We start from the raw sequence: 82996 nt of genomic DNA on the forward strand, positions 1-82996 counted from the left end.
CTACCTCCCCTACCTCCCCTACCCCCCCTACCTCCCCTACCTCCCCTACCTCCCCTACCTCCCCTACCTCCCCTACCTCCCCTACCCCCCTACCTCCCCTACCTCCCCTACCTCCCCTACCTCTCTTCTCCCCCTGCTTACCTTCACCCGTCATTTTCGGGTTGACAGACTATTAGCCCTCACAGACAACTTTTTCAGCAAACCCTAATTATTACCACCTAAAAGAAACAAACTAATTAACGTGCCACTATTCCAAAGACTGTGGAGAAGCATAGAAGAAAGTAGATTGCGCGATCGCGTGTAAACTATTCCTAAGACTATTCCTAATGCTGTCAGCGGGAGTATTTCTGATAAACTGAGGTGAGCAGCGGCAAATAACAAACTACTGATCAAAATTGCCCCCCAAACCGAAGTATAACGAGTCAGAGATGGTAATAAAAAACCTCGAAATAGAAACTCCTCAAAAAATGGTGCAGCTATAGCTGCGGTAAAGAAAAATATGCCTAATGCAGTATTATCCCGGCTTTCTAGTGCCATTTGTAAAAGTGGATTACTGCCACCTTGTCCTTGCCACAATTTTTGATTAATCAGTGATACTACTACCACAATCGGTAAAGCCGTGCAATAGCCACCGAATCCCCACAAAACCCAATTACCAAAGAAATTGAAGCGAAACCAGTTGTTAGGAAGAGGGAAAAAACGCCTAATGGAAAAATATAGAACTGACAAAGAACCAAAAGCCACTAACATATAACTAACTAAAACCACAGAAGCTTCAATTCTGGCATTTCCTGTACCACGAGGAATAGGTAAAATAGATAATAATTCGGGGATAAATAATTGTCCCATTAAGAAAAATCCGAGGACAAAAACCTGAATAATTATTTCCCAATTCCAAGGAGTTGACCAAACTAAATCACCATTTGTAGCTAGTATGGATGCTTGACCTTTAAGCAATCGTTGAACCAATAAGAAAAGCAGCAGAATTAGCCCTAGAAAAGCTGTCAAGGTGGGGATAGTCGCAATTACCGCTAATTTTAACAATGCTTGGGCTGCCGCTGCTTGTTGGGCAATTTTCAGAGAGGATAAAGCTTCCTGACGTTGTTGAAGTTGATATAATTTTTCTAACGCCGTAGAACGAAACCAACTATCTAAATTTTGTTGAATTAGCTGTTCAGCTTTAGGAAATAACCGGGGAGGTTGACTCCACATTCCGCTTAATACTTGGGCAGTTTCTTGATATTTAGAATTGATATTTGATGATTGCTGTAATTGATTCCAAGTTTTAATAGCATTGTCTGTTTGCTGTTGCTGTGCTTGTAAAATTCCCAGCCGCAAATCTACTTCTGCTAATAATTTTTCTTGTTGTTGGATAGATTTTTGTAAACTTTTTTCTTCTGCGGAAACTGGAATTGCTGGCGAAGATTGCAGTTTTACTAATTTTTTATTAGTCGCCTCTAAACTAGTTTTGACAGATTCACTCGCTTCTTGATATTGCTTTGTCGCGCTCATCTTAGGATTAGCACCGAGAATAGATTCTTGAAGTGTTTGAATACTTTCGTCGCTACTGTCTTCTGGTTGCCATGCCTGAGCTTGTAAGACAATATTTGTCTGGTACAATTCTAGACGACTCTGGAACTGAGGTTTTTGCCAGCTACTTAATAAAGATAACCCTGACAACATTATCGCTAACAAAGTTAGCCCAATTAACAGCAACCGTTTAATTGTCATCTATCCCCCTTGAACTTACAAGTACAGGAGCATTAGCCCCTTGGCAATTATAAGCCAGTACCGCAGGGTAGAATTAAAATTTAAAAAAAGTAGCTTAGATCAGGTTTATATGGGCTTTGAGCCATTGTTCTAGGTCGGTAATGTCCACAAAGTCTAATAATGCTTCTCCCAGGTCTTCTAGTTGTTCTATTGTAAGATTGCTGATAGTTTCGATGTAATTACCGCTCAATTTCCCAAATCGCTTGGATAACTGACGGAATAGTAAGTTTGTTGCTTCATCTTGTTTACCTTCTTGCTTTGCTTCTTGATATACCCTAGTTTGCTTGATATCACTGACTAAAAACATCGCTTCTATCTCCTGACGGCTTAATTGTGAAAATTTGGACACCAAGACAGTCTCCAGCAACTCTATAATACCTTGTCTTTCTCTGTCGTTGCCAATCTCTGTTTTTGTTCTTTGCATCAAGTTTTGAACTAATTCTGGTGCTTTTGTTTCTTTACTCACAATTAATTCAATTAATCCCATACCAATTGAACCTGGTGGAATTTCATCTAAATAAATGCGCTTGATGCGTCCACTATTAATTAATTCTTGTTGATAATTAGTTAATACCTCTACATCTAAACTACGTTTAGCAAATAAAGCTATGGCTTGCCAATCTTGTTGAGGTATTGATTGAGATAAATGTTGATTTCTGTGATTAATTCCCAGTAAAATTCTGGTTTATTTTGGAATTGAACTTCTACAAAATAGATGGGTTTTTCCAAACTATCTGGCATGAAAATACCATCAAATCGAAAGGCTTTTTCTTTAACTTCAACAGATGTGAAATTATAACCTTGAGCATTTTCCGTCGGTTGACCGAGTAGTTCAAATAACAGGGTATGAAAAGTGAGGAATATTTGATAAAATATTGTATCTGTGTGCATATCCTTTAATTACTGGTTTGTGTGAGCTTTGAGCCATTGTTCCAGGTCAGTAATGTCCACAAAGTCTAATAATGCTTCTCCCAGGTCTTCTAGTTGTTCTATTGTGAGGTTGCTGATAGTTTCGATGTAATTACTGCTCAATTTTCCAAATCGTTTGGATAACTGACGGAATAGTAGGTTTGTTGCTTCATCTTGTTTACCTTCCTGTCTACCTTCTTGCTTTGCTTCTTGATATACCCTAGTTTGCTTGATATCACTGACTAAAAACATCGCTTCTATCTCCTGACGGCTTAATTGTGAAAATTTGGACACCAAGACAGTCTCCAGCAACTCTATAATACCTTGTCTTTCTCTGTCGTTGCCAATCTCTGTTTTTGTTCTTTGCATCAAGTTTTGAACTAATTCTGGTGCTTTTGTTTCTTTACTCACAATTAATTCAATTAATCCCATACCAATTGAACCTGGTGGAATTTCATCTAAATAAATGCGCTTGATGCGTCCACTATTAATTAATTCTTGTTGATAATTAGTTAATACCTCTACATCTAAACTACGTTTAGCAAATAAAGCTATGGCTTGCCAATCTTGTTGAGGTATTGATTGAGATAAATGTTGATTTCTGTGATTAATTCCCAGTAAAATTCTGGTTTATTTTGGAATTGAACTTCTACAAAATAGATGGGTTTTTCCAAACTATCTGGCATGAAAATACCATCAAATCGAAAGGCTTTTTCTTTAACTTCAACAGATGTGAAATTATAACCTTGAGCATTTTCCGTCGGTTGACCGAGTAGTTCAAATAACAGGGTATGAAAAGTGAGGAATATTTGATAAAATATTGTATCTGTGTGCATATCCTTTAATTACTGGTTTGTGTGAGCTTTGAGCCATTGTTCCAGGTCAGTAATGTCCACAAAGTCTAATAATGCTTCTCCCAGGTCTTCTAGTTGTTCTATTGTGAGGTTGCTGATAGTTTCGATGTAATTACTGCTCAATTTCCCAAATCGCTTGGATAACTGACGGAATAGTAAGGTCGTTGCTTCTTCCTGCTTTGCTTCTTGATATACTCTTGTTTGCTTGATATCACTGACTAAAAACATCGCTTCTATCTCCTGACGGCTTAATTGTGAAAATTTGGACACCAAAACAGTCTCTTGTATCTTAGAGGTGACTGTATTGATGTAGCTGCAATTTTACTGGTTTATCCTGTTCATAAATAAACTGTTCTTTCATTAACAAAGCCATTTCCGCTTTTTGCAATTCCACTCCTAGATACATGGCATGGGAAACTTGTAAACCCGGACAATCTGTGAATATTTGCTGGGAAAGTTTATGTGCAGATTTACCAGAATAACAATTAACTACTTCTCCAGAACCAGGGGTTGTATGTTCAACAATAATTTGATGATTCTGAATAGTAATAATAAAACTACCAGCAGGATCAAAATAGTCTTTTTGTTGAGATATTTTAAGATATTGAGATGAAATGACATTGGCGACATTTTCAAAACAATCATCATAAATATGGGCGCTTTGACTAATAGTAATTAATGCCCCCATTTTTAATGTATGAGCAGTTCTTTTAAGCAAAGAATTATAAATATACTTTTGTAAAGCCCTTAATCCCATAGCATTTGCTGGCCAAGCTGAGAACATATCATTACTACGAAAAGTTGCAGTTAAAGATAGTTCATTATCAACTATTCTCACCCAAACATGATTTAGACAAGGGGGATTGTCATTATCATCTTGACTAGCATCCCATAAGGACATTACAGCCCTCGCAGAATCAATATCATTGGCTAATTTTTCAATGACTTGTTCAATTTGATCACGTCCAAACCAAGAACGTAAACGTTGCCCATAAGTATATTTTACTCCTTCTCGATTGGGTGCATCATCTAAAATTTGCGAAATATATTCTTCTAGAAAACTTCTATCTATGGGTAAATAATTGGGTTCGGGAAAATAGAAATCCTCCGGTTCTTCGGTGACAACTGCCATTAAATCTATCAATTCTTGCCATTTACCATCATAGCCAGTGGGTCTAATTGTACCAGTGGTTTTAATTCTATGAATGATTTTTACCCAAGTTTCAGCAATTGTCTTACCTTCAATTCTGTGTCCATAGCGTGTTCCTGGTAAAACAGTTGGTTCAATTGTAGTCATAGGAAATTCTACAGGTATTCCCCAAGGTGCAACGGTTTCTTTTTGGGCGTAATATTGAATTTTTTCGACAGCATCAGCAATTGATGTAGCGTCTTGAATTTCTACGGAATGGCGTAATTTTTCCAAGGCATTGATATCAATATCAATATCAATATAACCAGAAATAGGAGAACAAATTACCCAAGATTTTCGCCCAGCGTCGCTAATACTTTCTGCCACACCATGACGGAAGAAATCACTTAAACATTGACAACCACCGGCATTTTTATCTTCTTTGGTAGCGTTGAGAATAACTAAATACCGCACATGAGGATTTAGCAATAAGTTGCGAATTAGTAAGTTGATACCTCTAGTAGGTGAGTATAACTGTCCGATTACAGCATATTCATTTGATTGTAGATGTTTAGCGATCGCTTGTTTCACCATCCATCCTGTAATCACTGCGGTTTGACCACTACCATAAATCAATTGGTTTGGTTTGTGTTGTGCTGTGTAATAGAATTGGGTGATTTGACCCATATTAAGATAACTGCTCACTGAATTTACTAAGTTTTTCTATAGTAATGCCCGATTATTCAGGATACAATAATTAGTCCAGATTAATCACACATTGTCAAAAAAGGTAGCTAGAATCGGACACATCTTCACGGGTTTTCGGCATTTTCTTGATAAGATACTTGATATTCTTGCTCTTCCAAGGTTATCGGTATTTGCTTCACAAAAGGTAAATCTGCACCTACCAAACCTCTTTGAATCCGTTCTGATGTTTGATTAAAAACTACAAACAGAGGATAAATGGTATTAGTACCTTCACTCAAAATATGACTGTGACGAGGGTGCATAATCCATTCATATTCTTTATCTAAGGAATGTGAATTAAATAAGGTGCAAAAGTAGGGTGTGTTAGCGACAGCGTAACGCACCATTCCAGGTTACATCAGAATTGCAGGTTATTAAATTTGCGTTCCTAAGTAAACTTGGCTTTGTCTCCATCTTCCCAATAAATCAGAAAAGTCCTCATGGGGACGATGAATAAAAACCAAAATCTCCACACTGGTTTTAATTTTCCATTCCGGGTCACACATGATAATAGCTATATCACAGGGTAAACTGGTGGTTTGTGAGGTTTTAGTTTCTAGATCACGGATACGGACAATGGGTAAAGTGATAGTAATAACACTTTCCCCAGGACGACGGAGACTAGGAATCATCTCCAAATAGGGACGATGTTGTTTAAGGAGAGCGATCGCTGATAAATGATTGCTATACTCAGCTAAACTGGTTTCATAAACAGATTTTTGTAAAGTCATATCTTCCTAAAATATAAAAATATAAAGTATGAAGAATAAAAGATTAAACTTGTTTATTTACTCTTCATTCTTCATCTTTCAATCCTTCCTTAACCCATCTTTTCAAATACTTTGAACATCGGCAGGTACATAGCCAACAAAATTGTCCCTACCATTCCCCCCAATACCACAATCATCACGGGTTCTAAAACGCTGGTAAGTGATTTAACTGCCTGTTCTACTTCGTCTTCATAGAAATCAGCAACTTTCATCAACATTCCATCTAATTGACCGGTTTCTTCACCGATACTCATCATCTGAATTGCCATACCAGGAAAAACCGATTCTTTGAGCAAAGCCACACTAATCATCCCCCCTTGTTGAACTTCTTCACGAGCAGCGTCAATAGCATTAGCAATAACTTGGTTTCCAGATGTATCTCGCACAATTTCTAAACAAGTTAAGATTGGTACTCCAGAACGAGTTAATGAACCAAAAGTCCGACTAAAACGGGCAATGGAAGATTTTTGAATTAAATCACCAAACAAAGGTAATTTCAGAGCAATACCATCAATATTTAACCTACCAAGAGGGGTTTTGTAATACTGCTTATAAGCAAATGATAATGCAAACAAAATCCCAATAATCACTAAAGACCAGTAACTTCGCAATATTGAACTACAGTCCATCAAAAATTGCGTAAGTGGTGGTAATTCTATACCTATATCTTTGAAAATGGCGGCAAAAATGGGAATTAGAAAGACTGTCATCCCTACAAAAATAGCAGTTGCCAAAAACCCTACTACCACTGGATAAGACATAGCCGATTTAATTTGGTTCTGCAACCGCGCCATATCTTCTAATAGTTTAGCTAAACGATTTAAAACCTCATCTAGCACACCCCCAATTTCTCCAGCTTGTACCATACTCACATACAAACCATCAAAACAATCAGGATGTTTACGCATGGAATCTGAGAGGTTAACTCCAGTTTGAACATCAGCACTAATTTCAATTAAAGCCGCTTTAAGTTTAGGGTTACCACACTGTTCAGAGAGTACACCCAAGCCTCTAACTATGGCTACACCTGCATTTACCAAAGCAGCAAATTGACGAGAAAAAACCGCTTTATCTTTTACAGAAACCTTAACAAAGGAATTCTGAATTTTCTGGATATCAAACCGAGAAGCCAAGCTTTGAGATTCTTTTAACTCTTGAACAACAAAACCTTGATTTCTAAGATTAGTCCGAGCATCAGTCAAGGAATCAGCGGTAAATTTTTCAGTTCTGGATTTTCCTTGAGAATCACGAATACGAGCAACGTAGGTAGGCATAATATTAATTTAAAATTTTAGAATTGGTAATCGGTAATCGGTAATCGGTAATCGGTAATCGGTAATTGGTAATCGGTAATTGGTAATTGGTAAACATTTCCCCCTGCTCCCTGCTCCCTGCCTATTACCTGTTAACGCAATTTAGCTCCTGCTGGGGCTGTCGCACCAATTAGACGCTGTACTTCATCTGGTTTAGAGGTTTTAGAGATTGCCGCTTCAAAAGAAATAGTTCCAGCTTTGTATAAATCAGCCAAAACCTTTTCTAGAGTTTGCATTCCCAATTTACCACCAGTCTGAATAGCTGAGTAAATCTGTGCTGTTTTTCCTTCCCGAATCAAGTTAGAAATAGCGGGAGTAATCACCATGATTTCTTGAGCCATAACTCGACCATATTCATTAGCTTTGGGATTTTTCTTAGGTACTAAAGTTTGACTAAAAACTGCAACTAAGGAGTTAGATAACTGCACCCGCACCTGAGTTTGTCTTTCTGAGGGGAAAACGTCAATAATCCGGTCAACGGTTTGTGCAGCAGAGCTTGTATGTAATGTACCAAATACCAAGTGACCTGTTTCTGCGGCGGAAATTGCCAAAGCAATTGTTTCTAAATCCCGCATTTCTCCTACGAGAATAATATCTGGATCTTCCCGTAAAGCTGCTTTCAAAGCATTAGCAAAACTCTTCGTATCTTCCCCTAATTGGCGTTGGTGAACTAGACTTTTGATAGGTTCATAAACAAATTCTACAGGATCTTCAACCGTTAAAATGTGTTCTGCCCTAGTCCGATTAATTAGGTCAATCATTGCCGCTAAGGTAGTAGTTTTACCAGAACCAGTTGGACCTGTAACGAGAATTAATCCTCTAGGTTTTTCCGTCATTTCCCGAACTATATCGGGCAAACCTAATTTTTCAAAGTTAGGAATTTTAGAACTTAATGCTCGTAAACAAGCAGCAAAAGCACCCCGCTCTTTGTAGACATTCACCCGAAACCGAGCTAATCCTTTTACACCATAAGAACAATCTAATTCCCAGGTTTGCTCTAAGGTTTTGCGCTGAGTGTTATTGAGCATACTAAAAATTAACCTTTGGCACTCATCAGCAGTTAAGGTATGTTCACCAATAGGTGTTAGATGTCCACTAATCCGAAAATAGGGAGGCAAACCAGCAGATAGGTGTAAGTCTGAGCCACCCATATTAATTAGTTGCTCCATCAAGTCTTCAATCATCATTTCCATAGTCTTGTTCCACTCCCGTTAATTAACAATAAAAAACTGCAAACTCTCAATTCAAAATGTGTGGTTAATCTGTAAATCGAGGTGTCATACAGTAAGGACAATCTAACCATTCTGGTTGTAATTCCCCTGTACAAGTCCGACAAGTCAGACCACTTTTGCGTTTAGCCTTTAATTCAGCTTCTAAACCTGTGTCTGTAAATGTTACCCGTTCTACCTCTTCTAGGGTAGTTGCACCTTGGCGAACTAGGTCTAAACTGTATGCCAGTAAGGTTTTCATACCCTCTTCAACAGCCACTTCTTTGATCCTTTCTGTAGGTGCTTCCTTGTTAATAAGGGTTTGTAATTCTTCAGTAATCCGCATCACTTCATAAACACCACAACGCCCCTTGTAGCCAATGCCATTACATTTTGGACAAAGATTTTTACGGCTGACTATTTCTTCTGGTGGGATAATATTGGCTTTATAGAAAGTCACCTGAGCCTCTTGGGAAGCTGATAAACCATAGCGAGCGAGTTCTTCAATGGTGGGACTATAGGCAATCCGACATTCAGAACAGACACGACGAACTAGACGTTGTGCTAAAACACCAATGAGAGAACTGGAAACCATGAACGGTTCAATACCCATTTCTCCTAAGCGAGCGATCGCTCCCGGCGCATCATTAGTGTGTAAAGTAGTTAATACCAAGTGACCGGTTAATGCCGCCTCAATCGCCGTTTTTGCAGTTTCCTTATCTCGTGTTTCCCCCACCAGTAACACATCTGGATCTTGACGCAAGAAAGCCCGCAAAGCCGTCGAGAAATCCAACCCCTTTTCCCGAATTACCTGTACTTGAGTAATCCCCGGTAAACTGTACTCAATCGGATCTTCTACCGTACTAATATTAATCCCCGGATCATTCTTTTCTGACAGTGCCGAATACAACGAAGTCGTTTTACCCGAACCAGTTGGTCCTGTCACCAAAATCAACCCAAAGGGCTTACTAACCATATCCTGAACAATTTTTAAGGTTTCTGGGTCAGTAATTAACTTATCTAAACCCAATTGAGTAGAGGAGTTATCTAAAATCCGGAGAACAACCTTTTCTCCATAACGACTAGGTAGAGTATTTACCCGAAAATCCACCTTTCTCCCCGCAAATATCCGGCGGATACGTCCATCTTGAGGTAAACGTCTCTCCGCAATGTCCAAGTTAGAAATAATTTTAAATCTGGCTGTTACTGCCGGGATAATTTTTTTCGGCATATTTTCAAATGCCTCACGTAATACCCCATCCTTACGGAAACGAATCCGTAAATATTCTTCCTGGGGTTCAATGTGAATATCCGAAACACCCTCACTTAAAGCCTTCAACAAAATCCGATTCACAAGTTTAATAATAGGTGCATCATCAGCACCCTTCATCGCCTTATCTAAATCAACATCATCATCACTACTTTCCTCTATTTCCAGATTTTCTAAATTGTCTAAATCCCCCTTAACATCATAATTTTTTTGTTGATCTAAGGTCTTTTGGCGTGCAGCTTGCTCATTTAAGTATTGATTAATAATGCCCAAGTAATCTTTCTGCGTAATTACCCGCCGCTGAAAAGACAAACCTTTAGGACGCAAAATTCGGTTAAGATCATCAGAAGCCTCTAAATTATCTGGGTCAACCATCGCCATTAAAATATAAGGTGACGGTTGGTCATCATGTCTTGACAATGGCACTAGATAATGGCGACGACATAGCTCCACAGGAATGAGTTCTTGAATCAGCATCCCCACATTTGTTGTATCAATTTCGTTGATTTCAGTATCAAGCGACTCAATACCGTATAAAATTTTAAGTTCAAATAAGTGTTGTTTTTTGTATGCTGTTACCTGTTCAGGAGCTAATTTTCGGTCAGTAATTGACTCTAATACTTCTGTCAGTAGCTTGCCAGTCTTGCGGCTCATAGCTAAAGCCTGTCTCATTTGTTCATTATTGATATAGCCAGATGCTACTAGTTTATTAGCAAAGGGCGAAAACTCAGTTCTGATAGTTATCGCCGTACTGCGCCCTTGTGGTGATGAGTAAGTCATAAGAATACCCGGTAAGTGGGAAACTCAGTGGCTTTAGCCCTGAGAGGGAAACGGCACGAGCGGTTTTAACCGCCTTGAATATTTTTTCATTACCGCCTTAGAGTTAAGAAATTCGGGGTACTTTTGTGGTGTACTTTCAACGGGACAATTACCGATTCAAAATTCCCAACTCTGTACGCATAATGTTTTGCACGCGATGTGCCTCCCATTTCTGGGGTAATGTTAGCTAGATGCCTCCGGCACGCTGGCGCGAACGACCAGTTATAAGAGCTTTTTAGACTTGCAACACTGTTTCAGTGACCTTAAAACTGTTTAATTGCAAATGACAGAGCGGGGAACTAGCTTCGCATTCCAGGGTGTCGTGACTCAAATAACGGCTACGATGAGAGTAAACTCAGGGTGGTCTGGTCAGCACGGCTTGCTTGATTACTCTTGCAAGCCCAGTCCCTTTAGGGCTGGGTTACTGACAAGCAAATGGGTTAGGGTAGGGGAATCTCTTCTTTAAGTATTCCCTGACGGTGGTACATACTTCTCATTGATACTGTATTAAATTCTAGCCAACAACCTTTTGATGTAAAAATTTTTATATTGACAATTTATCACCATAAAATAACAGTAATATCACGTCCTACTGAAATATTAGTAACTAATATAACCTCTATTGTGTTACTAAACACGGGATTGAACCCATAATTATCTCACTCGCTGAATGCTGAAGGCCGAATGCTGATAGCCTGTTAAATTTCTGCTGTTAAAAGCATCTAGGATGGGTAGATAATAGTAAACGAAAATAAACAGGTAAACTATTTAAAGAAGAATTCAGGAGTCAGAATCAATCAGTCGGGGATTCAGACCCACAAACGATTGAAGACCACCAAATCTAGGATTTGGTGGGGATCTTAAACCCGGTTATTCATCCGCCACTCGCACAGAATTCAGAATGGATTCTGACTCGGTGACTCCTGAATTCTGTTGGATAAACCAGGAATTGGGCGAATCAACTAAAGATATAGCAAGTAGTTGCTAAAGTTACCGAAAACGCCTAAGTCTACCGCAAACCATTCTTCTCAGCACTTCAGTGACTGAGTTTTCCACTTACCACATATTCTTATGAAAAGTGACTCCCCGTCCGAAATTAACCCCCAAGACTCTAGCAGCGAAGCTAATGAGCAAGTAGCAAACCAAATAAATGAACAGGGAGATAATATACTCACTGAAGAAAATGGTAGTGCTACAGCCAATCCCATTGAAGTAGATATCGCTGTCTTAGCAGATTTATCTCAGCAAATTGAAACTCTCAAAGCTCAATTAGAAGACCGTAGCACTCAATATATGCGAATTGCCGCAGATTTTGAGAATTACCGCAAACGAACTGCCAAAGAAAAAGAAGAAATTGACTTACAGGTAAAGCGCAACACAATTACGGAATTGCTACCTGTCGTTGATAATTTTGAACGAGCGCGAGCGCACCTCAAACCCCAAGGCGATGGTGAAATGACAATTCATAAGAGCTATCAAGGGGTTTATAAACAATTGGTGGATTGTCTCAAACGTTTAGGTGTAGCACCCATGCGCCCTGAAGGTCAAGAATTTGACCCGAATTTGCATGAAGCTGTGATGCGAGAACCAACCGACGAACATCCAGAAGGAACTATTTTGGAAGAGTTAGTTCGGGGCTATTATTTTGGCGATCGTGTACTCCGCCATGCGATGGTAAAAGTAGCTGCACCGAGAGAAGATATATCTGTGGACTCAGAAGATTTGTCCAATCAAGATAACGGTTAGCCATACTCTCTAATCTCAAAATAACGTAGTATACTGGGGTTAATCGTATTTAACCGAAAGATGAAATACCTAACCCCAGAACAAGTTTACAAACAATTTGGCTATCACCCTAAGACGACGGCAGAATGGGCTGACTTAGGGAAAATAGAATGTATTTCCCTGGGGGACACCGGAGATATCCAGAGTCAGCCTTTATCAAAACAGTTCCAACGGATAAAGAGCGGGTTCTTTACGCCCGTGTCAGCACAAAAACCCAGTTGTTAGACCTTGACACACAAATAGAATTTTTAGGCAAAACTTACCCAGGATGTCGAGTCGTCAAGGATGTTGCTAGTGGCATGAACTGGAAGCGGAAAAACTTTCTTAAATTAATGACTCAAGTTGCCCAGAATCAAATCTCTGAAATTGTCGTGGGACATAAGGACAGGTTATGCAGATTTGGTTTTGAGTTCGTTGAGTGGTTTTGCAACCTTCACGGCTGCAAAATTGTTGTGGTGAACAATGCCAAGCTATCGCCGCACGAAGAGTTGATGCAGGATTTTATGGCTATCATGCACTGCTTTTCCTCCAAACTTTACTTTCTTCGGGCTTACAAGAAAAAAATAGCCGAAGAGCAAAATATTCATGAAACAAATAGTAGTCAATATGAGTCAATGGGGGTATAATAGTAAAAGACGTAGCAAACCAAGTCCATGAAACTGGACTTTTTTATCATACAAAGAACAAGGTTCAAAGCCTCTCCCCGCAACGGGGAGAGGTTTACCAGAGGGGTTTCATATTTGGTTAAACTATGAACCGTTTGCAGTATAGAAAGTTTTGGTATCGAGGTCACACAAAAGTTTGTAACCAAATTATTGTGAAGGCTTATGATACTAAGATGGACGACAAAGGTGTGGTGTGGTTGCGTTTTGGAGGATTAACTCCATGTAAAACTCTCAAGTTACCAACGACTTTACCAATAAAGTGTCAGCTAAGGCTAATTAAGCGTAATAGCAGATGGGAAATACACTACACAACTGATATCCAAAAAGCTGGAAAAAAGACCGATGGTAAAATAATTGGATGTGATAGAGGTTACACCGAAGTTGATGCCACATCTTCTAGGGAACACCAAAAAATAAATTACCCAATTTTGTGGGATGGGCATCCTGCCCGTCCTTGATGGTTAGCGGGCAATTCGTCCCGCACCACAAGAAATTTTTGGGTATTTTTTAAATCGGTAGCATCTGTGTAAGCGATCGCTTATAATGTGTTTTAAATAAAGGTTGCATAAATTCATTGCCTGTAGCTAAGACACAACCACTTGTGAGTAATTACGGTAGAGCATCTTACTAAAAATAATTCAAGTATGGGAAAAGTTATTGGGATTGACTTAGGGACTACAAATAGTTGTGTCGCTGTTTTGGAAGCTGGGCAACCAAAAGTAATTGCCAACTCCGAAGGTGGACGTACTACCCCTAGTATCGTAGCCTTTGGTAAAGCTAACGATCGCCTAGTCGGACAACTAGCCAAGCGACAGGCTGTAACCAATGCCGAAAACACAGTCTACAGTATCAAGAGATTTATCGGTCGTCGTTGGGAAGACACAGAATTAGAGCGCGGTCGTGTCCCTTATAATTGTATCAAAGGCAGGGATAACACCGTTGATGTCCAAATTCGCGCCCAAAACTACACACCCCAAGAAATATCCGCTATGGTCTTGAAAAAACTCAAGCAAGACGCGGAAAATTTCCTGGGGGACGAAGTAACAAAAGCCATAATTACCGTACCAGCATATTTTACAGATGCTCAAAGACAAGCCACAAAAGATGCAGGTACTATTGCTGGGCTAGAAGTATTAAGAATTATCAACGAACCCACCGCCGCCGCCCTAGCCTTCGGTTTAGACAAACAAGATCAAGAACAATTAATCCTAGTATTTGACTTAGGCGGAGGCACATTTGACGTATCTATCCTCCAACTAGGAGATGGAGTTTTTGAAGTTAAAGCCACCTGTGGTAATAATCATCTCGGCGGAGACGACTTTGATAATGCCATTGTCTGCTGGATGGTGGAGCGATTCCTGGCAGAAGAGAAGATAGACATTACCCAAGACAAAATGGCACTCCAACGCCTGCGAGAAGCCGCGGAAAAAGCCAAAGTGGAACTATCCAGCCTGGTTGTTACCTCCATTAACCTGCCATTTATCACGGCTGATGCCAGCGGACCCAAACATCTGGAAATGGAACTCAGCCGGTCCCAATTTGAAGAACTCACAGGGAGTTTAATCGAGGGGACAATCGCCCCCATAATGCAAGCTCTCAAAGATGCAGAAGTCAAACCACAAAATATAGATAAGATTATTCTAGTCGGGGGTTCTACCCGCATTCCTGCCGTTCAAAACGCCCTGATTAAATTTTTCAATGGTAAAACCCCGGATCATTCCGTCAACCCTGATGAAGCCGTAGCCTTGGGTGCAGCTATCCAAGCTGGGGTTTTGGCAGGGGAATTAGACACCCTGTTACTTTTAGATGTCACACCTTTATCTTTAGGGATTGAAACACTAGGAGAAGTATTCACCAAAATTATTGACCGAAATACCACCATACCCACCAGCAAAGCTCAAATATTTTCTACAGCCGTTGATGGTCAAAACTCCGTAGAAGTTCATGTCCTCCAAGGAGAACGCGCTATGGCTAAAGATAACAAAAGTCTGGGCAAATTTCTCCTCAGTGGCATTCCCCCTGCGCCTCGCGGCGTTCCCCAAATTGAAGTCGCTTTTGAAATTGATGTGAATGGCATCCTCAAAGTTGCGGCGCAAGATAAAGGTACAGGTAGAGAACAGAGCATCCGCATTACAAGTACAGGCGGTTTAAGCAACAACGAAATTGAGCAAATGCGGAAACAAGCTGAATTATTCGCCGAGGAAGATCAAAGACGTAAAGAACTGGTAGCACTCAAAAACCAAGCTAATAATCTTTTGTTCACCTATAATTCAACATTACGGGATAATCCCGATTTGGTCAGTGAGCAATTGATAGCTGTGGCTAATCAGAAAGTTGAACAACTACAAGCCGCAATGAACAACTCCAATCTGTCCCCAGGGAAGTTTAAAACACTTTTAGAGGATTTCCAACAAACTATCTTTGCTATTGGTACAGATGTTTACAACCAGGCTAGTGAGGAACATTCTAAATCAGAAGATGTCACGCAAATCAATCTCACAGAAGAATATCATTCTTCCTTACCCAATACACAAATACCACAATTCAACGTTGATTTAGATGAAGAAAATAACTCACAAGTTGATTATGAGACCATAGACTAAGTAGGTTGGCATTGAAAATTGTCGTTATGGCAAGGCAAAAGGCAAGAGGCAAAAGGCAAGAGTGAAGAGGGTTTGGGCGATTTTACGCTTCTTTACACTTACACAGTTTGGTTTTATTGTGTTCACCTACTTAGTACCGCAAGGCGGAAGTCAAAAGTCAAAAGTCAAAAGTCAAAAGTCAAAAGTCAAAATGAAGACAGTATAGGCTTTTGGAGGATTTAGAATGGTTCATTCACTTACGCCACAGCGTACTAGAAATTTACCATGCCAAATATCTGCTTAACACAGCCATACCATATACCTAGCCAAAAGTATAGGTTGGGTTTTCCACATTTAATAGTACGGCTAGTACCTATAATCAATAGGTGGGTTTTCCACACTTCAATAGCACAATAATATAGCAGGAACGATTTAATGTAATTTGTCTTTACGAACGGCGGAAAAATCCCAGACAAAACCCAGGTCTAGGAAAAATGAGGACAGATTTACTCTTTTCCAGACGCTTAAGCAACCACTTTAAACATACCCTATGATCATTATTGTGGACACTAATGCCAAGAAAATAATAATTATTAACAAAAATTAAAAAAGAGCATGACTAACGCTAATCCCCGCTATTTGCACTCCTAAAAGTCTGTATTCTTGTTAAAGTGTTACCTTGAACCTATTAGCTAGTATTTTCTGTAATTCTGCTTCCTTCTAAATTTTAACCTTGCTATATGGCCCGAGACTATTATGAAACCCTGGGTGTCTCTCGTGACGCCGAGAAAGAAGAGATTAAACAGGCTTATCGCCGCCTAGCCCGAAAGTATCACCCAGATGTAAATAAAGAATCTGGGGCAGAGGAACGATTTAAGGAAATTAACCGCGCCTACGAAGTGCTATCTGAACCAGAAGTTCGCGCCCGTTATGACCGCTTTGGTGAAGCAGGTGTTTCTGGCGCGGCTGCGGCTGGTCCTGGTTTCCAGGATATGGGTGACATGGGTGGTTTTGCCGATATCTTTGAGAGCATTTTCAGCGGCTTTGCTCCAGGTGGACAACCCCAACAAAGACGGCGGAGCGGACCAGTACGGGGCGATGATCTGCGCTTAGACCTGAAATTAGATTTTCGGGAAGCGGTATTTGGTGGAGAAAAGGAAATTCGGATTTCCCATTTAGAAACCTGTGAAGTTTGTACTGGTTCTGGTGCTAAATCAGGAACTCGCCCCCGGACTTGTAGCACCTGTAGCGGTTCAGGTCAAGTTAGACGGGTAACAAGAACTCCTTTTGGTAGCTTTACCCAAGTATCAACTTGTCCCACCTGTGATGGCTCAGGAACGGTTGTAGAAGATAAATGTGATGCTTGTGATGGTAAGGGCGCAAATCAGGTTACAAAGAAACTCAAAATCAATGTTCCCGCTGGTGTAGACAATGGCACAAGACTACGGATTTCCCAAGAAGGAGATGCGGGTCAACGCAATGGTCCTCCAGGTGATTTATACGTTTACTTGTTTGTCAATGAAGATGAAGAATTTCATCGTGAAGGCATTAATATTAACTCGGAAATTAAAATTAGCTACTTACAAGCCATTTTAGGTTGCCGATTGGAGGTAAATACGGTAGATGGACCTGTGGAGTTAATTATTCCCTCTGGAACTCAACCGAATACAATCATGAAATTAGAAAATCGTGGTGTTCCCCGTCTGGGTAATCCTGTGAGTCGTGGTGATCATCTGTTGACGGTGTTAATTGATATTCCCACAAAGATCATCCCAGAGGAACGAGAACTACTGGAGAAGTTGGCTAAAATTAAGGGAGACAGAACTGGTAAGGGTGGTTTAGAAGGATTCTTAGGAGGCTTGTTTAAGTCATGATTGGGTCTTCTGTATTCACCCCTGATGCTCAACTCGATTTACGTGGTACTCCTTGCCCGATTAATTTTGTGCGGACAAAATTATTTCTGGAAAAGATGCCTCCTGGCGATTTGTTGGAAGTCTGGTTAGATCCGGGTGAACCGATAGAACAAGTTCCTGATAGTCTAACAATGGCTGGTTATCAAGTGGAACAAATTACAGATTGTACTGGCTATTTTTCCCTGGTTATCCGTCGTCCGGTTACTGTGGCATGACAGGGGAAAATATTTCTACTAAACAGTTATTGGGTACGGTGTTAGCTGTACAGGCTAATTTTTATCGAGTACAGATGGATGAAGTAGAAGGAGTCAGCACTTCGGCTTCGCTCAGTGAACAGTCAGGAGTTCAGGAGTTCAGGAGTTCAGAAATAATAGAAAGTTCTTCCTCCCCTTCTTCGCTGTCACCTGTTCCCTGTCACCTGTCACCTTCTTCCCCTATCCTCCTCTGTACAAGAAGAACGCGCTTAAAAAAGATTGGTCAACAGGTGATGGTGGGCGATCGCGTGATTGTGGAAGAACCAGATTGGGCAGGGGGACGGGGGGCTGTGGGTGAGGTTTTACCGCGTCATAGTCTATTGAATCGCCCAGCGATCGCTAATGTCAATCAAATTCTCCTGGTTTTTGCGGTGGCTGACCCGCCTTTAGAACCTATTCAATTGAGTAGATTTTTAATTAAGGCTGAATCTACAGGAGTGGATGTGCTGTTATGTTTGAATAAATGTGATTTAGTCTCTTTAGAAGAAAAACAGCAAATTAGCGATCGCTTACTGGCTTGGGGTTATCAACCTTTATTTATTAGCGTTCAAAATAGCATTAACATTGACCAAATAGCCACATATTTGCAGGATAAAATTACGGTGATTGCTGGTCCTTCTGGTGTAGGGAAATCAAGCTTGATTAATAGTTTGATTCCCGATATCAACCTGCGAGTGGGGGAAGTTTCCGGCAAATTAGCCCGTGGTCGCCATACCACCCGTCATGTAGAATTATTTGAAATGCCTACAGGTGGGTTATTAGCAGATACTCCCGGTTTTAATCAACCTGATTTGGATTGTAGTCCTGAAGAATTAATTCACTATTTCCCAGAAGCAAGAGAACGCCTAGCTGTTGCCCATTGTCGCTTTAGTGATTGTATCCATAAAGATGAGCCAGACTGTGCTGTTAGTGGTGACTGGGAACGATATCAGCATTATTTAGAATTTCTGGATGATGCGATCGCTCATCAAAGCCATATTAACCAACAAGCTGACCCCGAATCAAGTCTGAAATTAATATCTAAAGGTAAAGGTCAAAGTCAGTACGAACCAAAACTGGAAAGTAAAAAATATCGCCGAATTTCTCGAAAGACTCAATTGCAAGACTTACAAAATTTATATCAAGACAGTGAAGATTGATTCTAGATAAATTTCATATCCCCGACTTCTTGAAGAAGTCGGGGATATTGGGATCTTGAATAAACAGAATTTCCTAACATTCAAAATCGCACCCCTTATTCCATCCTGTAAATCCTTAAATCCTGGACATCCTGATTCAGACAAAAAAATCTGTGCTATACTGAATCCAGACATCAAAACCAGCTTTTTGTAGAAAAATATTTTCCCCCTAACAGCGGTGGGTTAAGAAGGGAAAAGAAAAAAAGAGAAGAGGGCAAAAGAGCAAGAGTGTAAAGGGCTACTAATTCCTCGCCGCACCACTACATACAACCCGAAAACCAATATCGCCGTTGTTGATGCCGAGGAAGGGGTTGAGGTTGTAGCGATAAGCAGAACGACAATACCCAAGACGGTTGAGCCACGAACCACCGCGCAACATCTTTCCGCTCCAGCTTGAACTTGTCAAAGCACTGCCATCTGTAGGCGCATTTATATAATTATTTTTATAGTCATCTTGACACCATTCCCAGACATTACCGTGCATATCGTACAAACCAAAAGAGTTAGGGGGAAAAGTTCCTACATCTGTAGTCTGCTGACGATCTTTTCCTTTTGGTGCAGAAGCATAGGTATAATTACCATTATAATTTACCAAATCTGGAGTAATACTTTCACCAAAATAAAATGGTGTGATAGTTCCGGCACGACAAGCATACTCCCATTCTGCTTCACTGGGTAATCTGTAGTTTTTGCCTGTTTTTTGACTTAACTTTTTACAGAACTCAACCGCATTATTCCAACTAACTCCTTCAACAGGGCGGTTTTTGCCTTTGAATCCAAATCGGGAAGGGTTAGTTCCTATGATAGCTTGATACTGTGCCTGTGTCAATTCATATTTTCCCATGTAGAAACTGGGAACTGTAACTTGGTGTTGGGGACTTTCACTTGAGGAGCTATTTTCTTCGCTTGTCGGTGAACCCATGATAAATGTTCCCCCTGGTATTTCCACCATTTCCAACGTCACACCATTTCCTAAGTCTTCTGTAAAGTATTTCGCGCTTTCCTTCCGTTGGTTGGTGATATTTCCCCGTGCGTCTGTGGTGACAACTTCAAAACTAAAGGTTTTAAGGTTATTGGAAGGTATTGGTGGTTGAGGTATTGGTGGTTGTAAAGCTTTTTCTATTGCTGCTATTCTTTGCAAAATCTCATGGGAGTTTTGAGGACGATCTTTATATAAACGCTGCATCATATCATCTAATAAATCTGCCAACATAGATGATATTTGTGGTGCATGATTCCGCCAATTTAATGTTTCATTATAGGAATCATACATGATTGGGTCAAGTGGTTCTTTACCCGTGAGTAAATAAACAAATGTCCGTCCTAAAGCAAAAAAATCAGATTGAGGTACAGCATTATTATTAATTTGTTCCGAGGGTGTGTAACCTGCGGAAATTATTCCTGTGACACCACCTTGTTGTTTAAATACTGTAGATGTTACCTTCCTCACAGTACCAAAATCAATTAATACTAATTCGGCATTTTCAGACCGCAACATAATATTAGGTGGTTTAATATCTCGATGAAAAAAGTTTTTATTATGTACTTGTTCTAAAATAATAATTAAATCTTTTAGCCATTCTATAGCTGTAGTTTGGTTAATAGGACGCAAACCACGTTTTCGCATATATTTTTCTAAATCTTCTCCCACAACTTTTTCCATTACCAAACAATGAATTGGATTTTGGCTATTGTAGGGATAATATTCAAAATAAGCGTCTAATTCTACATTAGGAATACCGGAATGATGGAGTTGACTTAAAACATCAGCTTCTTGTTTAAATAATTCTACAGCTTTAGGGTCGTTATTAATCAAGACTTTGAGAACTTTAGCCTGATTGGTTCTGACTTCGTTAATCTCATAAGTCACACCAAAGCCACCCCGTCCTAACTGACATTGTACCCGATAACGTTGTTGTAGCAAGACTTCCGAGCCACAGGCTTGACAAAAAAGGATATTATCGGGATTTTGTGGCTTTGGGCAGTTAGAATTGATGCACAGGCTCATAATCTTGGTAGTTAGGACGTTTATAGGACATTCTACCTTGATTTACTGAAAATCAGTAATTTAGGATTTATGCACTGTAAAAATTAATCATTTTATGTATTGAGGAAAAAAGGCTATTTCCGAATTTGATTGATGATTATATTGATCATGAACAGACAAATATGGGAAGCTTGCAAATACGCCAGGGAATGAATTCCCTGTCTCATAGCTCAAGTCCGTTAAAACGGACTAAGGAATTTCACAAGTAAGTGTAGACGCGGTTTATGAGCGCCCGTTGAACTTCCGCGAAGCGGCGCTAGACCAAAATATTTTTCTATTAAGTATTAGCCGAGGATTCATGACCAATGACCCATATCGTCTTAAAATATTCTTAATTTCCCCACACAGACTTTTTTGTCTGTAACCTCCAAATACCACACATAAAAAATATTATGGCTATAGGCTACGTCGCGCTTGTACTTCATGCACATCTGCCCTTCGTTCGTCACCCAGGAAGTGATTATGTGCTAGAAGAAGAATGGCTGTATGAAGCGATTACTGAAACTTACATTCCTTTATTAAAAGTATTTGAAGGCTTAAAGCGAGACGGCGTTGATTTCAAACTCACCATGAGTATGACTCCGCCTTTGATTTCTATGCTTCGTGATCCTTTATTGCAAGAACGCTATGATGCTCACTTATCACAACTAGAAGAGCTTATAGAACTAGAATCTGAGCGCAATATTCATAATGGTCATCTGCGGTATTTAGCAGAACATTATGCAACTGAATTTAATCAAGCGCGGGAGTTATGGGAACGTTATCAGGGTGATTTAGTTACAGCATTTAAACAGTTCCAAGATAGTAATAACTTAGAAATTATTACCTGTGGTGCGACTCACGGCTACTTACCATTAATGAAAATGTATCCCCAAGCTGTATGGGCGCAAATTCAGGTAGCTTGTGAACATTACGAAGAAACTTTTGGCCAAGCCCCTAGAGGCATTTGGTTGCCAGAATGTGCCTATTATGAAGGTGTGGAGCGAATGCTGGCGGATGCTGGTTTACGTTATTTCCTCACTGATGGACATGGCATTTTATACGCCCGTCCCCGTCCTCGCTTCGGTAGTTATGCCCCGATTTTTACTGAACCCGGTGTAGCAGCTTTTGGTCGAGATCATGAATCTTCCCAGCAAGTATGGTCTTCTGAGGTGGGTTATCCTGGTGCAGCCGAATATCGGGAATTTTATAAAGATTTGGGTTGGGAAGCGGAATATGAATATATTAAGCCCTATATTATGCCCAATGGTCAGCGCAAAAATACAGGTATTAAGTATCATAAAATTACCGGACGGGGCTTAGGTCTTTCCGATAAAGCTCTATATGATCCTTATTGGGCAAAGGAAAAAGCGGCAGAACACGCTGCTAACTTCATGTATAATCGTGAGCAGCAAGCTGGGCATTTACACAATATCATGGGTCGGCCGCCAATTATTGTATCTCCCTATGATGCGGAGTTATTTGGTCATTGGTGGTATGAGGGTCCTTGGTTTATTGATTATCTGTTTCGGAAGTCATGGTATGACCAGAAAACCTATGAAATGACCCATTTAGCCGATTATTTACGGGCTAATCCTCAGCAACAAGTATGTCGTCCTGCTCAGTCGAGTTGGGGCTTTAAGGGTTTCCATGAATATTGGTTGAATGATACTAATGCTTGGGTTTATCCACATTTGCACAAAGCTGCGGAACGGATGATTGAAATTTCCCAAATTGAAGCTGAAGATGAATTACAGGAAAAAGCACTTAACCAAGCTGCGCGAGAGTTGTTATTAGCACAATCTTCTGACTGGGCGTTTATTATGCGGACAGGAACAATGGTTCCCTATGCAGTCAGAAGAACGCGATCGCATTTAATGCGTTTTAATAAGCTGTATGAAGATGTGAAAGTTGGTAAGGTTGATAGTGGTTGGTTGGAAAAAGTCGAATCAATGGATAATATTTTCCCCAATATTAACTATCGTGTTTACCGTCCAGCATTTTAATTAAGTAGTTCCCATATCCCCGACTTTTTGAAAAAGTCGGGGATCTAAACCCGCAGAATTCTGACTGGGGGTTATTTTTATATACATCTTGTCAAATTGCCACTAAATACTATCTGGGTAAATTACGGCTGTGGTAAGCATCAATAGCATAGACAGGTACGCGTTGGGCATAGTCCATATCTACACCAGTAATAGATTTAGCTAAAGCTGCAAACTTATCAGAAGCCCAGTTGCGTTCGTGAATGGGCTTGCTTTGTTCACCCATAAAGTAGGCTAGAGAACCGATAACAGAAACTGCTACCCAACCAACAACCAATAGAGAAATTAAAATAGTCATTCGAGAACCTCGTTTTTTACTTTTTGTAACCTTATGTAAATAAATATAACAGATTGTTAACAGAAGTTGCAAATTATTTTCTGGTGTGTATGCCCCTAAAATAGGTGAGGTATTCCTCACTGTAATTATTTTGTAATAAAACAAGGGGGAGTGGGGGAGTGGGGGAGTGGGGGAGTGGGGGAGTGGGGAATAAAAATTACAGTTACTCAACTTCCACTTCCACTTCCACTTCCACTTTTTCTTCTTTCTGACTCGGTGACTCGGTGAATCCTGCTCCCTGCTATAAACTAACCTAACTTAGCAATTTCACCTTCCATGAATTTAGCAATCTGACTAAGTTTTTCCGGTGAGTTGGTTTCCATGTACACTCTCACCAAAGGTTCTGTTCCAGAAGGACGCAGTAACACCCAGCTACCCTCTTCTAAATACAGTTTAATACCATCTTTCCTGCCCACCTCTCTCACCGCAATTCCTGCCACTTCTGAGGGCGGATTTTGGGTGTAGGAATCAATGACTGCGACTTTGTGATCTTCCGTGAGGTGTAAATCCAAGCGATTGTTATACAAAGGTCCATCAGCTTCGGCTATAGCTTCTTGTACCAACTGACTTAAAGGCTTACCTTCATAAGCGATCGCCTCAGCTACTAGCATATCTGCTAAAACCCCATCTTTTTCGGGAATATGCCCAATGATACTTAAACCACCGGATTCTTCTCCACCGATCAAAACGGCGGTTTCCCGCATTTTCTCGCCAATGTATTTAAAACCTACCGCAGTTTCATAAATTTGCAAGCCATACTTAGCAGCAAAATTATCTAATAAATGCGTAGTTGCCACAGTCCTAACAATTGCACCGCTCTTACCCTTGTTTTTAATCAAATGCCGTGCTAGAACTAACAGCACTGTGTTGGGAGTGAGGACATTACCTTGTTCATCAACAATACCAAAGCGATCGCTATCACCATCGGTAGCCAAACCCAAATCCGCATGATCAGCCCTCACGGCTGCCACCAACTCAACTAACTGTTCCCCTTTGGGTTCAGGCATACCACCGCCAAACAGCACATCCCGCCAATCGTGGAAACTTTCTAATTGACAACCACAGTGTTGCAAGACTTCATCTAAATATCCCCGTGAGGTAGAATAAAGGGCATCATATTTGACCTTTAAATTCGCACTTTTAATTTTTTCCACATCTAACAAGGTGTAGATAAAATTTAGATAATCGGGCTTCGGATCAAAAGTAGAAATTGAACCAGATGGGTTACTACCGGGTAACTCGTCCGATGCCGTTTCTATATTGGCGACAATAGTATCAGTAATTTCTGGAGTTGCAGGACCTGCATAATCGGGAATATATTTAATCCCACAATAGGGTGCAGGATTATGACTAGCAGTAAACATCAAAGCCCCTGCGGAATTGAGAAGACGCGCATTGTAGGCAATTACTGGCGTGGGACAATCCCGATCAGTAATTTTCACATTCCAGCCCAAATCCGCCAAAACTGCGGCAGATGTCCGGGCAAACTCGTCTGCTAAAAACCGCGTATCGTAGGCAATTAAAACCGGTTTGTCTTTACTATAGGCAGTTTCCAGATAACTAGCGATCGCTCTCGTTACTTTCCGTACATTAGGAAAAGTAAAATCATCGGCAATAATTCCGCGCCATCCATCAGTACCAAACTTTATCTTACCGGAATTGCTAGGGTTACTCATATTGCCACTCTCTCCCGTGCATTATTATTGCTATTTACTATTAGGAAACATCCAGCAAAGCTGTGGAACAGCCACTAAGCCGCAAGTATCCCCAAGGTAATTTCTCTCACTCTACATGAGCAATGTCAACCCCCGATAGACCCTTTGTTAGTTACCACCTTTGGTCTTTATTTGCCCCCAGCCGGGGACAGGAACATTGGCATTGCCAAATGAGAAGAGGATTTATCAAAGCGCGACAGCATGAACCCCAAGTCAAAGCCTTATTGGCAACAGCTACCCCACCCCAGCGCATTGGCATTCTTGCCCAAAAAGGTGTGTATGAGTTTCATCGTCATCTTCATTGGTTAACCCAGGTTGATGGTGTGGAAAAAGTGGCGAGGTTATTGAGATTGAGTCAAACCCATGAAACAGTTAAATATCGGGTATTACAAATTTTAAGAAAATATCAAAATGCCCCTTTATTATTAGGTAAGCGGATTCTAGAATTAACTTCAGGTGATGAAGGTTTTCCCAAGCCGATTGTGATTGAAAAACAAGATTACTGCTTTCGGTTATATGCCGCTATGGATTGTATATTTATTGAGTCTGATAGCACCTTACATATTTTAGATTTTAAAACAGGTAGATCGGCTTTTGACCACAGACAAGCATTAGTTTATTTACTTGCAGCCCGTTATCTTTATCCTGGTAAACCCGCAGTTGCATCTTTTTATAATTTGGAAGTTTGTAAAAAATCGGAATTAATTACTATTAGTAATAGTGAGTTTAAATCTTTAGAATCTGAGTTAGCAAATATTGCCCATCAACATCAAGAGGATTTACAACAATATGAAGCTAAAAATAGCAACTTTAGTCAAATATTTCCCCCAAATCCTGGAAACCATTGCCGTTTTTGTGCCTTTAGTTCTATCTGTGAATTCGCTGATTTAAAACTACCAAAATCTTATGTGATGCCAATTACAAAAGTTAGCGGTAAGCGTAAAGCTCAGTGGCTTTAGCCCTGAGATATAAGCGAGTTAAAAAGATCGGAGAATTTATCTTTTGCGTTCTCTAGTGTTATACTGTTCACAACAGGAACGGTAATCAACCTGTCTAAAAACCTAACTGCCTAACGGCAATATGGGTTCTATTCCATAGTTCTAGTTCCTGCCCAGGAATAGGTAAAATCTTCATGGGAGCTAGACGACACAGAATTTATTTAAACTCAATCAAAATTTGCAGTAATGCAACTACCTTGTCCGCTGAGGGGAAGTTAACGCTTGGGGAGAGAACCACCTCTGGCTTAAATACCGCAAGGGGTCTAAGTTAAGTGGACTCGTTGAACCAAGAATCTCAGTGGCTCTAGCCCTGAGAGTGTCAAAAAATCTCACCCTTCTCCAACATCTTCGTGAGTCGTATTTGGTGATTTAGAAAGTGAGATTGAGTAAGTTATCTTAATTTTGTTCGTTGGGCAATTCCTCACTCGCGCGTATTGTATTCATCTCATCACCTCCCTATCGGGTAGGTGAGAGGCTTCTACCGTTTAAACTAAATCATCAGTGGCTGATCTTGTAGCAACAAAACCCAACATTGACGACAAATATCTCACCACAAATATCTAAAATAATTCACAACCATAATTAACTGTACAAATCTTGCTGCATCATCAATCTCCGCCTCAATTATTGATGATTTTGTCAATCTAGCTGTCGGTGATTTGGAGAGTTATGCTACTGGAGAAAAAATTTCCATGCCAAATTAGAAAATAAACCTTAATTACGGGTATTATATGGTTGAGGCATTCCTCATGTTGATAGTCTAAAAGTCCACTTTTTAATTTTCGGAGCTATTCAATGTCAATTTACGTTGGTAATTTGTCCTATGAGGTCTCAGAAGAAGACCTCAAGCAGGCATTTTCAGAATATGGAACTGTGAAAAAAGCTCAACTGCCTACTGACCGAGAAACCGGACGCGCCAGGGGTTTCGGCTTTGTAGAAATGAGTTCAGACGCAGAAGAAGAAGCAGCCATTAATGCACTTGATGGTTCTGAATGGATGGGACGCAGCTTGAAGGTTAACAAAGCTAAACCCAAAGAAGATCGTGGTGGTGGTGGTGGACGAGGTGGATATGGTGGTGGTGGACGGAACCGTTACTAAGTTTTAACATCCACAATCAATCATAATTTTATCAAAACAGACACATATTGTGTCTTTTTTAAGTCCTATAGCGGATTTTATCTGAGTGCTGATATTGTAGTTAAGGAACAAGTCAACTTTTTAATTTTCGGAGTCATTCAATGTCAATTTACGTTGGTAATTTATCCTATGAGGTTACAGAAAATGACCTGAGTGGGGTTTTCGCAGAATATGGAACTGTTAAGAGAGTCCAACTACCTACTGATCGGGAGACTGGTCGGAAAAGAGGTTTTGCCTTTGTAGAAATGGGAACAGAGGCAGAAGAAACAGCCGCAATTGAAGCACTTGACGGTGCTGAATGGATGGGACGGGGCTTAAAAGTTAACAAAGCTAAACCCAAGGAAGATCGTGGTGGTGGTGGTGGACGTGGTGGATATGGTGGTGGTGGACGCGATCGCTACTAAATTTTGCCATTAGAACTCTAAGCATCATATTTTGAGGACAGAGAAAATCTCTGTCTTTTTTAATGTATACAAAAGCTTAAATTCATGCTATAGCGGTATGCAATTGAATCAGATACATCCTAGTCCCCTCCTCGCTTGCGGGGAGGGGGTTGGGGGTGGGGTTCTTGTATCTCACTCAACCGAGAACCGCTATATTGTACTAAGTAGGTGAACACGATAAAACCAAACTGTGTAAAGAAATGTAAAATCGCCTAAACCCTCTTCACTCTTGCCTCTTGCCTCTTGCCTTTTGCCTTGCCATAACGACAATTTTCAACGCCAACCTACTTATCTCTCAACTTTTCAAGAGATTTGTTTTTAACAAAATCTCTTAAAGAATGATAAGTCAATCCCACCAAAATTAATACTAAAAGCAATATTCAATTGTTCCAAAGTTCCCACTAACCAGCCAACAGTATCAGTGGTGGAAGATTCATAGTGATTAAACAAAATTGCAAATTTCCTTTCTAAATATGGTTTAACTTTTCCACAAATGAGGACAATTTTTAATAATAAGCCCATTGTCGGGACTGTTCCTTGATTACTAATTAAATCTAAGAAAACAAAGTGCTGTGGTGATGATTGGTTATTAACAACTAAAAAGTTTAATAAATTACTGCAAGTTCTTACCAATAACAAATCATTAATTTTTTGCTCATTGGCTTGAGGTAAAATATCTTGTAAATATTTATATAGTTTTTGGTTGAATTGTTTTTTTCCGTATTGCTTGTCCACAGAAGATATCAAATATTCATATAAATCATCTTTAAAATTACGAAAATTTTTCGCTTGTCCGCCATATTTTATGAACTGTTGGGCAGATTCATGATATGTATTCCCATGTTCAACTTTACCAATAAAATGTTTTAATGTGGTGTATAACTCACTGTCAGTTAACAATGTAGGATTATCTATAGGGCGTAAGATTCTATCGGCCTCGGCAGTTGAGGTGTTTTTCAACATCTGAATTCGCCGCACTTTATAAGTTACATATTGTGATAAATCAATTTCAAATTTTTTTTGTACCTGTGATTGAAAATGTCTAACAGTTTCTTTTTGTTCAATAGTAGAGTTGTCGTTCATTAAACAATGTTCATACAGATAAGGATAACGACGAATTAAGGTCATCAGTGGCTGATTATCTTGCCTCTTAGTTACAGGATGAGTCTCATTTACTACTTGAGTAAATCTCTGTAAAATTAAATACTGTTCGCTGCTGACAAACTGTTTGATTAATTCCCGTAAACGAGTGATTTCGCGGCAACGTAAATTGCTAATTTTATAAGTAGGAGGTATAGCATTAAATAAACTTATCAAATCGGCAATTGCACTATGTATCAGGGGGTTCATGTGCCAGTAGTTGATGAGAATATGGCAACACCGATTCAGGAAAAACTGAAATTCTTCAGATGCGTTCTTAGATGCGGTAATTTTGTCTAAAATTGAGATAATTTCTGGTTCAGGATAATTCGCTCTTTCAATAAATAATGCCCGGAATCTGTCCAATATTTGGTTGGGAGATTCTTTTCGCACTAAGTTTACTAAGTGTTGATAGATTAACTGTTCTTCATGGTAACAGTCATGATAATGGTGAGCATAGTCTAATTTTCGGTCAATTAGTTTCGCCGAATGTTCTTGGGGAACTGTTTTGTCTGAGTTAATATCAATTCTGTTTCTCACTTTTCATTACCTACAGCCTGGAATAAGTATATTTTTTATACGTTTTATTATAAATGGTAACAGTATAAACACGGTTTTAGAATTATTTTTTAATTTGTACAGGTTAGTCTAATGCTGCTGAGAACATTTTACCACATAACACAGGACTTCACTGAGAGCTAAACATGAGGCAGATATAAATTTTTACTACCTAATCTTAAATTTTTAATCAAGAAACATCAGTGACTATGATCACCAAAAAAGAGTAATCCTAAAATTTGGTATAAATTGGAGAATTTTGTGTAAGTAGGTTGGCGTTGAAAATTGTCGTTATGGCAAGGCAAAAGGCAAGAGGCAAGAGTGAAGAGGGTTTGGGCGATTTTACTTTTCTTTACACAGATTGGTTTTATTGTGTTCACCTACTTATATGAATGTAAAAACGCAAGTTACTACCCTCTTAAGTATATTATTACTCATCCTTTGGTGGAGTGCTAATTGCTAAATAGGCAACTTTGGCAGCGGCTTGTTCAGCGGCTTTAATAGAACGCCCTTTACCTTGTCCTAGCATTTTTTCATATAGCCAAACTTCAGCAAAGAAGCGTTCATGATTGTGGTGGGGTTGACTGATTTCTAAAACTCGATATTCTGGAAGAACCTTAAATTGTGCTTGAGTCCATTCTTGTAAGGCTGCTTTATAATTGAGTCTAGCAGGGTCAAGGCGGATTTCTGTGGTTAGTTGTTGGAAATGGGAATCTAACCAAGGACGAATCAGGTTAAGGTTGTTGGTACTCAGGTACAGCGCCCCTAGAACGGCTTCAAAGGAGTCTGCTAATCGTGATTCTTGACCAACATGATCAGCGGTGGCGCTACCGGCTACTAGTAAATATAATTCTAAACCATATTCTCTTGCTAGTTGGGAAAGAATGCGATCGCTCACCAAGACCGAACGAATAGCAGCAAAATCACCGACTGAACAATCAGCATAATGTTCCCATAATACTACGGCAGCCACTAGGCGTACCACTGCATCGCCAACAAATTCTAGCTGTTCATAATTGGCAGTATCAGAAACAGTGGGATGAGTGAGTGCTAAATCTAACAATTCCCATTTAATAGGTGCATTTAGTGACAAACCTAACTTTTGGACTAAACTTTCAAGCTGCCGTTGACGGCGGGGATAAACGCTGGACATTGAGTAAGTTGGGAAAAAAGGGATAATAACTATTAACTTAGCATTAAATTATAGGGTATAAATAAAAGTCTGTTTTTTGTGCAAAAACTTACTACATCAGCATTTTCATAACTTCAACTAGCTGCGGAATCTGGAATTAGCGGATGATACCATACAATAAAAACATAAAAGAAGAGATAAGCTGACGTTTATTCCTGTTTTATTACTTGCATTAGATAAGCATTTAGACTTTCGGGGGTTTCAGCATAGCCATTAAATGCTGTAAGTGCTTGTTCATTGGTAAGTATAGGATGTGGACTGGTATAGTCATTATTAAAAGTGAAACTTAATTTTTCTGCAATGAACAATTTACTTTTACAAGAATCTCTTAAAATTAACCTTAAAAATACTAACACAAACCATATTTCATATTTTCCTCGGAAAACCTTATAATGTTCACAATTAGTAAATTCAGTCATTTTATTATTTAAAATATCTGCTGGAATTTCTGGAGCATTTGGAAACTTTTGTTTGATTTCTTCCAAATCATAATTTGCCGAAACTGACTCTAAAGTTAAATCAATAAAATTTTCAAAATCTTTAGAAAGATTATCAGATAAATTTACACCTATTTCTCTCCCTGTAGAATTTCTAATTTCTACCAAACAAGCATACCAAGCATTAAGCAAAATTGTAGCTTGATGAAATTCTTCTTGTCTATCTTTAAAAAGAGTCATACAAACTTGAAAATCTGGATCACTAACCTCTGATAAATGACATTCATTTTTGATAATTTCTTTGAAAACATTTACTGAAACATAAAAATTTTCAATTGAATAACAAGATGTTTCAAATATTGGTGGGTTATGAGGTGGTAAAGGTTCATTAAAATCTCTATCAATGAAAAATGCTTTTTTGTACTTATCATATTCTCTATGAATAGTAATAAGTCGGTAAACTTCTAACACTTTCTCTCTACCCCCACAATGGATAGCGTGATAATTTTTAATAAAACGCTTGATTCTTGGCACATAATAAGCATTATCTTTACCTTCAAAAAAACAAAATAAACCATCTTTACCTTGTGTTGTATGCAGGATAAATTCTTGATAGGCAACCTGGGGTTTTTCTCGACTCAGTCTGAGTATTTCTGTGTATAACATTAGGCTATAATCGTTTCTGAAGGTTGAATATATTGATCTAATCCAATAGCATATTTATCCAGTTCATTATCAAAAATAAATGGAGAATGGGTTACTGCTAAAAGTAATTCACATTTTCCTGAATTGATAATATCTGGAAGTAATTGTTTTTGCCATATCATTGATAATGATAATTCTGGTTCATCAAAAAGTATAATAAATCTTTTGTCACTTTCAGAAAGGTATATTTTGGAAAATGTAGAAATAATTTGCTTTTCTCCAGAAGAAAGTTTACTCAAGTCAATTTCAGAATCAGTTTTTTCTGATTTGATAAATATTTTGATGGCACTTTCATCATAAAATACTCTTTTATTGATTAAATATTTATTACAAATGTCTTTAAATTTCTTCACCAAATCATCTAATTCTTTTTGTTTATCATATATTTCTACTAATTTTTTTAAAATATAAGTTAGTGATGGATTTCCAAATGATTGATTTTTAACACTATTTCTAATTTCATTTTTATCAGTTTCAGATAATTCTTTACCAACTCTTGCTAAAATAATTTCAATATCATTTTCATTAATTCTATTTAAAAAATTATTGTCTGTGTGAGCAAATCCTTTTACTAACTGACTGAGAATTTCCGAAGTGATTTTAGAAAATCCTTCTTTTAAGAGTTTATCAATTTTACTTTCAATTTGAGTAAAACGTTTTTTAACATCATCCATTCCAAACTGGATAAGTGTATTTTCTTGCTTCAAAATCTCATCATTGTAACCTAAATTATATAAATCTTCTTCAACCCGTCTGTATGTTGGAAAATACATAATCTCACTACCTTTAATACCGGATTCAATTTCCTCTTTACAGGTTCTAAAAAATTGGTTTGATAAATTTTCCTTATTCATTTCGGCTTGCTCAAAAACTCGAAATAGATGAGTTATAGGATATTTTCTGAACTTGGGATTATATTCAAATTCCATTTCTAATTTTCTTCTATTACCTTTGACTTGTATAAATCTAGTTCTTAACATCTCAAATTGAGAATAACCAACCTCATTAATAAATTCCTTAACTATTGGATTATCATAAATTCCTTTAGTCAATTCATTTACACTAGCTTTATCTATTTTAATAGGATTTCTGTCATTAAATTCTAAAATCAATTCATCAAAACTGAATTCATCAAGTCTAAAAAAATTTCTTGTCAAAGTATAATAAAAAAGATTTAAAACTTGAGTCTTACCAATTCCATTTTCACCAACTAGTATCTTTATATTTTCATCAAAAGGAATGTGTATATCATCTGTTCCAAAAAGACCATACACTGAAAAAGATTTTATATTACTTGTGTTCATTTTATTGTCCATATTAATAACTATAGCTATATATTATGTCATAAGTTGTCAAATAGCTCTATTCAAAATTTCATTAGCTAAAATGTTTCAGTCTCTCTCATTTTCTGTAGTAATTGAAAAAACGAACTATGGAAAATAAAATCCAAAGTCCGTTTTCAAAGAGAGTCGGTAGTAAGCCGGGTTCTGTTCTCTTGCGAGGGCAGTTATCTATCTGGGATGTTTGTTACCAAACACCTCTAGCGGCTCTTTTCAAGCGGAACTGGTAAAAGACCAACCGTAGTTCCTCCGGCCTTGCTTCCAACTGGGGTTTACCGAGCCAACGCCTCTCGACGCTGCTGGTGCGCTCTTACCGCACCTTTGCACCCTTACCAACCAATAAATTGACTGGCGGTATCTTTCTGTGGCACTATCCTCACGATCGCTCGCACTGGACGTTATCCAGCAAGTCTGGTCTTTCGGAAGCCCGGACTTTCCTCAAACCAGTCTTAATGACTAATCTGCAACTGCCTACGCCTACTCTCTTCTTTCTCTATTTTACATTTGATTGCATACTCTGTACTACTACCTGAAAATCACTTTTTCTTATTCCAGGGTAGCGCGTAAGTCCAAGGGAGTTTTTTAATAGTAAAAGGACAATTAATAATTGACACTGGAGGAACATTTATTCCTGGCGCAATACCGACTCTCATTTCGGAAATCCGCAGCACAAGTTGTAATGAAAATTCCAAATTTTTTTTGCCATCTATAAAGTCTTTGTATAACTTCTTATCATTCTTCTTGATGGCAGCAATATTAATTAAGGGAGAAGCTGGTTGATATATTCCTGATTCTTTATCTCTTTGAAATACATCTTCTGCGGTGACATTTTCAGAAATTGTCTTTTTAGGAGCAATGATTGTCGGGACTTGGGGTATAGCTAAATCGCGGGTTAAGTCAGGAGATTTGCGAATCACTCGCCGGGACTGTTTGGTATGTTCAACCACGAAAGAACTATTATCCCAATCAACATATACGGCAATGCTATCTGATTTATTTTCAATACTCATTGATAACTCTTTGAGATCAGTTTCTACTTTATCTAAACCATAATTACCTGTTTTGAAGGAAATACCCACGGTGTCTTGGAGATTTTGTTCTTTTAATTGATCATCAACAGCACCGTTTTGGAAATCAACTTTTACTATATTGTCTATAGATTCAATCATGCGATTAAATGTCCAATAGACAGTCAGTATGTAAATCATCAAAATAATCAGATTTTGATCGCCACTTTGCATTTTTATAACCCTGATTTTCTACCATTTTCAAAATTGTAACATAGTCTAAACTATGATTTATGTGATTTATGTGATGAAGTTGTATGATGCAATTGAATGTGATTTTTACAGGTGTGACTCTAAATCATCCAAATCATAAAAATCATAAAAATCACAAGAATCATAAAAATCACAAGAATCATCCAAATCATAGGAATCATAGTTCAGACATTTTATATTTCTTATTAGTAAGTCTTTTAAAGTTCAAACTAAGTAGGTGAACACAATAAAACCAAACTGTGTAAAGAAACGTAAAATCGCCCAAACCCTCTTCACTCTTGCCTCTTGCCTCTTGCCTTTTGCCTTGCCATAACGACAATTTTCAACGCCAACCTACTTAGTTTCACCAAAATTGATTAGTAACCCAATCTCAAGATTATATGCTTCTAAGTAGTTAATTGCTTGTGCAAAATGAACGTCTTCTAATTTAGTTACTGCTTTTATTTCAACTGAAATAACACCTTCGACCAAAAAATCTACTCGTCGTGTTCCTATTTGTTCTTTTTTGTAAAAAATTGGCATTTCAAATTCTCTTGCAAAAGAAATACCCGCCAATTGCATTTCAATTACAAAAGAAGGGAACAGGGAACTCTTAACTGGGAACAGGGAGCAAATAAGAAACACTCATTTGCACAAGTTTAAAGCTCAGTCAAAAAAAGGATATTTTTAAAAGATGCGTAGCACGAAAAAAACAGTGTCATTATTTCAATCTCATGTTTTTAAACATGAGTTTTTCCTGTTCCCTGTTGCCCGTTCCCTGTTCCCTCTGAACAATGCTCTTTGATAAATTACTTCTTGAAAACCATTACCCAATGTTTTATGCACAGTCATAGAACATCCAATGATTTTGGATGTCAGTTCTGAGTATCTATGCTTTTCATTGATCATCTTTTCTTGACCCTAACTTACCCTACCTTACTTGATTATTGTCTAAACTATAATTATTTTGATTACTTTGATTCAATGATCACCATATTAAATCATCAGGCGTTGCTGAATCGAGGTATGAAATTTCCAAATTGAACCTTTAAAAATCTTACCTTTGCGTCTTTGCGCCTTTGCGTGAGACTAAAATTCATACCCTTAATCAGCAACGCCAATCATCATTATCACCAACATCACTACAAATCATAGTTTAGACAGATGCAGGGAAAGAAAAGCAGTTCATAAATTAACTTGCGTGTTCCCAGTCGCTGAGTGATTCAGACTGTTGATTTTTCGCTTTAGTTTTGCGGACTGGTACTTTAGGAGTCCCAATATCAACAGGAGAAAAAGACTGTTTCTTTTTAGTAGACTTGCGTTCTTGTGTATTTTTCATGACTATTTTCACTTTCTGAAAACTTTTAACCACATTTACATAATCAACTTTAATTGATCAAATCCCGGATAAAAGATTGAGGTGATTATGTAAAATTCATCAATCCATAACATCCTATAATTTAGTAGGATCTGCTACAGAAAAACCTTGTTTTCTCGGTTGGATATTTCCTAACTTTACTTGAAAGTTTATTTGGTCACGCATCTTACCAGTTCTGGCTTCTAGCTTCCAATTACCGGGGCGTAAATGCCAAAATATCGCATTGGTTGATTGTGTAGATAAATGTTGATCATTTAGCCACCAGTCTATAGACTGATTTAATGTTCCACTAGCTTTAAATTCTAGTTTTTGCTGTCCCTCTCCAGATGGATACAGCAGAAATAAATCCCCATTACGAGGAGAGATAATGCGGAAATTATCAGGATTAAAATGCAATTGTGGCTGTTTTGCTAACCATTGATCATACACAGGTGATAAATGAAAATCCGTAGATTTTTGATATGCAATTTTATCTTTCACAGAGAAATATTCTTGAACTACGGAAGTACAGCTAGGTGTAGGTTTTAGCCCTGTGATGGCACAAATTGGTAATTTTACCATGCCCTCTGGAGATGGAAAATTAGCGGGTGTTTGACGTTCATGCAGATGTAACATGATTCTGTTCCACAAAGGTGCAGCCCCTGTGACACCGGAAACCTGACGCATGGGTTCACCGTTGAAATTACCCACCCAGGTAGCCACAGTATAATCACTACTAAAGCCAACTGTCCAGGTATCACGATAATTTGAAGATGTACCAGTTTTGACAGCGACGGGAAAGGGCAAATTTAACACTGAGTCTACACCAAAAGCTGTGGATCGGGCATAGCGATCGCTTAACATATCAATAATTAATTGCCAATAATTGGAAACTAAAGATTGAGAATTTGAATTTGGGGAACTGTTTAATGTAGTTACTAATGGTGTTATTTTCCCCATGTTAGCCATAGTTAAATAAGCCCTAGCTAGTTCCCACAAGTTCACCTCACCACTACCCAAAGTTAAACCCAAACCGTAATATTCAGCATCTTGATTTAAATGTGCAAAACCCAACTCATGTAAGCGATTTAAAAAAGTTTCTACACCCACTCTTTCTAATACCTTTACCGCAGGTACATTTAAAGAATTTGCTAAAGCAACTCTCACTCTCACCGGACCGAGAAAGCTGTTAGTATAGTCTGTGGGACTATATAATTTCGCTCCCGGAATTGCATAATGGGCAGGTACATCTGGCAAAATCGTATGAGGATTAATTACTCCTTTTTCTAAAGCTAATTCATACACAAATGGCTTTAATGTAGAACCAGGTTGTCGTAAAGCTTGTACTCCATCATTTCGTCCTAATTTCACATCATTAAAATAATCAGGCGAACCAACATAACTTAAAACCTCTCCAGAGGAGTTGTCAATTATCACTACTGCTGCATCATGGACATTATTAGCCTTTAAAGAGGAAATTACTTGTTGTACTTGTGCTTCCACAAATTGCTGTAAAGGGCGATTTATTGTCGTGCGAATAGGTGATGATTCCTGATTAGGTGTATTGTTTTGTTTGGCTAACCAAAATAGAAAATGTGGTGCAGCAATAATTCCCTGTTGACGAGGTTGAAATATTATTTTTTCTTTATATATAAGTTGCGCGTCTGCATCAGAAATATATTTTTCCTGTACCATTCTATTTAAAACATATTTCTGTCTTTGCTGTAATCTTTCTCGATGTTGATAAGGATTAAAATAAGTGGGATTATTAGGAATTGCTGCTAAAATAGAAGCTTGGGCTAAGTTTAAATCACTCGCAGGAATAGAAAAGTAAATTTGCGCCGCAGCTTCTACACCATAAATATTTCCCCCCATAGGTAAACGATTAATATAAGCAGCAAGAATTTCATCTTTTGTCATTCCCGCAGCTAATCGCCAAGATAACCAAACCTCTTTTAATTTGGCGGTAAATGTTCGAGGTGAATTATCCAACATTCTCGCTAATTGCATGGTAATTGTGGAAGCACCGGAAACAATTTTTTTATTCTCAATTGCTATTTTTATCGCTCGAAAAATTGCTTTTAAATCTAATGCCCCATGTTGATAAAAATGAGCATCTTCGGCGGCTAATATTGCTTTGATGAATTGTGGTGAAACTTGATTTAATTTGACAACTGAGGTATTTTCTTGATCACTGGTTAATATAGTTCCTAATGGTAAATTGTTACGATCTGTAAACTCTATTGCTAATTGATGCTGGGCAATATCTAGACTACGAATAGGGGCAAAATAAGGACATAATCGGATTAATAAACAGATTACAATGCAAGGGACAATAATTTTATTCAGTTTGTAGTTTCGCTTTATCTGCAATTTATATGATTTTATCTCACGCAGAGACGCTAAGACGCAGAGAGTAAGAGTTTTGAGGAAATGAGTTAGTAAATTCATAATAATGTTAAGAATTGTATGCTTTTTGGGAAATAGTTACGTTACATTAGTTATCTATATATCATTCCTGTTTTTTAATCGAACCACGGAGGCACAGAGAACACAGAGGAAGAGAGTTGTTTACATTTTATTTAATATGATGATTAGAAAAATCTTTAAGTTCCTGTTTATTGTCACTCTCGTATTTGGAATGACTGGTTGTAATTTTATGACTATTCAACCAGGTAAGGAAAAGTTACCACCTGTTGAGTCATTAATTACGCCAAAGTTACCAGATTGGATAGAACAAATTAGTCCTTTAGGAGATGCAAAACCTACCAATCAAATTCGGATTCGCTTTCAGGAAGCTTTAATTCCTGTTGAAAGTCTTGATAGTCCCCAACAGCAAAGTTTATTAACTAAATTTGCGATTTGGCCTCCTTTACCGGGACAATTTCGCTTTTTAACTCCGCGTATGGTGGGTTTTCAAGCTGATAAAGCTATACCGAAAGCAACGCGAGTTAAGGTTACTCTTAAAGCGGGTTTAGCAGATTTGAAAAATCATCGGTTAAGTCAAGATTTGGCTTGGACTTTTAATACTGAATCTATTCAAATTACTAATTTACCAGGAGTTAACCCGATTGAAAAAGCCGTAGTTGAACCAATGGGTTTACAACCAAAGTTGCAATTTACCTCTAATTTAGAATTAGATTTAGATTCTGTCCAAAAGCATTTACAGTTAATTCCTGAAGGTAAAACGCAAGGTGTGGGTTTTAAGGTGGAATTAGCGAAGGAAGAAACACCAGAAAGTTTAGATCCTTTTGAAAAATTTGACCCTTCAGTCAGAAATTGGGTTTATAATCTTATTCCTGGGCAAAATTTAGAGAAAGCTACTTCTTATCGGTTGACTTTTTCTCTTGGTATTCTTCCTGCTAATGGTAATTTACCCAGTCAAAAAGAATTTGTTAGTAAGTTAGCAACTTATTCACCTTTAGGATTTGTGGGAATTAAACCCTATGGAGAACCAGATTCTGGGGGAACTTATGGGAGATTTACTAAAGGTAGTCCTCAGTTAGAATTTAATAACATTTTATTGGCAGATTCCGTTAAGGACAATATTAAAATTAAGCCCGTACCTAAAAATATTGATACTGTATTGCAAGTTTCTGAAGAAGATAGAATTGTCAGCATTAATCCCTATTCTTTAGAACCATCTACTACTTATACAATTAATATTGAGAAAAATCTTAAAGATAAATTTGGGCAAACTTTAGGTAAACCAGTAACAATTAAATATGATACTGGTGATGTGGCTGGAAATATTTCTGTACCATCAGATTTAAATATTTTCCCCACAGATAAAGATTTGCAAATTAATATTGATACCATTAATTTACCAGAGTCAAAATATCAAGCTGCTTATCGCATTGTTAAGCCTACAGATTTGGTTTATACAAATACTGCTAATGATTTATTACCCGAACCTTCTAAATGGCAAGATTTCAAAATTAGGGGTAAACAAAATCAGTCATTAACTATCAATGTTCCTCTGAAAGAAAAATTAGGTAATCGTCAGGGAATGTTAGCTTATGGAGTGCAAGCACGAACTCATAAATATCAAGAAGACGGTAAGCAATTGTGGAAAGAACCGACAACTTATGGCATGGTACAATTAACTAATTTAGGTGTCTTTTCTCAATGGTTTCCAGAATCGGGTTTAATTCGGGTTCATCATCTTAGTGATGGTTCACCAGTTAAAGCGGTAAATATTGAAATTTATCAATCAAAATTAGCAGAAAAATCTCGTCCTCAACCTGTACCCTGTGCAACTGGAAAAACTGATGAAAAGGGAATTTTGATCATTGAGAATAATCAATTAATACAATGTTATCCCAAGTTAAAATCTAGCGGACTACAATTATTAGTAATCGCCAGTGAAAATCAAGATTGGGCATTTGCGAGAACGGAAGAATATAGTGGTGCTTATGGTTATGGAATTGATGCTGGTTGGGAAGCTGATAAACCAGAATCACGAGGAATTATCTTTTCTGATAGACAATTATATCAACCCGGAGAAAAAGCTGCTTTTACTGCTTTTGCAAATTATTTAGAAAAAGGTAAAATTCAAGAAGATGAAAATTCAATCTATCAATTAACTTTAGTTAGTCCTAATGGACAAAATACAGATTTAGGAACAAAAACAACTAACCAATTTAGTACATTTTCTTTAGAGTTACCAATTCCTCAAAATCAGCCTTTAGGCTTTTATACTATTAAAGCTAAAGGTAACAAGGGACAAGAAATTTCGGGAGAGTTTCGAGTAGCAGAATTTAAACCCCCAAATTTTAAAGTTGATTTAAAACTCAATCAAGAATTTGCAGTAATTGATGACAAAATTGATGTGCAGGTAGGAAGTAATTATTTATTTGGTTCACCAGTTGAAGGGGGAGAAGCTAAATATTTTGTCACTCGTAAACAGACTAATTTTATCCCTAAAGGTTGGGAAGAATTTAGTTTTGGCAGACAATGGTTTTGGCCAGAAGAAAGTCCAAATGTTCCTAATGATGTCTTGCAAACTAGCACTAAATTAGATACGAATGGGAAAAGTAGTCAAACTGTAACTGTAGCTAAAGATTTACCATACCCCATGACTTATCGGGTAGATGTGCAAATTAGTGATATTTCTAATTTATCGGTTGCTAATTCCCAAAGTTTTACCGCTTTACCCAGTAACCGAATAATTGGTTTAAAAACGAATTTTGTCGCTGACGCTGGCAAAGATTTTCCTATAGAATTCATTGTCACTGACGCAACTGGAAAAGCTTTAGAAAATCAACGGGTACATCTGGAATTACAACAGATGAAATATAGCAGCGTCACCAAAATTGTTGAAGGTAGCAAAACTCCACAAAATCAAGTTGAATATCAGACAGTTGGGAAAACAGATATTACATCTGGGAATACTCCCCAAACAGTCAATTTAAAACCTACTGTATCAGGTTCATATCGGATTCGCGCTAATTTCAGTAATAGTAGAGATGAACTTACAGCCACAGATTTACAAATTTGGGTGACAGGAGAAAATCAAGTATTTTGGGGTGGAGAAGAAAAAGATAAATTGGAGGTTAAATTAAATAAAAAAGAGTTTAAACCTGGAGACATAGCTACAGCTTTAATTCAATCTCCCTACCCAGAAGGAGAATTATATTTTGCGGTGATTAAAGATAAACCTCTCTATCAACAAGTAGTTAAAATTAAAGGAGGTGCGCCCCAAATTCAGTTTACAATTACGCCAGAAATGTTACCTAATGCAGCAGTAGAAGCGGTATTAGTCAGACAAGGTAAACCACTTAATCAAGTAGAACCGGGAAGTTTAGAAAATTTAGCCAAAATTGGTTTTGCAGCTTTTAAAGTTAACCTAGCAGATAAATATTTAAAGGTACAAGTTAACCCAGTTGAAAAATCTTTAGAACCTGGAAAAGAAGCAAATGTAGAACTGGAATTAAAAGATCATCAAGGAAACGCTACCAAAGGACAATTTACTGTCATGGTGGTGAATGAAGCGGTATTACAATTAACTGGTTATCGTCCGCCAAATTTGGTAGATACTGTTTATGCAGAACAACCAATTTCTACCCGATTTAGTGATAATCGTCGTGATGTTAAATTAGCACCATTACCTACAGGTTTACCCAAAGGTTGGGGTTATGGTGGAGGTTTCTCCAATGGTTTAGCAAATACGCGTATTCGTGAAGATTTTCAAGCCTTAGCTTATTACAATGGTTCGGTGATTAGTGATGAAAATGGTAAAGCAAAAATTACCTTTAAATTACCGGATAATTTAACAACTTGGCGGATAATGGTTGTGGCTACAGATGGAAATTTGCGATTTGGGAATGGTGACGCAACATTTATCACCACAAAACCATTAATAACTAATGCTATTTTGCCACAATTTGCCCGGAGTGGCGATCGCATTTTGGCAGGTTTATCCGTCACCAACACCACCACAAACACTGGAAATCTGACTATTAACGGTGAACTTAGCGGTTCTCTTAACTTCGCCGAAAATAACCCCAAAACCACCTCATTACAACCAAAAGCCGAATCAGCAACCCAAGCTTATCGTTTCCCAATGGTAGCGGGTAATTTGGGCGAAGGTAAAGTCACATTTACCACTCAATTAAATAATATTGCTGATGGTTTTACTGTCCCCTTGGAAATTAAACCTTTAGAAATTACCGAACAAGTTGTGGAAACTGGTGTAAGTGAAAGACAGGTAAAAATTCCCTTGAATATTGCTAAAAATACCTTTCGTGAAGCCGGAGGTTTAGATATTCAATTAGCCAGTACCTTAATTCCAGCAATTAAAGCCCCTGCAAAACAAGTTTTAGAAAATAATGATTTACCATTTGCAGAACCAGCCGCAAGTCAATTATTAATTGCTGCAAATCTGCAAACTCTCACCCAAAAATATAATCAAACCTTTGCCGAATTTAATCCTCAACAACAAGCAAAATTAGTAATTGCACAATTACAAAAATTGCAAATAGCAGATGGTGGTTTTGCAGCATTTCCAGGACAAGAAAAATCCGATCCTCTGGTTTCTGCTTATGCTGGAGAATCTTTAGTTATAGCTAATCAAAACTTTCCTAATTTAGTGGATAGTAAAATCATCTCTAATCTGAAAACTTATCTGCAAAAAGTTCTCGCAAATCCTGGACAATACGACTTTTGTAAACAGAAACTTTGTAAATCTCAATTACAACTAAATTCCTTAATTGCCTTAGCACAATTAGGAGATAAACGCAATAGTTTCTTGTCAGATATTTATCAACAACGTGATAATTTTGATCTAGTTACTCAAATCAAATTAGCCAGATATCTATATCAATTTCCTGAATGGCAAAATCAAGCCCAAATCATGCGGTTGGAGTTCCAAAAGAATATCTATGAAACTGGACGTACCGCAGTTGTGAATTTACCCAAAACTTGGAGTTGGATGAGTTCAAACACTGTCACCCAAGCCCAAGCTTTACGGTTATTTATTGACCAAAAAACCAACCCAGAAATTATTGATAAATTACTGCAAAGTCTGCTAAATTTACGCAGAGAAGGGACATGGGAATCTAGTTATAATAACGCCCAAGCCCTCACAGCTTTAGTTGCATATAGCCAACTCCAACCCACACCACCTAATTTTATAACTACGGTAAAATTAGCAAATCAGAAATTAGGAGAAACCAGTTTTAATGGCTATCAAAATCCTAGCTTACAAATGAATATTCCTATGAATCAATTACCTCAAGGTAAACGTGATTTATGGTTACAAAAATCTGGAAGAGGTAAATTGCATTATTTAGTCGCTTACAAATATCGTTTACAAGGAAATCAACCAGGGAGATTTAACGGTTTACGAGTAACGCGAGAAATTAGTAAAGTTAATGAAGAGAAAACTATTCAAAAAACCGGAATGTATGCTTTTGATAAACCATTAACCTTACAACCTGGACAAGTATTTGATATTGGTTTAGAAGTAATTACAGATCATCCTGTAGATCATGTAGTCATAAAAGACCCATTACCCGCAGGATTTGAAGCTGTAGATGGTAGTTTTCAAACAGCGACACCAGCATTACAAGCAAAAGCCGATAATTGGCAATTAGGATATAAAACAATCTATAAAGATCGGATTATTTCCTATGCAGATCATCTAGAACCAGGAGTTTACAGTTTACATTATTTAGTTCGTTCCGTTACCCCAGGAACATTCATTTGGCCAGGTGCGGAAGTACATCTTCAATATGCACCAGAAGAGTTTGGACGCAGTGCAGATTCTACTTTGGTATTGGAGGAAAGGAAGTGAGAATTTTATTCAAAATTCTTATAACTATTTAGATAATGTAGCAACATCAATAAGACCTTTACACGCTGGGTATTTTAATGTAGAAATTACATTTTCATGGTCTGTCTCCGTTTTTAATTGCCATTTTCCAGAAGTTTCTGCAAGAATGGTAATTTCTCCTGCACATAATTGTTGTTTTGCTAAACCTGATTTACTCATCTTTGAAATATCGCTTGCTGAGTGAACACAGGTTCGAGTAACTTCTGTACAAACAAATTGTTTCAACTGTTTAGAATTATCATTTTGTAGGTTTATCAATAAGTTAAATAATTCTGGGACAACATGACCAAATATATTGGTGCTACCCACTGATAAAACAGCTATTTCTGCATTAATAGTTTCCAATAATTGCTTCAAATCATCCCCATTCTTTGGATATGCTCCATGATGAGGAATTTTAACAACGTTAGCTGCAAGTTCATCTGGTTTACAAATATCTACACATTCTTTCAATCCTACATTTTCAATATCGGCAAGTAATAGCGTAGCAAAATCACCATAAATGACCCGCAGGATAAGAGAAATTTCGTTAAGTTTGGTGTGAGATTTTGCTAAATGCTTTTCAATAAATAATTGTCTTGGATGTAAAACGTGAATTTCTAAATTTCCCTGTGTATATGAGTTTGAATCACGTGAAGCTGGAATAAAGCGAATACGTCCCAGTCTATCCCAATCATCAAGACGATTTAAAGCCAATTCTAGTCTGTCATATTTAGGGCTTGTTCCTCTATAAGCTATTAACTTCTCAAATGAGATTTTATAAAAAGAGTGAGGAAGACAAAATGTTTCTACTTCTCCCTGTTTTAACCAAATATCAAGAAACTCTACAAGCTTCACTAGTGGTGGCAGATGATCATCATGTGCATGAGTAATATAAATTCGCTTAATATTTTTTTTGTTTTTATCTTGGAGCCATTTCTGTAACAAACGTGGTTTACCGATATCAACAACAACTGCTGAATCACTGTTATCACATATAATAATACAATCTGCATTACCTACAGGTAAAAATGAAATTTCACAAGTCATAAACGCTCCTCCATACTGTCTATCCTTAGCTTTTGTGTTAATTCCTCATTAGTTAGGTATGGATAAGGCGTATGGCGAAAACGTCTGATTGCCCAAGGATGTTGTGAAAGTTGTTCAAATGTCTCTACATCTTCACTGAGTTCAGCTTCAAAAACTGTACCATCAAGCGCCCAACCAGGCATTTCTGGGAGGATAGGAAGCCATGCTTCTTCGTTATCATCTAACAAACCGCTTAAATAAAGAAGAATTTGTGTATTATCGTGAGAAATTTCTAAAACTTGACCAATCACAGTTAATGTAGATTTTGTTATTTCTGATTTCCATAGCTTTAATTCTGGCGGTTCTCCAGTTGGTTGAATTTCTATCCAGTCAGGATTTCCGTAGGATTCTTTTACAATTTCATTTAACTTTATGCGTAATTTGTCAGGTTCAGGAATTTCCAGAAGTTGTTGATCTCGTTCAATAATTTGACTGGTAATTTTAACTATTCGCAAATCAATTTTTAAAGGCAGTGGTAATTGACAAAGTGCATTAAGTTTAAGTTCATAAGAACCACGCCCAATTCGAGATAATATGTTTCCTAATTTTGAGGACAGAATACCAAGTAACCATAATCTTTTAGATTCATAATCTAATTTTTGCCATCCGTCTGGCATTGCAGGAGAGTTTTCATAACCTTTATTATACTTTTTGGCTTCTTCGGCAGGTAGAACGCAATAAATGTCATTATCTGGACATAAACCTATGGTATCTATTTGTGCTGCTAGAGGCATTACAGAACCACTATTAACTTTACGACCCACAAGAATTTTTGGTAAATCAAATAAATGGGAATTATCAGAGACCGCTCTATGAAGAAATTCATCACCATACCTAATCCAGCGTTCCTCTTCACTAACTTTTTCTGGATTTGCCCAAAGTCTATCTGTATCCCGCCATTTCATACGCCAGTTCAGCTTACATATATTTCCTGGTGGACATTTGCTAACTGGTTTATATTCTTTACGAGGAGTTACTCCATTGAAAACAAAGAAAAGGTTTCCTAAAGGTATTGTAGGAACGTTAATATATATGGGGGGTGCTGTTACTGATTCCCAATTTTCAGAATGGGACTTTAATTGTGAAATCCATGTAGTTCCTAAAAAACCATTTTCACGCACATTAGTAAGAGTAATCTTTGCATGAGAAAGTATAGATCGTGCGCTAGTATATGATTTGTTTTGATAGTTTCCTACACTTCCCAAAATAACACAAACAGCCTGTTTAGCATTAATACCTACAGAACCTTCTGGAAATTTCCAAACTTCAAAAATTTGATTTTCAGCTAATAATTTTCTTACATCAGGTATACCATGAGTTGTATTTGTCAAAAAAGATTGAGGTAAAATAAAAGCAAATTGAGAACCTTTTTCTAACCAGCTTAATGCTTTTTCTATAAATCTTGCTGCTCGTTGAGTATTACCATCTTCTTTAAAAGGAGGATTAGCAACAATTACACGTGGCTTAATACCCATATTTTCTTTGTTTAAGTCATTATAATTTTCATGACTAAAATGCTCAGGAAAAGGAAATGGAATATCTTGACCTAATGACTCTTTTGCTAGGGTATATCGCAGTTGTGTTACTAAATGTGCGTATGGATCTAAATCATTACCGACTACATGATTCGCAAGATAAGATTTTCGTTCTTCTAAATTTTCAGGAATATCAGACATTCCTGCTAGACGTGATGTAGCAGCTAATAGCAAACTACCTGAACCAGCAGCCGGATCAAAAATTATTCGTTCTTCTGGACGTAACCTTTCTAAAGGTAATAATTCCAGCATTTTTTCAGCGATCGCAATTGGAGTATAGTGTCGCTGTAAATCAGTCCATTTGTCACCCTGAATATAGCTAGGTAATTCCTTGATAGCTCTTTCATACAGCAATCCCACATCTCGATGATCTACCAGTGCAAAACTAACTCGACTACCTAAGTTAGCTGCTAAATGCTGTAATATTCTGTCGCTAAGATAAGGTATTGACTCTTCAAGTGCTTTCTTAAAAAAACCATTAGCATGAGGTACTGTAAGATTAAGTAAAAGACGAGGATCATCGGTAGGAATCCGTGAGTCAGTCCCAAAAAAGCCTTTGTCTTCTAAAATCCTTGCTGCTAAAAATGCGATCGCTACACGAATTCCATGACCTGCTATTTCGTTACGAGAAGATATTTTACTTTTTGAATTTCTCCTTTTAGGAATACCAATTTCTGTAAGCACCTCTTGAATTGCTGTTTGAAATGCTTGATCTAATTCGGCTCTTTGTCGCACGAGAAAAGAAAAACTACGTTCTGAAACAGATTCTTCAATATCTGCTAATGTTAGCTGACCAGTACGAAATTCTGCCAGTGCTTTGGGTTTGAATAAGTGGCTATCTGGTCTAGTTAGTTCTAAATATAGAGAGTTACGGTCATCTATAATCCGTTCTTCTAACTTGCCCGATGGAGTGTAATATTGAAGTATATAAATTTCATCTGAGACTAACAACCCTGCGCGAATAGGCCAATAACGTAATTTCTGTTTCCATGCGTTTATTTCTGATTTATGAACAGATTGAACCATGAAGGACAAGTTATTAGAATTTGGACGAAGACCATAATCTGTCCATAGCGCATCTACAGGTATGGGTTGCTCATTGCTGTTCGGTGACGGGATACGCACATGACGGTGTGGTTCTATGCCCCACACCCGATGAGCGATTTCAATTACATTATCCAGTCCCCGTACAGCCATTTCAAAGTTATGTTGATTAAGTAAAGAATTATCTGGTTGTTATGTTGCTACTTTCTTTGCAAAGGAAAACAACCTTTCACTACTATAGTGGAATTGCTCAAAAAAAGCGATACCTTTTGTGTTCATGTAGCGTTTTCAGGAGAGGGAAGTTATCAGTCTAAGCTATTCAGTATTAAAGATGATAGTTGTAGTGATCAAGATTAGTAGTATAAATAATGAAAGAAGTCATAAAAAAAATAAGGGATTAGCCAAAATTTTCCTATATTTTGACTATCCCTTCAGTCTAGCTATTTTATTAGATTTTATTCTCGTTTCTTTACCTATTGAACACAAGCCTTATTGTACAATCTGATTCCGGCAATATTCTTGCGTCGGTGTCACCGAAACAACTTCCACTTCTACAGGTTTTTCTGGAGTGGGGTTAATAATAAACTCACTTGGTCCTTGATGCGGTTTTAGAGGATTTCCCCAGTCATAAGTATAACCTAAACCAGACCAAGGATAATATTCTTTTTTGGCATTGGTGTAGGAATTGGTGTATATTGCCTTAACAACAGGACTACTATCAGGAACAGGTAAAGGTAAAAGATCACAACTAGAATCGTTAATTTCTCCATCAATACATGGTCTAGTTAAATCTTCGGCTTTTACCCACATTTCTACAAAATGGGTTTTGGTGGAATATTTATTTAAAATTAATCCCAAATACTGCTGTAATCGCAAAGAAAGTTCAACATTATCAGGAATAGTGCTATCAATGGCTTGATATTTTTGACAAAATTCTTTTACTTGTGGTACTGCGGTAAACCAAGTTTGATAAGGTAGTAATTTCTTTGCACCTATTGGCCAATCTGTATTTGGGTTACTTGTGTATTTCCAAGTTGACATCAAATATTCTACTTTGCCATTATTTGATCTCGATTTTACTTGGGGATTATTTGGAGATAAAGCCCAAAGATTATTAACTACTTCATCTGCTAATGGTTTTTTGGCATCTTCAATACTATCTGCTAATGTTTTGGTGAGAACATTATAAGTTTCTGGTTGATATTGCAATAGATAGTCATAGACATTTTGGGTTACTTCTAATTGGGCTAATTCTGCTTTGAGGATTGGAGTATTGTTGTTAGTAATTCCTGCTGCGAATACTCTATTTTGCCACCCGAAAACTAAAAAGGCACAACAAAGTAAGCCTACAAATAATTTGTGCTGCCAATTTCTCATGATTAATCACCTGGTACTTGGGGTTTTGTATCAAAACAGATTCTACATGAAGATACTATCGGTTTTGTAGTAAGAATTGTTAATAAATCATTAAAAATACTGAATTATGTATTTATTATAGATATAGGACTAATATTTGATTTATGAAAAGATACGTAGGGTGCGTCAGATATTACAAATCTGTTTATTGATAGAATTTATGCAGTCTGACGCACCCTACAATACCTAATTTTTTTCAAGAATCAAATATGAGTTCTATATAGGAATAATATTTGATTTTAAAAAAGATACTTAGGTTGTGTTAGCGACGATATAACGCACCATGATCAATGAAAAAGACGGAAATTGGCAATGAACAATCACCAATCAATTAGACGCTTACCCAATCAACGTTGGCAAATTGCAGCAACAAATCCCGAAGCCAGTTTAACATTAGCAAATTTAATGAATATTTCCCCCATTATTAGCCAATTGTTAATTAATCGGGGCATGGAAACACCAGAAGATGCCAAAATATTTTTAGATCCTGAATCTCTGAATTTACCTTCTCCTTTGGAAGAATTTCCTGATTTGGCTGCTAGTGTGGAATTATTGGAAATAGCCATAACCAATCAAGATAAAATAGCTATCTGTGGCGACTATGATGCAGATGGTATGACTAGCACTGCCTTACTACTCCGCAGTTTACGCGCTTTAGGTGCTGATGTTGATTATGCTATCCCCAGTCGAATGCACGATGGTTATGGCATTAATAACCGCATTGTTCAAGAATTTCATGATGAAGGTGTCCAACTAATTCTCACTGTAGATAACGGAATTTCTGCCGTTGAACCAATTACTAAAGCTAGAGAATTAGGGTTAAAAGTTATTATCACAGATCATCATGATATTCCCCAAATATTACCTCCAGCCAATGCAATTCTGAACCCGAAACTAATCGCTGAATCTTCTCCCTATCGAGGTGTAGCTGGTGTGGGTGTGGCTTATATTTTAGCCGTTTGTTTAGCCCAACAATTAGGAGAACTCAAAGGTTTAGTACAGCCACTTTTAGCCCTATTTACATTAGGAACTATTGCCGATTTAGCCCCTTTAACGGGTGTGAATCGTCGCTGGGTAAAAAGAGGTTTAAATATCTTACCAAAATCTACATTACCAGGAATACAAGCATTAATTCAAATTGCTGGAGTTCAAGCCACTGAAGGAGAAAAAAACCAAACTTCTAAATCTTTAAAACCTGAAGATATTGGTTTTAGATTGGGACCAAGAATTAATGCTATCGGCAGAATTGGTGATCCCCAAATTGTGATTGATTTACTCACAACCGATGATTTTAGTATTGCACTAGCCAAAGCTATCCAGTGTGAACAAACTAATACTCAACGCCAACAAATGTGCGAAGAAATTGAAAAAGAAGCCATTTCTATTGTTGAAGATTTATATGTAAACTCTTTACAAAAAGATCGGGTATTAGTTGTTATTAAAGATAATTGGCATCATGGTGTCATTGGAATTGTTGCTTCCCGCTTACTAGAACGTTATGGTGTTCCCGTCTTTATTGGAACTTACGAAAATGACAGCATAATTCGGGGTTCAGCGCGGGGAATTCCTGAATTTCATGTATTTGCAGCTTTAGATACTTGTCGAGATTTATTAGGTAAATTTGGAGGACACAAAGCTGCGGGAGGATTTTCTTTACCAACGGAAAATTTACCAGAATTTAGATTGCGGTTATCTGCATTTGCAAATCAGTGTTTAGAACCTCAACATCTGAAACCGCTTTTGAAAATAGATACTCAAGTTAATATTTACGAAATTAATCAGGATCTTTTCCAACAGTTAAATATTCTTCATCCTTGCGGTATTGATAACTCAGATCCAATTTTTTGGACTCCTAATGTTCAAATAATTGAACAGAAAATAGTTGGTAAAGGTCACATTAAATTAACTGTATCCCAAACTATAGACAATCAGCGTCAAGAAATTAAAGGCATAGCATGGCGTTGGGGTGACTATTTTCCCTTACCATCAAGATTGGATATTGCTTACAAACTCCGAGAAAATAACTTTAATGGTAAAACTACCATTGAAATGGAGTTAATCGGTGCAAAACTCCCAAATCACGTTCTTGAACTTTTCACTAATTCATCAAATCAATCACGGGGTAGTTTTGAATATAAACAGCGTCAATATACCTGTGGAATCTATGAAAATGGTGTGAGTAGGGAATTAAGAGTTAAGAATTCTGAAGGTAAAGTTTTAGTTATGCAACCAGAAGATAAATTTGGTCTGTTAGGTTTCAACCGCGACAATGCAGAACAGATAGATTTGTCCCAACCCATCTATGAAGGAATTATTCAAACTGCAATTCAGGCTTTATCAACTTCTGTGCAGAATTAAAGATTTAAAACTTTTTTAAGCGGGGATTTAAACCCCGATGATCCTAAATGGGTAATTGGTGACAATACAAACCATTACCCATGACCCAATTTACAGGTTGCCGTTGCGAAATGCTAGAAGGAAGATTACTATAGGACCGGAAACCACGATTAGTCCCACGCAAGTTAACTGCAAGACAACTTCCCAATTGATGTTAGCTAAAATCTCCATTTTTTCCTCCCAATGATTTTAATGGTTTAAAAAGATTTAATAATTCAATCGTAAAACCCGCAACTTATCATATCTGTTTAGGGGATCGAAAATTTAATTTAGTTCACAAAATTATAGAAAAAGTCATAAAAAAGTAGAATATAGCAGGAGGTGGGGGCGCAGGGTCTGCGCCCTTTGTCAGCAGTCAGGAGTAAAATCCTTTTGTTGTCAGAGTTTCATGATTGATATCCTAATCACCCTATACAGGGGTATAACAGGAAGATTAAAAGGTTAAAAATATGGCTACTTGGCAATGTATATCTCAGTGTGGCGCTTGCTGTAACTTAACACCAGCAGATCGTCCAGATTTAGAAGAGTATCTTTCACCACCGGATTTAGAACTTTATCTCAGTATGGTCGGCGAAGGGGGATGGTGCGTAAATTATGATCATGGTGCGCGGGAATGTAAAATCTACTCCACCCGTCCCCGGTTTTGTCGGGTGGTAGCAGAGACATTTGAAGAGATGTATGGAATTGAACCGGAAGATGTGAACGATTTTGCCATTGATTGCTGTCGTCAGCAAATTGAGGGGGTTTATGGCGATCGCAGTTTAGAACAAATCCGTTTTGATCAAGCCGTCGGTTTTTGATTTAATTCATACAGGTATTCTCTCATTGTGTTTTTGAGCGCAGTAATCAATGGGAGATTCAAATATATGTACCTAAATTGTGCTACTGCTTACAAAGTTTCTATGCTATCCCATATATCTAACAATAATTTCAAGCTAGATAAATGATTCATTGATTCACATCGCTTTTTTAACGCATCCAGATACTTTTTATCTGCTACAACTTTTGGATTTTTCTTGCTATAAAACAAACCAAACTGTCCGAGATATTCTTGTAGATAGTGTTTATGAAATCGGGCTTTTGTGCTAAAAGTACGTCCAGGTGGACAGCAGGACATTTCTTCAGGATCATTGACTAAAACATCATAATATGCTTGAAAATCTGATAGAATTGTGGAACTTCTAAGTAAAGGATATTCGTTAGGAATTTCTGCATTACCTAATGGCCAGGTTTCAAAACAGCAATGCTGAATTATTATGTGAATCTCTGTTTTTGAACTATCTATATTGTAGCCAGATTTGAGTTCATCAAGTTTAGATTTAAGTTCATGAAAACGAGCAGTATAAGAATGTTCTTCAGAGTCAATACATATAAAAAAATGGTTGACATTGCCGAATTTTTCTATATCAATTAGACAAGCTTCCAGTGAAGAAACTCCTGGCTCTTTCGTAGGTTTACTAACCATTTTTGGATAGCCATGACCTGCAATAATTCGACAAGTATTGATTGTCATCTCTTCAGGAGTAAGCACAAAAGTCAAACTGGGAAATAAATGTTTTAACCATGCCCTATATACCCTTGGCTCAGTCTCTCCACCCTCTACTAAAAATAAAAGATTCACTCGGAAAATTCCTCCCAGTCAAGTAAATTAATTAATTGAGTAAACTTATCTAAGCTAGAAGCTGTATCAAGTGCTGGAATATCAGAAGCTTTTCTAACTTTGACTTTATTTCCAGATTTACTAACTATTTGCCAAGTTTTCCAAGGAATATTATTGATAATATATGGATGATGGCTAGTAAGTATAAACTGTACATCTGGAGATTTATCAAGGATAAAATCTGTTAGTTCAGCCATACAGTTAATTCCTAAACTGTTCTCAAATTCATCAATTAAAATCACGGATTCTTCAGGAGCAGCAGTTACTTCAACCAAAAAAATTAAAGTACGAAACATACCGGATGAAATTCGCTGTTGAGGAATCCAGTCTTCTAAACCATTTTCTTGAATTTCAAAGAATAGCATAAAATCACCATCTGAATCTCTCTTACTACTAACTCTCACATCTTTTACTTCTGGAAAAACATCAATGTAACGTTCTTTAATTTCATTGAAAACATCTGTAAAAACTTTCTGTAAATAAAAAGCCTTTAAGACTGGCGGAAAATTAGCAAAAAATTCTTTAGAATTCTGAACTTCATCATCTTCAATATTAACTGGTATTTCAGAAGGATCAAAACCAAGTCCAATCATCGATTGTTGACGAGTTTCAAAGTTAAATATTAATCTCTCAAATGCCTTACGAACTGGAATAATCAAATCTTCTTCTGAAAGAAGAGTAATTGCACTTTCAGTTCTTTTCAATTTAGGCAATTTTTCATTATTAAATTTTGAATCTGAATCATTGCGGAAAAGTATCTCCAGTTCAGAATCATCATCATATCGAACTAATTTTTCATAAACAATTTCAGTCTGTTTTGACTCATTTACATTTAGAGATATTTCTTCTTTTTTGGTTGAGGAACTTTTTAACTCCCACCTATAATTTTGCACTAAATGAGAGAAATTGATACTCCATTCTAAATCATCTAAATTACGATTCCTGCCTATTGCAACATCACAAATCAATTCAAGTGCCTTTAAAATTCTTGTCTTTCCAACTCCAGAACCACCGACAAGTAAATTTAGATCCTCAAATTTAACTTCCTCAATGTGCCAATTTTCTTTATTGTTACTAAATTTAAAACTCTGTATTTTCATATTTCTTACTTTTTTTAACAAGCAATTATATAGAGAATCTAAAAGAACTTCTGAGATGAATATCTTCAATTCGCTTTATATCTGGTATTTTAGCACTCAAAATTATGATCAGAGATTTTGTTTTAGATGACTTTTTAATATCATTAATTAAGCGCGTATTCTCATCAATAGTCTTTATGCAAAAAATAAATACTGCTATTTGCTTGATATTGCCTCTTGACGAGTATAAGCAGAGCGATCGCAGTTTAGAACAAATCCGTTTTGATCAAGCTGTCGGTTTTTGAGAAATCCAGTTGCAATTTATGACAACAATATGAGAAAATGAAAAGAATATGAAAACAACCTAGAGACAATATTAGCGCCTGTGAAACTTGATACTCCACCTGTCAGCATTTCCCAATTATCGGAAACTGAAAGCCAGTTACATCAGACTATAGTTAAGGATCATCCCCAACCTAAAGAATCTGTATTTATGGTCTTTGGGACGACCTTCATTACAATTTTTCTCGCAGAAATTGGTGATAAAACCCAACTTTCCACCTTATTAATGAGTGCAGAATCTCATGCCCCTTGGGTAGTTTTCTTGGGTTCAGCAGTAGCATTAATTACTACTAGCTTACTGGGAGTATTATTAGGTAGTTGGATATCTACAAAACTCAGCCCGAAAACCGTCGAGAAATCAGCCGGGGTGATGTTGCTGTTAATTTCCCTGATGCTGGTGTGGGATGTGATTCAGGGTTAATACTTATAAATATTGTGAATTAGGGAATTATGAACTGGCATCTTTTAGGACTAAGCTTTGTAACAGTGTTTTTATCAGAATTGGGTGATAAAAGTCAGTTAGCAGCGATCGCACTTTCTGGACAGGGACAATCTCGAAAAGCTATATTTTTTGGTACAGCGGGCGCTTTAGTATTAACAAGTCTCCTGGGCGCATTGGCTGGTGGTGCAGTGTCCCAATTTTTACCTACACGCATTTTAAAAGCGATCGCAGCCGTCGGTTTTGCCATCCTCGCCATCCGTCTATTATTACCTAACAGTGACGAGGAATAATTCAAAAAGTAAAAAACTCTGATTTTAAGCTTCCCGCCAACACCAATTTAAAAGCACACCTCCTCCAACCACCTTCAAAACTTCCAACAGAAAATAACCGCCGTGCAATAAATTCATTGTTGGTGGCATTGAATCACGAGGGAGTAAGCTAAAATTAGCCCCCAGAGCGCACATTTGGGGAGTTAGGAAATAAGTATCTAGAAATACGATTATTAACAGAAGTCCAGATAAAGCAATGATACCCAAACGCCAATCAGATTGAGTTTTGCTAATAGCTAACACAGCAGTTAAAACCACAGCAGCAGACAATAATTCTAAGCGATTAAAATTCCCAAAAACCACATAACCGACTGTAGAAAAATTTGCCTCATTCATCATCCCAGCAACAGCAAGACTAGGCATAATTACCCAATCTAACACCAGACTAGCACTCAGCCAAAAGCCCAGAGTTAAGAGAATGGCTGTTTGCCAAGTTGACTTTTTCAAATTGGGGTTAGAAATGGCGTTCATAAAAATAATTGCTTTGTTGTATTCTTAGAGTCTAACTAAAACAATGATTTTGACAACAAATATCAATTAACTGTTACAAACCAAAAAATAGCGTTATTAAAGCGGTTTCAGACGATTTTGTAAACAAATTTGAAGTTTGATTAACAAATAATTCAAAAATCTGCAAAACTTAATATCTTTGCGTCCAGAAAATCCAATTCAATAGATTGACTGTTTTAGTATTTAAGATTTGCTAATGCTAACCAAAATCCTGTATCTGCTATAATCATAAAAATTCTTTAATCATTATGATATCACCACCGCCAAGAAATTCATTTCTTGGCTAATAGCAAAATTCAGCTTTAGCTGAATCAAGATTGATATTTATTTAGTCTGTTTTAACAGACTTTTGCTATTAGACTCAGAATTCATTCTGAGGCGGTTTGGTGGGAAAATGAATCAGTTCTTGTGCTTTGCTATTTTTGACTGTCTTTAAATAACTGATAACTACCAAGTGCAATTCCTATTCCGAAAACTGCTGGAGCAGCAGCACTGATAGCAATAGCCGCCGGAATTTATAATACTTGGAATAGTATAATTACTGTATCGCAACATCCAGTTACAACAAAACTTATATAGCATTACTTAAAAACATACCCGACACCTTACCCGCCCATTACCAATCCTTCCGCGTCCCTCTCTGCGCCTGGAGCGTCTCTGCGTGAAAAAACCTCTTATTCAACCTTAAACGCCCACTTCATAACCTGTAAAGGTAAGGTAATAAAAGCCATATTTAGTAAAAATAAACAAAATAGATGACATCCATAGAATCCCACAAAAAAGCCAAAGCCCTCAAACCCGGAAGCGTGCGCCCCGCCAAAGAACTCTGTAGCGAATGCGGACTATGCGACACCTACTACATTCATTACGTCAAAGAAGCCTGCGCCTTCATTACCCAAAGAATAGACGAACTAGAAACCACCACCCATAACCGCCCCCGCAACCTCGAAAACGAAAACGAACTATATTTTGGAGTTCATCAAGAAATGATGTCCGCCAGAAAACAACAACCCATCGAAGGCGCACAGTGGACAGGAATAGTTAGCAGCATAGCCATAGAAATGCTCAATCGTGGCTTAGTCGAAGGCGTAGTCTGTGTCCAAAACACCAAAGAAGACCGCTTTCAACCTATGCCTATTATCGCCCGCACAGCCGAACAAATACTAGCAGCCAAAGTCAATAAACCTACCCTATCCCCCAATCTTTCTGTATTAGAAGAGATAGAAAAATCAGGAATGAAACGGTTATTAGTGATTGGAGTAGGTTGTCAAATCCAAGCATTACGAGCCGTTGAGAAAAAACTTGGACTAGAAAAACTCTACGTACTAGGAACACCCTGCGTAGATAACGTTACCCGCGCCGGACTGCAAAAATTCCTAGAAACCACCAGTCGTTCCCCCGAAACAGTCGTCAGCTACGAATTTATGCAAGACTTCCGAGTCCACTTCAAACACGAAGACGGTTCAGAAGAAACAGTCCCCTTCTTCGGCTTAAAAACCAACGTCCTCAAAGACATCTTCGCCCCATCATGTATGAGTTGCTTCGATTACGTCAACTCCCTCGCTGATATCGTCGTTGGGTATATGGGCGCACCATACCAATGGCAATGGATAGTAGTCAGGAACGATACAGGCAAGGAAATGTTAGAACTCGTCAAAGACCAACTCCACACCCAGCCAGTCATGTCCCAAGGAAACCGGAAACCAGCAGTACAGCAAAGCATACCAGCTTATGATCAAGCAGTGACATTACCCATGTGGGCAGCGAAATTAATGGGAGTAGTCATAGATAAAATTGGACCCAAAGGACTGGAATATGCGAGATTTTCCATAGATTCCCACTTTGCGAGAAATTATCTGTATGTGAAGCGGAATCATGGGGAGAAGTTGGAATCTCATGTACCAGAGTTTGCGAAGCGGATAGTGGGGCAGTATAAGTTACCGGAATAAGAGTCTCACGCAAAGGCGCAAAGACGCAAAGGGAAGAAGCGTCTTTGTCCTGAGTTTATAGGTTGTTCGCAATGCGGGAGATTCCGTCTTTGATGAGAAATGATCCGAAGTTTATGAGTAAACCAAGGCGTTTATCAGCGAGACGAAGGTAAGTTAATAGTTGTTTTTTATGCACCGGGTGAACTGTTTCTACAGATTTAAGTTCGATAATAACTTTGTTTTCAACTATTAAATCAGCCCGAAAACCTATCTCTAGATGAACATCTTCATAAACTACAGGTATGGGTTGCTCCGCTTTCACCGCCAATCCTCGCTTTCCTAACTCATATTCCAGAACAGACTGATAAACAGATTCCAACAAACCTGGTCCCAACCTTGTATGAATCTTATACGCAGCATCAACAACTTCCTTTGCCATCTCATTCTCATTCATATCCACCTTCTTCCTTTGCGTCTTTGCGCCTTTGCGTGAGGATTATTCTATATTTATCACCGCCTCAATAGCCGCTTGTAAAGCTATAGATACATGAGTCCAATGAGTCCCCCCTTGGCAATAAACCACATAAGGTTCTCGCAATGGACCATCTGCTGATAATTCCAAGGTACTCCCCTCGATAAATGTCCCCCCAGCCATTACCACTTGGCTTTCGTAGCCTGGCATATCGTCGGGTATGGGTTCTAGATAAGATCCTATGGGTGAATACTGTTGAATGGCTTTGCAGAAGGCGATCAGTTTTTTGGCTGAACCGAGTTTAATCGCTTGAATCACATCTCCTCTGGGCGCTAATGGTGGGGGGTTAACTGGATAACCCAGTTTGTCAAATACATAACCTGTTAGGTATGTTCCTTTCATCGCTTCCCCTACCATCTGCGGGGCTAAAAATAATCCTTGGAATAACAGGCGATTTTGATCAAAGGTTGCTCCGCCTTCGCTACCAATTCCGGGGGCTGTCAGTCTACAAGCGGCGGCTTCTACTAGGTCTGCTCGTCCGGCTATATAACCACCTGCACTCACGACTGTACCCCCAGGATTTTTAATCAATGAACCAGCTATTAAGTCAGCACCAATATGGGTTGGTTCTTGGGTTTCTATGAATTCGCCGTAGCAGTTGTCTACAAAACAAACTGTGTGAGGATTTTGCTGTTTGACTATGTAAACAATTTTCTCTATGTCGGCTATGGAAAGGCTTGGTCGCCATGAATATCCGCAGGAACGTTGAATCAATACTAACTTTGTGTTGTCAGTAATGCTAGTGCTTAAGTTTTGCCAATCTATTTTTCCTTGATCAGTTAATTCCAATTGGCGGTATTTTATGCCAAAATCAATAAGAGAACCTTGGCCTTGTCCTCTCAAGCCAATTACCTCTTCCAAAGTATCGTAGGGAGAACCGACTACTGCTAACATTTCATCCCCAGGACGAAGAACACCGTACAGCGCACAAGCGATCGCATGAGTTCCCGAAACAAACTGCACTCGCACCACCGCAGATTCAGCACCCATCACTTGGGCAAAAACTTTATCTAAGGTTTCTCGTCCTAAATCATCGTGTCCGTAGCCACTTACGCCTGCAAAATGGTGTGCGCCTACTCGGTGATGACGAAAGGCATCTAATACTCGTTTAAGATTATGCTTGACCTGAGCGTCAATACCAGAAAAAATTTCTAATAGCGCCTGTTCTGCTTCCCGCAGCTGTTCAAAGCTGTTCATCGTTTCCTCATTCAAAAACATAAAATAGATATGCGGATTTTAGGATCGCGCAGACTAGGCTGAACAATTTCTATTCAGGTTACTGCATGACAATTGCTACTTCTAAACCTCACATTAACTGGGTTAATACCCTATTTTTCGTTGCATTGCACGTCGGCGCTCTCTTTGCCCTAGTTCCTAGCAATTTTAGCTGGCAGGCAGTTGGTGTGGCTTTATTGCTCTACTGGGTAACTGGAGGTTTAGGTATTACTTTGGGATATCACCGTCTTGTTACTCACCGTAGCTTTCAAACACCCAAATGGTTAGAGTATGTCTTGGTGATTTTTGGCACACTTTCTTGTGAAGGTGGTCCCATCGAATGGGTGGGTACACATCGAATTCACCACTTACATTCCGATACTGAATCTGATCCCCATGATTCAAATCAAGGTTTCTGGTGGAGTCACATGGGTTGGATGATTCATTTCGCTCCCGCTCACGATCAAGTTCCTCGCTTCACTAAAGACATTATTGATGACCCAGTTTATCAGTTTTTACAGAAATATTTCATTTTCTTACAAATTGCTTTGGGCTTGGTCTTATACTTCTTAGGCGGATGGCCAATGGTGGTCTGGGGAATTTTTGTCCGCATTATCTGGGTTTATCACTGTACTTGGTTGGTAAATAGTGCTACTCATAAATTCGGATACCGCTCTTATGATTCTGGTGACAGATCAACTAATTGTTGGTGGGTTGCTATTCTTGTATTTGGCGAAGGTTGGCATAATAACCACCATGCTTTTCAATACTCTGCTCGTCATGGTTTGGAATGGTGGGAAATTGATATGACTTGGATGACAATTCAGTTATTGCAATTACTGGGTCTAGCAACAAATGTGAAACTGGCAGAGAAAAAGGCATAATACAGATTTCATGCTCAAAGTCAATAGTTTTATAGTCAATTTTTGGCTGAAAACTATTGACTTTTTGTGTGTAAATGGGGCAATTTAAAATTTAAAAATTTTAATTGCTAACTAACTATCCTAAGTGGTTGTTAAGTTGCTATAATCTCAGAAATTAATGTTACAAAACTTTGCAGCAAGTTACGTTTTTTAGTAACGTTGTGTTGCAGTCTGTTGTTTTTCAGGTATTCATGACTACATCAATCATCAAAAGTCAGGAAATAACGGTCTCCACAGACCTGGGCAAAGACCAAATAAAACTAAAGCATATTATCAAAAGTCTGCCCAAGGAATGTTTTCAGAAAAATAGCCGCAAAGCCTGGACAACTGTAATTCTCAGTTTATCTATGGCTGCATTGGGCTATTATTTCATCGCAATTTCCCCTTGGTTTCTTTTACCCCTAGCTTGGATTTTTACAGGAACTGCTTTAACAGGTTTTTTTGTTATTGGTCACGATTGTGGTCATCGTTCATTTGCAAACCGTCGCTGGGTAAATGATTTAGTGGGACATTTTTTCATGATGTTCTTGATTTACCCTTTTCATAGCTGGCGGATTAAACATAATCATCACCATAAACATACTAACAAGCTAGACGAAGACAACGCTTGGCATCCTATTAGAACAGAGGTTTTTGCAGGTTGGTCTAAGAATAGACAATCTGCCTTTGAGTTGTTTATGCGTCAACGTCTCTGGTGGGTAGGTTCGATTGGTCATTGGGCAGTTGTGCATTTTGATTGGCGCAATTTTCAGAAAAAAGACCAAGCTAGTGTCAAACTTTCTGTAGCTGTAGTAGTTGCTTTTGCAGCTATTGTCTTCCCAAGTTTAATTATTACAACTGGTGTTTGGGGTTTTATTAAATTCTGGTTTATTCCCTGGATTGTTTACCATTTCTGGATGAGTACCTTCACTATTGTTCACCACACTCTTCCAGATGTTCCTTTTTCAACTGCTGATAAATGGAATGAAGCCTTAGCACAGTTATTTGGGACAATTCATTGTGATTACCCTCAGTGGGTAGAAGTTCTTTGTCACGATATTAATGTTCATGTTCCCCATCATATTTCTACTGCTATTCCTTCCTATAATTTACGGTTGGCTTACAGTAGCATCAAAGAAAATTGGGGTCCTTATCTCCATGATGAATATAAGTTCTCTTGGAATCTGATGAAAGAAATCACTAATCAATGTCAACTCTACAAAACTGATATTGGTTATACTACTTTTGACGCATACCGGGCAGCGAAATAATTATCCATGAGTGATGAATTTAGAAAGTATAAATTTGTTAATTGCTTACTTGTACTTTCATCACCAGTTCCTTTAGTTTGGCAATTAACCACGAATGTTGAGTAAAATTGCCAATATTTCTCTGTTTAAATTCCAGTGGTAACTAAATATTACCTCACAGTTAATTGATAATTTACAATCAACCAATCCAGTGCAATTAGATACAATCCAGTTTAATCAAGACCCTAGTTCCCAACCTGGTGAAGGTAAAGAAAAGTTACCTTTTACTCTTCAGGATTTAAAAGCTGCTATTCCCGCTGAATGTTTTCAGCCTAGTGTGACTAAATCGCTTTATTATTTCTTCCGTGATGTTCTGATTGTGGGACTGCTGTATGCAGTTGCCAATTACCTAGATTCTTGGTATTTCTGGCCAATTTTTTGGGTAATGCAAGGAACGATGTTTTGGGCTTTGTTTGTAGTTGGTCATGACTGCGGACACCAATCTTTTTCTAAGCATAAGTGGTTAAATGATCTAGTTGGTCATATTACCCATACTTTCATTCTTGTTCCTTATCATGGTTGGAGAATTAGCCACAGAACTCACCACAAAAATACAGGCAGTTTGGAGAATGATGAAAGCTGGTATCCTGTCTCTGAATCAGAGTATGATGAGATGCCTTTAGCGCAGAGAATAGGGCGTTTTTATCTGTTCTTATTGGCTTATCCAGTTTATTTATTCAAGCGTTCTCCTGGTAAAGAAGGTTCTCACTTTTCACCCAGCAGCCCGCTGTTTAAGCCTTCAGAAAAATGGGACATTATCACCAGCACCACCCTTTGGATTAGTATGGTGGCTGTGTTAGGTTTATTCACTTATCAATATGGTTGGATGTGGTTGTTAAAATACTACGCTGGCCCTTACATTGTCTTTATTATTTGGTTGGATTTGGTGACTTTCTTACACCATACTGAACCGGGAATTCCTTGGTATCGTGGGGAAGAATGGACTTTCCTGAAAGGGGCAATTTCTAGTGTTGACCGAAATTATGGAATTTTTAACCACATTCATCATGATATCGGTACTCATGTTGCTCACCACATTTTCTTGAATATGCCTCATTACAACTTGTTGAAAGCGACTGAGGCAATTAAACCAATTATGGGTGAGTATTTCCACGAATCAAAAGAACCAGTTTGGAAGTCTTTGTGGAATTCTGCTATTGGTTGTCATTTTGTTCCCGATACAGGTAGTAAGGTTTACTACACTTCTAAGAGTCAGAATGTCAAGTAATCGGTAAATTTTTTAAAGCTAGGAAGTCCGCTAATGCGGGCTTTTTTTATTTTATATTTTCCTTAAAATTGAAAATAGGGGATAATTATCTTCAAGGATCGGCATACTGAATAAGGGAGAAATTAAAAAACCACTCTTGGGACGAAGGTAATAAAGCGAAAATGAGACGTAAATCTGCTAATACTAGACCAACGAATAACCCTAAACCCTCTATTTTCCAATCCCCGGTGTTTAACTTCGCCACCATTGCCCTTTTAGGAGGAGTGATGATTTTGGGAATTGGGATTGGGATTGCGTTTAGTTCGACAACTACATTAAGTTCATCAAACGTAGCTTCCCGTGAGTTCATTGACACCAGAGCTCCAAATCCTGAGATTTGTGTGCAGTTTGGATCTAGTGCCATGGTGATGGATGCCAGACTCTTTGTCACTCTTAATCCCTTTAATGTCTTTGTTGCCCAGCCGAATATCCGCCCTGGATGTGTAATTCGTCAAAATAACTGGGCTATTTTAGAAAATAAAAAACTTGTAACATCAGATCAGGTACGAGAATGTAAGAATCGCCTGAATACCTTTGGGTTTACAGGGGACTTAAATAGTGAAAAGCCAGATATTAGATGTATTTATCAAAATGAATCGGCTCAAAATTTCTTTTTATCTCAACCGGGGGCTGTGGGAAGTCCTCAAGATACAGAAAGATTTTAAATATAGTCACCGAGTCAGGAGTCAGGAGTCAGGAGGAAGAAGGTTAAAGATTTTTCTTTCCCTTTTCCTCTTTCCTGACAAGTTTGAGTTTTCTCAGCCTAAATATACTTAATCACGACCATTGATAGCAATAAGCAAGCGTAAGATAAAGACGAATAAGTTGATGTAGGTAAGGTACATTGACAAAGCTGCTGGCAAATATTCATCATTGCGATAAGTGCGAGGCAAGATGTAGAAATCAACTACTGATGCTCCAGCGAAGAGAAATACACCTATACCAGAGATACCAATTTCTAACCAACTGGGTGTGTAAACACCAAACAAGGCAAAGGCAAATTGGAGAAGACAAACCACCAATAAGGCAACAATGCCCAAACTAACGGTTTTTGTCAACGCCATCCCATCTGCTTCCGAAAGATTAGAACCGATTTTTCGGGCAGCAATGAAGGTAATTCCACAACTAAGAGCAGCAATACCAATACCTTGAATACCTACCCCTTGGGTTCTCAAAGCCACAAATACCAAGCCACTCAATGTGTATCCAGATAGTAGACTGTAAATACCCAATAGAGGTAAAGCTAGGGCTTTGTTACCTTTGGATGCGACATTTTGGGCAACGAAGAATAAAATTAATTCGAGAATTACCGCCCCAATAAAGGTAGGAAAAAAGAGTCCAGGGTTAGTGCGGATAATGCCTAAACCACCATAAGTTCCCAATGCAGTTAGGACTAATCCACCACCGACGTAGGGGAGGGCGTTAGCGATGACATTGGGTCCAACAAGTCCATGAGTTTTCGCCTCACGGAAAGCTTCACGAAAATTACTGGTATTACTCATGTCTAAAAACTACCAAAAAATATTGGAACTGAGGAAAATAACCTGCTGATTTCTATTGTTACAAATTTTTGGGTTGAGAAACCAGTGGGTTAAGCTAAAATTTTTGGCTGGGTAAAGGTTGACCAAATTCAATAATGGGAATTTCTTTAGGGTTATTTGGGGAACTGTTTTTGTTTTCTTCAGGTGTGGGCAACATTGCGGGAGGAAGGGGGGAATTGATTATGGGTGAGGGGTTTTGAGAATTTAGGGGTGGGACGGTGATTAAGGGTTGTTGGGAGTTAGTGGTGAGATTTGTGGATGGTGGTAGGCTAGTGGAGGGTGTGGTTAAGAGACTGTTAGCAGGAGAAAAGGTAATATGAGGATTTAAGACCCAGCGCGTAGGTTTTTGTCGAGAAAGAGGTTGAAGTTGTATTTGATTGGTTTGTAATTGAGTTCCTGGTGCGAGGTCAAGAACTATTCGGGTAATATTGGCGTTAAGTTGAGAGATACGAATTCTTTGAATTGCGCCTGAATATTCTTTTTGGGTGAGGACTTTACCCAATTTGGTGTTAGGCAAATCGAGAACTATTCGTGGTGGTTGCATTAGTTGGAAATATTGGGGTGTTGCAGTTGCGGAGAGACTAATTTTTAATTGCTGGGACTTGGGGTGAAATTCCCAGTTGTTAAGTTGTGCGATTGGTTGGGCAATACTGATGCTAGGAGTGAAAGCAATCAAGCCAAATAAGCTTACCCTGATAGATAGAAGAATTTGATTAGTTCTAGTTTTCATAATTTGGTTGTTTGGGGTTGGGATATTTAGCATAGACTACGCAACATTAGAAAAATCGACGTGACGGTAATTAAATTGTCTGATAGCGTAGCGTGGCGCAAGCCATATCAGGATTTTAAGGATTTACAGGATGGGGGACTCGGTGATTAATTGTCTGAATCAGGATTTACAGGATTTCAGGATTTACAGGATGAGGGATCTGTTTGCAGATGAGGTTGCTAATTTGACGGTGATTAATTGTCTGAATCAGGATTTCCAGGATTTCAGGATTTACAGGATGAGGGATCTGTTTGCAGATGAGGTTGCTAATTTGACGGTGATTAATTGTCTGAATCAGGATTTCCAGGATTTCAGGATTTACAGGATGAGGGATCTGTTTGCAGATGAGGTTGCTAATTTGACGGTGATTATACTCAAAACGGCTTGATTGTTTGATTCTAAACGTAGGGGTAAAGCAAAAGCTTATTGGTGTCAACCTAACGTAAAACATCTATCCCGCAAAGAACTCAAGTCGTCTGATTCCCAGTCTCTGACTGGGAATGAATTCTAGAAGGCTCTGCCTTCAATGATATTAGAGGCAGAGCCTCATCAACTGCATTCCTAGTCAGAGACTAGGAACGAGATGTGGTAGGGATTTGAGCTTAAGTTGACACCTATGAAGCTCTTGCTTTACCCCTGCACATCTGGGTTCTTTGTCATTTGGCAAAAGTTTAAATCTCACCCGTGTTTAGTATAATTGGTAGCGATCGCTGTGGGAATTTGTCTGAATCAGGATTTACAGGATGAAGGATTCGGTGGTTAATTGGTGGCGATCGCTGTCCCTAGATCCCTAGATCCCCGACTTCTCTAAGAAGTCGGGGATCTGAAATAACTCTAATCGCACCAAAATAAGGTTGTTAATTTGAGGATAATTAATGATGAGCGATCGCTGTGGGAATTTGTCTGAATCAGGATTTACAGGATGAAGGATTCGGTGGTTAATTGGTGGCGATCGCCCCTACTAAATTCTTCAGGGAAATTGAGCGATAGCGAAGCAGCAATTCTCATTTTGAGAAAAATAAAGTATTAGCCCCGATTTTGGAATTCAAAATATAGTACAAAGTAACTATTTTTTAGCCATTGCCTCTGGCTAAAAAAACAGCAATTCTCATTTTGAGAAAAATAAAGTATTAGCCCCGATTTTGGAATTCAAAATATAGTACAAAGTAACTATTTTTTAGCCATTGCCTCTGGCTAAAAAAACAGTCGGGTTGAAAAATAAGTATGAATACTCAATAAACTAGAGAGATTGCTTGACAACGAATGGGGAAAATCCAGTTTATCGTTCGGGTTTTAGAATAGGGAATCCAAGGGAAATAAAAATTTATAATTGTTGTCAGATGATGTAAAATCGGTGAGTTAAAAATCTGATAGTGCATCAAATTACTCAAACATGACTCCAAAGACAGCGACACTAGAAATTCCTGAATTAATGCAATTTTTACGTCAACAATTACATGATTTACCTGATGAAAGAAAACCTGGAAATAATACGAAATATCAGGTAGAAGACGCAGTGATGGCAGCATTTTCAATCTTTTTTACGCAGTCAGCGTCTTTTTTAGAGCATCAAAGATTAATGAAAAGCAATAAAGGAAAAGATAACGCAGAAAGTTTATTTTCAATTAAGAAAATCCCCTGTGATAATCAAATAAGAAATTTGTTAGATCCAGTTCCAGCCGCTACTATCTTTATGACTTTTCAAGAAGTCTATGAATGGTTAAATAAAAATGGAGTTTTGAAAAAGTTTGTCTATTTAGATGAAGAAATTTTAATCGCTATGCTTCTAGAGTTCCCTTAAAAGATGAAGACTCCAGTCTCGAAGTTAATTGGTGCGAAGTAACTGTTATTAATGAAAAAACACAGAAAATCATCTACCAAAATAATTGGATTACTAATCATAAGATCACTGAAAATAATGTTGAAAAAATTGTCAAGGCTGCACGCAGCAGATGGAAAGTTGAGAATGAAGGGAATAACATTCTTAAAAATCACGGTTATAATTTAGAGCATAACTTTGGTCATGGAGAAAATCATTTGTGTGAGTTATTATTGTCTTTGAATTTATTAGCTTTTTTATTTCATACTGTTTTAGATTTAGTTAATTATACCTATCAGAAAGTTCGTGAGTTATTAGTAACCCGAACTTCTTTTTTTAATGATATGCGTAGCCTATTAAAATTTATTTGGTTTAAAGATTGGTCGGATTTTTTCTCATTTATTCTCAGGGAATATGTCCCATTTAAAAAAATAAATTCTGGTTGAAAAATGTCAATATATTGAAAGAGGAGGAGAAAGTTATTTATTCAAAAAACTATAAATTTGCTTAGAATTTCAGCTAGATTGGTAAGTTGAAATCAATTCTTCATGTCTAGATTTTTAAAGATTTTTAAAACCCTATCTATCTCCAGCGTCGGATGATAATTATCTATTAAAAAAGAATAATTTAATACAGGGTTTACACTTAAATTAAGAGAATTTTATCTTATTTTTTTCAAAATGAGAATTGCTGTTTTTTTTCATGAGTTTTTGTTGTTAATCTAAAGTTAGTTAATCAAAAATTTACTTAAAAAAGGAACTCGTAAATGATTATCGTCATGAAAGTTGGTTCCCCACAGGAAGAAATAAATCGGATTACCACAGAATTATCAGGCTGGGGACTAACTCCAGAAAAAATTATTGGTCAACATAAGGTGGTCATTGCTTTAGTTGGGGAAACGGCTGATTTAGACCCCCCCCGCATTCAAGAATTGAGTCAATGGATTGAGAAAGTATTACGAGTGGAAGTACCCTATAAACGAGCCAGTCGTCAGTTCCGTCACGGACAAACCTCTGAAGTGGTGGTGAATACTCCTCAAGGTGATGTGGTGTTTGGTGAACATCATCCTTTGGTAGTTGTGGCTGGACCCTGTTCTGTGGAAAATGAAGAGATGATTGTAGAAACGGCGCTGCGGGTAAAGGCGGCAGGAGCTAAGTTTCTGCGAGGTGGCGCCTATAAACCCCGCACGTCACCCTATGCTTTTCAAGGTCATGGTGAAAGCGCTTTGGAATTGTTAGCAACCGCGCGGAAAGTCAGCGGGTTGGGGATTATCACCGAAGTTATGGATACGGAAGATTTGGAGAAAATTGGCGAAGTTGCCGATGTGATTCAGGTGGGGGCGAGAAATATGCAGAATTTCTCCATGCTGAAGAAAGTGGGAGCGCAACCCAAACCAGTGCTGTTAAAACGCGGTATGGCTGCCACTATTGAAGATTGGTTAATGGCGGCTGAGTATATTTTAGCGGCGGGTAATGCCAATGTAATTTTGTGTGAACGGGGAATTAGAACTTTTGACCGTCAGTATACTCGCAATACCCTGGATTTATCGGTTGTACCAGTATTGCGAAAATTGACCCATTTACCCATCATGATTGATCCTAGTCATGGTGTGGGTTGGTCTGAGTTTGTCCCTGCTATGGCTATGGCGGCGATCGCAGCAGGTACGGATTCGTTAATGATAGAAGTACATCCCAATCCAGCTAAAGCCTTATCGGATGGACCCCAATCTTTAACCCCAGACCTGTTTGATAAATTAATGTCAGAATTGGCGGTGATTGGTCAAGTCATGGGAAGGTGGTCAAATTAATGCCGCCATTCGCTTTTTAATGTCCAATCCCAGACAATTCAGGGCGCAGACCCTGCGCCCCTACAGTAAGATATCACTACTTTCTAGAACCGTTTCATCTAGGCTTTCTTTAATCCTACGGATTGGTAAATTAGCAATTAAAGCTGTTGTCCGTTGGCTGCTTTCTAGGCAAAACTCTAAACCGTCTGTTTCTATTTCGACATAGCGACAAACGATTTCCAGGATTTCCCGACGCATTTTTTCTAAAGTTTGGGGGTCTAAGTCCGCACGGTCATGGGATATTACCACTTGCAAACGACGTTTAACGTCATCGCGGCTGTTATCGGGACTACGAACAAAAAATTTTTCTAAAATTTCAAGAATCATTGCGGGTATGTGTAAGGCAGAAACACTGGCAAGTAAATTAAACAATCTTTGACCACAACATCTTTCTCAACCGAGAGAAGATGTTGTTATTAGATGAGTCAAGCTCCAGAAATTCGACAGTTTCCCCTTCCAATCTCCGAGCAATATTCTCAAAAGCGGTGGCAGCTAAAGAGGAAGTGTCTGATAATACTAAAGGTTCGCCACGATTGGTAGAAACAATCACCCGCTCATCGTCGGGGATGATTCCAATTATGGGGATGGCGAGAAGTTCCTGAACATCTTCTACAGACATCATATCATTTGCCTGTACCATTGCCGGTCTAATCCTGTTAACTATTAAGTTAATTTTTTTGACACCTTGGGCTTCGAGTAATCCCACTACCCTGTCAGCATCACGGACGGCGGAAATTTCGGGAGTGGTAACAATTAGGGCTTCTTTAGCGGGTGCAGTCGCATTTTTAAACCCCATTTCAATTCCTGCGGGGCAGTCAATCATCACATACTGGTACTTTTGCGCTAAAGCATTTACCAGTAACTTCATTTGGTCGGGTGTAACGGATTCTTTGTTGCGATGTTGGGTAGCTGGGAGAAGTACCAAATTAGGTTGTCGTTTATCTCTAACTAAAGCTTGTTCTAAACGACACTCCCTTGCCAAGACCTCTACTGCTGTATAAACAATACGATTTTCTAGTCCTAGAAGTAAATCTAAATTTCTCAGCCCAAAATCTGCATCAATTAAGGCTACTTGTTTGCCTATTTTGGCTAAAGCCATCCCTAAATTAGCTGAAACTGTGGTTTTACCGACTCCCCCTTTACCGGAGGTAATGACAATAATGCGAGTCATGATAATGCTTTATGAAAGTTCAGGGAACAACAATAAAATATTTTTATTGCTATTGATTGATTCTAATTTAGTAACCTAACAAAAATTAATTACATATCCAGTATATTGCAGGTAAATGAGGTACAAATATTAATTATCAAACCTTGCACCGAAAGGGTTTTACTGCTGACTGTTAAAAGCTGCTGTAGATTCTTAACTGGGCAAGAATTTTAGATCAGATTTTGTGTAATTAATTGCATTCGACTACTTAATTGACTGCGGGAAAAATCATCGGCTTTAACAATGCGAATTCCTTCAGGTGTAATATGTGCAACTTCAGGAAAGAAGCCGGTGAGGGTTTTTTCTGGGGATCTAGCAACAGCATCAGCTATTCGCAATTGGGTTGCTTCCATTTGCAAAGCCATGATCAGAGATTCCCGATTCCCACCGGCACCAGCATGGGCAACTCCCCGCAATCGTCCCCAAATGAGAATATCCCCATCGGCAATGACGATACCACTAGGATTGATATCTCCCAAGATGATTACCGTACCGGGATGACGAATTTCCACACCTGATCTGACCGTCATTTGCAGATAGAGGGCATCTGCTAGGGCGCTGGGAGTCGGTTGAATATCCGAGGTGAGGGATGTTTGGAGTTGGATTTGTTCTACGGAATAACCCAGGGTACAAGCGGCGATCGCAGTTTGTCTTCGACTGGTAGCTACAGATTTTAGTTGAATTTGGTATGTATTTAAAGTTTCTGCCAAATCTTGCAATTGTCTGTTATCTAACAATCTATCTTTGGCTACTAGATGCAGGAATGTATTTGGTTTCCGTAAGCGATCGCCCGCATTGAGACGCTGTTTCATTTGTTGCCAAATTTCCCCCCAATTAAATTCTGATGCCGGTACTTGCAACTCGGTGGGCAAAATTAATAATAGTCGCTCTCCTTCAGTTTTTAACTGAACTTGAATATTATGATCTACCTTTTGTTCTATTAATTCTAAATCAGTATTTGGTAAATTAGCTAAAATAGCACCAGTCTCCCCCTCATTAGGAATATTAAATTCTGGATTTTCAGCAGCAGAATTACCCTTTAAATAAGCAATTACAGAATTTAACTCTGAATTAGTAGGGATAATGGGACTAGATTCTACTTTATGATCAGCAAAATCTGTATTTATCTTGCCAGAGTTAGAATTATTTACCTCTTGATCAACTTGATAAAAAACCGATTCTGATTTCAGAAATTCAGACTTTATTTCATCAGGTTTAGCAGAATCAGCAACATCTACATTGTCTGGGACAGAATGAGAATTATTTACCTTTTTATCAACCTGATGAAAAATTGATTCTGACTTAGGAAATTCAGAATTTATTTCATCAGGTTTAGCAGAATCAGAATTCATGCAGCACTAGCCAAAATACACTAAAATTTGAGATTTTCATAAAAGATTGAGAATTGGTAATTGGTAATTGGTAATTGGTAAGACTCTTGCCCCTTGCCTCTTGCCTCTTGCCTCTTGCCTCTTGCCTCTTGCCTCTTGCCTCTTGCCTCTTGCCTCTTGCCTCTTGCCTCTTGCCTCTTGCCTCTTGCCTCTAATTAAACCCGATAAAAATAGTCGGGTATGTTTGACGTGGATTTTGCCTCGTGTTAGTATGATTCCAAAGTTGACGGATACCCAGGGAAAGCAAGATTATGACTCAGGCGATTACAAACCTCAACCAAGCGAACACTTCTATCCTCAAGGCTTTGAAGTGTAAAGAGTGTGGAGCAGAATACGAACTCAAAGCTACTCATGTCTGTGAGTTGTGTTTTGGACCGTTGGAAGTCAAATATGATTACAATGTTCTCAAGAGCTTAGTTAGTCGAGAAACTATTGAAGCTGGTCCTAATTCGATTTGGCGCTACCGTCACTTTTTGCCCGTTGCTACAGATAATTTTATAGATGTAGGCACAGGGATGACTCCATTGGTGCGTTCCCACCGTCTCGCCCGTCGCCTGGGTCTAAATAAACTTTATATTAAAAATGATGCCGTCAATATGCCCACCCTGAGCTTTAAGGATCGGGTGGTGTCCGTTGCCCTCAGTAGAGCAAGAGAATTAGGTTTTACGACTGTTTCTTGTGCTAGTACAGGTAACTTAGCCAATTCTACCGCGGCGATCGCAGCTCATGCCGGTTTAGATTGTTGTGTATTTATTCCTTCTGACTTAGAAGCTGGTAAAGTTATCGGTAGCTTGATTTATAGTCCAACTCTGATGGCTGTGAAAGGCAACTATGATCAAGTTAATCGTCTTTGTTCGGAGGTCGCCAATACCCACGGTTGGGGTTTTGTGAATATTAACCTGCGTCCCTACTATTCCGAAGGTTCTAAGACATTAGGTTTTGAAGTTGCAGAACAACTAGGTTGGCAATTACCAGATCATATAGTTGCTCCTTTGGCTTCTGGTTCTCTGTTTACCAAAATTTATAAAGGTTTCCAAGAATTTGTCAAAGTTGGTTTAGTGGAAGATAAAGATGTTCGTTTCAGTGGCGCTCAAGCGGAAGGTTGTTCCCCAATTGCGAAAGCTTTTAAAGAAGGTAGAGACTTCATTCAACCAGTTAAACCGAATACAATTGCTAAATCAATTGCTATTGGCAACCCGGCTGATGGGGTATATGCTGTAGAAATAGCTCAAAAAACCAACGGTAATATTGAATCAGTTAATGATGCGGAAATTATCGAAGGTATCAAACTCTTAGCAGAAACCGAAGGCATTTTTACGGAAACCGCAGGGGGTACAACCGTTGCAGTTCTGAAAAAACTAGTAGAAGCTGGCAAAATTGATCCAGATGAAACTACAGTAGTTTATATTACTGGCAATGGTTTGAAAACCCAGGAAGCAATTCAAGGTTATATTGGCGAACCTTTAACTATTGATGCTAAACTAGATAGTTTTGAACGGGCTTTAGAAAGATCCCGCACACTTGACCGTTTAGAATGGCAAGAAGTTACAGTCTAATCCTTTCACTACCAATTAATTGTAGGGGTAAAGCAAGAGCTTCATTGGTGTCAACTTAACGTAAAACCTGTAGCCCGCCTGGGAATGATAGCGTAGCGTGGCGTTAGCCATATTCCCAGTCTAATAGCAGAAGTTGTCTTTTGATGACTAAATAACCCGGAAATTTTTGAGTAAACTTTAGTTTACTTTCGCTATTAGCCCGGAAATTCATTTCTGGGTGGGTGTGGAAGCCAACAAATAAGACATCTGTAGCTTAAGTTGACACCATTAAGCTTTTGCTTTACCCCTACCAAGCAAATCACTCACTAACAATTAACGTTTAAACAATGGCTGTAAAAGTTTTAATTCCCACTGCTTTGCAAAAATTTACAAACGAACAAGCTACTTTAGAATGTACTGCTAGTAATATTTCTGCATTATTAAATTCCTTAGAAGTAAGCTGTCCTGGAATCAAAGCACGTTTGTGTGATGATGAAGGCAATCTCAGACGGTTTTTGAATTTCTATGTCAATAGTGAAGATATCCGCTTTTTAGAAGGGGCAGAAACAGTCCTCAAAGATGGAGATGAAGTGAGTATTGTTCCCGCTGTTGCAGGTGGTTGAAATATCGCTGGAGGGTATGGGATTTTAAAAGTCCCAAATTACCCATTACCCATTTTATCCAACATACTTCGTGAAAAGTTACTATTTAAACGATTTTATCCCAATGATAGGCCAAGCTGCACAGAATCATGAAACTTATTAATTCATCCGTCTTTATCTGCGCTAATCTGCGTTAATCTGCGGTTAATTACTCTTAAAATCTTATTTTATATCTAAATAGCTGTAGCTATGCTCTGGTATGTCAAAATAAAAATAACTGACTACCCAAAATGAGCAATGGCAGAAGAAACTAATCAAAATCAAGCGGGTGATGTGGGTTCTAATCCTGCTACAACCGCCCCAGAAAAGCCCTCCGCAGACGCGAAAGCCGCCAAAAAGGAAAAGCCCCCAGCGTTGGAAGATAAGCCTTTTGAAGAGTTTATGCAGCAACATTACCTACCAGCGTTACAAGAGGCAATTACTAAAGAAGGTGTGCCAGATGTGAAGCTGGCTTTTGCCAAGCAGAAGTATTCTATTATTGGTTTTAATTCAGCAGAAGAATGTTGGCAAGTTATCGGTTCTTGGCAAGGGGGACAGCGCCAGTTTAACGTATATTTCCCTGAAGCCAATATTCAAGGTAAAAAGGGATTTTCCTGTAATGAAGGTAAAAAACCAAGTACCTTGGAATCGTTTTTAATTGATGAGCGTAAAATTACCCTAGATTTATTGGTATCTCGGTTAGTGTATCGCTTAAATGGACAAAAGTGGCTAGGTAGAAATTAGCTTAAAAAAACCCACCCTTACTAAGTTTAGGGGTGGGTTATTCGGTTATTTATATATGGATTTGGGAAAGTGGCAAATTAGAACATACCCATGCCGCCCATGCCACCCATACCACCCATGCCACCCATACCGCCCATACCGCCCATACCGCCCATACCGCCCATGCCACCCATGCCACCATCAGGGGACCCAGCGGATTGTTTTTCAGGCTTTTCAGCAATAATGGCTTCGGTGGTTAGTACCATACTGGCAATAGAAGAAGCATTTTGTAAAGCGGAACGAACCACCTTTGCGGGATCAATAATACCAGCAGCAATTAAGTCTTCAAATTCGCCTGTAGCTGCGTTATAACCGATATTCAAATCCGTTTCCCGAACTCTGGCAACAATGACAGAACCTTCTGCCCCAGCGTTCTCTGAGATTTGCCGCAGGGGAGCTTCTAAAGCTTTTTTAACAATATCAGCACCAATTCTTTCTTCGGGGGTGAGGCTGTTTTTAATTGCTTCTATCTTGGTAGATAGATAAATTAAGGTTGCACCACCACCAGGAACAATACCTTCTTCTACTGCGGCTTTGGTAGCGTTGAGTGCGTCTTCAATCCGCAAGGTTTTGTCCTTGAGTTCGGTTTCTGTAGCGGCACCGACTTTAATTACGGCAATCCCACCGGCTAACTTAGCAATGCGTTCTTGCAGTTTTTCGGTATCATAGTCGGAATCAGTTGCGGCTAACTGTTTACGAATTTGCTCAATCCGAATTTGGATTTCTGGTTTAGCAGCATTACCAGCCACAATGGTGGTATTTTCCTTGTCAATGTGGATTTTCTCCGCAGTTCCCAACATTTCCAAAGTGGCGGTATCTAAGCTTAAGCCAATGTCTTCAGAAATCATTTGTCCATCGGTGAGAATGGCAATGTCTTCTAACATAGCTTTGCGACGTTCGCCAAAACCAGGAGCTTTAATCGCAGCGATCGCTAATACACCACGCGCTTTATTCACAACCAAAGTTGCTAAAGCATCACCATCTACATCTTCGGCAATAATCAATAAAGGTTGACCGGAACGGGCAACTTTTTCCAAAATGGGGACTAAATCTTGAATGCTGCTGATTTTTTTATCAGTAATCAGGATGCGGGCGTTTTCAAACTCTACTGTCATCCGTTCGTTGTTGGTGATGAAGTAGGGAGAAATATAACCTCTATCAACCTGCATTCCTTCTACCACTTCTAGTTCAGTAGTAAAGGATTTAGATTCTTCAACGGTAATAACACCGTCTTTGGTCACTTTCTCCATCGCCAGTGCTATCATTTGTCCAACTTCCGCATCATTACCAGCGGAAACTGTGGCAACTTGGGAAATGGCACTTCCTTCTACAGGTTTAGCGATATTGGCAATTTCCTTTACCAGCGCCTCAACGGTTTTATCAATACCCCGTTTTAAACTGATGGGATTTGTCCCCGCAGCTACATTCTTCAAACCTTCCTTAATCAAGGCTTGTGCTAGAACTGTGGCAGTGGTAGTCCCATCCCCAGCTATATCCTTAGTTTTTGATGCTACTTCCTGAATTAGTCTAGCGCCAGTATTTTCTAGAGGATCTTCTAGTTCAATTTCTTTAGCAACAGTGATACCATCGTTAACAATTTGGGGAATACCAAATTTTTTCTCTAATAGGACGTTACGACCTTTTGGACCTAAAGTGATTTTCACCGCATCTGCCAGGGCGTTAATACCCTTTTCTAAAGCACGCCGTGATTCTTCATTAAATGCAATAATCTTAGTCATGTTTTATTTTTCTATTGCTTCCATTAGACAATTTAGCACTCACTGACCAAGAGTGCTAATCCCTTTCCCCAATTTAGATTAACAATCAAAATCCCAAAATTGATTAATATTAACAGTTGATAAGTAGGTGAACACAATAAAACCAAACTGTGTAAAGAAATGTAAAATCGCCCAAACCCTCTTCACTCTTGCCTCTTGCCTTTTGCCTTTTGCCTTGCCATAACGACAATTTTCAACACCAACCTACTTACTTATGTTTGACCATAAAACTAATGATTATATTGGGAGCAGATGAACTTAGCAAACTCCCTTAAATCCCTTGGCATTGCTGACCCTAGCGGCTCCGGCTGGTTAGCTGTAGTATTTACGTTTCTATTAGCTTTAGTTGTCACCTGGCGTTTAATTCCCACAATTCGCAAATTTGCCTTAGAGGTAGGTTGGGCAGATCAACCCAACGCCCGACGATTGAATCAAGAACCTTTACCTAATGCGGGAGGTTTGGCAATCTACGCGGGTGTCATTGCGGCTTTGGTCTTAGCTAGTCTCTTGCGGCCAATTGAACTGCAAGGGGTTTTAGCTCAGGTCTTAACGATTCTCCTCGGTGGTTCAATTTTAGTTTTAGTGGGATTTATTGATGACCAGTTTGGTTTACCTCCATCTGTGCGTTTATGGGCGCAGGTAACAACAGCACTTCTGTTGGTTGGTAATGGCATTAGCATCAAAGTTGCCTTTGGTACACCCATTGATTCCCTCTTGTCTATGGCGTTAACGGTGCTGTGGGTGGTGGGGATCACTAATGCTGTTAACCTCATGGATGGGATGGATGGTTTGGCTGGTGGCATCAGCTTTATCACTGCTATCAGTTTGTTAGGCGTGTCTGCCCAGTTTGATAATCGCGCTGCTGCTACTTTGGTTTTAGCGGCTTTGGGAGGGGCGGCACTGGGCTTTTTACGCCATAATTTTCACCCCTCACACATCATTATGGGTGATGCTGGTGCATACTTTTTTGGCTATGTGTTAGCAGCAACCAGCATTTTAGGCAAACTCCAATTAAATACAATCTATGCCCTAATCCCGACGGTTTTATTTCTGCTGTTGCCAGTTATTGACACTACTCAAGTGTTTGTTCGCCGACTCATGGCAGGCAAAAACCCTCTGAGTACACCAGGTAAAGACCACATCCATCATCGCTTGTTGGCTTGGGGACTATCCCAACGCAATGCAGCTTTTATCTTATGGTCAATTACTTTAGGTTGTAATTTACTGGCTATGAAAGTCCAGGGTATGAGTTTATCTGTGATGCTGGCTACTGCTGTCGGTATTATTTTGCTGTTAGGCTTTACCCTTGGACAAAGAATGTTGAATAATTCGTGAATAGGATATAGATCCCCGACTTCTTTGAGAAGTCGGGGATCTCTTTGAGAAGTCGGGGATCTGAGTATTATAAAACTACATCACCATACCGCCATCAACATTAAATACTTGTCCTGTGATATAAGCTGCGGCGGGATCTGCTGCTAAAAAGCGCACCATGCCAGCAATTTCTTCTGGTTTACCAAAACGCCCCAGGGGGATATATTGCAGGATACCATCGGCTTTGATATCGCTGGTCATGTCAGTGGTAATAAAACCAGGAGCAACGGCATTGACGGTAATGCCACGAGAAGAGAGTTCTTTAGCTACTGTTTTGGTAAAGCCAATTACTCCGGCTTTGGCTGCGCTGTAGTTGGCCTGTCCAGGGTTGCCCATTTGTCCCGCGACGGAAGCGATGTTAATAATCCGCCCCGAACGTTGTTTAAGCATAATTTTACTCACAGCTTTTGTACATAAAAATACTCCAGTTAAATTAAGGTCTATGACTGCTTGCCATTCTGCTAATTTCATTCTTAATAGCAGGGTGTCACGGGTAATACCTGCATTGTTGACTAAGATATCCACGCGCTGGAATTTTTCTAAGGTGGTTTTAATGAGTGTATCTACTTGATTTTCTTGGGAAACATCTGCTTGGAGGGCGATCGCTTCTCCTCCCGCTGCTGTAATTTCTGCGACTACTTCCTCTGCTGCTGTGCTGGAACTAGCGTAGTTAACTACTACTTTTGCACCTTGAGATGCTAATTGTAAAGCGATCGCTCTACCAATTCCCCGTGATGCACCTGTGACAATTGCAACCTGATCTTTTAATAAACTCATCTATTTTTCCTCAATTTTGTGGAGATACCGCGCTAATTATCTTATAATTTTAAGTTAGACGGAGGTGAAAAATTTATTGATGCAGTTAGTTAGTCAAGAATACATCGAAATTGCTGCTGATGTCCGAAGTGGAAAACCCCGAATTGCTGGTACTCGTATTGCGGTGGAGGATATAGCAGTTCTACATTTAAAACTAGGGTATTCTCTAGTAGAAATTGCTGGTAAATATGACTTGTCTCTGGCATCTGTTTATGCAGCAATGGCTTATTATTTTGATCATCGAGATGAGATTGATGCACGCACTGTGCAAGAGGATAAATTGGTTGAGGTACTGAAACAAAATTATCCTTCACGTCTTCAAGAAAAACTCAAACAGTTGAGAAATGAGTGAAAAAATTCGCTTTCATTTAGATGAAAATGCTGATCCGGCGATCGCTCTTGGGTTGCGTCGTTATGGAATTGATGTCACAACAACTAACAATGTCGGATTACGCACTCAATCTGATGAAGTTCAGTTAGGGTTTATTCAGAAAACGCAACGAGTGCTGTTTACCCAAGATACAGATTTTTTGATTATTGCGAGTCGTCAGCTTAATCATCCTGGGATTACATACTGTAAAAAAGGAACTCGTTCAATTGGAGAAATCATTGAAACTTTAGTTCTGATTTATGAAGTGATGACACCTGAAGAGATGGTAGGACGTGTGGAGTTTTTGTGAAAAAAGAGTAATACTTCAGGGGAGTTAATCCGAATAGTTGGTTTAAATTAGCCCAGACAAAATCTTCTAAATCAGCCTCAGTTACAAATTCCCAACCTGTACCAGTTGGCTTTAAATTAACCAAATCCATTGTTTAAATCTGACTGTAGTAACTTCCTACTTTAAGTATTCCCAAAATCACATACTAATTTATCATCATGGCCGATTTATTTATGAAAATCGCTCATCAGAATACAATCTCACCATCAATCATCCTCATTTTGAGTAGTTAAATCGGCGGTTAGAAACCACGTCTACACAGGCAAAACCCACCTGCGTGGGTTTCAAACCTTTGATTTTTATTGAGTCCGCGCAGGCGGACTTTGTTCGTGTAGCTGCGAATTCTATTCGCCAGCTTCATATTTACCTCTTTATTTGCAACCAAGCAAATACTTCTTCAACTGTGATGATTAAATTCACACCTTCTAAAACTGGTAATCTATCTTTTCCAGTTAACAAATCTGGTAAAGTATTAGGCTGATAAACTAAAATTGAACGCTCACTTGGATCAAGCAACCAACCAAGTTTAGTACCATGTTTAATACAATGTAAAATATTACCAGTTACCTTAGTCTGACTTTGGCTAGGTGAAAGGATTTCAATTACCCAAAGAGGTGCAAAATTAATCCCACTGCTAATAATATCACCGCTTTCATCTAATGGTATTTGATCAGTAGCAATCACCAGAACATCGGGAACTACAGAACGATTTCCACAGTTACAGCGCATTTCTGGAAAAGCTTCATAGTCACTTGTTGCTGTGTCAATAACTGCTATTAATTTTTTTTGTAATAAACTGTGTTTACCGCCACCCATTGGTTTTTGAATTACTTCTGAGTTAATATATTCCCAAGCTGGTGATTCATCAATAAAACCCAGCTTTAAAAATTCTTCTATGGGAATGATTTTTGCAACTGTTGTTGTCATTTATTTAACCCCATAATTTAATTTTAATTTTATCACTACTCTCAATAAAAACATTCACAAGAACAAGATCCCCGACTTCTTAGAGAAGTCGGGGATCTGAATCTTAACTGTTATGATTAATAGATTCAGCTTTAGCAACTACAGGATTAGGAAGAGGTGGAGGTGTAGGGATTTTCGATTCTAGATGGGTTTTGCTATTAGTTTGATTCAAAAGAATCATAGACAATAAACCATCTGCTAAACCATTATTACTACCATTATTACCACCAACAATGATATCAGGAATAATGCGAACACTGCGATCGCCCACAATTTGCATTAGCTGCATCGCTGTGTAACCTTGCAAACCCAATGCTTGTACCCCTGTCCGATAGGTTTCTGCTTTCGCGTTACCTGTCGCCCGGATACCTTCAGCTTCCGCTATGGCTTTGAGTTTAGTGGCTTCAGCTTCACCTGTTGCTTGCTGAATTTGTGCGTTAGCTTGCAACTCGGCAATTGTGACACCTTGTTCCGATTTTACCAACTCTTGCTGAATATCTGCGATCGCTGTTTCCCGGACTAACATTTGTCGTTGGGTTTCTGCCATTTGCTGAACTTCGTAAGTTTTGCGTTGTTCCTCAGCAATTTTCCGGTCTGTCAGCGTGTGCATTAATTCATTCGGTGGCGTAATCAAACCAATCAACGAATCCACTGCTTGCACATCATAAGCACGTAAGGCAGATTTAACGTATTCAGAGGCTTCAACTTGACGCTCACTTCTGGCAATCAAGAAATCCAGGATAGTATATTCTTGAGCCGAGTTGCGGAAATAATTCCCCACAATGGGACGCAAAACCTGATCAATGACATTTTGCATCGAACCCAAGCGGGAAATCACTTTCGGAGCATCTGACGCACCAATGTGAATAATTTGGAATATCTCCAAATCAAAGCTAAAACCATCAAATGACAGAAGTTTCAGCGCCGTTAAATTCGTATCATACCCATGCTGACCGCTAATTCTATCAGTAAAGTTTAAGACAATGTTTGTTGTCGGCACTAGCTCAACTTTCATCACTTTAGTATTGAGCGGGTGCTTCCCAGGATATAAAGGCTCAACCCAAACACCCTTATGTCCTTGATTGACCAAATTTCCGTGAGTGAAAGATGCCCCGCTCACATCTTCCTGTTCTTCACCAACAAAAGAAATCACCACACCCACATAGCCGATAGGGATTTGAGTCATCGGTACTTGTTCAATACTTACCAACCAAGGATTGAGATTCCACGAACCCGATAATAACACCTGTTCTTGTAAACCCCGTTGTCCTCCAGCGTCAATAAATTTTTGACCATTTTGAAAATTATTATGTCCGGTAATAGCACGCCCAGCAATTTCACCTGCGGCAATTGGTGAACCATCCAAAGTAGTCACAATACCAACTTTTTCCGCTGCTATTTCATAGATTTGTAACTGTTCTGGACGCATACCCTCTTTACTGGCATTTGCTGCTGTAATCACTTTAAACAGCGCTGTATTGATGCGGTAAGTACCTGCGGTGATAAAAGCAATTTGCCGTCCTTTCTCCCCACCTTTGGTTAAGAATTTGCGAGCATCTTGAAAATTATCACATTCGACAATTTTGCCCAAAATCCGTTCTGGAGGGTTAGAAGCCCCATCAGCGGCGACAATCAGAGCGATTTGACCTTGGGGGACAACAATTACCGATTCTTTTTTAACTGCATATTGCCAAGGCCAATAACCCCAGTGCCAACCAGGGGCGAGGGTATCTGCTTGCAAACCCGCTTCACCATTGAGGGCAATTAATCTACCAGGAGGTAATCCTTTACCTGACAGGGTGAACTTTTTCACCACAATTCCCACTTCCCGTTCACCGATAACCACCAGTCCACCAAAGAAGAAACAACCGCCAATAATAATCACGGGAATAATGATTAAAGGCTCAATTCCCATTGATTGATAGGGGATTGGACGAGTTACTGATTGAGTAACTACAGGTTGATTTTGAGTAGAGGGAATAGAAACAGAAGTTAATTCTTTGGCTGTCAGTGTTTTTATGGGAGTGGCATTAACAGCATTAACACCACCTGCTAAGGCTAAGGCTGCAATTGCAGATGTAGCCAAGCTGACAAACTTATTTTGCTTACTTTTATCAAGAAAAAATGGAAAGCTTTTCATATATCTGCCTCTTTGGGCAATTAATCATCTAAGGTATCACTTCATCAGGAGGGAATGATTTTTCTTAAACTTAATGTAATTTTTTAACCCAATGTTAGCACCATAGCGGTAAAATCTGCTACTAGTCGCTTACTTTGTAGCCAATGTACACCTAAAAGAATATCTTGCAGTTCATTTCCACCCAACACTGGGATGATCAACTCTTCTTCATCTAAAAATACAGTTCCTTGATAAAGATTAAACTGAGCTTCGCCGTATGCTGTCTGCATATCTTCTTTCTGGTTTTCCTGTAACCATCCTAAGGTTATAGCATCCTGATCATCAATTGCTAACCAACCTGTAAAACCTGTATCTAGTAATGCTTGTACTGGAATGATTTCACCTTTGGGTTTGCAGCGGGACTTCATAGCCTTAACATTTAGATGCTCTTGGACAATTGCCTCAGCGGTGTTAACAACTTTATTAGCTGCTTTCCATTGATGATCATTCCGTTTATCTGCAA

The 82996-nt window shown here is 38.5% G+C and carries 68 protein-coding genes, 1 other RNA gene and 5 pseudogenes; 30 read left to right on the forward strand and 44 right to left on the reverse strand.

The genetic code is table 11. From position 1 onward, the window contains the following. Positions 1-204: 204 nt before the first annotated feature. The 12 genes and pseudogenes from HEQ36_RS18340 to HEQ36_RS18395 all read right to left on the reverse strand — a co-directional run bounded on the left by HEQ36_RS18340 (position 205) and on the right by HEQ36_RS18395 (position 10750). Positions 205-1731: a CPBP family glutamic-type intramembrane protease gene (locus HEQ36_RS18340; protein ID WP_053539898.1), complete on the reverse strand. Its 1527-nt coding sequence runs from the start codon at positions 1729-1731 to the stop codon at positions 205-207. Positions 1732-1825: 94 nt separating this feature from the next. Next, on the reverse strand, positions 1826-2077 hold the full coding sequence (locus HEQ36_RS26040) for a DUF4351 domain-containing protein (protein ID WP_367272414.1): 252 nt from the start codon (positions 2075-2077) through the stop codon (positions 1826-1828). Between the two features lie 54 nt (positions 2078-2131). Then, positions 2132-2661: pseudogene (locus HEQ36_RS26045) on the reverse strand (Rpn family recombination-promoting nuclease/putative transposase); the annotation flags it as partial. A gap of 9 nt (positions 2662-2670) precedes the next feature. After that, positions 2671-2931 (reverse strand): DUF4351 domain-containing protein, encoded by a 261-nt coding sequence (locus tag HEQ36_RS26050; RefSeq protein ID WP_233455428.1) that lies wholly within the window; start codon positions 2929-2931, stop codon positions 2671-2673. 54 nt (positions 2932-2985) lie between these two features. After that, positions 2986-3515: pseudogene (locus HEQ36_RS26055) on the reverse strand (Rpn family recombination-promoting nuclease/putative transposase); the annotation flags it as partial. Between the two features lie 9 nt (positions 3516-3524). Next, positions 3525-3803 carry a DUF4351 domain-containing protein gene (locus HEQ36_RS18365; RefSeq protein ID WP_290708242.1) on the reverse strand — a complete coding sequence of 93 codons (279 nt, stop codon included), beginning with the start codon at positions 3801-3803 and terminating at the stop codon, positions 3525-3527. A gap of 19 nt (positions 3804-3822) precedes the next feature. Beyond that, the gene (locus tag HEQ36_RS18370; RefSeq protein WP_053539895.1) at positions 3823-5349 is read right to left on the reverse strand and encodes a thymidylate synthase; all 1527 of its coding nucleotides are present in this window, start codon (positions 5347-5349) and stop codon (positions 3823-3825) included. Positions 5350-5474: 125 nt separating this feature from the next. Continuing rightward, positions 5475-5696 (reverse strand): annotated as a pseudogene (locus tag HEQ36_RS18375) (hypothetical protein); the annotation flags it as partial. Positions 5697-5798: 102 nt separating this feature from the next. After that, a pseudogene (locus HEQ36_RS18380) lies at positions 5799-6140 on the reverse strand (hypothetical protein); the annotation flags it as partial. 89 nt (positions 6141-6229) lie between these two features. Further along, on the reverse strand, positions 6230-7453 hold the full coding sequence (locus tag HEQ36_RS18385) for a type II secretion system F family protein (protein ID WP_039203041.1): 1224 nt from the start codon (positions 7451-7453) through the stop codon (positions 6230-6232). Between the two features lie 131 nt (positions 7454-7584). Continuing rightward, positions 7585-8685 (reverse strand): type IV pilus twitching motility protein PilT, encoded by a 1101-nt coding sequence (locus tag HEQ36_RS18390; RefSeq protein WP_053539894.1) that lies wholly within the window; start codon positions 8683-8685, stop codon positions 7585-7587. Positions 8686-8749: 64 nt separating this feature from the next. Next, positions 8750-10750 (reverse strand): GspE/PulE family protein, encoded by a 2001-nt coding sequence (locus tag HEQ36_RS18395; RefSeq protein ID WP_053539893.1) that lies wholly within the window; start codon positions 10748-10750, stop codon positions 8750-8752. Between the two features lie 1110 nt (positions 10751-11860). Here HEQ36_RS18395 and grpE point away from each other — a divergent pair. The 7 genes from grpE (at position 11861) to rsgA (ending at position 19127) form a co-directional block, all read left to right on the forward strand. After that, positions 11861-12535 carry a nucleotide exchange factor GrpE gene (gene grpE, locus HEQ36_RS18400; protein WP_039202898.1) on the forward strand — a complete coding sequence of 225 codons (675 nt, stop codon included), beginning with the start codon at positions 11861-11863 and terminating at the stop codon, positions 12533-12535. A 149-nt stretch (positions 12536-12684) separates the two neighbouring features. Next, positions 12685-13200 carry an IS607 family transposase gene (locus HEQ36_RS18405; protein ID WP_290708244.1) on the forward strand — a complete coding sequence of 172 codons (516 nt, stop codon included), beginning with the start codon at positions 12685-12687 and terminating at the stop codon, positions 13198-13200. 125 nt (positions 13201-13325) lie between these two features. Then, positions 13326-13697 (forward strand): hypothetical protein, encoded by a 372-nt coding sequence (locus tag HEQ36_RS18410; RefSeq protein ID WP_233455403.1) that lies wholly within the window; start codon positions 13326-13328, stop codon positions 13695-13697. A gap of 186 nt (positions 13698-13883) precedes the next feature. After that, a complete protein-coding gene (gene dnaK, locus HEQ36_RS18415; protein WP_168635422.1) occupies positions 13884-15842 on the forward strand; it encodes a molecular chaperone DnaK in 1959 nt (652 codons plus the stop codon). 719 nt (positions 15843-16561) lie between these two features. Beyond that, the gene (gene dnaJ / locus HEQ36_RS18420; protein ID WP_168635423.1) at positions 16562-17695 is read left to right on the forward strand and encodes a molecular chaperone DnaJ; all 1134 of its coding nucleotides are present in this window, start codon (positions 16562-16564) and stop codon (positions 17693-17695) included. Next, complete coding sequence (locus tag HEQ36_RS18425) at positions 17692-17949, forward strand: sulfurtransferase TusA family protein (protein WP_027401832.1); 258 nt, start codon at positions 17692-17694, stop codon at positions 17947-17949. The genes dnaJ and HEQ36_RS18425 overlap by 4 nt, the downstream gene beginning before the upstream one ends. Further along, positions 17946-19127 carry a small ribosomal subunit biogenesis GTPase RsgA gene (rsgA, locus tag HEQ36_RS18430; RefSeq protein ID WP_168635424.1) on the forward strand — a complete coding sequence of 394 codons (1182 nt, stop codon included), beginning with the start codon at positions 17946-17948 and terminating at the stop codon, positions 19125-19127. The genes HEQ36_RS18425 and rsgA overlap by 4 nt, the downstream gene beginning before the upstream one ends. Positions 19128-19407: 280 nt before the next feature. Here the strand turns inward: rsgA and HEQ36_RS18435 are convergent, their stop codons facing one another. Then, positions 19408-21174: a bifunctional serine/threonine-protein kinase/formylglycine-generating enzyme family protein gene (locus HEQ36_RS18435; protein WP_168635425.1), complete on the reverse strand. Its 1767-nt coding sequence runs from the start codon at positions 21172-21174 to the stop codon at positions 19408-19410. A gap of 431 nt (positions 21175-21605) precedes the next feature. Here HEQ36_RS18435 and HEQ36_RS18440 point away from each other — a divergent pair, with 431 nt between their 5' ends. After that, positions 21606-23198 carry a glycoside hydrolase family 57 protein gene (locus HEQ36_RS18440; protein ID WP_168635426.1) on the forward strand — a complete coding sequence of 531 codons (1593 nt, stop codon included), beginning with the start codon at positions 21606-21608 and terminating at the stop codon, positions 23196-23198. Positions 23199-23307: 109 nt separating this feature from the next. Here HEQ36_RS18440 and HEQ36_RS18445 read toward each other — a convergent pair whose 3' ends face one another. Together HEQ36_RS18445 and HEQ36_RS18450 are read right to left on the reverse strand one after the other, a co-directional pair. Next, entirely contained in the window at positions 23308-23535 is a 228-nt protein-coding gene (locus tag HEQ36_RS18445; RefSeq protein ID WP_053541320.1) for a hypothetical protein, read from the reverse strand. A gap of 287 nt (positions 23536-23822) precedes the next feature. Further along, positions 23823-25250 carry a phosphoglucomutase/phosphomannomutase family protein gene (locus HEQ36_RS18450; RefSeq protein ID WP_168635427.1) on the reverse strand — a complete coding sequence of 476 codons (1428 nt, stop codon included), beginning with the start codon at positions 25248-25250 and terminating at the stop codon, positions 23823-23825. 122 nt (positions 25251-25372) lie between these two features. On the opposite strand from HEQ36_RS18450, the gene HEQ36_RS18455 reads away from it, so the two are divergent. The 3 genes from HEQ36_RS18455 (at position 25373) to HEQ36_RS18465 (ending at position 27828) form a co-directional block, all read left to right on the forward strand. Further along, positions 25373-26248, forward strand: coding sequence for a PD-(D/E)XK nuclease family protein (locus tag HEQ36_RS18455; protein WP_168635428.1), 876 nt, complete (start codon positions 25373-25375; stop codon positions 26246-26248). A gap of 834 nt (positions 26249-27082) precedes the next feature. Then, entirely contained in the window at positions 27083-27385 is a 303-nt protein-coding gene (locus HEQ36_RS18460) for an RNA-binding protein (protein WP_168635429.1), read from the forward strand. Between the two features lie 140 nt (positions 27386-27525). Next, a complete protein-coding gene (locus HEQ36_RS18465; protein ID WP_027401821.1) occupies positions 27526-27828 on the forward strand; it encodes an RNA-binding protein RbpA in 303 nt (100 codons plus the stop codon). 357 nt (positions 27829-28185) lie between these two features. On the opposite strand, the gene HEQ36_RS18470 is transcribed toward HEQ36_RS18465, so the two are convergent. From HEQ36_RS18470 to pbpC, 10 genes are all read right to left on the reverse strand, one after another. Next, positions 28186-29547: a hypothetical protein gene (locus HEQ36_RS18470; protein ID WP_325064581.1), complete on the reverse strand. Its 1362-nt coding sequence runs from the start codon at positions 29545-29547 to the stop codon at positions 28186-28188. A gap of 448 nt (positions 29548-29995) precedes the next feature. After that, positions 29996-30718, reverse strand: coding sequence for a ribonuclease III (gene rnc, locus HEQ36_RS18475; protein ID WP_053539882.1), 723 nt, complete (start codon positions 30716-30718; stop codon positions 29996-29998). A 188-nt stretch (positions 30719-30906) separates the two neighbouring features. Continuing rightward, positions 30907-31860 (reverse strand): DUF4435 domain-containing protein, encoded by a 954-nt coding sequence (locus tag HEQ36_RS18480; RefSeq protein WP_053539881.1) that lies wholly within the window; start codon positions 31858-31860, stop codon positions 30907-30909. After that, positions 31860-33203 carry an AAA family ATPase gene (locus HEQ36_RS18485; RefSeq protein ID WP_053541318.1) on the reverse strand — a complete coding sequence of 448 codons (1344 nt, stop codon included), beginning with the start codon at positions 33201-33203 and terminating at the stop codon, positions 31860-31862. Before HEQ36_RS18485 ends, HEQ36_RS18480 begins: the two co-directional genes overlap by 1 nt. 156 nt (positions 33204-33359) lie before the next feature. Continuing rightward, positions 33360-33724, reverse strand: an RNA gene (gene rnpB / locus HEQ36_RS18490) — RNase P RNA component class A. A gap of 51 nt (positions 33725-33775) precedes the next feature. Continuing rightward, complete coding sequence (locus HEQ36_RS18495; protein WP_053539880.1) at positions 33776-34480, reverse strand: hypothetical protein; 705 nt, start codon at positions 34478-34480, stop codon at positions 33776-33778. 372 nt (positions 34481-34852) lie between these two features. Next, the gene (locus tag HEQ36_RS18500) at positions 34853-35080 is read right to left on the reverse strand and encodes a GxxExxY protein (RefSeq protein WP_233455404.1); all 228 of its coding nucleotides are present in this window, start codon (positions 35078-35080) and stop codon (positions 34853-34855) included. A 150-nt stretch (positions 35081-35230) separates the two neighbouring features. Continuing rightward, positions 35231-35407 carry a GxxExxY protein gene (locus HEQ36_RS18505; RefSeq protein ID WP_081424258.1) on the reverse strand — a complete coding sequence of 59 codons (177 nt, stop codon included), beginning with the start codon at positions 35405-35407 and terminating at the stop codon, positions 35231-35233. 283 nt (positions 35408-35690) lie between these two features. Then, positions 35691-35837 carry a hypothetical protein gene (locus HEQ36_RS18510; protein ID WP_015083478.1) on the reverse strand — a complete coding sequence of 49 codons (147 nt, stop codon included), beginning with the start codon at positions 35835-35837 and terminating at the stop codon, positions 35691-35693. A 114-nt stretch (positions 35838-35951) separates the two neighbouring features. Continuing rightward, the gene (gene pbpC / locus HEQ36_RS18515; RefSeq protein WP_168635430.1) at positions 35952-38306 is read right to left on the reverse strand and encodes a penicillin-binding protein 1C; all 2355 of its coding nucleotides are present in this window, start codon (positions 38304-38306) and stop codon (positions 35952-35954) included. 136 nt (positions 38307-38442) lie between these two features. Between pbpC and HEQ36_RS18520 the strand changes: the two genes are divergently transcribed. Next, positions 38443-44151: an alpha-2-macroglobulin gene (locus tag HEQ36_RS18520; RefSeq protein ID WP_290708249.1), complete on the forward strand. Its 5709-nt coding sequence runs from the start codon at positions 38443-38445 to the stop codon at positions 44149-44151. 24 nt (positions 44152-44175) lie between these two features. Here HEQ36_RS18520 and HEQ36_RS18525 read toward each other — a convergent pair whose 3' ends face one another. The 3 genes from HEQ36_RS18525 to HEQ36_RS18535 form a co-directional block, all read right to left on the reverse strand. Beyond that, positions 44176-45219 (reverse strand): ComEC/Rec2 family competence protein, encoded by a 1044-nt coding sequence (locus HEQ36_RS18525; RefSeq protein WP_168635431.1) that lies wholly within the window; start codon positions 45217-45219, stop codon positions 44176-44178. Next, positions 45216-47990 carry an N-6 DNA methylase gene (locus HEQ36_RS18530; protein WP_168635432.1) on the reverse strand — a complete coding sequence of 925 codons (2775 nt, stop codon included), beginning with the start codon at positions 47988-47990 and terminating at the stop codon, positions 45216-45218. Before HEQ36_RS18530 ends, HEQ36_RS18525 begins: the two co-directional genes overlap by 4 nt. A gap of 336 nt (positions 47991-48326) precedes the next feature. Next, positions 48327-49214 carry a hypothetical protein gene (locus HEQ36_RS18535; protein ID WP_168635433.1) on the reverse strand — a complete coding sequence of 296 codons (888 nt, stop codon included), beginning with the start codon at positions 49212-49214 and terminating at the stop codon, positions 48327-48329. A 351-nt stretch (positions 49215-49565) separates the two neighbouring features. Here HEQ36_RS18535 and recJ point away from each other — a divergent pair, with 351 nt between their 5' ends. Further along, positions 49566-51611 (forward strand): single-stranded-DNA-specific exonuclease RecJ, encoded by a 2046-nt coding sequence (recJ, locus tag HEQ36_RS18540; RefSeq protein ID WP_168635434.1) that lies wholly within the window; start codon positions 49566-49568, stop codon positions 51609-51611. Between the two features lie 90 nt (positions 51612-51701). Here the strand turns inward: recJ and HEQ36_RS18545 are convergent, their stop codons facing one another. Continuing rightward, complete coding sequence (locus tag HEQ36_RS18545) at positions 51702-51821, reverse strand: photosystem II reaction center protein Ycf12 (RefSeq protein ID WP_071992760.1); 120 nt, start codon at positions 51819-51821, stop codon at positions 51702-51704. Positions 51822-52099: 278 nt separating this feature from the next. Between HEQ36_RS18545 and HEQ36_RS18550 the strand changes: the two genes are divergently transcribed. Continuing rightward, on the forward strand, positions 52100-52450 hold the full coding sequence (locus HEQ36_RS18550) for a YkgJ family cysteine cluster protein (protein WP_053539875.1): 351 nt from the start codon (positions 52100-52102) through the stop codon (positions 52448-52450). Positions 52451-52539: 89 nt separating this feature from the next. Here the strand turns inward: HEQ36_RS18550 and HEQ36_RS18555 are convergent, their stop codons facing one another. After that, entirely contained in the window at positions 52540-53271 is a 732-nt protein-coding gene (locus HEQ36_RS18555) for a hypothetical protein (protein WP_168635435.1), read from the reverse strand. Continuing rightward, the gene (locus tag HEQ36_RS18560; RefSeq protein WP_168635436.1) at positions 53268-54410 is read right to left on the reverse strand and encodes an AAA family ATPase; all 1143 of its coding nucleotides are present in this window, start codon (positions 54408-54410) and stop codon (positions 53268-53270) included. The genes HEQ36_RS18555 and HEQ36_RS18560 overlap by 4 nt, the downstream gene beginning before the upstream one ends. 104 nt (positions 54411-54514) lie before the next feature. On the opposite strand from HEQ36_RS18560, the gene HEQ36_RS18565 reads away from it, so the two are divergent. The 3 genes from HEQ36_RS18565 (at position 54515) to HEQ36_RS18575 (ending at position 55463) form a co-directional block, all read left to right on the forward strand. Then, positions 54515-54694, forward strand: coding sequence for a hypothetical protein (locus HEQ36_RS18565; protein ID WP_205748426.1), 180 nt, complete (start codon positions 54515-54517; stop codon positions 54692-54694). Positions 54695-54774: 80 nt separating this feature from the next. Next, complete coding sequence (locus tag HEQ36_RS18570) at positions 54775-55152, forward strand: TMEM165/GDT1 family protein (RefSeq protein ID WP_053539873.1); 378 nt, start codon at positions 54775-54777, stop codon at positions 55150-55152. Between the two features lie 29 nt (positions 55153-55181). Beyond that, the gene (locus tag HEQ36_RS18575) at positions 55182-55463 is read left to right on the forward strand and encodes a TMEM165/GDT1 family protein (RefSeq protein ID WP_039202938.1); all 282 of its coding nucleotides are present in this window, start codon (positions 55182-55184) and stop codon (positions 55461-55463) included. Positions 55464-55487: 24 nt separating this feature from the next. Here HEQ36_RS18575 and HEQ36_RS18580 read toward each other — a convergent pair whose 3' ends face one another. Then, positions 55488-55973: a DUF2863 family protein gene (locus tag HEQ36_RS18580; protein ID WP_168635437.1), complete on the reverse strand. Its 486-nt coding sequence runs from the start codon at positions 55971-55973 to the stop codon at positions 55488-55490. Positions 55974-56767: 794 nt separating this feature from the next. Here HEQ36_RS18580 and HEQ36_RS18585 point away from each other — a divergent pair. Further along, positions 56768-57961 (forward strand): Coenzyme F420 hydrogenase/dehydrogenase, beta subunit C-terminal domain, encoded by a 1194-nt coding sequence (locus HEQ36_RS18585; protein WP_168635438.1) that lies wholly within the window; start codon positions 56768-56770, stop codon positions 57959-57961. Between the two features lie 55 nt (positions 57962-58016). On the opposite strand, the gene HEQ36_RS18590 is transcribed toward HEQ36_RS18585, so the two are convergent. Next, positions 58017-58394 (reverse strand): GxxExxY protein, encoded by a 378-nt coding sequence (locus HEQ36_RS18590; protein ID WP_053539868.1) that lies wholly within the window; start codon positions 58392-58394, stop codon positions 58017-58019. A 42-nt stretch (positions 58395-58436) separates the two neighbouring features. Next, positions 58437-59669 carry a methionine gamma-lyase family protein gene (locus HEQ36_RS18595; RefSeq protein ID WP_053539867.1) on the reverse strand — a complete coding sequence of 411 codons (1233 nt, stop codon included), beginning with the start codon at positions 59667-59669 and terminating at the stop codon, positions 58437-58439. Between the two features lie 86 nt (positions 59670-59755). Between HEQ36_RS18595 and HEQ36_RS18600 the strand changes: the two genes are divergently transcribed. The 4 genes from HEQ36_RS18600 to HEQ36_RS18615 all read left to right on the forward strand — a co-directional run bounded on the left by HEQ36_RS18600 (position 59756) and on the right by HEQ36_RS18615 (position 63831). After that, positions 59756-60571, forward strand: a complete 816-nt coding sequence (locus HEQ36_RS18600) for an acyl-CoA desaturase (RefSeq protein WP_053539866.1) — start codon at positions 59756-59758, stop codon at positions 60569-60571. A 230-nt stretch (positions 60572-60801) separates the two neighbouring features. Continuing rightward, entirely contained in the window at positions 60802-61860 is a 1059-nt protein-coding gene (locus HEQ36_RS18605) for a fatty acid desaturase (RefSeq protein WP_053539865.1), read from the forward strand. Between the two features lie 205 nt (positions 61861-62065). Next, complete coding sequence (locus HEQ36_RS18610; RefSeq protein WP_290708264.1) at positions 62066-63127, forward strand: fatty acid desaturase; 1062 nt, start codon at positions 62066-62068, stop codon at positions 63125-63127. 161 nt (positions 63128-63288) lie between these two features. Continuing rightward, positions 63289-63831 carry a DUF3172 domain-containing protein gene (locus HEQ36_RS18615; protein ID WP_015083215.1) on the forward strand — a complete coding sequence of 181 codons (543 nt, stop codon included), beginning with the start codon at positions 63289-63291 and terminating at the stop codon, positions 63829-63831. A 108-nt stretch (positions 63832-63939) separates the two neighbouring features. Here the strand turns inward: HEQ36_RS18615 and HEQ36_RS18620 are convergent, their stop codons facing one another. Continuing rightward, on the reverse strand, positions 63940-64668 hold the full coding sequence (locus tag HEQ36_RS18620) for a Bax inhibitor-1 family protein (protein ID WP_053539862.1): 729 nt from the start codon (positions 64666-64668) through the stop codon (positions 63940-63942). A gap of 94 nt (positions 64669-64762) precedes the next feature. Beyond that, on the reverse strand, positions 64763-65437 hold the full coding sequence (locus tag HEQ36_RS18625; protein WP_052149955.1) for an AMIN domain-containing protein: 675 nt from the start codon (positions 65435-65437) through the stop codon (positions 64763-64765). A gap of 1432 nt (positions 65438-66869) precedes the next feature. Here HEQ36_RS18625 and HEQ36_RS18630 point away from each other — a divergent pair. Both HEQ36_RS18630 and aroF read left to right on the forward strand, forming a co-directional pair. Continuing rightward, positions 66870-67741: pseudogene (locus HEQ36_RS18630) on the forward strand (hypothetical protein). Positions 67742-68061: 320 nt separating this feature from the next. Then, positions 68062-69102, forward strand: a complete 1041-nt coding sequence (gene aroF, locus HEQ36_RS18635) for a 3-deoxy-7-phosphoheptulonate synthase (RefSeq protein WP_168635440.1) — start codon at positions 68062-68064, stop codon at positions 69100-69102. Positions 69103-69162: 60 nt separating this feature from the next. Here aroF and minE read toward each other — a convergent pair whose 3' ends face one another. The 3 genes from minE to minC all read right to left on the reverse strand — a co-directional run bounded on the left by minE (position 69163) and on the right by minC (position 71703). Continuing rightward, complete coding sequence (minE, locus tag HEQ36_RS18640) at positions 69163-69468, reverse strand: cell division topological specificity factor MinE (protein WP_027404040.1); 306 nt, start codon at positions 69466-69468, stop codon at positions 69163-69165. Between the two features lie 37 nt (positions 69469-69505). After that, on the reverse strand, positions 69506-70312 hold the full coding sequence (gene minD / locus HEQ36_RS18645; RefSeq protein ID WP_053539858.1) for a septum site-determining protein MinD: 807 nt from the start codon (positions 70310-70312) through the stop codon (positions 69506-69508). A 209-nt stretch (positions 70313-70521) separates the two neighbouring features. Next, entirely contained in the window at positions 70522-71703 is a 1182-nt protein-coding gene (gene minC / locus HEQ36_RS18650) for a septum site-determining protein MinC (protein WP_205748427.1), read from the reverse strand. 290 nt (positions 71704-71993) lie between these two features. On the opposite strand from minC, the gene thrC reads away from it, so the two are divergent. The 3 genes from thrC (at position 71994) to HEQ36_RS18665 (ending at position 74662) form a co-directional block, all read left to right on the forward strand. Continuing rightward, positions 71994-73298, forward strand: coding sequence for a threonine synthase (gene thrC / locus HEQ36_RS18655; RefSeq protein ID WP_168635448.1), 1305 nt, complete (start codon positions 71994-71996; stop codon positions 73296-73298). 326 nt (positions 73299-73624) lie between these two features. Then, positions 73625-73900 carry a MoaD/ThiS family protein gene (locus HEQ36_RS18660; RefSeq protein ID WP_053539842.1) on the forward strand — a complete coding sequence of 92 codons (276 nt, stop codon included), beginning with the start codon at positions 73625-73627 and terminating at the stop codon, positions 73898-73900. A gap of 276 nt (positions 73901-74176) precedes the next feature. Further along, positions 74177-74662, forward strand: a complete 486-nt coding sequence (locus tag HEQ36_RS18665) for a DUF2996 domain-containing protein (RefSeq protein WP_168635447.1) — start codon at positions 74177-74179, stop codon at positions 74660-74662. A gap of 77 nt (positions 74663-74739) precedes the next feature. Here HEQ36_RS18665 and groL read toward each other — a convergent pair whose 3' ends face one another. Continuing rightward, the gene (gene groL, locus HEQ36_RS18670) at positions 74740-76440 is read right to left on the reverse strand and encodes a chaperonin GroEL (RefSeq protein WP_168635446.1); all 1701 of its coding nucleotides are present in this window, start codon (positions 76438-76440) and stop codon (positions 74740-74742) included. Between the two features lie 291 nt (positions 76441-76731). Between groL and HEQ36_RS18675 the strand changes: the two genes are divergently transcribed. Next, complete coding sequence (locus HEQ36_RS18675) at positions 76732-77814, forward strand: MraY family glycosyltransferase (protein WP_053539839.1); 1083 nt, start codon at positions 76732-76734, stop codon at positions 77812-77814. 75 nt (positions 77815-77889) lie between these two features. Here HEQ36_RS18675 and fabG read toward each other — a convergent pair whose 3' ends face one another. Then, a complete protein-coding gene (fabG, locus tag HEQ36_RS18680) occupies positions 77890-78630 on the reverse strand; it encodes a 3-oxoacyl-[acyl-carrier-protein] reductase (protein WP_168635445.1) in 741 nt (246 codons plus the stop codon). A 79-nt stretch (positions 78631-78709) separates the two neighbouring features. On the opposite strand from fabG, the gene HEQ36_RS18685 reads away from it, so the two are divergent. Together HEQ36_RS18685 and HEQ36_RS18690 are read left to right on the forward strand one after the other, a co-directional pair. Further along, on the forward strand, positions 78710-79021 hold the full coding sequence (locus HEQ36_RS18685) for a DUF433 domain-containing protein (RefSeq protein WP_053539837.1): 312 nt from the start codon (positions 78710-78712) through the stop codon (positions 79019-79021). Further along, the gene (locus HEQ36_RS18690) at positions 79014-79349 is read left to right on the forward strand and encodes a DUF5615 family PIN-like protein (protein ID WP_168635444.1); all 336 of its coding nucleotides are present in this window, start codon (positions 79014-79016) and stop codon (positions 79347-79349) included. The genes HEQ36_RS18685 and HEQ36_RS18690 overlap by 8 nt, the downstream gene beginning before the upstream one ends. A gap of 402 nt (positions 79350-79751) precedes the next feature. Here HEQ36_RS18690 and HEQ36_RS18695 read toward each other — a convergent pair whose 3' ends face one another. The 3 genes from HEQ36_RS18695 to HEQ36_RS18705 form a co-directional block, all read right to left on the reverse strand. Next, on the reverse strand, positions 79752-80315 hold the full coding sequence (locus HEQ36_RS18695; RefSeq protein ID WP_168635443.1) for a Uma2 family endonuclease: 564 nt from the start codon (positions 80313-80315) through the stop codon (positions 79752-79754). A 103-nt stretch (positions 80316-80418) separates the two neighbouring features. Continuing rightward, on the reverse strand, positions 80419-82494 hold the full coding sequence (locus tag HEQ36_RS18700) for an SPFH domain-containing protein (protein ID WP_053539835.1): 2076 nt from the start codon (positions 82492-82494) through the stop codon (positions 80419-80421). Positions 82495-82577: 83 nt separating this feature from the next. Next, the coding region (locus tag HEQ36_RS18705) for a hypothetical protein (RefSeq protein WP_290708258.1) at positions 82578-82996 on the reverse strand (419 nt) is incomplete at its 5' end.

Origin of the sequence: Anabaena sp. 54, from assembly GCF_017355725.1 — a bacterium.
Lineage (GTDB): Bacteria > Cyanobacteriota > Cyanobacteriia > Cyanobacteriales > Nostocaceae > Dolichospermum > Dolichospermum heterosporum.

Excerpts from the sequence above, each read along its gene's own strand:
- HEQ36_RS18340 (WP_053539898.1), bottom strand. The coding sequence starts at position 1,731 with ATGACAATTAAACGGTTGCTGTTAATTGGGCTAACTTTGTTAGCGATA.
- HEQ36_RS18625 (WP_052149955.1), bottom strand. The coding sequence starts at position 65,437 with ATGAAAACTAGAACTAATCAAATTCTTCTATCTATCAGGGTAAGCTTA.
- HEQ36_RS18685 (WP_053539837.1), top strand. The coding sequence starts at position 78,710 with ATGCAGTTAGTTAGTCAAGAATACATCGAAATTGCTGCTGATGTCCGA.
- HEQ36_RS18700 (WP_053539835.1), bottom strand. The coding sequence starts at position 82,494 with ATGAAAAGCTTTCCATTTTTTCTTGATAAAAGTAAGCAAAATAAGTTT.
- recJ (WP_168635434.1), top strand. The coding sequence starts at position 49,566 with ATGAACAATCACCAATCAATTAGACGCTTACCCAATCAACGTTGGCAA.
- HEQ36_RS18615 (WP_015083215.1), top strand. The coding sequence starts at position 63,289 with ATGAGACGTAAATCTGCTAATACTAGACCAACGAATAACCCTAAACCC.
- HEQ36_RS26050 (WP_233455428.1), bottom strand. The coding sequence starts at position 2,931 with ATGTTTTTAGTCAGTGATATCAAGCAAACTAGGGTATATCAAGAAGCA.
- HEQ36_RS18550 (WP_053539875.1), top strand. The coding sequence starts at position 52,100 with ATGGCTACTTGGCAATGTATATCTCAGTGTGGCGCTTGCTGTAACTTA.
- HEQ36_RS18485 (WP_053541318.1), bottom strand. The coding sequence starts at position 33,203 with ATGAACACAAGTAATATAAAATCTTTTTCAGTGTATGGTCTTTTTGGA.
- HEQ36_RS18560 (WP_168635436.1), bottom strand. The coding sequence starts at position 54,410 with ATGAAAATACAGAGTTTTAAATTTAGTAACAATAAAGAAAATTGGCAC.
- HEQ36_RS18585 (WP_168635438.1), top strand. The coding sequence starts at position 56,768 with ATGACATCCATAGAATCCCACAAAAAAGCCAAAGCCCTCAAACCCGGA.
- HEQ36_RS18575 (WP_039202938.1), top strand. The coding sequence starts at position 55,182 with ATGAACTGGCATCTTTTAGGACTAAGCTTTGTAACAGTGTTTTTATCA.
- HEQ36_RS18465 (WP_027401821.1), top strand. The coding sequence starts at position 27,526 with ATGTCAATTTACGTTGGTAATTTATCCTATGAGGTTACAGAAAATGAC.
- HEQ36_RS18605 (WP_053539865.1), top strand. The coding sequence starts at position 60,802 with ATGACTACATCAATCATCAAAAGTCAGGAAATAACGGTCTCCACAGAC.
- fabG (WP_168635445.1), bottom strand. The coding sequence starts at position 78,630 with ATGAGTTTATTAAAAGATCAGGTTGCAATTGTCACAGGTGCATCACGG.
- HEQ36_RS18510 (WP_015083478.1), bottom strand. The coding sequence starts at position 35,837 with ATGAAAAATACACAAGAACGCAAGTCTACTAAAAAGAAACAGTCTTTT.
- HEQ36_RS18445 (WP_053541320.1), bottom strand. The coding sequence starts at position 23,535 with ATGACTATTTTAATTTCTCTATTGGTTGTTGGTTGGGTAGCAGTTTCT.
- HEQ36_RS18405 (WP_290708244.1), top strand. The coding sequence starts at position 12,685 with ATGTATTTCCCTGGGGGACACCGGAGATATCCAGAGTCAGCCTTTATC.
- HEQ36_RS26040 (WP_367272414.1), bottom strand. The coding sequence starts at position 2,077 with ATGTTTTTAGTCAGTGATATCAAGCAAACTAGGGTATATCAAGAAGCA.
- grpE (WP_039202898.1), top strand. The coding sequence starts at position 11,861 with ATGAAAAGTGACTCCCCGTCCGAAATTAACCCCCAAGACTCTAGCAGC.
- rnc (WP_053539882.1), bottom strand. The coding sequence starts at position 30,718 with ATGTCCAGCGTTTATCCCCGCCGTCAACGGCAGCTTGAAAGTTTAGTC.
- HEQ36_RS18690 (WP_168635444.1), top strand. The coding sequence starts at position 79,014 with ATGAGTGAAAAAATTCGCTTTCATTTAGATGAAAATGCTGATCCGGCG.
- HEQ36_RS18580 (WP_168635437.1), bottom strand. The coding sequence starts at position 55,973 with ATGAACGCCATTTCTAACCCCAATTTGAAAAAGTCAACTTGGCAAACA.
- HEQ36_RS18385 (WP_039203041.1), bottom strand. The coding sequence starts at position 7,453 with ATGCCTACCTACGTTGCTCGTATTCGTGATTCTCAAGGAAAATCCAGA.
- HEQ36_RS18455 (WP_168635428.1), top strand. The coding sequence starts at position 25,373 with ATGTCAACCCCCGATAGACCCTTTGTTAGTTACCACCTTTGGTCTTTA.
- HEQ36_RS18545 (WP_071992760.1), bottom strand. The coding sequence starts at position 51,821 with ATGGAGATTTTAGCTAACATCAATTGGGAAGTTGTCTTGCAGTTAACT.
- rsgA (WP_168635424.1), top strand. The coding sequence starts at position 17,946 with ATGACAGGGGAAAATATTTCTACTAAACAGTTATTGGGTACGGTGTTA.
- HEQ36_RS18495 (WP_053539880.1), bottom strand. The coding sequence starts at position 34,480 with ATGCAAAGTGGCGATCAAAATCTGATTATTTTGATGATTTACATACTG.
- HEQ36_RS18500 (WP_233455404.1), bottom strand. The coding sequence starts at position 35,080 with ATGCAATTGGCGGGTATTTCTTTTGCAAGAGAATTTGAAATGCCAATT.
- aroF (WP_168635440.1), top strand. The coding sequence starts at position 68,062 with ATGATTATCGTCATGAAAGTTGGTTCCCCACAGGAAGAAATAAATCGG.
- HEQ36_RS18565 (WP_205748426.1), top strand. The coding sequence starts at position 54,515 with ATGATCAGAGATTTTGTTTTAGATGACTTTTTAATATCATTAATTAAG.
- HEQ36_RS18480 (WP_053539881.1), bottom strand. The coding sequence starts at position 31,860 with ATGTTATACACAGAAATACTCAGACTGAGTCGAGAAAAACCCCAGGTT.
- HEQ36_RS18590 (WP_053539868.1), bottom strand. The coding sequence starts at position 58,394 with ATGAATGAGAATGAGATGGCAAAGGAAGTTGTTGATGCTGCGTATAAG.
- dnaJ (WP_168635423.1), top strand. The coding sequence starts at position 16,562 with ATGGCCCGAGACTATTATGAAACCCTGGGTGTCTCTCGTGACGCCGAG.
- minC (WP_205748427.1), bottom strand. The coding sequence starts at position 71,703 with ATGAATTCTGATTCTGCTAAACCTGATGAAATAAATTCTGAATTTCCT.
- HEQ36_RS18460 (WP_168635429.1), top strand. The coding sequence starts at position 27,083 with ATGTCAATTTACGTTGGTAATTTGTCCTATGAGGTCTCAGAAGAAGAC.
- HEQ36_RS18440 (WP_168635426.1), top strand. The coding sequence starts at position 21,606 with ATGGCTATAGGCTACGTCGCGCTTGTACTTCATGCACATCTGCCCTTC.
- pbpC (WP_168635430.1), bottom strand. The coding sequence starts at position 38,306 with ATGAATTTACTAACTCATTTCCTCAAAACTCTTACTCTCTGCGTCTTA.
- HEQ36_RS18410 (WP_233455403.1), top strand. The coding sequence starts at position 13,326 with ATGAACCGTTTGCAGTATAGAAAGTTTTGGTATCGAGGTCACACAAAA.
- HEQ36_RS18435 (WP_168635425.1), bottom strand. The coding sequence starts at position 21,174 with ATGAGCCTGTGCATCAATTCTAACTGCCCAAAGCCACAAAATCCCGAT.
- HEQ36_RS18620 (WP_053539862.1), bottom strand. The coding sequence starts at position 64,668 with ATGAGTAATACCAGTAATTTTCGTGAAGCTTTCCGTGAGGCGAAAACT.
- HEQ36_RS18535 (WP_168635433.1), bottom strand. The coding sequence starts at position 49,214 with ATGAGAAATTGGCAGCACAAATTATTTGTAGGCTTACTTTGTTGTGCC.
- HEQ36_RS18390 (WP_053539894.1), bottom strand. The coding sequence starts at position 8,685 with ATGGAAATGATGATTGAAGACTTGATGGAGCAACTAATTAATATGGGT.
- minD (WP_053539858.1), bottom strand. The coding sequence starts at position 70,312 with ATGACTCGCATTATTGTCATTACCTCCGGTAAAGGGGGAGTCGGTAAA.
- groL (WP_168635446.1), bottom strand. The coding sequence starts at position 76,440 with ATGACTAAGATTATTGCATTTAATGAAGAATCACGGCGTGCTTTAGAA.
- HEQ36_RS18395 (WP_053539893.1), bottom strand. The coding sequence starts at position 10,750 with ATGACTTACTCATCACCACAAGGGCGCAGTACGGCGATAACTATCAGA.
- HEQ36_RS18695 (WP_168635443.1), bottom strand. The coding sequence starts at position 80,315 with ATGACAACAACAGTTGCAAAAATCATTCCCATAGAAGAATTTTTAAAG.
- HEQ36_RS18525 (WP_168635431.1), bottom strand. The coding sequence starts at position 45,219 with ATGACTTGTGAAATTTCATTTTTACCTGTAGGTAATGCAGATTGTATT.
- HEQ36_RS18530 (WP_168635432.1), bottom strand. The coding sequence starts at position 47,990 with ATGGCTGTACGGGGACTGGATAATGTAATTGAAATCGCTCATCGGGTG.
- HEQ36_RS18520 (WP_290708249.1), top strand. The coding sequence starts at position 38,443 with ATGATGATTAGAAAAATCTTTAAGTTCCTGTTTATTGTCACTCTCGTA.
- HEQ36_RS18450 (WP_168635427.1), bottom strand. The coding sequence starts at position 25,250 with ATGAGTAACCCTAGCAATTCCGGTAAGATAAAGTTTGGTACTGATGGA.
- HEQ36_RS18370 (WP_053539895.1), bottom strand. The coding sequence starts at position 5,349 with ATGGGTCAAATCACCCAATTCTATTACACAGCACAACACAAACCAAAC.
- minE (WP_027404040.1), bottom strand. The coding sequence starts at position 69,468 with ATGATTCTTGAAATTTTAGAAAAATTTTTTGTTCGTAGTCCCGATAAC.
- thrC (WP_168635448.1), top strand. The coding sequence starts at position 71,994 with ATGACTCAGGCGATTACAAACCTCAACCAAGCGAACACTTCTATCCTC.
- HEQ36_RS18675 (WP_053539839.1), top strand. The coding sequence starts at position 76,732 with ATGAACTTAGCAAACTCCCTTAAATCCCTTGGCATTGCTGACCCTAGC.
- HEQ36_RS18425 (WP_027401832.1), top strand. The coding sequence starts at position 17,692 with ATGATTGGGTCTTCTGTATTCACCCCTGATGCTCAACTCGATTTACGT.
- HEQ36_RS18505 (WP_081424258.1), bottom strand. The coding sequence starts at position 35,407 with ATGATCAATGAAAAGCATAGATACTCAGAACTGACATCCAAAATCATT.
- dnaK (WP_168635422.1), top strand. The coding sequence starts at position 13,884 with ATGGGAAAAGTTATTGGGATTGACTTAGGGACTACAAATAGTTGTGTC.
- HEQ36_RS18595 (WP_053539867.1), bottom strand. The coding sequence starts at position 59,669 with ATGAACAGCTTTGAACAGCTGCGGGAAGCAGAACAGGCGCTATTAGAA.
- HEQ36_RS18660 (WP_053539842.1), top strand. The coding sequence starts at position 73,625 with ATGGCTGTAAAAGTTTTAATTCCCACTGCTTTGCAAAAATTTACAAAC.
- HEQ36_RS18600 (WP_053539866.1), top strand. The coding sequence starts at position 59,756 with ATGACAATTGCTACTTCTAAACCTCACATTAACTGGGTTAATACCCTA.
- HEQ36_RS18665 (WP_168635447.1), top strand. The coding sequence starts at position 74,177 with ATGGCAGAAGAAACTAATCAAAATCAAGCGGGTGATGTGGGTTCTAAT.